Consider the following 114422-nt stretch of genomic DNA (forward strand, 5'->3'; position numbering starts at 1 on the left):
TGAGGCCATGCCATCAACCGACGACAGGCCCCCCGCTCAGCCGCCCTCCCCCGACGGCGGGCCCTCCACCCGCGCGAGCCACGCAGTGAGCAGCCGCTCCAACTCCTCCGTCTCGCCCGGCGCCAGCAGGCCCAGCAGTCGGTGTTCGTTGCGCATGTGGTCGGTGAACGCCCGGTCGATCAGGTCGTGTCCGGGGTGGGTGAGGGCGACGATGCGGCCGCGCTGGTCGTCGGCGGAGCGGCGGCGGGTGACAAGGCCGGCGCGCTCCAGGCGGTCGATCCGTTTCGTCATCGCGCCGGTGGTGACCATGGTGTGGGCGGCCAGTTCGCCGGGTGCCCGTTCGTAGGGCTCGCCGGCGCGGCGCAGGGCGCACAGGACGTCGAACTCTCCCTCGCCGAGTCCGTAGCGGCCGTAGACGAGGCTCAGCTCCTCGGTGAGGTGGCCGGCCAGGCGGTGCAGGCGGCCGATCACGCCTTGCGGGGAAACGTCGAGGTCGGGCCGCTCGCGGCGCCAGTCGGCCTGGATGCGGGCTACGCGGTCCGGCGGTTGTGGGGCGTCCATGCACAGCATGATAGCTTCCCAGGAAGGTATATTAGCTTCCATGGAAGCCAACCTGAGGTGGGTGGGCCTCACCGCCGTCGCACCGGTGGCCTGGGGCACCAACTACTACGTCACCCACCAGTTCCTGCCGCCCGACAGCCCGCTCTACGGCGCGGCCCTGCGCGCCCTGCCCGCCGGCCTCGTCCTGCTCGCCCTGTGCCGTCGGCGACCGCGCGGCGCGTGGTGGTGGCGGTCCGCCGTGCTCGGGCTGCTCAACGTGAGCGTGTTCTTCGTCCTGGTCTACGCCGCCTCCCAACTGCTCCCGACGAGCATCGCCGCGACCGTCATGGCGGTGTCCCCGCTGGCCATGATGCTCATCGCCCGGGCCCTGATGTCCGAGCGGCCCGGCCGCACGCACCTGGCCGGCGCCGCGATCGGCCTCGCCGGGGTGTGCCTGATGCTGTTCACGGGGGCGGACGGAGTGAGCGTGCCGGGAGTCCTCGCCTCGGCCGCGGCCATGCTCGTGTCGGCCTTCGGCCACATCTTGGCCAAGCGGTGGAACAGCACCGGTACCGACATACTCGCCTCGACCGCCTGGCAGCTCACCGCCGGAGGGCTGTTCCTGCTGCCGGTCGCCGCGACCGTGGAGGGACCGCCGCCCGCGCTCTCCGCATCGGCACTCCTCGCGTTCGGCTATGTCACCGTCGTCGCCACCGCGCTCGCCTTCGCCGCCTGGTTCACCGGGCTGCGGCATCTGCCCTCCGGGACGGTGGGCCTGATCGGACTGCTCAACCCCGTCACCGGCGTACTGCTCGGCACGGCGGTCGCCGGAGAGGTACTGACGGTCCGTCAACTGTGCGGACTGGCAATGGTCCTGACCGGAGTCGTCCTGGGCCGGCCGACCCGCCCCACCCGCGCCAGCCGTCGCGACACCGACCGGACACCGACCCGCACCGCGCCCGACAAGCGTCCCGCCTCCGCCCCCGCACGCGCGCACGAGCCCGCCGCCTGCGACCCCCCGTGACGAATCGACGGCGCGACCGGACGCGACCGCAGCGCGGCCCCCGTCGGCCTGCCGGTGCCGGGCAACCGGCAGTACGACACCCCCGTCTCACGCCCACCACAGATTCCCCTCCGTGGTCACCACCCCGCCCTGGGTGACCCGGAACCCCCACCCCTCCCCCGCCGGCTCGCACGCGACATACGCGGGCGGGTCCCAGTCCGTGAACCGGGAGGCCGTCATACGGCAGCCGGTCAGGCGGGCGGAGGTGTTGCCGCTGGTGAGGCATGCGGCCTGGCGGGCGGCCTCCAGGAGGACCATGCCGGGGATGTGGTCGCTGGGGTGGTCGAAGAACAACGGATGGCGGAGGTCGGCCGGTGCCACCCGGAGGGAACCGGTTCCGTCGTGGGCGATCATCACGCCGCCGGGGGCGGTGGCCGAGACGTCGGTGGGCGGGAGTCGCCGGATGTCCTCGCCCGGTGGCGGAAGTGCGCCGGCACGGGTGCCTCGCAACCCCATGTACTCGTCCTCGGTGAGAATGCGGGCCCGGCCTTCGGCGCTGCCGAACTCGGCGTCGCCCACCGCCAGTTCGAGCCGGAGGCTGAGCGCGACGGGCCACGCCAGGCCCTCCGCGCGGCGGACGTCGTAGACCCTCGCACGGCAGGTCACGTCGGTCGCGCCGTAGCCGACCACGGGGTCCATGGCGGGGTCGAGACGGAAGCCGATGACCTTGATGACGGACTTGCTCGTCACGGGGACGCCCAGGAAGCGCTGGCAGAGATAGAGGCAGCCCTGGCGGAGGGTTTCGGCGATCAGGAGCGGGTCGTGCCGGTCGCCGGAGCCGGGCCGGAACGTGGTGTGGGAGCGTGACCACTGCGCGGCGAGCAGATACCGTCCATCGCCGAGTGCGTGTCCGTCGGTGAGGAGGACCTCGGCGATCGACTTCCGGTGGACGAGACTTCGCGGTACGGAGCGGTCCCAGCTCAGGGCCGGCAGCGTCGCCGCATCGGAGGGGAAAGACCCGGTTGATTCCTTCATAAAATAACAGGATGCATGTTTCTTGCGGGTGCGGATAAGAAATGCCGCACGGTCCGATAGATTCGCCTGAAAAGACGATTCGGCGTGAAGGGCAAGGGTCGTTGAGGGCGATGCAAGAACGCGCGGAAGCCACCCGGCAGGCCGTCCTGGGGGCGGCGGCAGTGCTGTTCGAACAGCATGGATACGTCGGGACGAGCATCAGCGACGTGGCGCGGCGGAGCGGTTACACCAGTGGCGCCATCTATTTCCATTTCGGCAGCAAGGAGGGTCTGGCCGCTTCTGTCTTCGAGGCCCACTTCGGTGAATGGCCGAGGCTGGTGGAGACGTGGACCTCGCTGGACGGACCGGTCCTGGACCGGCTGGTGGGCCTCAGTCTCGCGGTGGCGCGCGAGTTCCGCGACAACGTGATCGTGCGGGCGGGCAGCAGACTCTCGAACGAGAGCAAATCCATTCCCGCCGAATTGCCGCAGCCGTTCGTGGGCTGGATCGAAACCGTCGCCCAACTCCTGGACTCCGCACGGGAGAACGGTGAACTCGCCCCCGATACCGATATCGAACGGGCCGCGCGGGTCATCGTCGCCGGATTCTTCGGCACCCACACCGTGTCCGACGCCCTGGACGACCGCAGACACGTCGAGCAGGCGGTGACCGACCTCTGGCTCTTCCTGCTCCCCGCCCTCCAGGCCGCCCCCGACCCGCACGGCTGCCTGGACCGGGCCCGCGCCCTGCTCGGTCAGTCCTTGTAGTCCGGGGCGATGCGCTCCACCAGGCGGAGCAGCGCCGACCACGCGAGGTCGTGGGCCTTGTCGTCCTGGAGGTCCGACTTCTCGTCCTCGCCGGTGAGTTGACGGGCCGTGAGTTCGCAGATGTCGGGTGCGGGGGTGAGCAGCGGGGTGCCCATGGCGGTCGCGGTGGTCTGGATCTCGCAGGCCTTGTCGAGGTAGTACATGCGCAGGAACGCCTGCGCGGGCGTCTCTCCCACGGTGAGCAGGCCATGGTTGCGCAGGATCATCGCGGGGTGGGTGCCCAAGTCGGCGACCAGGCGCCCCTGTTCGGCGAGGTTGAGGGCGACGCCCTCGTAGTCGTGGTAGCCGAGCCTGCCGTAGAACTCCATGGAGATCTGGTTGAGCGGGAGCAGGCCGCTCTCCTGGGCGGCGACCGCGCAGCCCGCCCTGGTGTGGGTGTGCAGGACGCAGTGGGCGTCGGGGCGGGCGGCGTGGACGGCGCTGTGGATGACGAAGCCGGCCGGGTTGACCGGGTGGGGGGACTCCTCGACGGGGTGGCCGGACAGGTCGATCTTGACCAGGTTCGACGCGGTGATCTCCTCGAAGAGGAGGCCGTAGGGGTTGATCAGGAAGTGGTGTTCGGGGCCCGGGAGGCGGGCCGAGATGTGGGTGAAGATCAGGTCGGTCATCCTGAAGTGCGCCACGAGCCGGTAGACGGCGGCCAGTTCACGGCGCAGCCGCAGTTCTTCCGAGGACATGGGGACCTTTCGACGGGGTACGGCACGTGCGGGTGCGGGTGGGGGGTTCGGTACGGCGGCGGGTCAGGCCACGCTCAACTCCGTTGCTGCGGGCGCCGGTTCGCCTGCCAGGCGGCGGTGCCAGGCCTGGACGACGGACTCGTCGGTCGGCTTGGTGAGGAGACTGACGGCGAGGTAGGCGACGAGGCCGGCCAACAGGCCGTAGTAGATGGGCTCGTTGGCGAGGAGGCCGTCGGTCACCATGAGGACGACGACCGTGGTGCCGCCCGCGATCATCGAGGCCATGGCGCCGGGCAGGTTGCCGCGCTTCCAGACGAGGCCGCCGAGGATGGGCACCAACAGGCCGCCGACCAGCAGGTTGTAGGCGACGGTGAGGGCCTCGATGACATCGCCGAGGGCGCACGCTATGCCCATGGCGGCGATGCCGAGGACGACGATCGCGAGGCGGTTGGAGCCGATCTCGTCGTCCTTCGAGCCGGTCACCGTGCGCTTGCGGAGGCGGGCCCAGATGTCGTTGTTGGCGACGGTCGCCGACGCGATGAGGGCGCCGCTCGCGGTGGACATCATCGCGGAGAGGGCGGCGGCCAGCACCAGGCCCCGGACGCCGGTGGGCAGAGCGTGCCGGACGATCGTCGCGAACGCGTCGTCGGCGGCGGCGAGGTTCGGGTAGAGGGTCTTGGTGGCCATGCCGATGACGGCTCCGGCCAGGGCGTAGACCAGACAGTAGACGCCGGCGACCGTGCCGCCCCAGGAGGCGACTCTGTCGGAGCGGGCGGTGAACACCCGCTGCCAGATGTCCTGTCCGATGAGCATGCCGAAGGTGTAGATCAGCACGAAGGTGAGGATGGTCTGGCCGCCGATGGAGGTCAACGAGAAGTAGCCGTGCGGCAGTTGGTCGGCCATGGCGCCGAAGCCGCCGGCCTTCACCACCGCGATGGGCAGCAGCAGGACGAGCACACCGAGGCTCTTGACCACGAACTGCACCATGTCGGTGAGGGTGATGGACCACATGCCGCCGAGCGCCGAGTAGCCGACGACGATCGAGCCGCCGATGACCACCGCGACCCAGCGCGGCACGTCGAACAGGACGTCGAACACGCTGGCGTAGGCGATCGTGGAGGTCACGACCAGCATCAGCGTGTAGATCCACATCACCACGCCGGAGATCACGGCGGCGGTGTCGCCGTAGCGCAGGGAGAGCATCTCGGCGACGGTGTAGACCTTGAGGCGGGCGATGCGGGCGGAGAAGAAGACGCTCAGCGCCAGCAGTCCGAGGCCGATCGCGAAGACCATGGCGGCGCCGGAGATTCCGTAGGTGTAGCCGAGGCGGACGCCGCCGATGGTGGAGGCGCCGCCGAGGACGACGGCGGCCATGGTGCCGGTGTACATGAGGGGGCCGAGGCGGCGGCCGGCGACCAGGAAGTCGCTCTTGGAGGCGGCGCGTCTCTTGCCCCACCAGCCGACGCCGATGATGCCCAGCAGGTATGCGGCCATGACGAAGTAGTCGACGGTCATCCGTGACCTCCGGGTGGGAAGGGGTGGTGCCTTGGGAGTGGGATGACGCTATAGGCGTTCGCACTGGCGTCGAAGTGGCGGTTCTGTCCAATATGGGACGGTCCATTGGATGATTCCGGCAGTGCCCTACGACACCGCCGGGTCGGGAGGATGTCCCCTCATGACCGAGTCCGAGCAGCCGTCCGTGCCGCTGAGCGTGCTGCTCGCCGACCCCGTCCTCGGCCTGCGCCAGATCGCCGGGCCTGCCGGGGATCGCCTGGTCAGCACGGTCGGCACCACGGAGATCGAGGACCCGTCGCCGTATCTGGTGGGCGGCGAGCTGCTCCTCACGGCGGGCGTGCGGCTGCCGCCCGACGCGGAGGGCGTCGACACGTATGTACGGCGGGTCGTCGCGGCCGGCGTGTGCGCGCTCGGGTTCGGGGTCGCGCCCGTGCACGACGAGGTCCCGGCCGAACTGGTCGCCGCGTGCGACCGCCACGGCCTGCCCTTGCTACGACTGCCACCCGCGACCCCGTTCGTGGCGGTCGGACAGGCCACGTACGCGGCGATCGGCGAGGCCCGCAACCGTGCGCTGCGCGAGATCTCCCGGGCCCAGTCGGCGCTGGCCGCGGCGGCCGCCCGGCCGGACGCGCTGCGGGCCGTGCTCGACCGGCTCAGCGGGCACACCGGCGCCTGGGCGGTGCTGCACGACGCCCGGGGAAACGAGCTGTTCAGCGCCGGTCCCCGGCCCGCGGCCCCGACACCGGGGCGGGTGCGCGACCTCGCCGTACGCACCCTGGCCCGGGTCCGCACCGGCACCGCCGGACGGTCCGCACCGGCCGCCGCGGCCGACCACGAGGGCGGTGTCCATCTGACCGTGCACACCCTGCCGGGCACCGAGCGCGCCGGCACGACGCTCGCCCTCGGCCAGGCGGCCACCGAAGCTCCGACTCTCGTACACCGTCAGATCACCGGCACGGCGGCCGTACTGCTGGCCCTGCTCACCAGCCCCCGGCACGCCCTGGGCACCGACACGCACAGCGCGGGCGCGCTGGTACGGCTCATGCTGGGCGCGGCCCCGGCCGACGTGGCACCCGCACTCGGGCCCGCCGGGCACTGGGTGGTGGTCCACGGCCGGTACGCGACGGCACCGGCATCACCGCCGCCGGGAGACGATCCGGCCCAACTCGCCACCCTGGGCACGGCGTTGGGCACCGCGTATCTGTACGTCGACGGCTCCGGGCTGAAGGCGCTGGTGCCCGGTGCGCCGGACGTACGGCCCGAAGTGCCCGCGCAGGCGGCGGACTTGGGCTGGGTGCTCGGGTTCAGTACGCCGGTGCCGGCCTCGGAGCTGGCGCACGCCGATGTCCAGGCCGGACGCGCCCTGCAACGCGCGCTCGCGGCGCAGGTGCCGGCCGTCGTCCACACCAGGGATCCGCTCACCGTCCACGGGCTCGTTCCGGCGGACGGAGCGCGGGAGTTGGCCCGCACCCGGTTCGCCCCGCTCGACGCAGCCGGTTCCCCGGGCGCCCCGGTCCTCGTCGAGACCCTGCGCACCTGGCTGACCCTGCACGGCAGTTGGGACCGTACGGCGGCGGCCCTGCAGATCCACCGGAACACCGTGCGGCACCGTCTGGCACGGGTGGCCGAACTGCTCGATGTGGATCTGCAGGACCCCGGAGTGCGGATGGAACTCTGGTTCGCCCTGGACTGGTTGCCGGACGAGGACCAGGACCGCTCTGGCTAGGGCTCAGCGCTTGCCGTCGGAGCGCTTGCGGTGGAGGGTGAAGTTCTCGAACACCGACAGGTCGCCGCCCGGCTTGTTCACGTTGTAGTAGGTCACGTGCATCCGGGTGGTGTCGCCGGGGTGCGAGCCGGGGTCGACGGTGAACGCGGCGAAGCCGTAGGGGTGTTCGGTGTCGCGGACGCCGATCCAGACCGCCTCCTCCTTGGTGTAGGTGGAGGTGCGCTTGCCGTTGGAGCCGGGGGTCGCCGACACGGACGTGATCACCTTGCCGGTGCCGTCCTTGAAGAAGCTCTGGTTGGTGGTGCCCGAGACGCCACCGCCGCCGAGGATCATGTGTACGGTGCCCAGGCCGGTGTCGATGTCGTCGGTGGCCGTGGAGACCGGGTTGGGGGTCAGCGTCTCGGTGCCGCTGACGACTCCGCGCACGGCCAGCGAGCGCTCGTAGTTGTGCTCGTGGCCGCAGAGGACCAGGTCCACGCCGTAGCGGTCGAAGAGGGGGCCGTACTTCTGGCGCAGGCCGAGGTCGGCGCCGTTGGCGTCGGTGGAGCTGACCATGACCTGGTGCATGGCGACGACGATCCAGTCGGTGTCGCGCGAGGCCCTGGCCGCCTTCAACTCCTTTTCCAGGAAGGCGAGTTGGCGCCCGCCGGAGTAGCCGCTGATGTAGACGTCGCCGCCGTCCTGGAGGCAGTTGTCGTCGTTCTGGAGCACGATGACCCGGACCGAGCCGGCCGTGAACGCGTAGTAGAGGCCCGCGAGTTCGGCGTCGGTCTCGGTGGACGGCAGGTCGAAGTAGGTCTGGTAGGCGCCGAGTCCGATCGGGCCGTTGGCCTTCTCGATCTCGTGGTTGCCGGCCGCCGGCATCCAGGGGCGGAAGCGGGCCGAACGGGTGTTGTTGGTGAAGAAGTTGTTCCAGGTGCGGACCCGGTCGACGTCAAGGTTGGCGTAGCAGAGGTCGCCGTTGAGCAGGTGGAAGAGCGGGGCGACCTGCTCGATGCCGGTGACGATGTCCTTCGTCGCGGGCGTGGAGTTCGCGTCGAGGCCGACCGTGCCGGTGGCCGTCCAGGTGACCTGCGGGGCGGACTGGTCGCCGAAGCTGGTGAAGGTGATCGGCTTGCGGCCGCGCGGGGCGGTGCGGAACGTGCCGCTGTCCGGGGTCGCGCCCTCGTGGGTGGCGAGGTAGAGGTAGTCGGTGTCCGGGCTGAGCCTGTTCAGCGCGGCGTGGTGGACGTAGACGGTGCGGCTGGAGGTTCCGTCGACGTAGGTGACCGTGCGGGCCTTGGCGCTGGAGCCGAAGCCGTGCTCCAGCGTGCCGTAGCGCACGACCGGTTTGGACACCGGTCTGTCGGTGATCCACGAGACCGTCATCTGGGTGCGCGGGTCCGCACCGAAGGTGAGGTGCAGGCCCTGGACCGGCACCGCGCCGGAGGCGTCCGCGGTGAGGTGGAGTGCCGGGGCTTCCAGCGGGGCGGCCTGTGCCGTGCCTGCTCCCAGCAAGGGGGTGACGGCGGCGCCCGCGCCCGCCGTGCCGAGCAGACCCAGCGCGTGCCGTCGGCTGACCCCTTCGGACGACTCCGCCGAACCGTCCGGTGTCTCTGTCTGTGCGGTCATGATGCCCTCCCTGGCGAGCAGTTGAGCTGACAACGTCCGCACCCTGGCGCTCTCCGGCGGCTCCTGAGTGAACAGTGCGTTGCCAGACGGTCATCGCGTCTCACGGGGTGGTCCGCGGCCGCGATTCTTGCCCCGCGCTTTGCCAGGGGCGGCCACTCCGTTGAGGCGAGCGGGCGGCGGAGGGCGAGTTGAGGAATCAATTCCGGCCACCGCCGCGACCGCGTATCGGGCGCGACAAGAACCGGCCCTCGGGCGTCAGGCCATCGCCAACACGGCGATCCGTCGGCTCTTTCCGGGACTTCGATGGACCGCGGAAGTCTGTCGTACGGCAAGGAGTGGGCGACGATGAGCGGTGCCGGGCGGCTGCGTGCCGTGGTCGGAGTGAGCGGTTCGCCGGGGAGCCTCGCGACGTTGCACCGGGCCGTGCGGGAGGCCCGCCGTACCGGCGCGGAGGTGCTGGCGGTACTCGCCTGGGAGCCGCCCGGCGGTGAACTCGCCCACAGGCGCTCGCCGTTGGCCCTGCCCCTCGCCGACCTCCGCCGCGACGCGGGCGAACGGCTCCTCTCCGCTGTCGACGCGGCCTTCGGCGGCGCGGGCCCCGGGGTTCCGTTCCAGGGGCTGGTCGTCCGGGGTACGGCGGGTCGCGCGCTGGTGGAGACCGCCGACCGGTCCGACGACCTCCTGGTGGTCGGCGCGGGCCCCCGGGGCGCGCTCCGCGGCCTGTTCCCGTCCGTCGCGCGGTACTGCGTCGCGCATGCCGGCTGTCCGGTCCTGACGGTGCCGCCCTCGCCGCTGGAGGGCGAGCTGGCCGCCCTGCACCGGCGGGTCGCCCTGCGGCGGGCGGTCGACGCCCGCGAGCTGACGGACGGCGGGTGCTGACCTGCGGTTCCCGGTCTCGTCAGCGGGGCGCTATGAGTGCGGAGCCCGCCGTCAAGCATCCGTCAGCGACCGCCCCGGACCCCGCCCACCCGGGCATAGCTTCGAGTGAGCGCAGATCCCCCTCTCCCAAGGAGCCGCACGACGTCTCCAGCCGAACCCTCCGAATCACCCGCCGAACCCGTCCCGGCCGGACTTCTGTACGTGCCCGTCCGGTCGGGGCCCGCGGGCTGTACGGCCCGGTTCTTCCGCACCCCGCTCGGCGGCCGTACAGCCGTCGGCTTCAGCTCGGCGGCGCGGCTCGCCGCCACCCTCGGCCCCGAGCAGGCCGCCATCAGGCTCTCCGAACCCGCGCTGCGCGCCCTCGCCGCGCCGCTGGGCGTCACCGCCCTCACCGTCGACCCCTCGCTCTCCGCCCCGGCGACCGACCGCACCGCGGCCGCGGCCCGCGAGCGCGAGAACTCCTGGCGCCGTCGGCGCCCCCAGCACACCCGGATCCTCGACCAGCCGCACCTCGAACTCGTCGGCCTGCACTGCCACATCGGCTCGCAGATCACCACGGCGAAGCCCTACGTCACCGCGGTGCACCGCACGGTGGGCCTGTTGGCCCGCATCCGGGACCAACACGGCGTCGCCCTCCCGCAGTTGGACATCGGCGGCGGGCACGGCATCCCCTACCGCCCGGGTGAGGAGCAGTTGAACATCTCCGTCCTCGCCGGGCGGGTGCGGGCCGAGCTGGAGGAGGGCTGTGCCCGCAGCGGGCTGCCCGTGCCCCGGCTCACCCTCGAACCCGGGCGGGCGGTCGTCGGTCCCGCCGGAGTCGTCGTGTACCGGGTGCTGGCGATCAAGCGCACCGGCGACCGTACGTTCGTCGCGGTCGACGGCGGGATGAGCGACAACCCGCGGCCCGCGCTGTACGGCGTGCGGTACGCGCCCCGGCTGATCGACCGCCCGGCCTCCGCGCCGCCGCGCCGCCGCGCCGCCGCGCCCGGTCACGGTCGTGGGCCGGCACTGCGAGGCGGGCGACGTCCTCGCGGACGAGGTGGCGCTGCCCGGCGACGTACGCCCCGGCGACCTCCTCGCCGTACAGGCCGCCGGTGCGTATCACCTGTCCATGGCGTCGAGTTACAACCTGGTCGGCCGCCCGCCGGTCGTCGCGGTGGCCGACGGCATCGCACGGGTGCTGGTCCGCCGCGAGTCGCTGGAGGACATGAGCCGACGGGACGTCGGACTGTAGAAGAAATGGTCTAGACCGCCAGGCGAGGCCAAGGTCACAGCCGCGTCCTCTGCTGCTCACCTGCACGTTTGCCCTAGCATCCGAGCATGACGGTCCTGCCTGACGACGGGCTCTCGCTGGCCGCCGAGTTCCCTGACGCGACCCATGAGCAGTGGCAACGCCTGGTGGAAGGCGTACTGCGCAAGTCGGGCAAGGAAGTCTCGGGTACGGCAGCGGAAGACGCCCTGTCCACCCCCCTTGAGGACGGGCTGCGCGCCCGCCCCCTGTACACCGCGGACGACTCCGCGCCGGAACCCGGCCTCCCCGGTTTCGCCCCCTTCGTGCGGGGCGGCCGGGCCGAGGGCAACACCCTCGGCGGCTGGGACGTACGGCAGCGGCACGCGACGGCCGACAACTCCGCGGTCCTCGGCGACCTGGAGAACGGCGTCACCTCACTGTGGCTGGCCGTGGGCGAGCAGGGCATCCCGGTCGCCTCGCTGGAGCGGGTCCTCGACGGTGTCTTCCTCGACCTGGCACCCGTCGTCCTCGACGCGGGGAGCCAAGTGGAGCCCGCGGCGGGCGAGTTGCTACGGCTGTACGAGGAGCGCGGCATCGACCCCCGGGCGGTGCGCGGCAACCTGGGCGCCGACCCGCTGGGCTTCGCGGCCCGCACCGGGGAGAACCCCTTCGACTTCGCGCCGGTCGCCGCGCTCGCCCGGCGCTGCGCCGAGGAGTACCCGGGGCTGCGCGCGCTGACCGTGGACGCGCTGCCGTACCACGAGGCCGGCGGTTCGGCGGGGCAGGAGCTGGGCGCCTCGCTGGCGACCGGTGTGGCGTATCTGCGGGAGCTGACGGAAGCGGGGCTGAGCGTCGAACAGGCCGTCGCCCAGCTGGAGTTCAGGTACGCGGCGACCGCCGACCAGTTCCTCACGATCGCCAAGCTGCGCGCGGCGCGCAGGCTCTGGGCCCGGGTGGCCGAGGTGTGCGGGGCGCCGGGCGGGCAGGTGCAGCACGCGGTGACCTCGCCGGTGATGATGTCCCGCCGGGACCCGTGGGTGAACATGCTGCGCACGACGGTCGCGACGCTGGCCGCCGGGGTGGGCGGTGCCGAGTCCGTCACCGTGCTGCCCTTCGACCACGCGCTGGGCCTGCCGGACGCGTTCGCGCGCCGGATCGCCCGCAACACCTCGACGATCCTGGTCGAGGAGTCGCATCTGTCCCGGGTGATCGACCCGGCGGGCGGCTCCTGGTACGTGGAGCGGCTCACGGACGAACTCGCCCACGCGGGCTGGGAGTTCTTCCAGCACATCGAGCAACAGGGCGGCCAGGCATCGGTGTTGGCCTCCGGCAGTCTCCGCGACGACCTCGCCACCACCTGGGCGGCCCGCAGCGCGAAGCTCGCCAAGCGGCGCGAACCCATCACCGGGGTCAGCGAGTTCCCGAATCTCACCGAACGCCTCCCGGAGCGCGCGCCCGCCCCCGCGGTCCCTTCCGGCGGACTGCCGCGCGTGCGCCGCGACGAGGCCTACGAGGCCCTGCGCGCCCGCTCCGACGCCCACCTCGCGGCGACCGGCTCCCGCCCGCGGATCTTCCTGGCGGCAATCGGCCCCGCCGCCGCGCACACCGCCCGGCTCGCCTTCGCCTCGAACCTGTTCCAGGCGGGCGGCATCGAGCCCGTCACCGAGGGCGCCTTCGCGGACAGCGGTGCCACCGAGGCCTGCCTGTGCTCCAGCGACGCGCTGTACGAGGAGCAAGCGGCCACGGTCGCCGGGGAGTTGAGGTCGGCCGGTGCCGGGCACGTGTTCCTCGCGGGCCGTCCCGCCGAGTACCCCGGTGTCGACGCCTACGTCTTCGCGGGCTGTGACGCCGTGGCCGTCCTGACCGCCACCCTCGACCGCATGGGAGTGTCCTGATGGCAGCGATGGGGCGGATCCCCGACTTCTCCGGGATCGGGCTGGGGGCCCCGGCCGCCGAAGCCGGACCCGACGAGTGGCGCGACGCCGTCAAGAAGGCCGCGGGCGGCGACGACCTGCTCTGGGAGACCCCGGAGGGCATCGCGGTCAAGCCGCTGTACACCGGGCAGGACCTGGAGGGCCTGGACTTCCTGGGCACCTACCCGGGCATCGCGCCGTATCTGCGCGGCCCGTACCCGACGATGTACGTCAACCAGCCCTGGACGATCCGCCAGTACGCGGGCTTCTCCACGGCCGAGGAGTCCAACGCGTTCTACCGGCGGAATCTGGCGGCCGGTCAGAAGGGCCTGTCGGTCGCCTTCGACCTGCCCACGCACCGGGGTTACGACAGCGACCACCCGCGCGTGACCGGTGACGTCGGCATGGCGGGCGTGGCGATCGACTCGATCTACGACATGCGGCAGCTCTTCGACGGCATCCCGCTGGACAAGATGACCGTGTCGATGACGATGAACGGCGCGGTGCTGCCGGTACTGGCGCTCTATATCGTCGCCGCCGAGGAACAGGGCGTACCGCCCGAGAAGTTGGCCGGGACCATCCAGAACGACATCCTCAAGGAGTTCATGGTCCGCAACACCTACATCTATCCGCCGAAGCCGTCGATGCGGATCATCTCCGACATCTTCGCCTTCACCTCGCAGCGGATGCCCCGCTACAACTCGATCTCCATCTCCGGCTACCACATCCAAGAGGCGGGCGCGACGGCCGACCTGGAGCTGGCGTACACCCTCGCGGACGGGGTCGAGTACATCCGGGCGGGCCGGGAGGCGGGGATGGACGTGGACGCGTTCGCGCCCCGGCTGTCGTTCTTCTGGGCGATCGGCATGAACTTCTTCATGGAGATCGCGAAGCTGCGGGCGGCCCGCCTGCTGTGGGCCAAGCTGGTCAAGCAGTTCGACCCGCAGAACGCCAAGTCCCTCTCCCTGCGCACCCATTCACAGACCTCGGGCTGGTCGCTGACCGCGCAGGACGTGTTCAACAACGTGACGCGTACGGCCGTGGAGGCCATGGCCGCCACTCAGGGCCACACGCAGTCGCTGCACACCAACGCCCTCGACGAGGCCCTCGCGCTGCCCACCGACTTCTCGGCCCGCATCGCCCGCAACACCCAGCTCCTCATCCAGCAGGAGTCCGGCACCACCCGGGTCATCGACCCGTGGGGCGGCAGCGCGTACGTCGAGAAGCTGACCTACGACCTCGCGCGCCGCGCCTGGCAGCACATCGAGGAGGTCGAGGCGGCGGGCGGTATGGCCAAGGCCATCGACGCGGGCATCCCCAAGCTGCGCATCGAGGAGGCGGCGGCCCGCACGCAGGCCCGCATCGACTCCGGGCGCCAGCCGGTCATCGGCGTCAACAAGTACCGGGTGGAGACCGACGAGCAGATCGACGTCCTCAAGGTCGACAACTCCTCCGTCCGCACCCAACAGATCGAGAAACTACGGCGGTTGCGCGCCGAGCGCGACGAACAGGCCACCCAGGACGCCCTGCACGCCCTGACCCGGGCCGCCGAGGGCAGCGGCAACCTCCTGGAGCTGGCGGTGAACGCGGCCCGCGCGAAGGCCACGGTCGGTGAGATCTCCGACGCGCTGGAGAAGGTGTACGGGCGGCACGCGAGCCAGATCCGTACGATCTCCGGTGTGTACCGCACCGAAGCCGGCGAGTCCCCGTCCGTCGAGCGCACCCGCGCCCTCGTGGCCGAGTTCGAGGAGGCCGAGGGCCGCCGCCCGCGCATCCTGGTCGCCAAGATGGGCCAGGACGGCCACGACCGCGGCCAGAAGGTGATCGCCACCGCCTTCGCCGACCTCGGCTTCGACGTCGACGTCGGCCCCCTCTTCCAGACCCCGGGCGAGGTGGCCCGCCAGGCCGTCGAGGCGGACGTGCACGTCGTCGGGGTCTCCTCGCTGGCCGCCGGACACCTCACCCTCGTACCGGCGTTGAAGGAGTCCCTCGCCGAGGAGGGTCGCGAGGACATCATGATCGTGGTCGGCGGGGTGATCCCGCCGCAGGACGTGCCGACGCTCCTGGAGATGGGCGCGGCGGCCGTCTTCCCGCCCGGGACGGTGATCCCGGACGCGGCCTACGACCTGGTCGAGCGGCTGGCCACCGACCTCGGGCACACCCCGTGATCGATGTCGACACCTATGTGAAGGGCGTACTCGACGGCAAGCGGGCCCTGGTGGCCCGCGCCATCACCCTCGTCGAGTCGACCAAGCCCCAACACCGCGCCATGGCTCAGGAGTTGCTGACCGAGCTGCTGCCGCAAAGCGGCAAGGCCCGGCGCATCGGCGTCAGCGGTGTGCCGGGCGTCGGCAAGTCGACGTTCATCGACGCGTTCGGCACGCTGCTGACCTCGCTCGGTTTCCGGGTCGCGGTGCTGGCCGTCGACCCGTCCTCCACCCGGACCGGCGGGTCGATCCTCGGCGACAAGACCCGCATGGAACGCCTGGCCGTGGACCCGGCGGCCTTCGTCCGGCCCTCCCCCACCGCGGGCACGCTCGGCGGTGTCGCGAAGGCGACCCGGGAGTCGATCGTGGTGATGGAGGCGGCGGGCTACGACGTCGTCCTCGTCGAGACGGTCGGCGTCGGCCAGTCGGAGACAGCGGTCGCCAACATGGTCGACTCCTTCCTCCTGTTGACCCTGGCCCGCACGGGCGACCAGTTGCAGGGCATCAAGAAGGGCGTCCTGGAGCTGGCGGACGTCATCGCCGTCAACAAGGCGGACGGCCCGCACGAGCGCGACGCACGAGGCGCGGCAAGGGAGTTGGCGGGCGCGCTGCGCCTGATGCACCCCGTCGACGCGGCCTGGACCCCGCCGGTACTGAGTTGCAGCGCCCGCGAGGGCACGGGCCTGGACACGGTCTGGGAGCGCCTGGAACAGCACCGGTCCCTGCTGGACTCCACCGGCCGCCTCGCCGCCAAACGCCGCGAACAGCAGGTGGATTGGACATGGACGATGGTCCGCGACGAACTCCTCGGGCGACTGCACGCTGATCCGGCGGTACGCTCACTGGCCCCGGACCTCGAACGGCGGGTGCGGGAGGGCGAGTTGACGGCAACCCTGGCCGCCGAACAGATCCTGCGGGCTTTCGGATCCGGGCCCAGCTGACGCATCGCGACCGGAGGCCGTCCGAATGATTCCCGTACGGTTACTCGCCGGTGCTCCACTGGCGCTGGCTCTGGCGATGCTCGCCGTGTCCGGCTGCTCCGCCACCTGGGGCTGCTCCGACACCACCACGAAGCGCGGCAAGGCCGCTGTGAAGGTGCGGGTCGAGGATGTCGACGGGCGGTATCCCGGCGCCTCCGCCGAGATCGTCGACTGGCGCCTCGAGCCCCACCCGCAGCTGCCGAACGAGGGTGACCAAGTCCACTACCGCTACCGCTTCCACGACGCCGACGAGTTCAACGGCCCCGCTCTGGACGTCTGCGCGGTCGACAGGAAGCGCGTGGCCCTGCTGTGCGAGACGGTCTATTCGGCCGAGGCGTCCAAGCCCAACGGCGACGACACGGGCGACAGTTGGCTCGCCGTCGAGCACCCCGCGCAGGTTGCCGGAGTGCTGTTGATCCCCAATGACCAGTCCTACAGCCGACGTACCTGTTCGCAGGACCCCAAGGACGGCGGCGGGCCGCATCCCCCGCAGCAGCCCGCCCCGGGGGATCAGCTGTAATACGCTTGCCCACGCAGCTGGTTCGCCCCGTCAGCCAGACGGACGCGTCGCAAGAGGGAACCCGGTGAGATTCCGGGACTGCCCCGCAGCGGTGAGTGGGAACGACCGCCGTCATACGCACTGGGTCCGCGACAGGATCTGGGAAGCGACGGCCAGTAGGTGTCCTCCGGTCAGAAAAGGAGGACGTGCCCGCGAGTCCGAAGACCTGCCAACTGCCCGTGCGCAAACGGGTTTTGTGCGCGGAATCCCGGTGACCTCGTGGGCGGGTCGGCGTACAAATCGGCGGGCACGGCGACCGTGCGTCCGTCCGGTCTGGCGTTCCTTCGCGCTCGCGTCCCGTCCCGGGATCTCAGGGAGACAGCTCGCGAAGGAGAGTTCCGTGACAGCGAAGTCCGCAGCCGCGGCAGCACGGGCCACCGTGTACGGCTACCCCCGTCAGGGACAGGGCCGGGAACTGAAGAAGGCCGTCGAGGGCTACTGGAAGGGCCGCGTCGACGCCGGCGCCCTCCGGGCCACCGCCGCCGAACTGCGCCGCACCAACTGGCGGCAGCTGGCCGAGGCCGGGGTCCACGAAGTCCCGACCGGCGACTTCTCGTACTACGACCATGTCCTGGACACCAGCGTCATGGTCGGCGCGATCCCCGCCCGCCACCGCACCGCCATCGAACTCGACGCGCTGGACGGGTACTTCGCGATGGCGCGCGGCACGCAGGACGTGGCGCCGCTGGAGATGACGAAGTGGTTCGACACCAACTACCACTATTTGGTGCCCGAGTTGGGGCCGGACACGGCCTTCGCCGCCGACTCGGGCAAGCAGGTCGGTGAGCTGAAGGAGGCCCTCGCGCTCGGCCTCACGGCACGCCCGGTGCTCGTCGGCCCGGTCACCTATCTACTGCTCGCCAAGCCCGCGCCCGGAGTCGCCGCGGGCTTCGATCCGTTGACACTGCTGGACCGGCTGCTGCCCGTGTACGCCGAAGTGCTGGCGGATCTGCGGGCGGCGGGCGCGGAGTGGACGCAGCTCGACGAGCCCGCGCTCGTCCAGGACCGGACTCCGGCCGAACTGAACGCCGCCGAGCGCGCCTACCGCGACCTCGGCGCGCTCACCGACCGCCCGAAGCTGCTGGTCGCGTCGTACTTCGACCGGCTCGGCGATGCGCTGCCCGTTCTGGCGAAGGCTCCGGTGGAAGGGCTGGCACTCGACTTCACCGGGTCCGCCGCCGCCAACCTCGACGCCCTGGCCGCGGTGGGCGGGCTGCCCGGCAAGCGGCTGGTCGCCGGGGTGGTCGACGGGCGCAACATCTGGGTCAACGACCTCACCAAGTCCCTTGCCACGCTGGGCACGTTGCTCGGTCTCGCCGACCGGGTCGACGTGGCCGCCTCCTGCTCGCTGCTGCACGTCCCGCTCGACGCGGCAGCCGAGCGGGACATCGAGCCGCAGATCCTGCGCTGGCTCGCGTTCGCGCGCCAGAAGACGCGCGAGATCGTCACCCTCGCCAAGGGCCTGGCCCGGGGCACCGACACGATCTCCGCCCAACTGGCCGCGAACCGGGCCGACCTGGCCTCCCGCGCGGGCTCCCCGATCACCCGGGACCCCGCCGTACGGGCACGTACCGCCGCCGTCGCGGAGGCCGACGCCCGCCGTTCGCAGCCGTACGGCGAGCGGACCACCGCCCAGCGGGCGCGGCTCGGGCTGCCGCTGCTGCCGACCACCACGATCGGCTCGTTCCCGCAGACCGCCGAACTGCGCACCGCCCGCGCGGACTTGAAGGCGAACCGGATCGGCACGGCCGGGTACGAGGAGCGCATCAGGGCGGAGATCGGCGAGGTGATCTCCTTCCAGGAGAAGACCGGCCTCGACGTCCTGGTGCACGGCGAGCCCGAACGCAACGACATGGTCCAGTACTTCGCCGAGCAGTTGTCGGGCTACCTCGCCACGCAGCACGGCTGGGTCCAGTCCTACGGCACCCGTTACGTCCGCCCGCCGATCCTGGCCGGCGACATCTCCCGCCCCGAGCCGATGACGGTCCGCTGGACGACGTACGCCCAGACCCTCACCTCGCGGCCGGTCAAGGGCATGCTCACCGGGCCGGTCACGATGCTCGCCTGGTCGTTCGTCCGCGACGACCAGCCGCTCGGAGACACCGCACGGCAGGTCGCCCTCGCCCTGCGCGACGAGGTGAACGACCTTGAGGCGGCCGGGACTTCGGTCATCCAGGTCGATGAGCCGGCACTGCGCGAGACGCTTCCGCTGCGCGCGGCGGACCGGGAGGCGTATCTCGCCTGGGCGACGGAGGCGTTCCGGCTCACCACAGCCGGGGTCCGGCCGGACACGCAGATCCACACCCACATGTGCTACGCCGAGTTCGGCGACATCGTGCGGGCCATCGACGATCTCGACGCGGACGTCATCAGTCTGGAGGCGGCCCGTTCGCACATGCAGGTGGCCCGCGAGCTGGCCGGGCACGGTTATCCGCGTGAGGCGGGACCCGGCGTGTACGACATCCACTCGCCGCGGGTCCCGGGCGCGGACGAGGCGGCGGCCCTGCTGCGCAAGGGACTTGAGGCCATTCCGCCGGAGCGGCTGTGGGTCAATCCCGACTGCGGGCTGAAGACCCGCGGCTGGCCCGAGACCCGCGCGTCGCTGGAGAACCTGGTCGCGGCGGCCCGTACGGTCCGTGAGGAGCTGGCGGGTTCCTGACCCGCGGAACGAACGGGGCGGGGCCGGCCGGGGGCACCCTCCCGGCCGGCCCCGCCCCTCAGCACAGGGGGACGATGTCGGTACACCCCGTCCGGAGAAGTGGAGCAAGCGAGTGACCAGCCGCATCACCCTGATCTCACCGGCGCTGAACCGGTCCCTGCGGGAGGCCCGGTTCGACGACGGCAGCCCGCTCGACCCGAGCGGCAGGGCCCGCGCCGAGTCCGCCGCCGGCTCGCTCGGGGCGGCCGACCGGGTGCTGGTCTCCCCCACCGCGCGCTGCCGGGAGACGGCGTCCGCGCTCGGTCTCACGGCCGTACCGGAGCCGGAGTTGGCGGGGCTCGGCATGGGCCGCTGGCGGGGGCTGACCCTCGACGACGTGATGGCGACGGAACCGGACGCGGTGCTGTCCTGGCTGTCGGACCCGGACGCGGCGCCCCACGGCGGCGAGTCGGTGCGGGCGCTGTGCGAGCGGGCGGCCGGGTGGCTGGAGGCGGCGGCGTTCGAGGGCAGGACCCTGGCGGTCGTGGAGCAGGAGCTCGTACGGGCCCTGGCGGTCACGGTCCTCGGCGCGCCCGGGCCGGCCTTCTGGCGGCTCGACGTGCCCCCGCTGACCGCGACCGACCTCAGCGGACAGTCCGGGCGGTGGAACCTGCGGCTCGGGCGGGAGTTGGGGGCCGAGACCCGCTGACACGGGTCCGGGGTCGCCTTCCCCGGGCACCCACGATCAACTATACACACCATGTACACTCGGTATGTATAGTCTGGACATGCCATCTCTGAGGTCTCTGGGTATGAAGAGGGAAAGAACCCGGGCCGGGTTGCGCGCCGTCGGCATGTTTGTGGCGGTCGCCGCGCTGGGCCTCGCGTCGAGCGGGTGCACGAAGCTCGACACGACATCGCCCGCCGCCGCCCGGACCCACGCGGTGTCGGCCCGCTTCGGGACGGTCGACTGCCGTGAGGCGAAGTGCATCGCGCTGACCTTCGACGCCGGGCCGAGCGAGAACTCGGCCCGGCTGCTCGACATCCTGAAGGAGAAGCGGGTCCCGGCGACCTTCTTCCTGCTCGGCAAGCGGCACATCGAGAAGTACCCGGAGCTGGTGACGCGCATGGCCGCCGAGGGGCACGAGGTGGCCAGCCACACCTGGGACCACAAGATCCTGACCCGGATCACGCCCGCGCAGATACGCGGCGAACTGGAACGCACGGACGACGCGATAGAGCGGATCACCGGGAAGAAGCCGACGCTGATGCGTCCGCCGCAGGGCCGTACCGACGACACCGTGCACAAGATCTGCCGTGAGCTGGGCCTCGCGGAGGTCCTGTGGAGCGTGACCGCCAAGGACTACGCGACCACCGACTCCGCCCTCATCACCAAGCGCGTCCTCGCCCAGGCCACCCGGGACGGGATCATCCTGCTGCACGACCTGTACAAGGGCACCGTGCCCGCCGTCCCCGGCATCATCGACGCGCTGAAGGCACGCGGGTACGTGTTCGTGACCGTGCCGCAGCTGCTGGCCCCCGGGAAGGCGGAGCCCGGGAAGGTGTACCGGCCCTGAGTCACCAGGGGCCCGCTCCTCTCACCAGGTCAGGTGCAGGGCGTACGGGGAACGGTGGATCATCGTGGGCCGCATGGTGACCGGATGGTCCTCAGCGAGCCGCAGTCCGGGCAGGCGGCGGGTCAACTCCTCCAGAGTTAGGCGGAGTTGCTCCCGGGCGAGCTGGGAGCCGGGGCAGCCGTGCACGCCGAGGCCGAAGGCGAGGTGGCGGGCGACCGGGGAGCGGGTGATGTCGAAGGTGTCGGCTCGCGGATGGCGCCGCTCGTCCCGGTTGGCCGCGCCGAAGGCGATGAACAGCGTTGCCCCGGCGGGGAGTTCGGTACCGGCGACGACGACGGCCCGGGTGGTGATTCGGCGGAAGCCCTGGAGCGCGGTGTCGTAGCGGGCCGCCTCCTCGATCGCCGCCGGGATGCGCTCGGGCTCGGCGCACAGCAGCTCCCACTGGCGCGGGTGACGGAGCAGATGCAGGACGGTCGTGCCGATGAGCGCTGTGGTGGTGAGGTGTCCGGCGATCAGCAAGTTCTGGAGATCGGCGACGAGTTGGTGCCGATGGTCCAGGGTGAGCGGGCCCTCGACGACGGAGGCGACCAGCTCCGAGCAGAGGTCTTCGCGGGGCTGGTCGTGGCGCTCCCGCGCGTACTGGTCGAGGGTGTGCTGCATCGCGACGACGTCCTCGGCCGCGGCGACCTGCTCGGCCTCCTCCAGGGGACGGAACAGCAACTCCTCGGCGCGGTGGCCGCCGTGGACGACTCCGGGCACGTCGGCGGGGTCGAGGCCGACGATGCGGCCGATCACCTCGCCGGGGAGCCTGCGGGCGTACGCCGCCATCAGGTCGACCTGCCCGTCCCCGGCGAAGGTGTCGACGAGGGCGGCGGCGCGCTCGGCGGCGTAGGGCAGGACGGCCGTGACGCGGGCCGGGGAGAGGCCGCGGACGATGGGCGCGCGCAGTCGCTGGTGCGCCGCGCCGTCGGCGGTGACGACGACCGGCCGCCCGCCGAAGCCGCCGCCGAGGACGGCGAGCGCGGCGGGCGACGGCAGCACGTCGGGCCGTAGCGCGACCGCCGAGGAGAAGTCCTCGGGGCGGCGCAGGACTTCGCGGACGTCGGCGTCCCGGGCGACGAGCCAGGCGTCGAGTTCGACGACGTGGGTGAGGCCTCCGGTCTGGCGGGCCCTGGTGTAGAGCGGGTACGGGTCGCGCTGCAACTCGTCGAGCCTGCCGTGCAGTTCGCGGTCCACGGGACACCCTCCGGCCGGTGGTGCGGTGCGGGTCGGGCTCATGGTGCCGTACGCGCACGCGGTGCGGAAGGGAGCGTCCGGGCAGCTTCGTGACACCACGGCAGGAAGGTTTCCCGCAGCGTCAGAACACCACCGTCCAGCCCTCCCGCGCGGCCTGGTCCGCCGTGTACGAAACGCCGTGCACCTTCAGGCCGCCCGCGTCCAGGAGGGTGATCTCGCCGCCCTTGTTGCCGAGTTGGACGCCGGCCGTGAGCGGGACGAGGAGCGGGGCGCCGGCCGCGAGGAGGCCGGGGGCCGGTACCGCGCAGGAGTTGCCCAGCCGGTCCCGGACGTGCCAGCCGGTCAGGTCGACGGGATCGGGCGAGGCGTTGAGGAGCGTGACGTTCTCCGACTCCGGTGCCGGGCCACGGGGGTTGACCAGGGCCGCCACGACCCGGACCGGCTGACCGCCGGGCTCGTTGCGGTTGCCGTCGGTGCCCTCCAGGGTGTGGCCGGTGGTGTCGTCGGTGTGCCAGGACTGGCTCTGGAAGGCGAGGAAGATCGCCACCCAGCGCGACTGCGCCGGGAAGTGGATCAGGATGCCGCCGTCCTGCCAGACACCGTCGTCGCCGCTGAAGCGGCGGCTGTTGCCCTGGTTCATGTGGATGTCGTGGACGCCGTTGCCCGGCAGGAACCCGAACACCTTGTCCTTGACGGTCGGTTCGGGGCCGAAGCGCTCGCCGAAGACGTACAGCCGGGCGTCCGGGTCGTCGACCGCGCGCCGTACGTAGTGGTCGAGGAGGTCGGCGAGGTCGTTGTCGGGACCGCTCGCGTCCGGCGGGAGCGTGCGCAGCTGCGCCGGGTCGAAGAGGTTGCCGCGCACGAAGTCGAGGTTCGGGCCGCCTGGTCCGGGCAGCAGGGTGTTCCAGCCGCTCGGCAGACCCTCCAGGCGGGCCGTGACCGGGTGCTGGAAGTCCTCGCCGACGAGGTAGAGCAGCTCTGAGGGCTTCTCCTGGGACAGGACGTTGACGGCGGCGCGGTAGTGCGTGCCCGAGTCGTCCGTGAGGTGGATCTGGTAGTGCGGTGTTCCGGCGGCGCCCTCGCGCCGGGTGTCCACCGCGCGTGTGATCAGTACGCCGTAGGCCTTCAGTGGCATGACGACCGACTCCCCCTGTGGTGTACGTCTGCGTGCCTATGAACCGCTCGGCCAAGGGTGTGAGCCCCCCGACGAAAGTACCGCCGACGGTGATGCGTTCTCTACGATCCCTGCATGGTCAACTTCCGTCTCGAACGCACGGCACCGCTCCCCCTGGAGGAGGCGTGGCGCCGGTTGACGGAGTGGCCGCGTCACGGCGAGGTGGTCCCGCTGACCCGGGTCACCGTGGTCACTCCCCCGCCGACCGGTGAGGGCACGGTGTTCGTGGCCCGCTCCGGCCTCGGCCCGCTCGCCTTCGACGACCGCATGGAGGTCACCGTGTGGCGACCGCCGGCGGACGACGAACCGGGGCTCGTACGGCTGGAGAAGCGGGGGCGGGTGGTGCTCGGCTGGGCGGAGATCGAGGTGCGGCCGGGGCCGGGGGGCCGCAGCCGCGTGGTCTGGCAGGAGGAGCTGCGGGTGCGGTTCCTGCCGCGGCTGTTCGACGGGCCGCTGCGGTGGGCGGCGCGGTCGATGTTCGGGCGGGCGGTGAACAGGCTGCTGAGGCGGCCGTAGCGGAGTCCTGTGGGGCGCTCCTGGCACTCCTTACGCCGTCAGTCCTTGCGGCCCGTCACCGCCACCGTCACGCCCAGGCCGATCATCGTGAGGCCGCCGGCGCCGCCGACCGCGGAGAGGCGGCGCGGGGAGCGGGCGAACCAGTCGCGGGCGGTCGCGGCGACCAGGCCCCACACGCTGTCGGAGAGCACGGCGATGAGGTTGAAGACGAGGCCGAGCAGCAGCATCTGGGCCGTCACATGGCCGTGTTCGCGGTCCACGAACTGGGGCAGTACGGCGGCGAAGAACACGATCGTCTTGGGGTTGGCGACCCCGACGGCGAAGCCCTCCCAGAGGGTGCGCAGGCCGCTGTGCGGGGGCGCTTCCTCGCCGGTGAACGCGGCCCGCAGCGAGCCGCGTTGGCGCCACGCCTTCACGCCTAGGTAGACGAGGTAGGCGGCGCCGGCGAGCTTGAGGGTCGTGAAGACGAGCACCGAGCGTTCCACCAGCGAGCCGACGCCGAGGGCGACCGCCACGACGAGGAGGTAGGCGCCGAGCGTGTTGCCCAGCACGGTGGTCAGCGCGGCGCGGCGGCCGTGGGCCAGCGCCCGGCCGATCACGAACAGCACGCTGGGGCCGGGCACCACGATCAGCAGGAAGGACAGGGCCGCGAAGGCGAGCAGTCGGTCGGTGGACACCATGGGCCCATGGAAGGCGGGGGCACCCCGGGCTCGCAACCCATTTCCCGCTCGCCCGGCGGCGGCGATGCGACGGCGATGTCCGGCGGGCGTCACGGACGCTCTAGGGTGAGGGCCTGCACGGCCCGTCCGGGCAACGGAGTCAGAAAGGTGACCGGAGCATGTCGCTTCGCCCCGGGGACGCGGAGTCCATAGGCGGCTATGCGCTGGTCGGCCGGCTCGGCAGCGGTGGGATGGGCGTGGTGTATCTGGGGCGGTCGGCCTCGGGACGCCAGGTCGCCGTCAAGGCCGTGCACGCGCAGTACGCGCTGGACGAGGAGTTCCGGGCCCGGTTCCGGCAGGAGATCGCCGCCGTCCGCCGGGTGAGCGGCGCGTTCACGGCGCCCGTCGTGGACGCCGACCCCGACGCCGACGTCCCCTGGATGGCGACGCTCTACGTGCCCGGCCGCACCCTCGCCGAAGTCGTCGAGAAGGACGGCCCGTTGAGCGCCCGGGCCCTGCGCGCCCTGGCGCTGGGGCTGGTCGAGGCGCTGCGGGACATCCACCAGGCGGGCGTGGTCCACCGGGATCTGAAGCCGAGCAATGTGCTGATGGCCGAGGACGGGCCCCGGGTCATCGACTTCGGCATCTCCCGCGCCGCCGACAACGAGACGCTGACCGTGACGGGGCGCCTGATCGGCACCCCGCCCTTCATGTCCCCGGAGCAGTTCGCCGCGCCCCGTGACGTCACCGCCGCCTCCGACGTCTTCTCGCTCGGCTCGCTCCTCGTCTACGCGGCCACCGGCAACCGCCCCTTCGACGGCGCCAGTCCGTATCTGACGGGCTATCAAGTCATGCACGAGCAGCCGCGGTTGGACGGAGTGTCCGAGCCGCTGCGGAGCATCGCCGCACGCTGCCTCGACAAGGACGCGGCCAACCGGCCCCAACTGGCCGAACTGCACGGCATGTTGCTCGCGCTGCCCGAGTCCGCGGGCGCCACCACCGTGGTGGACCACCCGCGAGCGACCCGGCCCCGCCCCCACCTGGAGGGCCCTACGGCCGTCCCGGGCACCGGACGTCCGCGCCGACGACGGCGGCTCCTCGTGGCGCTCGGCACGCTCGCCGCCGTCGCGGGGGTCGCTCTCGCGACCATGCACTGGCCGTCGAACGACCCCGCCCCGAGTCCCTACGACGCGCTCTCGCCGTCCCCGTCCGTTGCTGCCGCCGTGGCGCTCCCCGCCGGCTGGCAGCCGTGGCGGGCGAGTCTGCTCACGGCCAAGACGGGCGACCCCCTCGACGAACTGGAGTCGGGCTGCGTGACGGGCGGCGGCGCCCTCGTCTACTGCGCCGGCACCGGCTTCACGGTCACCGCGCTCGACGCCGCCTCCGGCCGGGTCGCCTGGCGGTCGGGCACCAGTCCCGAGACCTCGCGCCCCGTCGGCGTCCGCGACGGCCGCGTCTTCACCTACGTCAAGCCGGACTCGACCCAGACCTTCGTCACGCGGCGGCTGGTCGCCCTGGACGCGAAGACCGGCACCCGGCTGTGGGCGCACCCGGTCAGCGAGGACCGGAACGCCGTCATGTTCAGCGCCGGAATCCTGGCGATGGACGAGAACGCGACGAAGTTCGTCGCCTACGGCCCGACGGGCCACGAACTGTGGACCGCGCCGGCGAAGTCGTCCGCCGGGGACGCCTGCACCCCGGCCGTGCTGGACGGCACCCCCTACGGCCTGTGCACTCCGGCGGACGATCCCACCAAGGGCGGCGTCGCCCTGCTGCACCTCGACCCGGTGGACGGCACGCCCAAGGAGATCGCCCAACTGCCCACAGGGGCCGAACCGTTGGGCGCGGTCGGCGGGCGGCTGGTGTTCGCGGTGCCGAAGCTGGCCGACGGTTCCTTCGGCAGCGGCGAGGACCAGCCGTACACCGTCCTGTCGGAGGTGGATCCCGCCGGCGGGGGCATCCGGGTCCCGCTGCCGGGCGCGGCGCGCGGCACACCCACTCTCCTCGACGGCGTCATCCACTTCGTCCGCCCGAACGGCACGGTCACCGCCGTGCGCGCGAGCGACGGCAAGCGGCTGTGGCAGCGGACGACAGAGATCGAGAACCTGTCGGCGCCGGTGCTGTCGACGAAGTCCAACACTCTCTACTTCGCCAACCGGTTCGGCCGGCTGCTGGCCCTGAACGCGCGTACCGGCACGGTCCGCTGGCGCACTTCGGCGCTCCAGAACCCCGGTGACTCCACGGACGACACCGAGCCGTACGCCCTGCTCGTCAAGGACACCCTGGTGGCGGTGGCGGGCGACACGGCTTTCTCCGTGCGGACGGACCGGCCCGTTCTGCCGCGCTGACAGCGGGAGTTCAGGCCACGGAACCGATCCGCCGGGCGGGCAGCGAGGTCGCGTCGTGGTGGATCGGGGTGTGCGCGCCGGTGAGTGAGATCCCGCTGCCGCCACGTCTGTTGGCGACGATCTCGGAGGCGATCGACAGGGCCGTCTCCTCCGGTGTCCGGGCCCCTAGGTCGAGGCCGATCGGGGACCTCAGGCGCGCCAACTCCAGTTCGGTGACGCCGACTTCGCGCAGTCGCTCGTTGCGGTCGAGGTGGGTGCGGCGTGAGCCCATCGCGCCGACGTACGCCACCGGGAGGCGCAGGGCGAGTTGGAGCAGCGGTACGTCGAACTTGGCGTCGTGGGTGAGGACGCACAGGACGGTACGGGCGTCGGTGTCCGTGCGCTCCAGGTACTGGTGGGGCCACTCGACGACGATCTCGTCGGCCCCGGGGAAGCGGGCCCTGGTGGCGAAGACGGGGCGGGCGTCGCACACCGTCACCCGGTAGCCGAGGAACTTGCCGATGCGGACCAGCGCGGAGGCGAAGTCGATCGCGCCGAACACGATCATCCGGGGCGGCGGCACCGAGGACTCGACCAGGACGGTGAGCGGGGCCCCGCAGCGGGAGCCCTGCTCGCCGATCTCGACGGTGCCGGTGCGGCCGGCGTCCAGCTGGGCGGCGGCCTCGGCGGCGACCGTACGGTCCAGTTCGGGATGGGCGCCGAAGCCGCCGTCGTAGGAGCCGTCGGGGTGGACGACAAGTGCGCGGCCCCGCAGGTGGGTCGGGCCCGAGACGATCCGGGCCAGGGCCGCCGCCCCACCGCTCGTCGCGGCCCTGAGGGCGGCGGTGATCACCGGGCGGGCGGGGTCGCCGGCCCGTACCGGTGTGACGAGGATGTCGATGACTCCGCCGCAGGTGAGGCCCACGGCGAAGGCGTCCTCGTCGCTGTAGCCGAAGCGCTCCAGGACGGTTTCGCCGTCGGTGAGCGCCTGTTGGCACAGGTCGTAGACCGCGCCTTCCACGCAGCCCCCGGAGACCGAGCCGATGGCCGTGCCGTCGGTGTCCACCGCGAGGGCGGCGCCCGGCTGGCGGGGTGCGCTGCCGCCGACGGCCACCACGGTGGCTACGGCGAAGTCGCGGCCCTGCTCGACCCACCGGTGCAGCTCTTCGGCGATGTCCAGCATCTCGGTCTCCTAACGAGGTTGCGGGGAAAGGGAGTTGGGGCGCCGGTCAGTGGACGCCGAGCCAGCCCTCGATCGGGTGGAGGGCGAAGTACACCAGGAAGATGACGGTCAGGCCCCACATGAAGGCGCCGATCTCGCGCGCCTTGCCCTGGGCGGTCTTGATGGCGACGTACGAGATGACTCCCGCGGAGACACCCGCCGTGATGCTGTACGTGAACGGCATCACAACCACCGTCAGGAACACGGGAATTGCGGTGGCGCGATCGGCCCAGTCCACGTGCCGGGCGTTCATCAGCATCATCGAGCCGATGACGACCAGGGCGGCGGACGCGACCTCCTGCGGGACGATCGCGGTGAGCGGGGTGAAGAAGAGGCAGGCCGCGAAGAACAGGCCGGTGACGACCGAGGCGAGTCCCGTGCGCGCCCCCTCTCCGACCCCCGTCGCCGACTCGATGAAGACCGTCTGGCCGGAGCCGCCCGCGACACCGCCGATCGCGCCGCCGGCGCCGTCGATGAACAGGGCCTTGGACAGGCCCGGCATCCGGCCCTTGTCGTCGGCGAGTTTCGCTTCCGTGCCGACGCCGATGATGGTGGCCATCGCGTCGAAGAAGCCGGCCAGGACCAGTGTGAACACGATCATGCCGACCGTCATCGCGCCGACCTTGCCCCAACCGCCGAACTCCACATGGCCGAAGAGCGAGAAGTCGGGCATCGAGACCGCGCTGCCGTGCAGTTCGGGGGCGGAGCCGCTCGCCCACTGCTTGGGGTCGATGACACCGGCCGCGTTGAGGACCGCGGCGACGACCGTGCCGGTGATGATGCCGATGAGGATGGCGCCGGGCAGGTTGCGGGCCTGGAGCATGAAGATGAGGAGCAGGGTGCCGGCGAACAACAGGACGGGCCAGCCCGCGAGTTCGCCCGCGGGGCCGAGGGTGACCGGGGTCGCCCTGCCCTGGTGCACGAAGCCCGACTTGTAGAAGCCGATGAGGGCGATGAACAGCCCGATGCCCATCGTGATGCCGTGTTTCAGCGCGAGCGGGATCGAGTTCATGATCATCTCGCGCAGGCCCGTGACGACGAGCAGCATGATGACCACGCCGTAGACCACGCACATGCCCATCGCCTGCGGCCAGGTCATCTGCGGGGCGACCTGCGAGGAGAGCACTCCGGAGACGGAGAGTCCGGCGGCGAGGGCCAGCGGCACCTTGCCGACGAAGCCCATCAGGAGCGTGGTGAGGGCCGCCGCGAACGCGGTCGCGGTGATCAGGCCCTTCTGGCCGAGCGTGTCCCCCGCCACGTCCTTGCCGGACAGGATCAGGGGGTTGAGCAGCAGGATGTACGCCATCGCCATGAAGGTGGTGACTCCGCCGCGCACCTCGCGCGCGACGGTCGATCCCCGTTTCGAGATGTGGAAGTAACGGTCGAGCCAGGACCGGCCGGCCGGGACGCGGGTTCCTTCACCCGCGTCTTCGGCGGCGGTCCTGGGTTCCACTGACTGCTGGGTCATGGGGCCATCTCCCAAGGTTCACAGGGGCACCCGCCATCCGCCTTCGGCGGTGCGCGGGATTTGGGATGGACGACCCGGGGGACGGCCCGAGACGAACAAGGGGACCCGGAGGGTCACTTACCGGTGAGGTGCTCCGGGCGTACCGGTGTCCTGTTCAGTTCCAGCCCGGTCGCGTTCCGAATCGCCGCTAGCACGGCGGGAGTCGACGACAGGGTGGGTGCCTCGCCGATGCCGCGCAGCCCGTACGGGGCGTGCTCGTCGGCGAGTTCGAGCACATCGACCGGAATGGTCGGCGTGTCGAGGATGGTGGGGATCAGGTAGTCCGTGAAGGACGGGTTCCTGACCTTGGCGGTCTTGGGGTCGACGATGATCTCCTCCATGACCGCGATGCCGAGACCCTGGGTCGTACCGCCCTGGATCTGGCCGATCACGGACAGCGGGTTGAGCGCCTTGCCGACGTCCTGCGCGCAGGCCAGCTCGATGACCTTCACCAGGCCGAGTTCGGTGTCGACCTCGACGACGGCGCGGTGCGCGGCGAAGGTGTACTGGACGTGCCCGAAGCCCTGTCCGGTGCGCAGGTCGAAGGGCTCGGTGGGCCGGTGGCGCCACTCGGCCTCGATCTCGACGGCCTCGCCTTCGAGTACGTCGACGAGATCGGCGAGGACCTCGCCCGCGTCGGTGACGACCTTGCCGCCCTCCAGGAGGAGTTCGGCGGTGGCCCAGGCGGGGTGGTAGGTGCCGAGCTTGCGGCGGCCCATCTCCAGGACCTTCTCGCGGACCAGCTCGCAGGAGTTCTTCACGGCGCCGCCGGTGACGTACGTCTGCCGGGAGGCGGAGGTCGAACCCGCCGAACCCACCTGTGTGTCCGCCGGGTTGATGGTCACCTGGGTGACGCCCAGCTCGGTGCGGGCGATCTGCGCGTGGACGGTGACCCCGCCCTGGCCGACCTCCGCCATCGCGGTGTGCACGACGGCGACGGGCTCACCGCCGACGACTTCCAGCCGGACCTTGGCCGTCGAGTAGTCGTCGAAGCCCTCGGAGAAACCGACGTTCTTGATGCCGACCGCGTAGCCGACGCCTCGTACGACGCCTTCGCCGTGGGTGGTGTTGGACAGACCGCCGGGCAACTGCCGTACGTCGGCGGCCTCTCCGGCGGCGAGCCACTGCTGCTCGGGCGGCATGGGCATCGCCTTGACGCGGCGCAGGAGTTCGGCGACCGGCGCGGGCGAGTCGACGACCTGCCCGGTCGGCATCACCGTCCCCTGTTCCATCGCGTTGAGCTGACGGAACGCGACCCGGTCCATGCCCACCTTGTCGGCGAGCTTGTCCATCTGGGCCTCGTAGGCGAAACACGCCTGGACCGCGCCGAAGCCGCGCATCGCGCCGCAGGGCGGGTTGTTGGTGTAGAGCGCGATGGCCTCGATGTCGACGTTGTCGACGACGTAGGGGCCGGCGCCGAGCGAGGAGGCGTTTCCTACGACCGCCGGGGACGCGGACGCGTAGGCGCCGCCGTCCAGGACGATGCGGGCCTTGAGGTGGGTGAGCCTGCCGTCCTTCGTCGCGCCGTGCTCGTAGTGGAGCTTGGCGGGGTGGCGGTGGACGTGGCCGAAGAAGGACTCGAAGCGGTTGTAGACGATCTTCACGGGTTTGCCGGTGCGCAGGGCCAGGAGGCAGGCGTGGATCTGCATCGACAGATCCTCGCGGCCGCCGAACGCGCCGCCGACGCCGGACAGCGTCATGCGGACCTTGTCCTCGGGCAGACCGAGGACGGGCGCGATCTGGCGCAGGTCGGAGTGGAGCCACTGGGTGGCGATGTAGAGGTCGACGCCGCCGTCCTCGGCGGGTACGGCGAGACCGGACTCGGGACCGAGGAACGCCTGGTCCTGCATGCCGAAGGTGTACTCGCCCTCGACGATGAAGTCGGCGCGCTCCCGGGCGGATTCGACGTCTCCGCGGACGATCGGCTGGCGGTGCACGATGTTCGGGTGCGGGACATGGCCGATGTGGTGGTCGTCGCGGTTCTCGTGGACGAGGACCGCGTCCGGCGCGGTCGCGGACAACTCGTCGGTGATGACCGGGAGTTCGCGGTACTCGACCTTGATCTTCGCGGCTGCGCGGCGGGCGGTCTCCGGGTGGTCGGCGGCGACGATCGCGACCGGCTCACCGTGGTGGCGGACCTTGCCGTGCGCGAGGACCGGGGTGTCCTGGATCTCCAGGCCGTAGTTCTTCACGTCGGTCGGGAGGTCGTCGTAGGTCATGACGGCGTAGACGCCCGGGGTCTTGAGCGCCTCGACCGTGTCGATGGAGACGATCTCGGCGTGGGCGACCGTGGAGCGCAGGATCTGGCCCCAGAGCATGTCCTCGTGCCACATGTCGGAGGAGTACGCGAACTCGCCGGTGACCTTGAGGGTGCCGTCCGGGCGGAGCGTGGACTCGCCGATGCCGCCCTTGGTCTTCGAACCCTGGGTGACCTTGGCGGGAGTGCCGATGGGGGTGCCTTTTACGGGCATGTCAGACCGCCTCTCCCTGCCGGGCGGCCGCCAGGCGGACCGCGTCCATGATCTTCTCGTAGCCGGTGCAGCGGCACAGGTTGCCCGAGAGCGCCTCGCGGATGTCCGCGTCGGTCGGGTTCGGGTTGCGCTCCAGCATCTCGTCGGCGGCGACGAGGAGACCGGGGGTGCAGAAGCCGCACTGGACGGCGCCGGCGTCGATGAACGCCTGCTGGATGGGGGCGAGTTCGGTGCCCTCGCCGGTCTGGGAGTCGAGCGGTTTCGCCTTCCAGTCCTTGGCCTCGTCAAGTGACGTACCGCAGGCGCCCGTTCCGCAGGAGCGCTGCGCGGCGTAGTCCGCGAGCCCCTCGACGGTGACGACCTCGCGGCCCTCGACCTGCCCGGCGGCGACCAGACACGAACACACCGGAACTCCGTCCAGCCGGACCGTGCAGGAACCGCACTCACCCTGCTCGCACGCGTTCTTCGAGCCCGGCAGGCCCATCCGCTCGCGCAGGACGTACAGCAGGGACTCGCCCTCCCACACGTCGTCCGCTTCCTGCGGGCGGCCGTTGACCGTGAAATTGACGCGCATTACGCGACTCCCTCCGTGTGAGCGGCGGTGCCGCGGTACGACTCCCAGGTCCAGGTCAGGGTGCGGCGGGCCATGACGCCGACCGCGTGGCGGCGGTAGCTCGCGGTGCCCCGGACGTCGTCGATCGGGTTGCAGGCCGCGGAGCACAGGTCCGCGAACTGCCTGGCGACCGACGGGGTGATGATCCGGCCGTTGTCCCAGAAGCCGCCCTCTTCGAGCGCCGCGTTCAGGAATTCCTCGGCCGCCTTCGCCCGTACGGGGGTCGGCGCGGCCGATCCGATGCCGGTGCGGACCGTCCGGGTGTCCGGGTGCAGCGCCAGACCGAAGGCGCACACGGCGATCACCATGGCGTTCCGGGTCCCGACCTTCGAGTACTGCTGCGGGCCGTCCGCCTTCTTGATGTGGACGGCGCGGATCAGCTCGTCGGGCGCGAGCGCGTTGCGCTTCACGCCGGTGTAGAACTCGTCGATCGGGATGAGCCGGGTGCCTCGTACCGACTCGGCCTCGACCTCGGCGCCGGCCGCGAGGAGCGCGGGGTGCGCGTCGCCGGCCGGGGAGGCGGTGCCGAGGTTGCCGCCGACGCCGCCGCGGTTGCGGATCTGCGGGGAGGCGACCGTGTGCGAGGCGAGGGAGAGGCCCGGCAGCTCGGCGCGCAGGTGCTCCATGATCCGGGTGTACGGGACCGAGGCCCCGAGCCGCACGCTGTCGGCGCCGACCTCCCACTCGTAGAGATCACCGATGCGGTTCAGGTCGAGCAGGTACTCGGGCCGGCGGTGGTCGAAGTTGATCTCGACCATCACATCGGTGCCGCCCGCGATCGGTACTGCGGTGGGGTGCTCTGCCTTCGCGGCGAGCGCCTCCTCCCAGCTTGCGGGGCGAAGGAAGTCCATGACCGGCTCTCTTCTTCGTCTCGTGGGTCGTACGGATCAAGCCAGTTCGTGTGCGGCGGGCCCGGCTCGTTCATGCGCTGTTAATGCAGCGTGAGGTCAGTACACAGGGCCGTGCTCCCCGGGGTCAGTCACGGAAACCATGAAGGAGTTGGCTGGCCAGCGCGGGCATCTTGTAGATTCGTATGAACGGAGGTCATCAGTAACCCCTCCGATTCCCTGTGGAAACGTGGGAAACAGCCCCGCACGGCCCCGCACCCACAGAACCTCTTGGTTCATCGTAGTTTTCTAGACAAAGAACGGCGGCGACGGCGATGCGGCTGCGCGCACTTCTGGACACCGATGCGCTGGGGCTGCGGCTGCTCGGCGGGGCGGACGAGCTGGACCGCACGGTACGCGGGGTGATGACCACCGACCTGCGCGACCCCAGCCGCTACCTCTCCGGCGGCGAGCTGGTCCTGACCGGTCTGGCCTGGCGCCGCAACCCCGCCGACTCCGAGCCGTTCGTACGGCTCCTGGTGTCCGCCGGGGTGGCCGCGCTGGCCGCCGGCGAGGCCGAGCTGGGGCCCGTCCCGGACGACCTCGTGACCGCCTGCGCCAAGCACCGGCTGCCGCTGTTCGCGGTCAACGAGTCGGTGGCGTTCGCGACGATCACCGAACATGTCGTACGGCAGGTGTCGGGTGAGCGGGCCGGTGATCTGGCGGCGGTGGTGGACCGGCACCGCCGGATGATGACCTCGGGTCCGGCGGGCGGCGGCCCGGACGTGGTCCTGGACCTGCTCGGCTCCGACCTCGATCTGCGGGCGTGGGTGCTGTCGCCGACCGGGCGGCTGATCGCGGGCTCGAAGGTGGCGGGCGCCGCGCTGCCCGTGGACGTGTGCGCCAAGCTGGCCGCCGAGCACCTGGCCGCCGCCCGCACGGGCCGCCGGGGACCGCACCGGCTGGCGCTCGGCGCGTCGACGTACTCGCTCTTCCCGATCCGCAGCAGCGGGCGGTCCCCGCAGGGCTCGCGGGACGTGCGCGAGACGGTGCTGTCGGACTGGCTGCTGGCCGTCGAGGCTGACGCCGGGGACTGGCCGGACGAGCGGCTGGACCTGTTGCAGGGCGTCACGCAGCTGATCGCGGTCGAGCGGGACCGGCGGGACGCGGCGCGCACGGTCCGCAGACGGCTCGCACAGGAGGTCCTGGAGCTGGTCCAGACGGGTGCCGCGCCGGCCGAGATCGCCGCACGGCTGCGCGTCGCCGCGCCCGTCCTGCTGCCCGGTCTGGGCGCGGCCCCGCACTGGCAGGTGGTGGTGGCCCGGGTCGAGTGGGAGGGCGGCGACATCGAGGCGGGCCCGGTCGCGCAATCACTCCTGGAGGAGATCCTCGTCGACCCGCTGACCACGGGTCCCGAGCCCTCCGACCGGATCGCCGTGGCCCACACGGGCGACGAGGCGATCGCGCTCGTACCGCTGCCCGCCGTGTCGACGGAGCACGACGGCTCCGAGTCCGGGCTCCACGCGGACGTGCTCCTGGCCGCCGTACGGGATCCGCTGTCGGCCGGGCTCGACGACGACGGGCGGGTGACGCTCGGGGTGAGCGCGGCCGTGCACTCGGCGGAGGGGCTGCGCGGGGCGCTGGAGGAGGCGCGGCACGCGCGGCGGGTGGCAGCGGCGCGGCCCGGGCGGGTGTGTGCGGCGGGCCACCAGGAACTGGCCTCGCACGTGCTGCTCCTCCCCTTCGTGCCGGACGACGTGCGGCGCGCGTTCACCGCACGGCTCCTCGACCCGCTGCGCGACTACGACCGCAGGCACCGCGCGGAGCTGATTCCGACCCTGGAGGCGTTCCTGGAGTGCGACGGCTCCTGGACGCGCTGCGCGACCCGGCTGCACCTGCACGTCAACACGCTGCGCTACCGGGTCGGCAGGATCGAGCAGTTGACGAGTCGGGACCTCTCGCGCCTCGAGGACAAGCTGGATTTCTTCCTGGCACTGCGGATGAGCTGACCCGGGGAGCCGGATCCGATCCCACGACTTTGTGAATTCTTTCACCCACCCCCTTGGCCGGGCGCCGGGATTCGTGCTGAGATGCGGCCACCACTCAACAGCTCAATGGTGTGCTCGGGGAGGGCAACGTGGCGCATTCCGCCATGTCTGGATACGGAACGACCGAAGGTGACGATCCCCTCCAGACCGCGGTGTGGCGGCTGCGCTCGCGGGCCTGCTGGGTCGACGCGGCGGCGCTGCTGCGGCCCGACACCGCGGCGACGGCCCTCCAGCGGACCGCCCTGTTCGTGGAGCGGTGCCTCTACACCGAGCAGGGCTGGGAAGAGGCCGACGACGCGCTGCGCACGGCCGAGGCGCTGGCCCACAGCGACGACGAGCGGGGCGCGGCAGCCTGTGAGCGCGGGTACCTCGCCTACGCGGCCACGCTGCACGGGGTCCGCGACCGGGCCGACGAGGCGCGGGCCGCGCTCGGGCGGGCGGCGGCGCTGATCCCGCCGGGCGGCGGTGGGCGGGCGCTGCTGGACTTCCGGCGGGGGCTGCTCGCGGAGAACCTGGCGCGTTCGCCGCAGGCCGCGCGGGCCGCGTACCGACGGGCCCACGCGGGCGCCGCCGACCACGCCGACCCGCTGCTGCTGTCGTTCACCTGGCGCCACCTGGCCGGACTCGCCCTGCGGGACGGGGAGTTGGCGGAGGCCCGGCACGGCTTCGCCGAATCCCTGCGGATCCGGGAGGAGTTGGGCTACCTCGTCGGTACGGCCCCGGCCCTCGCGTCGCTCGCGGACGCGGAGGTCGAGCCGGAGGCGTCCCGGCTGCGCGAGGAGGCACGGCGGCTGTTCCGGCTGCTCGGCGGTGTACCGACCTGGCTGGCACGGCAGTTGGCGGTGCCCGCGCCGGGGGCGGCCACGGCGTAGGTGACTGTACCCGGGGCCGGGGCGGCGCAGGTGACAGCGCCGGGGGCGGCGGGCGCGGCCACGGCGTAGGTCAGTTGCCGTCGGCCCGGTTCTGGACGACGTTCACGACGTGGTGGACGAAGTGCAGGACGGACGCCCGGAGTTCGGGGTCGCGCGCGACCAGCACCACGACGGCGACGAGCAGGAGGAAGCTCAACAGGCCGCCACCGGAACGGGATTGGCCGCGCCGGGCGCCCGCCTGCGCGGCCCGCATCCCGTCCTCCGCCGCCCGGCGTGCGGACTGTTCGGCACCTCGCCGTGCGGCCTGCTGTGCGGCCTGCTGGCCGGGATCCGGAAACATCGGCGCTCTCCCCCACGGAACGGACATCCCTTTCCGTGGGGCACGTCACCACCGGTCGGCGGGTTCCCGTCGGGGCCCACGGTCGCCGGACCCGGACCCGCTCGTGACCGGAGTCACATATTCGGTGTCACTCGGCTGTTCGGTGTCACTCGGCGCCCGCGAAGTGCTCCCGCACCAGTGACTGCGCCACGTCCCACTCCCCCGCGCCCAACGCCTCGACCAGCGCGAGGTGTTCGGCCGCGTCGGCCATCAGGTCGGCCCGTCCGCGCGTGGACGGACCGACGGCCGGCGGCCACTGGGTGCGGCGGTGCAGGTCCTCGGCGAGGTGGACGAGCTGTTCGTTGCCGGAGAGGGCGAGGACCGCACGGTGGAAGGCCCGGTCGGACTCGGCGTAGGTCGCCCGGCATCCGGAGGACGCGGCGCGCACGGTCCCCTCGGCCAGCGGGCGCAGGTCGGCCCAGCGGGCGGTGGGCACCGTCCGGGCCAGCCGCAGCATCACGGGGACCTCGATCAGGGCGCGGATCTCGGCCAGCTCGGCGAGTTCGCGGGCGCCCCGCTCGACGACGCGGAAACCCCGGTTCGGTACGACCTCGACGGCGCCCTCGGTGGCGAGTTGCTGCATGGCCTCGCGCACGGGCGTGGCGGAGACGCCGAACCGGTCGCCGAGCGCGGGCGCGGAGTAGACCTCGCCGGGAGTGAGGTCGCCGCCGACGAGCGCGGCGCGCAGGGCGTCGAGGATCTGTCCGCGCACGGAGGGCCGCTGGAGTGCCTGCCGGGGACGCGGGAACGGCGTCTCGCTGTGCGTGTGCTCGCCGCGCACGGCATCCGCGCCGTCCGCGAGGTCCCGGCCCCGGTCGCGGTCCACGTCGGCGGCGCGCGGCTGGGGCGGCACCCGGGTTCCTCGGGTACGCGATTCCGGTATGCCGGTCCCGGCGGAGCCCTGCGCGCCCTGCTTCACGGGTCCTCCTCCGGACGTGTCGGTACTTGGGGTCATTACGGCTGCTTGTTACTCGCCCGTCAAGCACCTTAGGCGCAGATCGGACTAGTTCAAATCCCATACCTGTTGGGTAAGGTAAGCCTTACCTCTAAACCAACGGCGAATCGGTGGTCCCGGCATGCCCCTGCCCTCTTCGGCCACAGCGGACGCGTACGCCCGCCTCACCGAGGTCGTCCCCGGGCTCGCGATCACCGAACTCCCCCTGGAACAACCGCTCCCGACCGGTGGCGGCTGGGCGTCGGCCGCCGCGCTCGCCGAGGGCGGCGCGGGCCTGGAGGCGTTCCTGGCCTGGGACGACGCGCAGGTCCTGCGCGACCACGGCCGGCCGGGCCGTCCGGACGTGATAGCCACCTTCGGTTTGCACCGCTACGCCTGGCCGGTCTGCCTCCTGTTCACCGTGCCCTGGTTCCTGCACCGCCGGGTCCCCCGTCTCCCCGTGAACCACGTCACATACGACCGCACCGCCGAGGGCCTCGACATGGGTCACCTGGTCGTGCGCACCGGTTCGTTCGCCTGTCTGCCCGGCGACCCGGCGGCGGCGCTGCCCGGTGCGCGGGTGGTCGCGGACGAGGAGGCGCTGCGGGCGGAGGTGCGGGCCGCGGTCGCCGAGCACATGGAGCCCCTGCTGGCCGGCTTCGGCCCGCGGATGCGGCGGCGGGGCCGCGCGCTGTGGGGCATGGCGACCGACGAGATCGTGGAGGGGATCTGGTACGTCGCCGATCTCTTCGGCGAACAGCCGCGCGCGGTGCGGGAGTTGGAGCGCCTGCTGCCGGGCGCGACCAAGCCGTACGTCGGGTCCGCAGCGTTCCGCGAGGTCACCGGGCCGAACGGCGAGGTGCTGCCCACCCGGGACCGGGCGAGCTGCTGCATGTACTACACGCTGGACGCGCTGGATGCCTGCCCGACCTGTCCGCGCACCTGCGAGGCGGAGCGGGTCACCAAACTGCTGGCCGCCGCCGCGAGTTGAGGGACCCTCAGTGCGGGGCCCGTTTCCGGGCCCGCTAGGATCACCGCGAACGAGACGCCCGCCCGGTTACAGGTGCTTCACAACTTCCTCACTTGTCGCAGGAACTTTCCGTGGAACCACCCGTACGGGTAGTCTTATTCGAACTCAACTCCCGCCCCTCAAGCGGCAGTTCGAGCAGAAAGCCGCCCTGGGCATCCCCTTGCACCTCCTTGGCGGCCTCTTGCCCCGAAAACGCCTGAGGGCCGTTGGGATTGGGCCACTATGGCGGGCGTTACGCCCTATCCCAATGCAAGGGACCCCAGATGAGACTGACCGACATATCGCTTAACTGGCTGCTTCCCGGCGCCGTACTGCTCCTGGGCATGCTGGCGGCGGTTGCGGTGCTCGCGCGGAGCAAGCGGTCCGGCGGGGAGCACGCGAAAGACGACTCGTGGGAGCGCACGGAGGAGCGCCGCAGGCGCAAGGAAGCCATATACGGCATCGCCTCCTACGTCCTTCTGTTCTGCTGTGCGGCGGTCGCCGCGGCACTCTCCTTCCACGGACTGGTCGGCTTCGGCCAGGAGAACCTCGGCCTCACCGACGGCTGGGAGTACCTGGTCCCGTTCGGCCTCGACGGCGCGGCCATGTTCTGCTCCGTCCTCGCGGTCCGCGAGGCCAGCCACGGCGACGCGGCCCTCGGCTCCCGCATACTCGTGTGGACGTTCGCGGCCGCGGCCGCCTGGTTCAACTGGGTGCACGCGCCCAGGGGTGTCGACCACGCGGGCGCTCCGCAGTTCTTCTCCGGCATGTCGCTGTCGGCCGCGGTCCTGTTCGACCGCGCGCTGAAGCAGACCCGTCGTGCCGCGCTGCGCGAGCAGGGTCTCGTGCCGCGTCCGCTGCCCCAGATCCGTATCGTCCGCTGGCTGCGGGCCCCCCGTGAGACCTACAGCGCCTGGTCGCTGATGCTCCTGGAGAACGTGCGCAGCCTGGACGAGGCGGTCGACGAGGTGCGCGAGGACAAGGCGAAGAAGGAAGAGACCCGACTGCGCCGCCGCGACCAGCAGCGGATCGAGCGGGCCCAGCTCAAGGCCATAAGCCGGGGCCAGCGCGGCCTCATCGGCCGCCGGTCGCCGGAACCGCAGGCCCTGGAGCGCGGCTCCGCCCAGCCTTCCGCGGAGCCTGCTCTATCGACCGGAGAACCGCTGCCAGTTCGCACGCGTCCCTCACTCCAGCCAGTCCGCGGGGCATCTGACCCGATAACCGTCGACCTCACCGCGGAGGACGACACCATGGCCCTGCCGCGGCTCGACTCCCTGGAGCGCAAGCTCAAGGACCTGGAGCAGCAGTTCGGCTGAGATCCGGGACCACGAGGTCCGGGACCGGGCGACATCGGGACGGGGGCGGAGTCCAACTGGACGCCGCCCCCGTCCCGTTGCTCATGCCGCGTCCGAATCGAGTTCGAACCAGACGGACTTGCCCACCCCGTGGGGCGAAACCCCCCAGGCGTCCGCGAGGGACTGCACCAGGACCAGGCCCCGTCCGTGCGTACCGTCGTCGGCGATCGGTGCGCGCAGTCTGGGCCTTCGGGCCACGAAGTCCCGTACCTCCACACGCAGTCCACGCGGTCCGACCGTCGCCGTCAGCACGGCGTCGTGGTCGGTGTGGATCAGCGCGTTGGTGACGAGTTCACTCGTGAGCAGCTCCGCTATCTCCGATCGTCCCGGCCTCCCCCAGTGCCGTAGCAGTTCACGCAACGCCCTGCGTGCTTCGGGCACCGCCCGCAGGTCCGCGCGTCCGAGTCTGCGCCTCAGCTGAGGCGACTGCGCCGGTTCCATGGCGCTGTCTGCCGTTTCCTCCACCGTTTTCGCCGAGGAGGCCCCGACCGTCATGGGACCGCCCCCTCGTGCTTGCCTCTTCATGACCCCCGCCTGCGCCGGTTTGCCGGTTCCCCTCCTGCTCGAACATGTTCACGGGGATCCATGCCCTCGTGCGGAACGGGCCAGTCATGTCGAGTCGTCAACGACCAGGTGTTCGGCCATGGTTGGGCCGGATCCGGCGGTGCGGAGGAATCAGGGGCGTTGACGTCCGTACGGTCGAACGGCCACCGTACGGAGCATGCGCCCCGGTCGGGCCGGTCGGGACGTTCCCCTCCGCGAAGTCCTGGCCTCCGACGCCGGGACCAGACACCTCGTGCCGTCCTGACCACCGTCGATCGCTCCGACTGCCGATGTCCGGCTGCCGATCCGGCCGTAGTCCGCGAAGGCGTGGGGCGGTTGGGCCCCCGACGGCCCACGCTTCACCAATCTGGCCGGAATCAGCCGCTCAGGAACCGTCAACGACCCCTCGGCGAGGCCTACTTGCCGCCGATGCCCTTCGTGCCGATGTGGAAGATCCTGTGGGTCGTACGGGTCATGTCGACGACCAGTTTGGTGGTGTCGCCGCCGCCCCAGGTCAGGGTGATGGCGGCCTCGGTGTAGTCGGCGGTGCCGCGGTCGGTGACCTTCCAGCTCATGGGCGTGTTCTGCGCCTGGAGGACGCCGTCGGCGTGGTTCCTGTCCTCCCAGGCCTTCAGCTTCTTCTGGTAGGCGGGTGTGAGGTAGTACGAGCGCAGCTGCTGGGCGAGCTTGCCGCCACCGCCGTCGAGGTCGCTCTCGGCGTCGATGTAGGCGCCGTAGAAGTCGGCGATGCGGGTGATGTTGTCGGACGGTGAGCCGCTGACGGTGCGCGGGCCGCCGGCGGAGGCCTGGGCCGCCACGCCCAGCCCGAGGGCGAGGGCGAGGCCGGCGGCGAGGGCGGTGCGGCGCGTGGCCTTCTTGCTGTTCACGTGGGTTCCCCGTTTCGGTTCGGTGCCGTGCTGTGTGGTCGCTCAGAGCTTCGGCGCCCGGCCGGGGCGACCGCAACGACCGACACCGAACCCGCGACGGTGGAACCGTCCCACCCCCGCTGACCTCGTCATATGTGGAGTACCTGGGATGCCGTCCCGGGACGCGACGCGCACGGGGGAACGGTGTCGGGCGAGGGCGACGACAAGGATGTCGAGGAGTTCGCGGCGCTGCTGCGACGGCTGAAGGACCGCACGGACCGCAGCTACGGCCAGTTGGCCCGCCGCCTGAACATGAACGCCTCGACGCTGCACCGCTACTGCGTCGGCGAGGCTGTCCCGCTCGGCTTCGCCCCCGTGGAGCGGTTCGCGGCCCTGTGCGGGGCGACACCGGAGGAACGGCTGCGGCTGCACCGCTACTGGATCCTGGCGGTGGCGGCCCGGCAGCGGCCCAGGCCCGCCGGGAATCCGGTCCCCGACCCCGACCCCACCCCCGAACCGGTGCCGGAGGAAGTCCCCGCGCCGGCGCCCGGCCGCAGCCCCTGGTACCGACGCCGACTCGCGCTCACCGCCGCCGCGGTGTGCGCGGTACTCGCGGTGTGGGGCACCCTGTCCGCGATCACCACCCACCACACCGCCAAGCCCGAGGCAGCCCCGTCCGCACCCCCCGCGCCGCTCACCTGGACCGCCGACTCCCAGGCGTGGGCCATCCATTGCAGCCACGACTACGTCGTCGAGAAGTCACCCGCGCGGGTTCCGCCGCCCCCGGCCCCGGAGGACGCCGGGACCTGGGCGGCGAAACAGCGCGCGGTGCACGGGCGGGAGACCGACGTCGAGATCGCGGTCCAGGGGCGGACGAGCACGGCGGTCGTCCTGGAGTCGCTGCGCGTACGGGTCGTGGGCCGGGCCGCCCCCGTCCACGGCACCGCCTACGCCATGGACCAGGGCTGCGGCGGCGAGGTCAGCCCCCGCTACTTCGGAGTGGACCTGGACGCCGGCCACCCCCTGGCCCGCCCGGTCGCCGGGAGCGACCTGGGCACACCGGTCCCTGCGGTGCACCTGCCGTACCGGGTCTCCGCCCAGGACCCGGAGGTGCTGCTCGTCAAGGCCCGGACCCAGACCTGCGACTGCCGCTGGTACCTCGAACTCGGCTGGTCCTCCCAGGACCGCAGCGGCACCCTCCGCGTCGACGACCACGGCAGGCCGTTCCGCACGACGAGCATCAAGGGCCTGCCGCACTACTGGTACTCGGCCAAGGGCTGGGCGCCGTACGACGGTTAGAGTCCGCGCACGTTACGGATGTTGGAGCGGGCCATCTGAAGCATGCGGCCGACTCCCCCGTCCAGCACGATCTTCGACGCCGAGAGCGCGAAGCCCGTCACCATCTCGGCGCTGATCTTCGGCGGGATGGACAGCGCGTTGGGGTCGGTGACGACGTCGACGAGGGCCGGGCCCTTGTGCTTGAGGGCCGCCTTCAGCGCGCCCTCCAGGTCCTTGGGCTTCTCGACCCGCACACCGTAGGCACCACAGGCGCGCGCCACGGCGGCGAAGTCGGGGTTCTTGTTGGTGGTGCCGTAGGAGGGAAGACCGGCGACCAGCATCTCCAACTCGACCATTCCCAGAGAGGAGTTGTTGAACAGGACGACCTTCACCGGCAGGTCGTACTGGACGAGGGTGAGGAAGTCGCCCATCAGCATGGAGAATCCGCCGTCCCCGGACATCGAGATGACCTGCCGCTCGGTGTCGGTGAACTGAGCGCCGATCGCCATGGGCAGCGCGTTGGCCATGGACCCGTGCGAGAACGAACCGATCACGCGGCGGCGGCCGTTGGGCGTGATGTAGCGGGCGGCCCAGACGTTGCACATCCCAGTGTCAACCGTGAACACGGCGTCCTCGTCGGCCAGTTCGTCGAGTACGGAGGCCACGTACTCGGGGTGGATCGGGACCTGCTTCTCGACCTTCCGCGTGTACGCCTTGACGACCCCCTCCAGCGCGTCGGCGTGCTTCTTGAGCATCCGGTCGAGGAACTTCCGGTCGCCCTTCGGCTTCACCCTGGGAATCAGACAGCGCAGCGTCTCCTTCGCGTCGCCCCACACCGCGAGGTCCAACTTCGAGCGCCGGCCCAGGTGTTCGGGCCGTACGTCGATCTGGGCGATCTTCACGTCGTCGGGCAGGAACGCGTTGTACGGGAAGTCGGTGCCGATGAGGATCAGCAGGTCGCACTCGTGGGTGGCCTCGTAGGCGGCGCCGTAGCCGAGCAGTCCGCTCATGCCGACGTCGTACGGGTTGTCGTACTGGATCCATTCCTTGCCCCGCAGGGCGTGTCCGATCGGGGACTTGATCTTCCCGGCGAACTCCATCACCTCGGCGTGCGCGCCCGCCGTGCCGCTGCCGCAGAAGAGGGTGACCTTGTCCGCCTCGTCGATCATCTCGACGAGCTTCTCGATCTCGGCGTCGCCCGGGCGGACAGCGGGGCGGGAGGTGACGAGGGCGGTCTCGGCGGCCCGCTCCGGGGCGGGCTCGGCGGCGATGTCGCCCGGGAGGGAGACGACGCTGACGCCGGACTGACCGACCGCGTGCTGGATGGCGGTCTGGAGGAGCCGGGGCATCTGCTTGGGGCTGGAGATCAGTTCGCTGTAGTGACTGCACTCCTGGAAGAGCCGCTCGGGGTGGGTCTCCTGGAAGTAGCCGAGGCCGATCTCGCTGGACGGGATCTGCGAGGCGAGGGCGAGGACCGGGGCCATGGAGCGGTGGGCGTCGTAGAGGCCGTTGATGAGGTGCAGGTTGCCGGGGCCGCAGGAGCCGGCGCAGGCCGCGAGCCTCCCGGTTATCTGGGCTTCCGCGCCCGCGGCGAAGGCGGCGGTCTCCTCGTGCCGTACGTGGATCCAGTCGATGGCGGAGTTGCGGCGGATCGCGTCGACGACCGGGTTGAGGCTGTCGCCGACGACGCCGTAGAGGCGCTTGACCCCGGCGCGGACGAGGATGTCGACGAACTGTTCGGCAACGTTCTGCTTGGCCATGGTTCTCGCGTGCCCTTCGGTTTCCGGTGTGCGGCGGATCCCTCTGGGTTCCATGAATTCACAGCCCGGGGCCTCACGCCTCCCAAACGGCGGCCGCCGTGCGGTCGTCGGCATAACCCTTGACCCGCACTTGGGTGTCGGCGAGGAACGCGGCCAGACCGGGCGGAGCGGCGGCCGACCACCGGCCCGCCAGATGCGCGGACAGCTCGGGCTCGCCGCGCAGCGGTTCGGCGAGGCCGCCCGTGCACATCAGCAGCGTGTCGCCGGGGCGGGCGACCGACGCACGGAAGCGGAAGGGTTCGCGGGGCGGTTCGGGGGCGGGCTCGTACGGGCTCGGCGGGGTCGGGATGCCGAGGTCCATGGTGAGCCGGTCGCCCTCGGGGGTCTCGGCGGGCTGCGAGCCGAAGCCGACGACGGCCTCGCCCGCCGCCTCACCGGCGCTGGGCTCGATGTCCTGCCACTCCCCGTCGCGCAGCCGGAACAGACCGCCGGGGCCGACGCCGAAGAAGACCCGGGTACGGCACTCCGGGTGGGCGGGGAGGAGGAGACAGCGCAGGGTGGCCGCGTACTCGTCCGGGTCGATGCCCTGCTCGGCGGCGCTGGCGCGGAGTTTGCCGAGACTGCGGTCGGTGAGCCGGTGCAGACCGGACTTGAGGTCACCGCGCCGGGCGGCCCGGATGTCCTCGGCGAGCCGCGCGTGACTGCGTCCGACGGCCCGCCCGATCCAGTGGCAGGCCTCGGCGGCGGCCCGGTGCGCCCCCGGTGTGGCCCGCGCCCCGGTCGCCATCGCGACCAGCACCAGGGCCTGCTCCCCGACCCCGAACCGCGCGGTCAGCAACGAGTCCCGGCGCGGCTCACCCCGGAACCGCGCGGAGTCTCCGCGCACCGAAGCGGCCCGCAGGGTGCTGCTGCCGTACCTCGCCCCGTCCAGCACGGTGTCCGCGACCAGGTCGTCCAGCTCGTCCGGGTCGGCGGGCGGGAGGGCGGTGGGCTCGGCGTCGTAGGTGGGCGGGCCGGAGCCGACGTAGTCGAGGGTGAGGGATGCGGGCGGGGGCGTGGCGGGCGGCGGAGGGGGCGGTGGTGCGAGGACGGGGAGGTTGGGGGGCGGGCCGGTGAGGGCGGCCGGGGGCGGCGGGTAGGCGGGCGCGGTGGGAGGTGCCTCCCCGCGGAGGGACTGCGGGGTGGGCGGTACAGGGCTGGCAGGCGGCGGTGGCGGGAACGTCGCTGCGCCGAAGGACGGGGCCGTGCCGACACCGCGCCCGGCTGGGGACGGCGAGCTGTCGTCGCGCGTGGCCGGGGCCGGGGCCGGGGCCGCCGGACGGTGCCCCAGCGCCTCGGGGTCCGCCGTGCCGCCCCGGAAGGAGCCAGTGGCACCGGCAGCACCGGCACGTGGTGCCGGAACCCCCGAGCCCGCCACCGGACGCGGACCCTCGCTCATGGTCCCCGGCACCGGACGTGCCCCGTCGACCACCGGCCCAGGCGCTGGACGCACACCCTCGCCCACGGTCCGCGACACCGGGCTCGCGCCCTCATCCACGGCCCCGGGCACCGACCGCGGACCATCGTCCACGGCCCCTGGGACTGGACGCACGCCCTCATCGGGAGTCCCCGGCACCGCACGCGCACCCTCGTCCACAGTCCCGGCCGCCGAGGCGAACCGGTCCTCCAGGGAGTCGGCCGCGGCCGTGGGCCCCGTGTCGTCGGTGGAGTCGTCGTACAGCTGGCCCCACCAGTCGTCCTCGTGACCGGGCGGCTTTCCCCCCTGCTGGCTCATGCCCCTAATTGTCCACCGCGCGGGCCGGATGAAAACGGGGCGTCAGGAAAATCCGGTGCGCGCCCCTTCTCGAACGGCGTGTCGGCTGACGTACCGAACACCCGTGCGCCACAAGGCGATACGGCACGAAACAGAGCCGCCGGACGGCTCCACCCCCCACGGGAGAACCGCCCGGCGACCACCGAGTGACCGGATCCCGTCGCGGATCCGGTCCGTCCGGGCCCGAGTGTGACTTGCCTTCCTGAAGGCCCGCTGTGATGCGCGCCCGACTCCCCTATGACTTACGGCGGGCGCGAATCCGCAGGCCGAACAAGCCCAATCCAGGCATTGCGGACGGCTGTTGGTGCCTCGGTGGCGCAACCTTGCCAGAGTGGCCGGTGATGCGGCGATGATGTGCGGAGGCGGGTTCGCGCCGTGGCCGGTTTCCGCCACGGCCCGCGCGGTCGGGTCTTCGGGGAGGGGCGGAACCTGATGCTGGGAGCGATAGGCCTGGACGAGGCGCACGAGTCGGCGTACCGGGCGCTGGTGTCCGTCGGCGCCGCGGACGTGCCCGATCTCGCCCGCCGGCTGACCATCGGGGAGTACGACACCGAGCGCGCCCTGCGCCGCCTGGAACTGCACGGACTCGCCGCCCAGTCCACGGCCCGCCCCGGCCGCTGGGTCGCCGCCCCGCCCGGGGTGGCCCTCGGCGCCCTGCTCACCCAGCAGCGCCACGAGCTGGAGAAGGCCGAACTGACCGCCGCGCTGCTCGCCGAGGAGTACCGGGCGACCGCCGCCGAGACCGCCGTACACGATCTGGTGGAGGTGGTGACCGGGGCCGCGGCCGTCACCCGGCGCTTCCTCCAGCTCCAGCTCGGCGCGAGCGACGAGGTGTGCGCGCTGGTCACCGGGAAGCCGGTCGCCGTCACCGGGATGGAGAACGACGCGGAGGAGCAGGCCGCCGGGCGCGGGGTCCGCTACCGGGTCGTCATCGAACGCGCGGTGCTGGACCTGCCGGACGGCCGCACCGAACTGGCCGCCGCGCTCGGCCGCGGCGAGCAGGTGCGGGTGGTGGACAGGGTGCCGACCAAGCTGGTGGTCGCCGACCGCGCCCTCGCCCTCGTACCGCTCACCTCGCACGGCTCCGAACCCGCCGCGCTCGTCGTGCACGCGAGTGGCCTGCTGGAACTGCTCTGCGGGCTCTTCGAGTCGGTCTGGCGGGACGCGCACCCGCTGCACCTGAGCGCGTCCGGCGCCGCCGAGCAGGAGCCGGACGGCCCCGACGGCACCGACCTGGAGGTGCTGTCCCTGCTGCTGGCCGGGCTGACCGACGCGAGCGTGGCGAAGCAGCTGGACCTGGGCCTCAGGACGGTCCAGCGCCGGGTGAAGCGGCTGATGGAGCTGACCGGGGTGACGACCCGGCTGCAACTGGGCTGGCACGCCTACGAACGGGGCTGGGTGACCCGTTACTGACCTGCGCTTTCCCCCGGGATCCCGCAGGCTGGACAGATGGGAGTGGCTGAACTCCTGCTGGTCGGCGTCGTCATCCTGCTCGGCCTGTGCGGAGTCCTGGTGCCCGGAGTTCCGGGGTCGTGGCTGGTGTGGGCCGCGGTCCTGTGGTGGGCGCTGAAGGATCCGCAGCCGGTCTCCTGGGGCGTCCTGGTCGGCGCCACGGCCGTCCTCCTCCTCTCCCAGGTGGTGCGCTGGTGGCTGCCGCCCCGCCGGCTCCGGGCCAGCGGCGCGACCCCCCGGACGGCCGTGTACGCCGGGACCGGCGCATTGCTGGGCTTCCTGCTGCTGCCCGTGCTCGGCGCGATCCCCGGCTTCATGGCGGGCGTCTACGTCCACGAACGCCTGCGGCTGGGCCGGCACGCCGAGGCCATGGCCTCCCTGCGTACGGCGATGCGCTCGGGCGGCTCCAGCGTGCTGACGGAGCTCTTCACGTGCCTGCTGATCGCGGGGGCGTGGCTGGGCGCCACGATCTGGGGCTGACCCCTCAGGTCTACGGGGTCTACGGGGTCCAGGGGGTCAGTGGCGCCAGCGTGGTGAGGTCGACCGTGTCGGCGAGTGCGCGCATGCCCGCGTCGTTGAAGTGGAGGTGGTCGCCGGAGTCGTAGGCGGGCCGGATCCGCTGCGGCTGCTCCGGGTCGCGGACGGCCGCGTCGAAGTCGACGACCGCGTCGAAGAGCCCGCCGCCTCTGATGAAGACGTTGACCTTCTGCCGTACGGTTTCCCGCGCCGCCGTGTACGCGCCATTGCCGCCGTACGGCGTGAGCGTTCCGCCGATGACGCGGATGCCGTGGGCGTGAGCGCGGGTCACGAGGGTGCGGTAGGCGGTCTCGAAGGCGGCGGGGTCGGTGGCGTTCGGGGTGCCCTTGATGTCGTTGATGCCCTCCATGACGATCAGCACCCGCACTCCCGACCGTGACAGGGCGTCCGCGTCGAGCCGGGCCAGGGCGCTCGGTCCGGTGTCGTCGCGCAGCAGGCGGTTGCCGGAGATCCCGGCGTTGAGGACGCCGAGGCGGCGGTAGGAGGGAAGGTCTTTCAGGCGCTCGGCGAGCCGGTCGGGCCAGCGGTGGTTGGCATCGCGGGTGGAGCCGTTGCCGTCGGTGAGGGAGTCGCCGAACGCCACGACGCTGCCGGCCACCGGGGCGTCGAGGACGTCGACGCCGGTGACGTAGTACCAGGAGGTGGTGGTCGTCGTGTACGCGGTGCCGTCGCTGTCGGCGGCCCAATTGCCGCTCGAGGTGCGGTAGTTGGTCTGCCCGGCGGCACGGTGGTAGGTCGCCGGGCCGGAGTCGTCGGGGGTGTGGACCGTGACAAGCAGGTCCGCCGCGTCGGGTACGGCGAGCGGGACGGCGTCGGTGACCAGGTCCTCGCCGGCCGGGATCGTGACCGCGCCGGCGCCGTTGACGGTGGCGGTGCGCATCGAGCCGGGCACGGCGTTTGGACCGGTCCCGCGCAGGGCGACGGTGACCGTGTCGAGGCGGAGGGGGGCGGTGCCGAGCCGGTTGGTGAGCCGGACGCGGACGGCGTCGCCGCCGACGCTGAGATGCACGACGTTGCGGAAGGAGGCGCCGGGACGGGCCGCGGCGGTCCCGGAGGGGGCGGCCTCCCAGCTGCCGGTCCAGGTGTCGAGGGGTTCGCGCGCCGGGGCCCCGGCCGCCGCCGTACCCTGCCCGGCTCCCGCCCCCAGCACCACGACCAGCAGTGCCACACCGATCCGTCCGGCCCCGACCATGAGCGCTCCGCCTCTCCCCGCCGATCACGAGGAGGCGACCGTGGCACGCGGAGCGGGGCGGACGGCGGAGCATCACCGGTGGCCGCGGCCGTATCCGCCTGTCCGGAGTAGGACGGAAGTCCTGGTCCCTGAAGCCGATGCGCCGGGCGGGCAGGCGTGTTTGGCTGCGGGCATGACCGAATTCACCGAGGCCGAGCGCGCGTATCTCAAGTCGCAGCGGCTGGGCCGACTGGCCACCGTCGACCCGCAGGGCCAGCCGCAGGCGAACCCCGTCGGCTTCTTCCCGCAGGACGACGGGACGATCCTGGTCGGCGGTTATGCGATGGGCACGACGAAGAAGTGGCGCAATCTGCGGGCCAACCCGAAGGTCGCGCTGGTCGTGGACGACATCGTCAGCGTCAGCCCGTGGCGGGTACGCGGCATCGACATCCGCGGCGAGGCCGAACTCCTCGTGGGCCCGCACGAGTTGGGGCCGCACATGAGCGAGGAGGTGATCCGCATCCATCCTCGGCGGATCCACAGCTGGGGCCTGGAGACCGACTAGTCCAGCGGGACCGACGGGTCCAACGCGTCCTCCAGGGTGAGGAGTTGGACCTTGCGGTCGAGGCCGCCCGCGTAACCCGTCAGTGAACCGTCCGCGCCGATCACCCGGTGGCATGGGCGGACGACCAGCAGCGGGTTGGCGCCGATCGCCCCGCCCACGGCCCGTACGGCGGCCCGGGACGCGCCGATCCGGGCGGCGATCTCGCCGTACGTCGTCGTCGCACCGTACGGAACGGAGTCGAGCGCGCTCCACACCCGCTCCCGGAACTCCGTGCCGGAGGTGTGGAACTCCAGCTGGAATTCCTTGAGTTCACCGGCGAAGTAGGCGGCGAGCTGTTCGCGGGCCGCGCGGAAGGGGCCCGGGTCCTGCCGCCACTCCGGCTGGACGGTACGGCCGCCCTTCTGACCGGGGACGGAGAGGGAGGTGAGGGCGCCACTGTCGTCGGCGGTGAGGAGCAACTGCCCCAAGGGGCTCTCGAAGTTCGTCCAGCGGATGGTCATGGAAACTCCAACTCCCCTGCTGCGAGCAGGTGTTGTACGGCGTAGGAACGCCAGGGGCGCCAGGCGTCCGGGATGTCGGCACCGGGCAGTGCCACGTCGGGGTCGCCGAGGGCGCGGGCGCGGATGACGGCGACCGTGGCGGCGTCCAGGCCGGGCAGCGCGAGCAGCGCGGCTTGGGCGTCGTCCCGGTCGGCGCCGACGTCGAGTCGTACGGTGCCGTCGGCGAGGGCGGCGACGAGGCCGGCCAAGGCACTGTCGGGGTCGGGCTCGTCGGGGGCGACCGGGGTATCGCCGAGCACGGCCTCGGCCAGTACCGACGGTTCGGGGAAGAGGTGGGTGAGGCTGCCGGACGGGGCGTCCAGCGTCCTGCCGTGGCGCCGCACCAGCCGCTCGGCCTCCGCCGGTCCGACCAGCGCCCGTACGGCCAGTTCCTCCGGATCGGCGGCGCCCGGTGCGCGGAGGCCCGGCCGGGCGGCGACGAGCGGGGCCAGCCGGGGGTCTGCGCCGAGCCGCTCGTCGACGGCGTACGGGTCGGCGTCGAGGTCGAAGAGGCGCCGTAGCCGCTGTACGGCGGTGGTCAGGTCGCGGTGGTCGGTGAGGTGGAGGCGGGCGTCGAGCCAACCGCCGGCGTGGGGACGGCCTTTGAGAGAGCCGGGGCGTTCGTCGACGGCGACGATCCCGGTGCCGCAGGGAAGGCGGAGGGTACGGCGGTAGGTACGGCGACCGGGGATGCCGGTGACTTCCTCGATGCCGGGGACGGCCTCGCGTTGCAGCAGGTCGAAGACGGCGGCGGACTGGTACGGGCCGCGGTGCGCGAGCCGCAGCGGGATTCCGGCGGACGGTTCGGCCGTTGGACCGGTCCCGTCGCCGGGCGCGACGCCGCCCGGCTCTCCTGCCGGTGACTTGACCGATGACTTGGCCGATGACTTGGCCGGTGGCTGGGGCGCGTTGGTGCGGAGTTCGCTGGGGGTCGAGGCGTACACGGCGCGGATCGTGTCGTTGAACTGGCGCACGCTGGCGAAGCCGGACGCGAACGCGATCTCCGTGATCGGCAGGTCGGTGGTCTGAACGAGGACGCGTGCGGTGTGCGCCCGTTGGGCCCGGGCGAGGGCGACGGGACCGGCGCCGAGTTCGGCGGTCAGCTGGCGCTGGACCTGCCGGGCGCTGTATCCGAGCCGTACGGCGAGCCCGGCGACGCCCTCGCGGTCCACGACTCCGTCGCCGATCAGCCGCATGGCGCGGCCCACGACATCGGCGCGCACGTTCCACTCGGCCGACCCCGGCACGGCGTCCGGACGGCACCGCCGGCAGGCCCGGAACCCCGAGCCCTGCGCGGCGGCGGCCGTCATGAAGAACCGCACGTTGCGTCGCTTCGGGGTCACGGCCGGACAGCTGGGCCGGCAGTAGATCCCGGTGGTCGCGACGCCGAAGAAGAACTCACCGTCGAACCGGGCGTCCCGGCTCCGTACGGCCTCGTACCTGCTGTCTTCGTCCATCACGCCGTCCAGTCTCCGCCATCCCCGGGGGTGGGGCTGGCGGAAATCGGACGCGGCGTTGACGTGGCGCCGGAGTCGGAATCGGAGCCGGAGCCGGAGCCGGCTGGGCCACTACCCCCAGCGCCCGCGCTTCGCCTCCATGGCCGCCTTCCCCTCCGCCCCCTTCCGCTTCCAGTCGCGGCGCAGCTCGGTCCTGAGCCGGGCGTCGGTCTTGGCGATGATCCACTGGTTCTCGCGCATGAGCTTGCGGTAACTGTCGAGCCGGCGCACGGGCAGCTCGCCCGACTCGACGGCGGCGAGCACCGCGCACCCCGGTTCGGCGATGTGGGCGCAGTCCTGGAAACGGCACTGTGCCGACAGTTCCTCGATCTCGGCGAACACCTGCCCGACGCCGGTCCCCGCGTCCCACAGCCCGACACCGCGCAGCCCCGGCGTGTCGATCAGGACACCGCCGCCGGGCAGTACGAGCAGGTTGCGCGTGGTGGTCGTATGACGGCCCTTGCCGTCCACGTCACGCGTCGCCCGGACGTCCATCACGTCCTCGCCGAGCAGCGCGTTCGCGAGCGTCGACTTGCCCGCACCGGACTGCCCGAGCAGCACGGACGTACCGCCGGCGGCGACCGCGGCGAGCACGTCGATCCCCTCCCCGGTCGTGGCACTGGCCGCCAGCACCGGCACACCCGGCGCCGTGGTCTCCACGTCCTGGACGAGATACGACAACGTCACCGCGTCCGGCACGAGGTCGGCCTTGGTCAGCACGACGAGGGGCTGGGCACCGGACTCCCAGGAGTCCGCCGCGTTATGCAGCAGTGCCTCGCCAGTGGAGCAGGACATGGCCAAGGCCAGGAACCGCTCGATCCGCCCGAGGTCCAGTTCGGCCGCGAGCGACACACAGATGACGACGTGATCGATGTTAGTGGCCAGGACTTGGCCTTCGGAACGCTTCGACGAGGTGGAGCGGACGAAGGCGGTACGGCGGGGCAGGAGTGACCGCACGTAGCGCGGGTTGCTGCCTTCGGGGTCGACGGCGACCCAGTCCCCTGTGCACACGACTTTCATCGGATCGCGGGGGACGACGAACTCGGTGTCGGCACGGACGGTGCCGAACGGGGTGACGACATCGCACAGGCCACGGTCGACGCGTGCGACACGGCCGGGCAGGAGACCCTGCTCGGCGAAGGGGGCGAACTCGGCTTCCCAGTCCGCGTCCCAGCCGTACGGCTGGAGCGGGTGCGAAGGAGACGAGAGCAAACCCGGGAGAGAAGAGAAAGACAAGGGGTGACCCTTCACAAGGGTGGCCCCGGCACCGCGCACACAGACGCGGGAAAATGGAGAGAGGTCAGCCGGAGACCACGGGAGTGGACTTGATGAACTTCCGGATGCGGGCAGCGCCCATCACAGAGACAGCCATCGGTCACACCTCCCAGACATGCTCAAGGCCCCCACGGCAACGTGTGGTTACCGCTCGAACAGCACCGATCCTAGAAGGGACGCGGGGCACGACGCCACTGAATTACGAGGCACCCACAGCAAGCACAGACGAGCACCCCCTTTGAGTTCGAACGTGCCGGCTGAAGCGGCCAGACAACCCGGCGTCCGAGCCCGCGGAAGGACCGGTGCTACGCGACCGTCTCCGGAGGGCTCTCCGCCTAGTGATCAGGCCGCCTGCGGGGCTCTGCTCACCTGCAGCGAGCACGGCGTGTTCATTCGTGCAGGGTCGGAAGGCCGGGATGGAGGTAGCGCCAGTCCAGAGCGATGTTGCGCAGGGTCTGGGTGACCGCTCCCGGGAGATCGCCCACCGCCACGAGTTCCTCGGGCAGGTAGTCGCTGCCCCGCCTGAGGTCCCCGGTGCCGATGCGCGTCCCGAGGAGGTCCGTGTTGAGCAGTGTTTCGAGCGAGGGGTTGTTCGGCGCTCCCGCGGCGATGTGCAGTTCGATGGGCGGTACGGGGACGGAGGCCGTGCCCAGCAACTCCTCGGTGAGGGTCGGCAGAGCATTGTGGGCCAACGCGTGCACCGCCTCGTAGCAGGCTTGAATCCACAGGTCGTTGGCGATTTTCTGGCCGCCGGTCCAGAACAGCAGGTCGAAGAGCACTTCAAGGCTGCTGCCTCCCTGGGCCAGCGCGACCGTGCATTCCGCGCGAACGCGGGGATGCACGGGCTCGCCTGGGCCGTCGTGTCCGGCCGCGAGGCGGACGAACCAAGCGGTTCCGTGCTCAGGGTCGATCTTCCAAGGCTCTTGGAAGAGCTGGGAGTTCACGCGCCGAGTGAGCCCTTCCAGTCTCTTCGGCAGTTGACGCGTAACCGGGTTGCCCAAAGCACCCAGGAGAGCGTCAACCGTGGTGCCGTGCAGTCGTAGGCGAGTGCTATTCCGTCGAAGTGACCGCGACGCCGCGGCGCGGACGATCAAGTCCGGGGGCGTCTTCCGGTAAGCATCCCGGTTCTGTGGTGACGTGTACTGGTCAGGAGAAAGGCGGGGATCAGAGGGGTAGGCGGTCGCCGGTGCGGGGTCGGCCCGCTGGAACATCATCTGGACAAGCCGACGGTCTGCTGTCTGGTTGCGACCGTCCAGGCGGATCCTCACCACGCCCTGGTGGAGCAACGGCTGCGGGACGGTATCCGGGTCGATGCGGACGACGAGGAGCAGTTTTCCGTCGACCATGACGGGGATAACCTCGGGCGTCCAGCCAGGCGGATCGAAGGTGTTGGCCATCTTGCTGACCAGTCGGTCCTTGTCAGCCGCCGTGACTCCTACCAAGCCCCCGGGCAGGTTGATGTCCTTGGGACGTGCGTCGACGCCGATAAGGACCACACCACCATAGGTGTTGGCCATCGCCCCGACGGTGTCGTCGGCGGCGGCGATGTTGCGCTTGTACTCGACAGTGAAATTCTCCTCCAACTCCAGGCTCAGGAAGTGGCGGACCATGCCGGTGTCGACCGCATCTGCGGGTGCGCTGAAGAGGGGGTGAGCGAGGTTGGGCATAGCTCAGCATGACCTGTCCCGCAGCCAGGACGCACTCCGTTTGATAGGGCCCTGCCCCGCGCTCCGCCCACGTTCGACCTGCAGCATCGTGGCTGCTGGTTACACGACGAAGATCCCTACGTCGAAGCAACTGGTGGCTGAGGTCGGGAGCACCGACTTCGGACACGGCGTTTCCCTCAGGTACGGAAGAGTCGTGAAATGAGCGTGCCGCCATGCCCGAAGAGTCCACACCACTAGGGTGTATATCGAATGTGCCGTGCACGGAACGGCCTGTCGTTACCGGCTCCGTGAGCGACGTCATAAACGGCCGACGAGCCCCCGCCCGGCTTCGGCGGACGGTGGTGTCCCCCGCGACGGCGCTCCAACAATTCGGTTGCGCGTCGACGCTCAGCTTCGCGATCTTGTGTTCATGACCTTGGCCGAGGAACTGATCGAGCTCCGCCGGGAGATCCATCGCCGGCCCGAACTTGCGGGCGAGGAGCGGGAGACGGCCGGGCTGGTCGCGGAGCAATTGCGTGCGGCGGGGCTGGAGGTGACGACCGGCGTGGGCGGGCACGGGGTCGTCGCCGTGCTCGACGGTTCTGCAAACGGCCCGACAGTGGCGTACCGGGCGGACATGGATGCCGTGGACGCGACGAGGAACGTGCTGCCGTTCCCGCGCTCGGGCCGGGTGCACGACGAGGGCTTCGCGTCGCGCGTGCCTGGTGTCGCACACCTGTGCGGGCACGACCTGCACACCGCGATCGGTGTCGGCGTGGCCAGGACGCTGGCCCGGAGTTCCGATCAGGTGCGGGGGCGGCTGGTGTTCGTGTTCCAGCCGGCCGAGGAGCCTCTGCAGGGCGCCCGCGCGATGCTGGACACGGGATTGGTGCAGGAGTTCGCGCCGCGTGAGTTCTACGCACTGCATTGCAGCCCGTTCCCCACTGGCACCATCGCGGTGTCCCCGGGCTATGGGCTGCCCGGCCTCGACCAGGTCCGGATCGTGGTTCCGGGTGGCGAGGACGCGGCAGCCGCCGTCGCGGCCGAGGTCGCGGAGCTCGGCACGGTCGGTTTCCCGCAGAATCTCGCCGAGTACCACGCAGGCTTCAACGCCCTCTTGGACCCCGATGTGGCCGCGTCCAACCAGGAATCTGTTTCCGTCGCGACATGGACCGAGCCAGGGTCTGGCGGGCAGTCGGTCGCCGGCATTCTCCTGCGCGTCTGGCCACAGGAGCGGCTGCCGGAAGTACGTGCACAGGTCGCGCAGGTCGCGGCGGCCGCCGGCGGACACGTCGAGTTCCAGGACGCCCCGTTCCCTGCCCTGGTGAACTCGGCGCAGCTCAGCACGGCGGCCGGCAACTACCTGAGCACTGCGCTCGGGCCGGAGTCCGTCCTGTGGGCCCGGGCATCGTGGCCCTACAACTGCGAGGACTTCGCGTTGTTCCTCAACGAGGCCCCAGGAACGCAGCTCTACCTTGGCGTCGCAGACACCGAATCGGGCATCAACGGCGCGCCCCACTCCCCTGAGTTCGCGGCCGACGAGCGCGCAATCGGCCACGGCGTGCGCGCCATGACCGGCCTCCTGACCCATCGATTGGCGATCCGGTCCACTGCTCACCAGCATCGTTCCTGACGGAGTCGCACGAAGTGAGATGATCTTGCTTCGTGGCACGTGAAGATCTAACGGATGCACAGTGGGCCCGTCTGGAGCCTCTGTTGCCCAGAGGCAAGAAGCCGGGCCGTCCGATGATTTGGACCAGTCGGCAGCTGATCGACGGGATACGGTTCCGTACCCGCACCGGTGTCCCGTGGCGGGACGTGCCGGAGCGGTACGGCCCCTGGGCCAGGTCGTACGACCTGTTCCGCCGCTGGCAGCGGGATGGCACCTGGCATCGGATCTTCGCCGAGCTGCAGGCCCAGGCCGACGCCAACGAGCTCATCACCTGGGACCTCAACGTCGACTCCACCGTGTGCCGGGCCCACCAGCATGCCGCGGGGGCGCGGAAAAGGGGCCCTGCACAAGGAGCCGCCCGGCGGCATCGCCGTCGAGCCGGACGACCACGGCCTCGGGCGCTCGCGCGGCGGCCTGACCACCAAGCTCCATCTCGCCGTCGAACAGGGCCAGCGCCCCATGGCCATCGTGATCACCGCCGGACAGCGAGGCGACTCCCCGCAGTTCGAACCCGTCCTGGACAAGGTCCGTGTGGCCCGCCTCAGCGCTGGACGGCCGCGGACCCGGCCCGACCGGGTCCGTGCCAACACGGCGTACGCCTCCCGCAAGAACCGCTCCTACCTGCGGCGACGTGGCATCCACTGCACCATCCCGGACAAGGCCGACCAGGCCCGCAACCGCAAGAAGCGCGGTTCGCGCGGCGGCCGGCCACCCAGGTTCGACGCCGACGACTACAAGGCTCTGCACGCGGTCGAATGCGGTATCAACCGCCTCAAGACACACCGCGCCGTCGCCACGAGATACGACAAGCTCAGCGTCCGCTATTGAACTTGAATGGGTGATGTCGCGGGATGGTGAGCGTGGCGGTACCCCGAGCCGCTACGTGTAAGGCTGTCGCGTCAAGATGACTGCATGACCGAGAGCGGAGCGGATCTGCTGGCGTTGCTGCGCGAGCTCGATGATCCGGAGTGGCTGGATTGGCCGCAGCACTACAACCGTGGTGAGACCGCGGCCCTGTTCAGCGGTCTGGTGAGTCGGCTCGAAGGTGACTTCGCAGCTCGGTGCACGGCTGAGCAGGACACTCAGGACTCCAGCGAGTACGGACGTGTCGTCGTGCCTGCGGACGCGACCGTATGCGGAACCCGGATCGTGGTCTGTGTGAGCAAGTTCGGCTCATTGGCTCTGGTCTGCGCGGACAACCCGGGCGCCTTCTTCGGGACGGAGGATGCCCAGGCTGAAGGCGCACTGGACGGTGTTGACCTTGCCAGGGTGAATCGCGCGTTGGTCGAGTTCGGCTACGTGGTGGTCGCCGAGGAAGTGTTGGAGCGCGAGTACGACGGGCCGAGCCGACTGCCCTCGCACGTTCAGCGGCCCAGCTGGTGGCATCGCTTCTTCGGCATCTTCTGACGATCACGACCACAGGGTCAGGCCGGTGCCCGCCAGGCAGCCGTCGATCACCTCCGGTTGGTACTGCAACATCTTGAGCCTGCGCTTCACAGCGCGGGTGACCTGGCCGAGGTCTGCGGCGGCAAGGTTGCCGATGTCGCGTTTGACCAGGGACCAGATGCCCTCCTGCGGGTTGAGGTCGGGTGCGTAGGTCGGTAGCTGGAACACGGTGAGCCAGTCGGCGTTCGCCCCGAAGAACTCCCGCAGCGGCGCGACCAGGTGCATGCGCAGGTTGTCCCACACCAGAACGATCGGTCCGCCGAGCTGTGTACGGGCGCGGATGACCAGATCGCGATAGTCCTTCCAGCCGAAGCCCTTCGGCTCCTCCTTGCGGCCCCGGTACTCGCGGATCGCGTAGATCAGACGGGACCGCTCACCAGCCCTGTAGCAGGTCATGCCCGCCATCGACACACGGCCCGATCCCCGTCCGCGCACCCGGATGACCGGCGTGCTGCCCCTGCGACTCCATGTCCTGGCGCGCGGCGGCGTCATCGACTGGCTCAGTCAAGATTTCCGTGACCGGGTGACGGAGCGTCACTTTGATGGCATCGTCCGTCGTGTGTGACGACTTGCTCGACACTGTGTTTCCACACCTGGATCAAGTGCGGGTGCAGGACGTGCGGGGGCAGGACGGCCTGGTACGCATCGATCTGTCGGTGCGCCGGCTGTTCTGCGATGTCACCGGATGCCCGCGTCGCACCTTCGCCGAGCAAGTCGAGGGGCTGAGCCTCCGCTACGGACGACGCACCATTGTGCTGATGGCTGTCGTGGAGGCGATCGCTTTGGTCCTGGCCGGCCGGGCGGGCGCCCGGCTTGGCGCGGTGCTGCACATCGTCGTGAGCCGGATGACGCTGCTGAATGTGCTGATGACGCTGCCCGATCCGTGCCCGCGCTCGCCGAGGGTGCTGGGGGTGGACGACTTCGCCACCCGGCGCGGACGCAGATATGGAACGGTTCTGGTCGACATCGAGTCCCACGAAGTCCTCGACCTGCTGCCCGGCCGGGAGAAAGAACCCGTCGCCGTATGGCTGGCCGGGCACCCCGGGATCAAGGTGATCTGCCGGGACCGCGCCGGTGCCTATGCCGAGGCCGCTCGAGCCGGGGCTCCGCACGCACTCCAGGTCGCCGACCGGTGGCATTTGTGGGACAACCTCGCCACCGCCGTTGAGCGCACGGTGATCGCTCACCGTCCTTGTCTGCAGGCGCCAGAGCCCAGTGCCCCTTCCGCCCGGCGTCTGGCCGCGGCTCCGCCCTCCACGCTCAATCCGGATACCGGCATCGAGAAATGGCTGATCACCCGAACGCGTGAGCGACACGCAGCAGTTCAACGACTACTGGCGAAGGGCTGGTCGATCAGCGCAATCGGGCGGGAGCTGGGCCTGGCCCGGCACACCGCGGAACGCTACGCCCACTGCACGAACCTCGACGGCCTCATCGACGGGGCCCTGCGCACCACGCGCCTGGACGATTACAAGCCCTACCTGATCCGGCGCTGGAACGAGGGATGCACCGATGCCGCCCGTCTGTTCCGGGAAATCCAGACTCAAGGCTATCTGGGACGCACCCCGCAAGCGGTGCGGCGCTACCTCCGACCGCTTCGCACAGGCCTCGGTTCGATCCGGTCGCCCGCCTCGGTACTCAAGCCGCAGCAGGTCACCAACTGGATCATGTGGAACCCCGAGCATCTGCGCACGGACGAGGAGCGGCAGCTGCGTGAAGTGCTCGCGCTGAAACGGCAGATGTACGGCCGAGCCGGCTTCGCTCTCCTCCGCAAACGAGTCCTGCTGAGCTGACCAAAGTGACGCTCCGTCACCCGGTCACGGAAATCTTGACTGAGCCCATCGCGGAGCCGGACTCGTCCTCGAAGACGATCCAGGCGTCGAGCGCCGCCGCAGCCCTTCCACCTGTGTCCAGGTCACCTTCCCCCCAGCCGGTGACCTTCTCCTCGTCGCGTTCGACGGGCGGTTTGGCCGGGACCCGGCAGGAAAGACCGTGCCGGATCAACAGCCTGCGCACCCCTGGAGGATGTAGCTCTTGTGGAAGCGCCGCCCGATCACAGTGGGCGCGGCAGACCCGCCGTTCGAAACGATCGAGCTGGAGGTGCCCGGGGGGGGGAGCCTTCTCGTGCTGTATACCGACGGGCTGGTCGAGTCGGCCACCCGCGAGATCGACGAGGGCATGGCCGAACTCGCGCGGCTTCTGCGCACCGCCCATGAGGACGCGGGCAGCACAGGCGGAGATGACGGAGATCTGGAACGGCTCTGCGACACCCTCATGGCCGGCCTGCTCCCCGCCGCGCGGCAGACCAGCGACGACGCGGCCCTCCTCATGGCCCGTGTCCACGCGATGGCGGACGACCAGATGGCCTCCTGGCCACTCCCGGAGGACCCGCAGGCAGCCGGGCAGGCCCGCAAGCATGTCCGCGAACAGCTCTCCGCCTGGGGCCTGGACGATCTGGCGGCCACCACGGAACTGCTGGTCAGCGAGCTGGTGGGGAACGTCGTACGCCATGCCAAGAGCCCGGTGAGGCTGCGCCTGCTCCACGCTGCCGAGTTGATCTGCGAGGTCTCCGACGGCAGTTTGACCATGCCCCGCATACGTCGCGCGTTGGAGACGGACGAGGGCGGGCACGGGCTGCAACTCGTCACCGCGCTCTCCCAGCGGTGGGGCACCCGCTACAACACGAACGGCAAGTGCATCTGGACCGAGCAGGCACTGCTCGGCCCGGACAGCCCGAACGAGCTGCCGTACGGCTTCGGGGATCTGATGAACGTGCCCGCCGGGGAGTTCGACAAAGACCTGGCCACCCTGTCCTTCGGGGACGAAGACCTGCCAGGCCCGGACGCCACCCGGTGAGCCGGCTCCCGCCGCGGATGCGGCGCTGATGCCTCACATTACCGCTCATGGCTAATTTACAGTCAGAAGTAAATCTGCATTAGAGTGTAGAAAGTTCAACCTCGAAAGAGCCCCTGTGGGTGCCTGCGGGCATCTGCCAGAAGCAAGAAGGTGCAAGCGTCTTCGGCGACAAGGGCTTGGCCGACGACCGATGACACGAAAGCGAACCCCCTCATGAATGCCCGCACCAGCACCGGCGCCACCCGCGTCCTGTTCCTCGGGGACAGCATCACCCGCGCCCAGATCAGCGTCGACTACGTCAGGATTCTCAAGGACCGAACCGCTGGGGGCCGCTACGCCTTCACCAACGCCGGCGTCAACGGCGACCTCGCCTACAACGTCCTGCAACGCCTCGACCCCGTCATCCGGCAACAGCCGGACATCGTCGTCGTGCTGATCGGCAGCAACGACGCCAACGCGAGCCTGAGCGAGAAGAACGCCCTCAGGATGAGGAAGACGAAGAAGCTGCCAGGCATCCCGACGATCGGCTGGTACGAGCACAACCTCGCCACCATTGCCGAGCGGCTGACCAAGGAGACCCATGCCCGGGTCGCCCTCCTCTCGCTGCCGGTGCTCGGCCAGGAACCGGGCTCGGTGCCGGTACGCCGATCCGAGGAGTACAGCGGCGTCATCAAGGCGACCGCCGCGGAACACGGCGTCACGTACCTGCCTCTCCACGAGAGGCAGATCGAGCATCTGCAAGCGCACGACCACGCCCCTCGCATTCCCTTCCGGGACGGCACTGCCCTGGCCAAGCGGACGGCGATGCGGCATTTCCTCCTGGGCCAGTCGTTCGACAGCATCTCCCGGCGGCGCGGCCTGGAGCTGACGACGGACTTCATCCACCAGAACACCCGTGGCGCCACAATGATCGCCGACCTGATCGAGGACTTCCTCGGCGACCTGGCCTGACGTCTGCGGCGAGCAGACACACGCACGTGGCCGGCAGCTCGGCGGTCATCGTCGGGAACGCGCGGCAGAAGAACCTGATCCACATGCTCGTGCCAACACTTCCGGGTGCCTGAAGAAGGGTTCCCGGCGTCCTACTCAGTGCCGGGTTCCGGAGGCACCAAGACTCCGCGACGTCAGCCGGACGGCCGTAGCCCGATTTTCTCCCCCTCGGGGTGTCGCCGTCCGGAGATCGGACCACTCAATGACCATCGACGTCAGCATGTTCCAGACGGGCACCATCGGTGTTCACACCACCCGGCAGCCGCAACCCGTCGGCCGCCCGGTGCTGTTGCGTCGGCTTCGCCTGATCCTCACCCGGCGCTGGACGGAGCCGATGCCCATCGGCGCCTTCCTGGTCGACCACCCCGAAGGCCGCATCCTCTTCGACACCGGCGAGTACCCCCAAGCCCGGAAAGCGGGCTTCTTCCCACGCTGGCAGATCGGCATGCGCCTCGCCTTCGACGTGCGCATCGCTCCGCTCCAGGGCCTGGGCGCCCAACTCGCCACCCACAGCCCCGACCCGAGCGAGAAGATCAGCGCTGTCGTCCTCTCCCACCTGCACCACGACCACACCGGCGCTCTCACCGACCTCAGTGACTTGCCCGTCTACGTCGGCCGAGAACACTGGGAGGCGTACCGCACCCGCTTCCACGCCGAGGCGGAGGCAGTCGTGCCCAGGCACTGGCCCAGGAACTTCGCACCACGGTTCCTGGAACCCACCGGCCCGGCCGTCGGCCCCTGGCCGCACACCTACCCTGTGACCTCCGACGGCAGAGTGTTCGCCGTCGATACACCTGGTCACGTCCCCGGGCACCTGAGCCTCGTCGTCCGTGGCGACGAGGTGACCTACCTGCTCGCAGGGGACGCCGCGTACACCCAGGACGAGCTCGACGCGGAGACCCCCGACGGCTTCAGCGCGGACCCCTCCGCCGCGGTCGAGAGCCTCCGCAAGATCAAGGAGTTCGCTCGGCAGGAGGATGTCGTGGTCCTGCCGAGCCACGACTCCCGGGCCGCCACACGTTTGGCCAACTCCGAGGTCTACAAGCCCACTCGTCTTCCGGCATTCTGAGTCCAGGGTCCAGCCGCTCCTCCGCGACAACGGAACTCCGACATTTCCCCACGGTGGTCCGCGCCCACGGTGTGATCATGACTTGTCGGACGGCCGCCCGCCAGAACCCGTACCGGTCGCCGGCGGGCGGCCGTCGCCTCGGGACTGAAGGCAGCCGGTGGCCACGAGGCAGACCGAGCCGCGGCAGGTTCTGGGCAGGGGGTGTCAGCGGGCTGTCGGCGGCAGCCACTCCGGGGTGCTGGAGCCGCGGGGGACGAGGATGGGGTCGTTCCAGCGGGCCGGGGTCTGGGAGAAGGTGACGGGCGGGGCCAGCATGTGGACAGCTCCGAGCGGTGTCTGGGCGTCGTAGGCGGCGGGGTCGCGCAGGGTGTGGTCGTCGTTTCGGCCGGCGTGGGCGGGGTCGACGAGACCGAGGGTCTGGTACCACATGGCGGTGCGGGTGAGGTTGACGGTGACGTGCCAGCTGCCGCCCTCGACTGCCCGCCGGTGCAGGGCGGCGGTGGCGCCGGCGGCGCCCATGTAGCCGGTGATGAAGTCGTTGATCATGCCGGTGACAGGGAGGCGGGGCGCTTCCGGGGTGCCTTCGAGCGCCATGAGTCCGGAGGCGGCGGAGCCGTTCATGTCGAAGCCGCCGCGCTCGGCCCACGGCCCGGTCGAGCCGTAGCAGGTGACGGAGACGCTGATCAGACCGGGATGACGGACGGCCAGGTCGCGGGGGTCCAGGCCCAGGCGCTCCAGTTTGCTGCCGCGGTGGTTGTTGACGACGACGTCGGCCTGGGAGAGCAGCTCGTCCGCCAGGGCCCGGCCGGTGTCGCGGGTGAGGTCGACGTAGGCGCTGCGGGAGCCGACGTTGGCCTCGGCGTAGATGAAGTCGTGCTCGTAGTCGTTGGGCCGGGTCGCGCACAGGACGTCCGCGCCCTGCTCGGCCAGGGTCCGGCCGACAGTGGGCCCGGCGATGGCGTGGGTGAAGGACAGGACCCGCACGCCGTCGAGCGGCCGGTCGGCCGGCCCCAGGGGACGGGGCGGGGCGTCACCGATGCGCTCCAGGCCGATGACGGGCTGCGTGGCGAGCAGGGCGCCTTGCGGGTGGGCGAGCCATTCCTGTGGCGTGCGGGCCACGCAGAGCGGCAGTCCGGCGGCGTTCGCGGCCTCCTCCAGTTCGAAGGCATCCCACTTCTCGATGACGGCGGCGACCTTGTCGCGGTCCGGCGGTACATCCAGGAACCGGCACCACTTCGCGGCCAGGTGGGGATAGACCCCGGAAGCCATGACGGTACGGCCGTCACGGGTGCGGTAGGAGTCGAGCAGGAACGGGTTGTCGGCCACCAGCGGGTGCGGGGGCGTCTCCCCGCTCAGGGTCGGATGCCAGAAGGCGTGCGGGGTGATCCCATGGACGGCCTGCCGCAGGTCCAGGTGCAGATCCTGGGCGCGGCCGGTGCGCCGGCGCCACAGTGCGGCGGCTCCGACGGCACCCGCCATGACCGGAACGCCGATGGCCGCGCCGAGCCGGTGGCGGGCGGCGACGATGGGGTCCTGCCCGGAGAAGGAGACGCGCCCCCCGGTCTCCGCCGACGACAGGCCGACCTCGGCGAGCAGGTTCTCCAACGCCCGGCCCGCGTCGAATCGGATTTCCTGGCTGGTACTGGTGGATGGCATACGTGGGCCTCGGCTCCCGGGCTGTCGACAGTTGCAGGACTCAGCGTCCGTCCGCTGGGCGGATGTGGCGCTCATCGAAGGAAAACTGCGCGGGGAGGCCTCCGGTGAAGGAATCCGCCACCTGTGGCCCCGGTCCGACGCGGCGCCGTGCCCAGAGATGTCCAGCGGGCCCGCGTCGCTGTCGTGTGGCGCCCGGCCGGTGCGGCTGCGCCACACTGGCGGCATGACGGATCCGGGTGGCAGACGGTGGGTGGATGAGGACGACGTGGTGCTGCTGGACGCGCTGCACGTCAACCCGCGCGCCAGTTTCGAGCAGTTGGGCGCCGTCCTGGGCGTGTCCGCGGTGACCGCCGGCCGGCGCTGGCGCCGGCTGACCGAGGCCGGACAGGCATGGGTGTCCTCGGCGCCGGGCCCGCGGATGCCGCTGGCGGGCGCCCTGTTCGAGGCCGAGTGCGAGCCGGGTCGCGTCGCCGAGGCGGCGGCGGGCCTGGCCGCGCTGCCGCACGTGTTCAGCGTGCACCTGGTCAGCGGGAGCAGGGACCTGTACGCGCTGGTGGCGGCCGGTGACAACCGGACCCTCTCACGTCTGCTGCTGGATCAGCTGCCCACCGTGCCGGGCCTGATCCGGGTGCGCACCAGTGTGACGACCGAGGTGTTCAGCGGCCAGCACTGGCGGCTGGGAGCGATCAGCGCCGCCCAGGCCGGGGCGGTACGGGCCCAGGAGCCCGGAGACCAGGAACAGGTACCGGACCGGACCCTTGACCAATTCGACCGTGAGCTGTTCCTGGCCCTGCAGGACGACGGACGGGCCGGATACCGCGCCCTCGCCGACCAGCTCGGAAAGTCCGAGCAGGCCGTCAAGCGGAGGATCTCGGCCCTCCTGCGCTCGGGCGCTGGCCGATCCAGGTCGCACTCTGGCTGCGGGTGCCGGACGAGCAGCTGGAGAGCGTCGGGCGGCACCTGGGCGAGTGGCCTCAGACCCGGGTCTGCCTGGCCGTGGTGGGGACGGCCAACCTGTTCGTCACCCTCCAGCTCCACGGCCTGCACGCCCTCGACGGCGTGCTGCGCCGGATGCGCGGGAGCTGGCCGGAGATCCGCGTCGCCGAGCGGGAGGTCGTCCTGCGGTCGGTGAAGTCCTGGGGCCGGATGCTGGACGAGGACGGGTACGCCACCTCTGTGATCCCCGTCGATGTCTGGGCCCCCGTTCCCGCGGGCCCGGACACGTGACGCGCCGCTCCCTGCGCGCACGCTCCTTCCGCCCCGTCGGCCACTGACCGGCTCACGTCGTCCACCCTGCCGCCCACTGACCGGCTCACGTCGTCCACCCTGCCGCCCACTGACCGGCTCACGTCGCCCGCCCCCGCACGGCGTGACGGTTTCCGTCACCGAGCGCCTGGAAACGGCAGTTTCCACCACCCCGCACCCGTGTGGCCGGGCCGATCGCACCATCTGGTCAGGCGTGACCCCCGCCACGCGCCCGGTGAGTACGGGGCACCACCGAGGGTGATCCAGGCACCGTTCCGTGCCACGCCCGCCACGCCCGCCGCGTACACCGCGTCCCGGCCGAGGCCCTCCGACCACCCACAACCGTCCGCCAGACGGATATAACGGAGCAAGTATGACTAATGCACCCCGAGTGGCCGGCACATCATCGGCCGACTCACCTCTCGTCGAGTCCTCCGCACCGGCGCGCATGACCAGCCGGGCACGGCGCTCGTTCGCCGCCGCGGTCAGCGGCTGGGCCATGGACGGATTCGACATCGCGATCTTCGCGCTGGTCGCCTCTCCCGCCCTCGCCGAACTCCTGCCGAAGTCCGGCACCGACGCCACCGCCACCAACGTCGGCCTCTACGCCCAGCTGAGCGCCGCGGTCTTCCTCCTGGGCTGGGGGCTGTCGTTCATCTGGGGACCGATCGCCGACCGGTACGGCCGCCGCCCCGCCATGATCGGCAGCATTCTCACCTTCTCGGTCTTCACGGCGCTGGCGGGAGCCGCCCCGAACATATGGATCTTCATGGCCTGTCGTTTTCTGGCGGCGGTCGGCGTCGGCGGCGAATGGGCTCTGGCCGGCACCGCGGTCGCCGAGTCCGTCCCGGAACGCCTGCGCGTACGCCTCGGCGGTCTCCTGCACTCCGCGACCTACCTGGGGGCCATTCTCACCGGCGTGCTCTATCTCGCGGCCGGTCACGCCCTGGGCTGGCGCGGCATGTTCCTCATCGGCCTCGCGCCCGCACTGCTCGTGCTGTTCCTGCGGCTCGGCGTCAAGGAACCCGAGCGGTTCGAAACCCACCGGCGGCAGACAACCGGGGAGACCGGACAGGGGAGCACATCCCTGTGGGCACCGCTGCGCACCATCCTCAGACCGCCCTACCGGACGCGGACCTGGGTCAACCTGCTGCTGCTCGTCGTATGTGCCATGGGGCTGTGGGCCGGCGCGACCTTCGGAGCCACCGCCGTCACGACGATGGCTCACGCCACGGGGCGCGGCGACGCGACCCGCCTGGCGTCACAGATCACCCTCCTCGGAGCCGTCTCGACCATGATCGGCTGTTGGTGTGTGCCGTCCCTCGCCCGGAGACTGGGCCGACGTGGTGCGCTGGTGCTGCTCTACCTGCTGATGGTCATCGGCATCGCGGGCTCCTACGCCTACGCCTACCCCCGCAACGACATCACGGCGTTCTTCCTCTTCGCCCCCGTCCTGGGTTTCGGCGGCGCGAACTTCGCGGTCTTCACCATCTGGCTGCCCGAGCAGTACCCCACCCACATCCGTGCCACCGCTTTCGCCTTCACCACCACACTCTCCCGGTGGGCCGCCGCCGGCGGCACGTTGCTCATCGCCTACGGCATCTCCGTGACACACTCACTGGCCCTGCCCCTGGCCCTCACCGCCGTGCCCTTCCTCGCGGGGATCCTGCTGACCCGCCTCGTCCCTGACACCGCCGCCGCCCTGCCCGACTGACCCGCCGACGCCGGCCGAAGCCGTGACCGGGAGCGCCGTCCTCCGAGCGCGAGCAAAGCCGGCGCCGACTCGACGCCGGCTCCCGCCCACGACAGCCACGCGTCGCCCCTCACATGCCGGTCACGCTCATGCCTCCGTCGACGGTGACGATGGTGCCGGTGGTGTAGGCGGAGCGGTCGGAGGCGAGGAAAGCGATCACGTCGGCGATCTCACGGGGCTCCGCGGCGCGTCCGCCCGGAAAGTACTCCACGGCCTTGCGGAACTGCTCGCTGTTCGCGGCGAGTTCGAGCATCCTGTCGGTGGCGACCGGTCCGGGGTTGACGCCGACGACGCGGATCCCGTCCTTGAGGCTGTGGCCGCCGAGGGCACGCGTGAGAGCCATGAGAGCCGCGTTGCCCATACTGCCGGCGATGTAGGCGGGGTTCACCGATTCACCGGCGGCACCGATGTTGTTGATGATCACGCCGTGGCCGTTCTCCTTCATCGCCGCGTAAACCAGCCGGGTGAGGTCGATGTAGCCGTACACCTTCAGGTCCCAGGCGCGTCGCCAGGCCTGCGCGTCGACCTGGTGGATCGATCCCGCGGGGATGTCGCCGGCGTTGTTGACCAGGATGTCCGGTCCGGGGACGGCTGCCGCGAGAGCCGTCAGCTGCTGCGGATCACGCAGATCGACGGGGTGTACCCGTACCTCGGCCCCGTGGGTGCCGCGCAGGCGCTCGGCCGTTGCGTCGAGCGCCGCACGGTCACGGGCCGCGAGGTGGAGCGAGCAGCCCTCCTGTGCGAACACTTCCGCGACTGCGGCCCCGATGCCCTTGGAGGCACCGGTGACGAGGACGCTGCGGCCCGTGAGTTCGAGATCCATTTTCGTGCTTCTCCACATGTTCGGTGACGTGAATGCCGGATTCCCGCGGCTTCGGGCTGCTCCGGCCGGGCCCGCCCTCACCGGACGGAGAGGTGTGCCGGGCGGTGCGGCGGGCCTGTGCCGGAATCCCGCCTGGTGTGGTCGTCGTACCGGGCCTCCGCGCAGGCCGCCCCTGACGGCCGGGCCGGCGACAGGCAGACCGGGGCGGACGCACCACCACCGCCGCCGCCCACCGCGCAGGAGCGACGGCCCCCGTGTAACGCTCTCCAAGCGCCCCCCCTCTCAGGCCGCGTGCCCCTTCGGCTTCCACCCCTTCTCGGTCGTGACCAGCACCCGCTGCCCGGCGAGGCCACGGTCGCCGGCGATGTCGACGAGGGCGCGAGCGACGTTCGCGAAGGGGAGGGTGGGCAGGCCCGGAACCTTGGCGACCTCGTCGAGGCGCTTGACCGTGGCGGTGGGTGCCGCGGGGGCCTCCTTGAGGTTGACCGGGTGAACGATCGTCCAGTTCAGGCCGCTCGCGGGCAGGCTCTGCTCCGAGAGCTCCTTGTCCTTGAAGATCGCGGCGACGACCGTCTTGTAGACCAGCCGCCCCAGGAGCGAGGCCTTCGCCGCCGTGTCCCCGACACCGAACGCGGAGACGAGCACGAACCGCCCGACACCGGCGTCCCGCGCGGCGGCGGTGACGACCGGCAGGGTGCGCTGCATCAGGTCGACGGGCTTCTTCGCGCGCAGGGCGACCCCGATCGCCGAGATCACGGCGTCGCCGCCGGCGAAGGCCTTCGCCAGCGCGGCCCGGTCGTCGAGGGAACCCCGTACGACGGTCAGCCCGGACTGCGGCTGCACCGCGTCGGGGTTGCGCACGTAGGCGACGACCTCGTGCCCCTGGGACAGCGCCTCCTTCACCACGTGTGAGCCGATGTTGCCGGTGGCACCGAGTACGACGATCTTCATGGTTCTCCTCCTCCGGGCCTGCTCCGACCCGCTCGGGTTAATTACTTCGAATTCGAAGCATTAACGCAAAGTGCTTCGAATTCGAAGCGCATACTTGACGGTAGCATACTTCGAACTCGAAGCAAGGACGGTGGACCATGGAGCCGACACCCCAACACATCGCGGCCTACTTCGCCCTCATGGAGGCCGGAGCCCTGCTGCAACAACTGGTCGAACAACAGTTGCGCGAAGAGGGCGACCTCACCTACATCCAGTTCCGCGTCCTGGCCCAGCTCGTCGAGGCCCCCGGCCAGAGCCTGCGCATGACCGATCTCGCCGACGGGGTCGTCTACAGCCGCAGCGGACTGACCTACCAGGCCGACCGCCTGCAGCAGAACGGCCTGATCGCCCGCACCCCGTCGCCCGACGACGAACGCTCGGTGACCGTGACGATCACCGAAGCCGGAAAGGAGGCACTGGCACGCGTACTGCCCGGCCACATCGACCTCGTCGCGAGGGAGCTCTTCGGCCCACTGGACGAGGAGGACGTCACGGCGATGGCGGACGTCCTCACCCGGGTCCGCGACAACCTGCGCCACGCCCCGCGCCGCCGGACACCCCGCCGACACCCCAAGGCGACCTGACCTCTCCGAGGACACCACTCCGACCTCGCACGACCCTTGACAGACTTACGGCATAAGCACTCTACTGCAGCCAGCCTTACGACATAAGTCAACGGCTTTGGGACGGAGCCCGTGTCATGACCCCTGGGACTGTGATCATCGTGGGCTGCGGCCCCGTCGGGCTCGGCGCCGCGCTGGAACTCGCACGCTTCGGCGTTCCCAGCGTGGTGCTGGAGCAGCGGATATCGCCGTCACGGCACCCGAAGACCCGCAACTTCAACACCCGCACGATGGAGATCGCCCGGGGCTGGGGCCCGGCCGTCTACCGACGGCTGCGCGGCATCGACACCCCGGACGGCTGGAAGAGTCCCATCCGCTTCCTCGACACCGTCGTCGGCAAGGAGTTCGGCCGGATCGACTCGAAGGGCTTCGAGGGGCCAGGCCCCGAGGTCAGCCCGGCACTCCCGGTGATGTCGTCGCAGGACCTGCTCACGGAGATCCTGCGGGACGCGGCCGCGGCGACCGGCCTGGTGGAGTTCCGGTTCGGCCACCGGGTCACCGACGTCACCTCCGGTGCGGGCGACCTGGACACCCAGGCGGTCGTGCAGGTCACCGACGAGGCCACCGGTGAGTCGTACGCGCTGTCCGGCGCGGCCCTGGTCGCGGCCGACGGCGTCGACAGCCTCGTACGACAGGCCCTCGGCGTGCGGCTCGAAGGCGAACAGGGCATTCACCACTTCGTCAACTGCTACTTCCACTCCCCCGTGGAGCAGTACGTCGGCGAACGGACCGGCGTGCTCCTGTACGTGGCCAACTCCGATGCGCTCGGCGTGCTGCAGCCTCTCGACGCGAACGGCCGCTGGCTGTGCCAGATCTCCGTACCGCCCGAACAGTGGAACCGCGAGACGTGGACGGACGGCAGGGTGCGGGACTGGGTGCGCGCCGCGGTCGGGGTGTCCGGCCTGGAGGTGGACGTACGGAGTGTGGGCATGTGGCGGATGAACGTCACCGTCGCCGAACGCCTCGTGTTCGGGCGGGTGGTGCTGTGCGGGGACGCGGCCCACCAGTTCCCGCCCACCGGCGGCCTCGGCGTCAACACCGGCCTGCAGGGCATGCACAACGCCATGTGGAAACTCGCCCTGTGCGTACGCGGCCTCGCCGACTGGTCGCTCCTCGACACCTACGACATCGAACGTCGGCCTCCGGCACGCCGCACGGCCGACCAGTCGTATGAGAACTTCCGCAACGTCGCCCGCATGGGCGCCGCGACCTACGGCTTCGGCGAGGACCTGGATCCGGACGCGATCCTGCGCGAGACCCGCCGTTACGGCAACCACCTCGGCGTCGAGTTCGGCACCGTCTACGACTCCGCCGCCATCGTCCCGGACGGCAGCCGCCCGCCGGTGGTCGAGGACGACTACTCCGACTACGCGCCCAGCGCCACGCCGGGCTGCCGGGCGCCGCACGTCCGCCTCGGCACCGACGGCGCACTGTCCACCCTCGACCTGTTCGGCCCCGGCTTCACCGTGCTCACCGGCCCGGACGGCACCGCCTGGCAGGAGGCGGCCGCGGTCGCCGCACATCGGCTGCGGCTCCCGGTGGCGGGTTACACCATCGGCTCCCCCGGGCTGACGGACCCCGACGGCCTGTTCCTGCGGCGCTACGGGACCGGTTCCGAAGGAGCCGTTCTCGTCCGGCCGGACGGATACGTCGGCTGGCGGTCGGCCGGTGCGGCGACGGCTGCCGGGGAGCAGCTGACGGAGGCGATCGAGCGGATCATCGGCCGTGGCGAGTACTGATGATGCGTCATGTGTGTTGTCCTGCTTGCGACTTGAGCGAGGAGTGAGGCATGGATGTCGGCGCCGAGCGTCGCGGCCCGGGCGTGGCAGCCATCCTGCGGGGCCTTCGGGCGCCCACCCTCGCCCCCTGGACTCACCTGTACGAGACACCGGCACCGCTTCGGCCGGGGGCGCCGCACACCCTGTTCCTCGGCGTGTCCACGATTCTGCTGGACGACGGTGACACCGCGATCCTCACCGACGGGTTCTTCAGCCGCCCCGGCCTGCTGCGGGTGCGGTTCGGCCGAGTGCGACCGAACCGCACCCGCATCACCGCGGCCCTGCGCCGGGCCGGTATCGATCGCCTCGACGCCGTGTTCGTCGTCCACTCGCACTACGACCACGCCCTGGACGCCCCCGAAGTGGCCGCGGCCACCGGCGCCCGTCTCATCGGCTCCGCCTCGACCCGCAACATCGCCGCCGGGCAGGGCTTCCCCGACGACCGCTTCCGGTCGGCCGTCACCGACGAGCCGTTCACCATCGGACGCTTCACGCTCACGGCCCTGCCCGCCCGGCACAGCCCGGGCGATCTGGCCCCCGGCCGGATCGACCGGCCGTTGACTCCACCAGCACGGGCCACGGACTACCGGACCGGCGACTGCTACACCCTCCACGTCCGCCACGGCGAACGCCAACTCCTCGTCCATGCCAGCGCCCACAGCCTGCCCGGCGCCCTCGACGGCCACCGCGCCGACACCGTGTACCTGGGGATCGGCGCGCTCGGCAAACAGGACGAGGCGTTCCGGGAGGAATACTGGGACCGGCTGGTCACGAGTACGGGCGCCCGACGCGTCGTACCGATTCACTGGGACGACTTCACCCGCCCCCTGGACCGCCCGCTGCGGCCCTTCCCCGCCTTCTTCGACGACTTCACGACCACCATGACCTTCCTGGCCCGCAAGGCCGAACGCACGGGAGTCGCCCTGGCCCTGCCCGTGGTGGGTCAGCGGGCCGACCCGTGGCCGTCCTGAGAGCTCCGGCCCGCACTCCATCCCGGCCTCGTGCGCCATCACCCGTCTCGCCCATCTAGCCCGTCTCATCGGCGGAGAACCACTCAGGGCGCGAGTGGCGCATTTGACAGAACTTATGTCGTAAGTCTAGCTTGAAGGGAGGTGAACATACGTCGTAAGTGTGCTGAAGGCCCGCGGATGACCCGCACCATGCGCACCCTCTGAACGTACGGGCAGCCCGACGTCATCCGGGCGGATCTCCACCTGCCCAGGGCACCTGCAGACCGGTCGGCGTCGACGCGCGGCCGGGGCCGATCAGCGCCCATCCGCCCTCACCCCTCCAAGGACATCCGCCATGAAAGTCCATCACCTCAACTGCGGCACCATGCATCCGCCCGGCGCCGGTCTCGTCTGCCACGTGCTGCTGATCGAGACCGCGAACGGCCTGGTCCTCGTCGACTCCGGCTACGGCCTCGACGACATCGCCGACCCCAAGCGGCGCGTAGGACCGGCCCGGTTCTTCGTCCGGCCGGTGTTCGACCCCGAGGAGACGGCCGTCCGACAGATCGAAAAGCTCGGGTTCCGCCGGGACGACGTACGCCACATCGTGCTCACCCACTTCGACGCCGACCACATCGGTGGCCTCTCCGACTTCCCCGACGCCGAGGTCCACCTCACCGTGGACGAGGCGCGCGGCGCCGTCCACGCCCCCTCCTGGCGGGAGCGGATCCGCTACCAGAAGCCCCAGTGGGAGCACGGTCCGAAGCTCGTCGAGCACCGTCCCGACGGCGAGGCGTGGCGCGGGTTCGCCGCGGCCAAGGAGCTCGACGCGATCGCGCCCGGCATCGTCCTGATCGCCCTCCCGGGCCACACCCGCGGCCACGCCGCCGTCGCGGTCGACGCCGGATCGCGCTGGCTCCTGCACGCCGGTGACGCCTTCTACCACTACGGCACCCTGGACGGCCGCTCCCCCGTCCCGGCTTCCCTGCGCGGCATGGAGGCCGTCATCGCGTACGACGGGAAGAAGGTCCGCGACAACCACGCCCGCCTCGCCGAGCTGTACCGGCAGGACGACCCTGGCCTCATGGTCATCAACGCCCACGACCCCGTCCTGTACGAGAAGGCGCGCGCGAGCGCGTAGCAAGGAGGAGACGACATGACGACCATGCGCGCGGTACGACTGCACTTCCCGAGCCGTGAGCTGCGGGTGGAGGAGGTTCCCCGGCCCGTCCCCGGCCCGGGAGAGGTCCTGGTCAAGGTCGAGGCGGCGGGCGTGTGCCTCTCCGACGTGCATCTAATCTCGGGCGGACTCGACGGACTGCTGGCCGGGCGCGCGGAGCCCCTGGTCCTGGGACACGAGGTGGCCGGCACCGTCGCGGGACTCGGCCCCGAGGTGGACGGCTGGGAGACCGGGGACCGCGTCGTGCTCCAGGCGGGCGAGCAGCGCGACGGCAAGGTCCTGACCCGCGGCGTCGACTACGACGGAGGCTGGGCCGAGTACGCCCTGGCCCGTGCCGGCACCTTCGTCCCGCTACCCGCCTCCATCCCCTTCGAGCAGGGTGCGATCGTCCCCGACGCGGTCTCCACGCCCTGGGGAGCCATCACCCTGACCGCCGGTGTCCGCCCGGTCCAGGCTGTCGGTGTCTGGGGCATCGGCGGGCTGGGGGCGCACGGCGTACAGCTGCTGCGGGCCGTGGGCGCCTGTCCGATCGTCGCCGTGGACCCCTCGCCCGCCGCCCGCGAACGCGCCCTGGCCTTCGGAGCGGACCTCGCCCTCGACCCGGCCGACGATGCCTTCGTGGACAAGGTCCGCGCGGCCACCGGCGGTGCCGGGCTGGAGGTCGCCTTCGACTTCGCCGGCGTCGACGCCGTACGCGAGCAGGCGCTGTCCGCGCTCGGTCGGTCCGGAAAACTGGTCCTGGTCGGGCTCAGCGGCACCCCCGTCACCATCAACGACAGCACCGCGTTCAGCGCGCGCAAGCTGCAGATCCTGGGCCACTACGGCTCCAGCGAGGCCGCGGTGCCCGAGCTCATCCGTCTGATGGAGGCTGGCCGGCTGGACTTCGCGCGCTCCGTCTCGGAGGTCCTGCCACTCGAACAGGCGGCCGACGCCGTGGAACGGCTGGAGCACAAGAAGGGCGATCCCATCCGGCTCGTGCTGCGTCCCTGAACGGACCAACCGATCGCCCCACCAGGTACGGGTACGGCGAGCCTTGGGACGACTCGCCCTGCCTTGCCGTCCCGACCCGGCTGCCCCACTCCCCGGCGGCCGGGTCTGGATCGGACCCCATCGCCACCACGTCCCGGACACGACGGAGAACCATGACCGCCGACGGCCCCACCCCCGAGACCGGCCCGCAGGCACGCGCCACCGCACTCCTGCGCCGCCCCAAGTTGTGGCTGATGCCCACGATCCTCACCGGGCTGCTCGCCCTGCTGCTGTCCCTGCTCTACATGGGCGGCATCGTCAACCCGCAGCGCGAGCTGCACGACCTGCCGATCGCGCTCGTCAACGCCGACACGAGCGAGCCGCTGCCAGGCCAGAAGCAGAACCTGGGCGCGCGGATCGCCGCGGCCATCACCGCCGACACCTCCAGTGACACCGCTGAGTGGCGCACCCTCACCCGCGCGCAGGCCCAGGACGAGCTGGACTCCGGCAAGGTCTACGGCGCCTTGGTGATCCCCTCGGACTTCACGGACTCCGTCGCGGCGCTCACCACGGCCAAGGCGACTGAGCGTCCAGTCATCACGGTGCTCACCAACCCCGGCAAGGGCAGCCTCGGCTCCTCCCTCGCGAGCAAGATCACCACTACGGCGGCCCAGCAGGCCTCCACGACCATCGGCAAGCAGCTGACAGCCGCTGTCCCGAAGGCCGACGCCACGCAGAAGCTGCTGCTCGCCGACCCGGTCCAGATCGCCACCCAGGTCGGCCACCCCCTCGGCGACCACAGCGGGCTCGGTCTGAGCGCCTTCTACTACACCCTGCTCCTCGTACTCGCCGGCTTCCTCGGCGCCAACGTCATCAGCAACGGCGTCGACACGGCCCTCGGCTACGCCGACAACGAGATCGGCCCCTGGCACACCCGCCGCCCCACCGTCCCGATCAACCGCACCCAGACCCTGCTCCTGAAGATGGCCATGACGGCCGGCATCACCCTCCTCAGCGTCTCCCTGATCATGCTCGCCAGCGTCAGCATCCTCGGCATGGACGCCACCCACATCCCGCTGCTGTGGATCTACTCCTACTGCGCGGCCCTCGCCGTCGGCCTCGGCGTCCAGGCCATCAACGCCGCGTTCGGCGGGATCGGCCAGCTGGTCTCCATGTTCGTGTTCATCGTCCTGGGCCTGCCGTCCTCCGGCGCCACCGTCCCCCTCCAGGCCGTCCCCGGCTTCTACCGCTTCCTCTCCCACTTCGAGCCCATGCGCCAACTCAGCGACGGCGTACGGGCGATCCTCTACTTCGACGCCCGCGGCGACGCCGGCCTGACCCGCGCCTGGACCATGATCGGCGTCGGCACGGCCATCGGCCTGCTCTTCGGCTTCGCGATGGTCCAGTACTACGACCGCAGGGGCCACAAGCGCCTTACCCCGCAGCCCGCTTGAGCGATGAGTCGACGGCCTGCTCAGGGTGTGCTGGAGGTCCTTCCCGGAGCCGGTGCCGTGTCGCCACAGGCCCGCCGCGCCGACCGCGCAGCCCCACACGGGGATGCCGATGGCTGCGCCAAGCCAGTGGCGGGCGGCCACGATCGGGTCCTGCCCGGAGAACGCCACCAGGCCGCCCGCCGCAGAGGAGCCGGGTCCCACGTCGGCGAGCAGCACGTCGAGCGCGGGTGTGAGGGCCAAGGGGATACCGGTCATGAGCATCAGCTGCCTCGCGGTGGGCGGCTCGCGTGCCGGGCCGCGCCCGAAGCACGCGACCCGGCACCGTGGCGGGAGGGATCAGCCCACGTAGACGTCCTCGACGTACCGGCCCTGGCCCATCAGGTTCCGCAGCCATTCCTCGGCTGCCGTCCCATCAGCACCGGGCGTGCGCTGCGCGTACAGGCTCCGGAAGGCCTCGCGGACACCGGGCGCCATATGACGGCCGTCACCGCAGACGTAGACCTTGGCTCCGGCTCCCAGCAGCTCCCAGACCTCGTCGGCCTCCGTGGCGATCCGGTGCTGCACGAACCGCAGGCCGTTCGCCGGTTTCTCGCTGAAGACCGGCCGCATGGAGACCGCTCCCGCGTCCTCGGCGGCCCGCAGTTCCTCGGCATGGAGGTAGTCCACATCGGGTCCGTCACAGCCGAAGTAGCAGAGGGCCGGGGCGAGTCGCGATCCCGCCTCGGCGAGGCTACGGCGGTCGGCGATCGCCCCGCGGAAGGGGGCGAGCCCGGTGCCCCCGGCGATCATGATCACCGGAGTGTCGTCGTGCGTGATACGGAAGGCCTCCCGGCAGGGCTGAAGCCGGGCCAGTACGACATCGCCGGGCCGGACGGCGTTCAGGTGCCCGGAGCCGGTGCCCCGGTAGGTTCCGCGCCCCGAGCGGGCCGGTGCCTCCAGCAGCGAAACCATCAGATCGACGTGGTCCGGGGCGGTGTCCGGCGAGGAGGAGGCCGAGTAGGTGCGCGGGCGGATCGGTGGCAGCAGGTCGAGGACGACCGGCCAGGTCAAGGCCTCTCGCAGGGCCGGGTTGTCCTCGATGACGTCGAGGAGGGTGCGCGGGTCGGCGGCCAGGGCCTGCTCGTCCTCCGCCAGGGCCGTCAGAGCCCGCTGTTCGGGCGGGCAAGGGTTGGCGGCCGCCAGGGTGCGCAGCTGGTCGGCGGTCGGCCGGTCCTGGAGTTCGACATGGTGGGTGAGCAACTCCCGTACGGTCACCGGCCGGTCGAGGGCGAGACCGTCGGGACGGGTGCGTGCCGACGTGATGTTGAGGACGGTGTCGAGGTCGGCGCCCAGCAGCTTGGCGGCGCGCTCGACCAGGGCCGGATCGTTGGCCGGCAGCACGGCCAGGTGATCGGCGGTCCGGTAGGTCTGCCCCGGCGGGAGCGCCACCCGCACGAACCGTTTGACGCGCGGGTAGTCGGGCGCCGTCAGGCTCCTGGCCTCGGTCACGGTCAGCGCGGTCATGCCGTGGCGGGCGGCGAGGGCGTCGCGCGGGGCGCCGGTCACCTCGGTCACGAGGTATCCGGACTTCTCCGGAGGAGCACCACCGCCGACGGATCCCGGATCGCCCGCGTGTGCCAGGAGTGCGGTACGCATCCGGTCCGTGAACTGCCGTACCGCGCCCGCGAGATCACCGGACGCGTCGCCCTCGGCGCGCTCCAGCAGCCGGGTGCCGCCGAGTTCGGCGAGCCGCCGGTCGATGAGGGTGGGGATGCGCTGGTAGGTGGCCGCCCAGTTGCGGTCGCCGATGCCCAGCACGGCGTACGTCACTCCGTTCGCCGCGCCCGGCTCGGCGCTCTCCAGCCACCGTACGAAGGCGGCCGCGTCGTCGGTGGGCTGCCCGTTGTAGGAGGCCGCCGTGATGACCAGGGTCCGGTCGAGGGGCAGTGCGCCGGCGTATGCGTCGAGCGGCGCCACCTCGGTCTCGCAGCCCAACTCCCCTGCGGAGAGCGCCAGTCGGTTCGCGAAGTCCCGGCAGGCACCGTAGTTGGAGCCATGCAGCAGCAGAAGACCCGTGCCCTGCTTCACGCGCGCGGGCAGGGAGCCGTCGGCCACGGGAGTGGTCACGGTGGACCGTGCGGCACGCACGTCAGGCGTGCGCGGAACGAGGCTCAGAGTGAAGCCGTCGGGCTTGATCGTGAGCGTCTGCTTGATGGTGAGCTCGTAGCGGTCGCGGTCGATCAGGCGGTAGCGATGGGCCAGCATGCCCAGCAGCATGGTGGCCTCGTGCAGCGCGAACTGCCGCCCGATGCAGGCGCGTTCACCGGTGCCGAACGGCTTGAACGCGTGCGGGGAGCGGGCCGCCTCCACCTCCGGATCGAAGCGGGAGGGGTCGAAGAGGTCCGGGTTGTCGCCCCACACCGGGTCGCGGTGCAGCATCGGGATCGACACCAGGGCGGGCGCGTCTGCCCGCATCCGGACTCCGTCGCCGATCACCGTGTCCTTGAGGGCCTGCCGGCCGAATCCGGGGGCGGCCGGCCACAGGCGCAGGGTCTCGTTCAGCACCTGGCGGGTGTAGCGCAGCCGGCCGACGTCCTCGTACGTCGGCTCGGGGTCGGCCGTGTCGCCCCACAGCTCGTCCACCTCCCGCTGCACCCGGTGCAGGACCTCGGGATGCTGGGAGAGGAAGTACAGCGCGAAGGCGAGGGTGCCGGACGTCGTCTCGTGGCCGGCGATCAGGAAGGTGATGACCTGGTTGCGGATGTTGGCCCGGTCCAGCGTCGTGCCGTCGGACGGGTGCCGGGCGCTCAGCATCAGCCCGAGCAGGTCGTCGGCCTCGGCCTGCGGTTCGGCGGTGCGCGCGGCGATGACCTCGTCCACGACGGAGGCCAGGTAGGCGGCATCGGCGCGGAACGCCTCGTCGTCCCCGCCCGGTGTCCTCGTCATCGCCCAGGTCAGACAGCGCACCATCGCGCCGACGAACGGATGCGGGCGGTCGCTGTCGAAGGAGCCGAAGTCGAAGCCGAACCCGGCCAGGCCGATGGTGTCCAGCGTCATCCGGGTCATGTCGTCGGCCACGTCGACCGGTGTGCCGGCGGCCGCGTGACGGTCCCAGGCGTCGAGCAGACGGCGGGCCACGCGCAGCATGACCGGGTGGTAGCGGCGCATCGACCCGAGGGCGAAGGCCGGCATGAGCAGATCGTGGGCCTTGGCCCAGTTCGGCTCGTCGTTGAAGGCGGTGAACAGGCCGTCGCCCGCGAACTCGCGGACGTTGACCAGTGCCGGGCCGACGAACTTCGCGAACCGCTGTTCGTCGGCGAGTTCGGTGACCAGGTCGAGGCTGCCGGCGAAGAGCACGTCGAAGCCGCCGATGCGCTGGAAGTAGGCGGGGCCGTACGTTCTGGCCCGCGCCATGTTCGCCAGCACGGGCGGGCCGGCGGGGAGGGGGGAGGCGGCGAGATCGACGACGGGCAGGCCGTCGCGGGTCTCGGTGTGCGGCGGGATGATGACCTCGGTCATATGGGGCTTCCCTCTGCGTGCAAGGCTGTTGGGGCGGCCGCCGATGCGGGCGGCCTCCTCCCACCCTCGCGCCGCGCGGGGGGTCTCGGAGGCCCTCTCCTACCAGAACTGGTAGCCGACACCCGGCGTTGGGACTTGTCATGTCGTCAGCCTGGCGCCCGGAGTGGCGCCGCATGTGAAGGAGGACCGAATGGACTGTGGGGAGCACGGCCCGTACGGCCTTGCGGCCACCCCTGCCCCGGTGCCGGACAGCGCGGCGGCCGTCTTCTGGCGCAACCGCGCCACCGGCCTGTTCGACCGCATCCCGCTGCCCGCCGCGTTCTGCACGGCCGACGGCACGATCCTGCGGGCGAACCCCGCGCTGGCCGCCGAATGGGGACGACTCGCGGGATCGTTGCGCGGGCACAGCGCCCTCGACCTGTTCCACATGGACGCCAGGGACCAACTCCGCTCGATCGCCGAGGCCATCCGCCTGCACCGTCGGTCGCGCTACCCGGTCGCCGTCCACTGGATCACCGCCGACGGGATCGAGCGGCGTGGGGACGTGAGCGTCGACCTGGTCGACGACACCTCCACCGACGAGCCGAACCTGCTGGTCATCGTGCGGGTGGCGGAGGAGGAACCTCGCTCACCCGCAACGGCCGCCGCCACGCTGGACGACACCGAGGCCCGCATCCTCGCCCTGACGGCGGGCGGCGCCACGGCGGCACAGACCGCCTCGGCCGTCGGCCTCACCGCGGACGGGGTCAACTACCACCTCAAGCAGCTCTCCCGCCGCTGGAACGTGTCCGGCAAGGCGGCCCTGGTCGCTCGCGCCTACGTGGAGGGGATCCTGGCACCGGACGTCTGGCCGCCGGTGCCGGTCCCCCATACCTGACGGACCTATCGGACCGTGCGGTAGGCGTTCACGAGCGTCTCGGTCATCGTGTTCCCCTTGGTGTCCGTCAGCGTCGCTTTCAGGCTCACCGTGCCGGACTTGGCCGGGCTGGTGAGGGTCACGGAGCGCTTGCCGTTCGCGCCGGTGCTCACGGTGACGCGCTTCCAGGTGCGGCCGCCGTCGGCCCCTGGATGCCGACCGGGACGGTGAGGCGGGCACCCGCCTTCGCCGTGCTGGTCAGGCTCAGCTTCGGGGTGAAGCGGACCACCGACAGCGGGAAGTGCGCGAGCTGGGTGCCGGGGACGTGGTCCGCGGTGAACGTCCAGACCGCCGAGGCCCTGGTGCCGACGCTGAAGTCCTTCCCGGGACGGGTGGCGTCGATGCTGAGCCGGTAGGCGGCCTTCTTCGTCGGCAGTCCGTCCTGAACTCCCAGATCGCAGGGGTCCATTCGCCGGTCGGAGAGGGTGCGGCCGTCGGCGGTGAGCCGGACGTGCCAGTCGGCCGCACCGGCGTTCGCATGGCCCGCGCCGTCGGAGAGCAGCGGAACACAGATCGCGTACGACGTGCCGCTGTGCGAGGCGCCCGGGGTGCCGAGGCTACGAAGCCCCACCCTCGCCCGACAGGCCGACTACTTCTTGGCGAACTCCTCCGCCGCCTCGATCACGATGTCGGCGAACTTACGGCCTCCGAACGCGCTGGTCTGGCCGCCGTCGACCGGCAGAACCGTACCCGTCACCCATGTGGACGCGTCGCTGGCGAACCAGAGGGCGGCCTCGGCGATGTCGATCGGCCGGCCCAGGCGGCGCATCGGTGACCAGGACGCGGACCGCTCGTCGAGGAAGTCGTTGAAGTCCTTGATACGGTCTTCGGCCACACCGAAGGTACGCCCGATGAGCGGGGTGAGGATGGTGCCCGGCGAGATGCCGTTGGACCGGATGCCGTGGGGGCCGAACTCGTGCACCGCTTGCTGGATGATCCCGACCACACCGTGCTTCGCGATCGCATAGGCGGCTTCACCGGCGTTGCCCTGCATACCGGCGGCGCTCACCGTGGTGACGATGGATCCGCCTGTGCCCTGCTTCCGGAACTGAAGTCCGGCATGTTTGTGTCCCATGACCACGGCCCGGGTGTTCAGGGCGATCGTCTTGTCGAACGCGGCGGAGCCGAGTTCGAACAGGTTGTGTACGTCGGGCGAGCCACCGGCGTTGTTGTACATCACGTCCAGTTTTCCGAACTCGCGGACCGCGGTCTCCACGACAGCCGCGATGTCCCCCTCCTCGGTGACGTCCGTGTGCTGGAAGACCAGAGAACCCTCGCACCTGGCCTGGAGCTTCTCGCCGGCCTCGTCCGAAATGTCGGCGACGACGACCTTCGCGCCCTCGGAGACGAACAGCTCCGAGGCGGCCAGGCCTATCCCGCTGGCCCCTCCGGTGATGACGGCGACTTTGCCACTGAGACGACCGGTCATGGTGATCCTCCTTGGTTCCGCGAATACTTGACGCGCTCTGTCGAGCCGCGCACCGCGCCGGGTCCGTCATCGGCTAACTGCTCACGTAGCCGGCGAGACCGAGGACGGCCAGGACCGCACTCACCCAGAGCACGTGCGACGCGTGGTCACTCCACCAGCGCACCCGGGGCAGGGCGGAGCGCGGGATCAGGTCCCGGTCCACGTGGCGCAGAGCGATCTTGTAGAGAACCATGTACGCGGCGCCGAGCCCACCGACGACGGCCAACGTGCCGGAGGCCGAGTGAAACGAACTCGCGGTCATCACAGACTCCTTGCGTACGACGGTTCCTGTGGAGCGATGGGCATCTTCCTGGTGGGGCGGGGGCGCCGCGTGAGTGGGGTTCCGTGCTCATACGGGCTCAGCCGCCGAAGAACTGTTGGCGGATCAGCAGGGAGTTGAGCACGGTGATCAGGGCGACGCAGCTCCAGGCGAAGACGACGGTGGGACGACGATTGGCATGGACGCCCATGACGTCCCGCCGGGAGGTCAGGGCGACCAGTGGTGCCAGGGCGAAGGGAATGCCGAAGGACAGCACGACCTGGCTCAGGACGAGGGCGTCGGTGGGGTTCAGGCCGGCCGCCAGGACGGCGATGGCGGGAGCCATGGTGATCGCTCGTCGAAGGAGCAGCGGTATGCGGATGTCGAGGAAGCCGCCCATGACCACCTGCCCGGCATAGGTGCCGACGCTCGCCGAAGAGGCGCCGGAGGCAAGGAGCGCGACGGCGAACGCGAGTGCCGCGGTGCCGCCCGCGAGGCGGCCGAACTCCTCGTGCGCCTGCTGGAGAGTGGTCAGATCGGCGAGGCCCCGTTCATGGAAGAGCTTGGCGGCGACGGCGAGCATGGCCATGTTCACCAGCCCGGCGAGTCCGAGGGCGATGATCACGTCGAGCCGTTCGAACCGCAGCACCCGCCGTCGCTCGGCGTCGTCTCGGCAGGCCATGCGGCCCCTGGTCAACGCCGAATGAAGGTAGATGGCGTGTGGCATCACGGTGGCCCCGACGATGCCGACCGCCAGATACAGCGAGTTGGAGCCGTCCAGGCCCGGCACGAGCCCGCGCAGTGAGTCGTGCCCCGTCGGGCCGATACGCAGCGTCTCGTACAGGAAGCCGGCGAGGATGATGCCCAGCAGCGCGGCGATGGCGAGCTCGAAACGGCGGTAGCCGTGTCGTTGCAGTTCCAGGACGGCGAACGCGATCACCCCGGTGATCAGTCCTGCGGGGAGCATCGGCACCCCGAAGAGCAGGTTCAGCCCGATCGCGGCGCCGAGGAACTCGGCGATGTCGGTGGACATCGCCATCAGTTCCGCCTGTGCCCACAAGCCCCACACGACCGGACGCGGGTAGTGCTCGCGGACCAGTTCGGGAAGGTCGTGATCAGTGACGATCCCGAGTTTCGCCGACAGGTACTGGATCGGCATCGCGATCAGGTTCGCCAGCAGCACCACCCACAGCAGCAAGTAGCCGTACTGCGCGCCGGCTTGCAGGTTGGTTGCGAAATTGCCGGGGTCGACGTAGGCGATCGCGGCGACGAAAGCCGGGCCGAGCATCGCCAGCGTGGCCCGCAGACGCCCCTTGGCCAGCAGTTGTTCGAGCGGGCTGGGGATGCCCGCGCCGGACCGGGCCGGAGCGGTCGCGCTCGCGGTGTGTCCGTCGCGAAACCCGGCGATCCGTGCCCGCCGCCCGGCCATGAGGCGGTCGGCCGGCGAGCTGCCCGGCGGCCGGTCCGGTTTGGGCATGAACACTACGGTGCTCGCTTTCTGAGGTCACCGGCTTCGGGCCGGTCTTCGTGCGGTGGACCGCCCATACGACCTGGCGGCGCGAGCTCCGCACGGTAAGCGGCATCGTGTGGGGCCAGCGCCGGAAAGACATCTGCGCGGGTCTCGGTCGTCCCGGCGGACAGGGCTCGGCACCGTCCGCCGGGAGGACGTGCTGTTCGGCTTGCGGCGACCATAACCGCGGCTTCCTGGCGGCCACGCTGCCGCGAACAGGTCTTGTTCCGGTGGACAACCGCGCGGGGCCGATCCTGGTGGGCTTCCACCAAGAAGCCGGGCGCGGTGGCGCGTTCGTTGACCCGCGCGGGAAGCCCGACTTACATGACCTTCCGCGTCCTCCCGGGCGTTGGAGCAACCGCGGGCGGAGCCGGAGAGGTGCGGTGATGATCGTGACGGTGGCCGCAGGGCGGGCGGGGCGGTCAACCGGCCCGGCCGGGTTCGGCCGCGGCCGCCCGGCGGCCGCTTCGGCGTACGGGAGGCCGCACCGAGCTGAGGGCGTAGGCCCTCATGGTCGCGGTGTCGGCCGCCGTGCTCTGCTCGTGCGTCCCGGCCGAGTCCCTGGCCGCCCGGATCGCGGTGTCGAGGTCCTCGCCGTAGATCTCGTAGAGGGCGGCGAACGGTCCCGCGGAGTCGGCGCCACCGGCGGGTACGGCGGAACGGGAGCGGAAGCGCTGGCCGGTGGCGAACCCGGCAAGGGTCAGCCCGTCGCGGATGTGCGCCCGGTCGTACCACTCGTGGTACTCCTCCTCCCTGCCGGCCACCGGGGCGAGGAAGAAGACGAGCAGGTCCCTGGGGTGCCGTTCCCGGAATCCCGCCGGGAGACCTTCGACGCGCAGCTCCGGGCGGAACTCCTCCAGCACATGAACCCGTGTCCGCCCGGGATCGGCGGCGGTGTCCAGCCGCCCGGGCTCCAGCAGGCCGGTCAGCGAGTCCACGACGGCGGCCACGCCGGTGGCAGCCACGCTCAGTTCGGCCAGCACGGCCGTGCTGCCGGGCGGTGGCGGAAATGCGAGGAACTCGGCTCGCGCCACGAACTGCTGGGCACTCTCCACCCCCGGCACATCGAGAATCCCGGGAAGGAAATCTCCGGTCAGCCAGGATTCGAAGCGCTCGGACTGATCCGCAAGCGGCTCCAGAAAGACAAGGGCGATATTTCGACTCATCAGTCATCCATTCTTTTCGGGGTTGTCGACGGGCCACACTGCAATATCGCGCAGGTCGCGTCAAGGCATCTGCGCAGACTTTGAGTTGTGCGCGACTCGATCAGCACACGAGGAATACTGCCGACGATTTTTCGTGTGCGGGACCCCGCGGACCGAGAGGTGGAAACCAGTGATTCTCAATATTGACGACTATCGAGCCGCAGCGAAGCGCCGCCTACCGAAACCGGTCTTCGACATCATTGACGGCGGCGCTGCCGACGAGCGCACCCTGCGACGCAACCGGGAGGCTTTCGACCAGATCGCGCTGCGGCCCCGCTCCCTGGGCGACGCGGGCGAACGCGACCTTTCGACCACGGTCCTGGGCGAGCACGTGTCCCTGCCCGTGCTGCTCGATCCGGCCGGTTTCGCGCGCATGGCCCACCGTTCCGCGGAGTTGGCGGTGGCCCGCGCTGCCGCGGCGGCCGGGGTCGTGTACGGCGTGAGCACGGTCACCAGCTTTCCGCTGGAGGAGGTGGCCCAGGCATCGAACGGCCCGAAGTGGTTCCAGCTCTACCCTCCGGCCGACCGGCAGGCCTGCGCCGAGCTCATCGACCGGGCGAAGGCGGCCGGGTACAGCGCGCTCTGCGTCACCATCGACGGCACGGTCGGCGGCAACCGGGAACGGGACCGCAGAAACCGGATCAGCGTCCCCTTGCGGGTGACCCCGGCCATGCTCGCGCACGGCGCGCTGCGCCCCCGCTGGGCCCTGGACTTCCTGCTCGGCGGCGCCGGGCGCGGATTCCAGGGCATGAAGGGCGTCGACAACGACTTCGCGCGACGCGGCCGCTCCGTCTCCGAGGCCGGGCAGGCCATCGCGGCCACCGCCCGGTCGGTGTCCGCGCCGGAGATCGCGTTCATCCGGGACCGCTGGTCCGGCCCCATGGTGATCAAGGGAGTGCACCGCGGTGACGAGTGCGATCTCATGATCGGGCTGGGCGCCGACGCCTTCGTGGTGTCCAACCACGGAGGCCGCCAGCTCGACGGAGTGCTGTCCTCCATCGAGATCCTGCCCGAGGTGGTCGCGGCGGTCGCCGGACGCGCGGAGGTCTATGTCGACAGCGGCTTCCGCCGGGGCACGGATGTGGTGAAGGCACTCGCGCTCGGCGCCCGCGGCGTGCTGGTGGGGCGTCCGTACCTGTTCGGGCTGGCCGTCGGGGGCGAGGCCGGCGTCACGGGTGTACTCGGCGTCTACCGGCGCGAGATCGACAACGCGATGGCGCTGCTGGGGTGTTCGTCGCTCCGTGAACTTCAGGGCTCCACCGTCCAGCTCCTTCCCGGATTCGCCGGACACCGGCCGTGAAAAAGGCCCGGGGATTGTAGCCGCGTACACATTTCGGCGGCGGTCCTTGTCCGCCGTTCCCATATACGGTCGATCTGTTGTGCGGCCGGGAGCCGGCAACGCATTATTCAGCACACCTTCGATTCAATGAGGATTCGGTCATGCGACTTGCGACATTCGTCGCCCCCGGTGAGTCCGGCCCGCGCAGTGGAGATGTCCGGGACGGGGTGGTGGTGAGCTTCGACGGCAACCCCTCGGTCGCGGACATTCTGGCGACGGCGGATCGGCCCGTCGCCCGCGGGCCGGAATTCGCGCTCACGGACGTACGGCTACTCGCCCCTTTCCGACCGCGTGCGGTGTTCATGGTGGGCGCCAACTACAAGGCACATGTCGACGCCGCCGCGAAGGTCGGGAAAATGCCCGACTGGCTGGCACCCGGCGAGATTCCCTGCCTGCTGAAGGGACCGGGCAGCCCGGTCGGACCGTCCGACCCCGTGGTGCGGCCACCGGAGATCAGGAGCCTGGACTACGAGGGCGAGCTGATGGCGGTGCTGGGCCCCGGCGGTCGCCCCGTCGGCTACGCGGTCGCCAATGACATCTCGGCCCGCGACGTGGGGGACCGCTGGCAGCTGACCCGGCACAAGGGCGGCGACACCTTCTGTCCCTGGGGCCCGTGGATCACCACGGCCGACGAGATACCGGATCCGTACGCGCTGCGGTTGCGCACCTGGGTCGACGACGAGCTGCGCCAGGACGGAAGCACCGCGGAGATGATCGTGCGGATACCCGAGATCGTCGACTACATCGGCAAGACCATCGCCGTCCGGCAGGGCGATCTGCTGCTCACCGGAACCCCGGCCGGCACCGCCGCGGAGATGACCGATCCGCGGTGGCTCCAGCCCGGGCAGCGGGTGCGCGTCGAGATCGAAGGGCTCGGCAGCATCGAGAACACGATCGTCGCCGGCTGAGACGACCGGTGTCGGCGCGGGTTCGCCGGCGCCGCACCGGCATTCCCGCACCGACCACACACGAGGAGGTCAGCATGACGCAGCTTTCGGTATCCGAAGTGGCCGCGGTACGGGACGAACTCGCCCGCGCCGAGATCCGCGACGCCCTGTTCCGCTACTGCCGTGGCGTCGACCGCGCCGACGAGGACCTGATCCGCTCCGCCTACCACCCCGACGCCCATGACCGGCACGGCAGGTACGACGGTCCCTCGCACGCCTTCGCGACTGCTCATGTCGCGCGGATGCCGTCAACGGCCGAGGGGATCCAGCATCTGCTGGGCAACATGCTCATCGAGCTGGACGGTGACAGCGCGCGGGTGGAGACGTACTTCATCGCCGCCTACCGGCCGAAGGCCGACCTCGACGTGGTCGCCATGTTCGGGGGACGCTATCTGGACCTCTTCGAGCGTCGCGGCGGCCCCTGGCTCATCGCCAACCGGACGGTCGTCAACGACTGGACCTTCCGCCACCCACTGCCGCGCGACACGGCGGGCGACGCGGGCTATCCCCGAGGCCGAAGCGATATCGAGGACCTGGTCTTCCACGCCGCCACCTGGGCGGTCCCGCTGCCCGCCGACACCGCGAAGGCCCAGCCGTGACAGCACCCGACGGTCCGAGAGGAGAACGATGACAACCAAAGTGGCATCGCTCGACGACTTCGAGGGCGAGACCGTCGCCCTGTGGCCGTGGAGCAGGCTCGGCGACCGGATATCGGTCACGCCCGTCCCGCACATCAGCGACGTCGGCGAACTGGCGCATCGCCTGGAACCGTTCGAGATCATCGTCGCGATGCGCGAACGCACTCCCATCACAAGGGACTTGGTACGGCGCCTGCCCAACCTCCGGCTGCTGGTGACCACCGGCCCCGGGAACGCCGCGCTGGACCTCACGGCACTGGCCGAGCACGGGGTCACCGTGTCGGCGAGCTGCTACAGCGTCGACTCGACCGTGGAGATGACCTGGGCGCTCCTGCTCGCGGCGGCACGCAGGATCCCCGCACAGGACCGGGCGATCAAAGCGGGGCGGTGGGACCATCTGATCGGTCCCCAACTCTACGGGCGCACCCTGGGACTTGTCGGACTCGGCCGCATCGGCAGCCGCGCGGCACGGGTGGCGCAGGCGTTCGGCATGCGGGTGACTGCCTGGAGCGAGAACCTCACCGCCGAACGCTGTGCGGAGGTCGGGGTGGAACTCGCCACCAGGGAGGGTCTCTTCGGGGAATCGGACTTCGTCTCCGTGCACATCCTCGGGAGCGAACGCGCCCGAGGGTACGTCACCGCCGCCGACATCGCGAGGATGAAGAAGTCGGCGTATTTCGTGAACACCTCGCGCGGCTTCATCGTGGACGAGGCCGCTCTGGTCGACGCGCTCGCAGCGGGAGCGATCGCCGGAGCCGGGCTCGATGTCTTCGTCGACGAGCCGCTGCCCGAGGACCACCCGCTGCGCGGCCTGGGCAACACCGTCCTCACCCCGCACAGCGGTTATGTGGCCGTGGACCTGTACGAGCAGTGGGGCCGCGAGATCGTGCACGACATCGAGACCTACCTGAACGGCGAACCGGCCAACACCATCTCCCCGGAGCAGCCGTTCCTGGACATGGCGCGGTGGCGGTGGGGCTCCCAGGACTGACAGGCCACGACGGGTCAGCGGTCCCGTGGCCGGCGACCGCGCTCATGCGGCTGCTGAGCCCGGCCCATCTCCAGGATCAGCGGGAGCACGCGCTGCCGCACCCGCTCGCTCAGGACGACCTCCGTCTTGGTCCGAACCACACCCGGCAACCATGCCCTCCCGCTCCAACCGGGCCAGACGTGACTGAACCGTGCCGCGGGCGGCGCCGAGGATCCGGGCGTATTCCCGCATCCCCGCCCGCGGCTCCTCCAGGAGAAGGCGGAGCAGCGCTGTGTCCAGTTCATCCACAGGTGCCGACGGCCCTTCATCAGCTACGAATCGCCCCCACCTGAACCAACTACCCAGTCAAATGCACATCCTTGTGACCCACTTGCGTATTGCAGTTCCAGCACTTGAGCCATCTGACCTGTTCCTGTGAGTAGAAGCGGCGGTGCGTCATGTCTTCTGCGGTGATTTCAACAGCGTCAACGGGCGGTGGCTTCGCTCTGGACGACCGCTACCGGAACGAGGACGGAATGGTCTACACGACCGGCGTCCAGGCGCTGGTGCGCGTGCTGTTGGACCGGATCAGGCACGACCGGCGCGCCGGGCGGGACACCGCGGCCTTCGTCTCCGGCTACGAGGGCTCGCCGCTGGCGGGCTTCGACCTGGAGCTGGCCCGGCAGTCGGCCTTGCTCGCCGAGCACCGCATCGTGCACCGACCCGGCCTCAACGAGGAACTGGCCGCGACCTCGGTGATGGGAAGCCAACTGGCCGGGGAAGCAGGCACCTTGCGGCCGGACGGCGTCACGGGCCTCTGGTATGGGAAGTCCCCGGGCCTGGACCGGGCGAGCGATGCCTTCCGGCACGCCAACCTGGTCGGCACCCAGCCCCGGGGTGGCGCGGTCGCACTGGTCGGCGACGACCCGTTGGCCAAGTCCTCGACCGTGCCGTGCGCCTCCGAACACGCCCTGGCCGACCTGGGGATACCGATCTTCTACCCGGCGGACTGTCAGGACATCCTGGAGTACGGACTGCACGCGGTGGAACTCTCGCGGGCCAGCGGCGTATGGGCCTCGATGAAGGTGGTCACCAACGTCGCGGACGCGGCCGGCACCGCACTGGTGCCCCAGCACTGGAGTGCGCCGACACTGACCGGCACCGGCGCGTACGGTCACCGGCCCAGCGCACATCTGCTGGGCGCCGGGCTCGCGGCACTGGAGCGCAGCCTGCACACCGTACGCCTGCCGCTGGCACTGGAGTACGTGCGCGCCAGCGGGGTGAACAGGATCACCCGGAGCACCGCGGCCGACCGGATCGGCGTCATCGCCGCCGGCAAGTCCTACCTCGACCTCCAGCAGGCGCTGCGCGCCCTGGGCCTGGACGGGAACGCCCTGGCCCGCCACGGGATCAGGGTGCTCAAGCTGGGCGTCATCCATCCCGTCGATCCCACCGTGGTCCGGGAATTCGCGACCGGGCTCACCGAGATCGTGGTCGTGGAGGAGAAGCGGTCCTTCGTGGAGTCCGCCGTCAAGGAGATCCTTTACGGGCGGCCCGACGCGCCGGCCGTCCACGGCAAGACGGGGCCGGACGGAAGGACACTCTTCAGCGGCATCGGCGAGCTCGGCCCGGACACGATCGCGGCCGCGCTGGCCCGCCGGTTCGACGCGCACGGCGGGATCGAACCGGTCGGCGCCTGGCAGCGGCGCCGCCGCCGGGAGCGCGTCTCGCTGCCCTTGTTGTCCAGGACGCCGTACTTCTGCTCCGGCTGCCCGCACAACTCCTCGACCAAGGTGCCCCAGGGCTCGCTGGTGGGCGCCGGTATCGGCTGCCACACCATGGCGGTACTGATGGAGCCGACGCAGGTGGGCACGGTCGTCGGGCTGACCCAGATGGGCGGGGAGGGCGCCCAGTGGATCGGCATGGCGCCGTTCGTCGAGGACCGGCACTTCACGCAGAACATCGGCGACGGCACTTTCACGCACTCTGGCAGCCTCGCCGTGCGCGCGGCCGTCGCCGCGGGCGTCGACATCACCTTCAAGCTGCTCCACAACTCGGCGGTTGCGATGACCGGCGGCCAGCAGGCGGTCGGCGCGCTGCCGGTCGAGCGGGTGGCATCGCTCCTCCTGCTGGAGGGCGTGACCAGGGTGATCATCACCAGCGACGCCCCCGGTCGGCTGCGCAAGGCGGCGCTGCCCCGTGGCGCCGAGATCCGCCATCGCGACGAACTGCTCAGCAGTCAGCGGGAGTTGGCCGCGACCCCTGGGGTCACCGTGCTGATCCACGACCAGGAGTGCGCCGCGGAGAAGCGGCGCAAACGACGCCGTGGCACGGCGCAGGCTCCGGCCGCCCGGGTAGTGATCAACGAGCGGGTGTGCGAGGGATGCGGCGACTGCGGAACCAAGTCGAACTGCTTGTCCGTGCAGCCGGTGGCCACCGAGTTCGGACGCAAGACCCGGATCCACCAGTCCTCCTGCAACGTCGACTACGCGTGCCTGGACGGCGACTGCCCCTCGTTCGTCACCGTGCTGCCCGGCAAGGGCCGGGCCCGCCGGGCGCTGCCCGATCTGTCCGCCCAGGAGCTTCCCGAGCCCCGGCACACACCCGGCGCGACGGACTTCACCGTGCGGATCACGGGGGTCGGCGGCACCGGCGTCGTCACGGTCGCGCAGATCGTAGCCACGGCGGCAGTGGTGGCCGGCCGCCAGGTCCGCGCGCTCGACCAGACGGGTCTGGCCCAGAAGGGCGGCGCGGTGGTCTCGGACCTCAAGGTCACCTCGGACGTAGTGGAGCAAGCCGCCAAGCTGGCCGCCGGAGAGTGCGACCTGTATCTGGCCTGCGATTCACTGGTGGGCGCCGACCCCCAGCACCTGGAGGCCGCAGACCCGGCTCGGACCACTGCGGTGGTGTCCACCAGCGAGGTGCCGACCGGCCGGATGATCGTGGACACCTCGGTGTCCTTCCCCGAAGAGCCTGGCATACGGTCCGCGATCGACGCGGCCAGCGCGCGGACCTGTTACGCGGACGCGCGGGAACTTGCCGAAGCGCTCTTCGCCGACGACCAGTACGCCAACGTCCTGCTCCTCGGCGCGGCCTACCAGAGCGGCGCGCTGCCCTTGCCCGCCGCGGCCGTCGAACGGGCCATCGAACTGAACGGCTCCGCCGTGCGACGCAACATCCAGGCGTTCCGGCGCGGGCGGCAGTCGGTGGCCGACCCCGACGCCCTGTCCGCGCTCACCGCCCCCGCACCGTCCTCCGCCCCCCGGCCCGACACGGCGGGTGCCGCTGAGGTAAGGGCCCTGGTCGGCGCGCGGCCCGGCACGGAGCTGGCCAGACTGCTCGACATCCGGATACCGGATCTGATCGCCTACCAGAACCGGGCCTACGCCCGCGGCTACGCCGAATTCGTGGAGCGCGTGCGTCGGCTGGAGGCGGGCGCCACCGAGGTGACCGAGGCGGTGGCCCGCAACCTGTACAAGCTCATGGCCTACAAGGACGAGTACGAGGTCGCCCGGCTCTGCCTGGACCAAGAGCTGACGACCGACATCCGGGCCCGGTTCGGCGCGGATGCGCGCTACTCCTACCGGCTGCACCCGCCGGTGCTCAGGGCCCTGGGGCTGAAGCACAAGATCGGCCTGGGGCGCTGGTCCCGCCCCGGTTTCCGTCTGCTGTACGCGCTGCGCCCGGTCCGCGGCACCCGGCTCGACCCGTTCGGCCGTGCGAAGGTCCGCCGGGTGGAGCGGGCCCTGGTCCAGGAGTACCGGCAGGCCGTCCTCGACGCCCTGACCGCCGGACGGCCGGACGACTGGGCCGTTGTCGTCGAACTGGCCGCCCTGCCCGACATGATCCGCGGCTACGAGGACATCAAGCTGGGAAATGCGGCGGCCTACCGCGAGCGCGTGGCCGAACTCCTTGGCCGGCTGCGCGACGCGCAGGCGCCGGACGGGCAGCCCATCCCGTCCGGCGGCTGAGGCGACAACCCGCGGGAACCGCCCGGGAGGCGGCGCCGCGCGGCCGGGCCACAGCGGCGTCCGCACTCTTGGGTCTCCTCCTGGAGACCTCACATCAGAAACGGTAGAACGCCCGGGCGTTGCCCGACATCAGCTTCTCCTGCGCCGGCGGCGTCATCGCGTCCAGGAGCACCTGGATGTCGTCGTCGTGCCGGTGCGGATAGTCCGAGGCGAACATCAGCATGTCGTCCGAGCCCAGCCAGCGCACGATACGCGCCAGTTCCTCCGGCGGTCCGGCGTCCAGCGGCGCGACCGTGAAACGGACCCGGTCGCGGAGCAGCTCCCAGACCGGCTCATTGAGCCAGGGCACGTCCCGGCGGGCGCCCTTGCGCTTGGCCTCCATCCGCCACCAGATGGACGGCAGCCAGGTGAAGCCGCCTTCCTGGAAGGTGACGCGCAGATCGGGGAACGCCTGGAAGGTGCCCTCCCCCACGATGCTCAGCAACTGCATGATGTACGTGGCCTGTTCCGCCGCATACTCCTCGGCGTACCACGACGCCCAGCCGGTCGGTGTCGGGGAGAACTCCGATGTCCCACCCCAGTGGAGGTTCATCGCCAGGCCCTTGTCGACAAGTGCGGCGATGACCGGATGCCAGAGCCGGTTGCCCCAGGGCCGGTCGGTCCGTACCGGCAGCATGACCTGGACGAAGCCGGGGTGGCCGCCGACCCGCCGGATCTCACGGACCATCTCCTCGGGGTGGTGCCCGGGGACGACCATCGACGCCCGCAGACGCGGCTCCTTGTCCAGCCACTCATGGATGATCCAGTCGTTCACCGCTCGGGCGATCATGGGACCGACATCGGGATGCCTGATCCAGTCGATGCCGTAATAGCAGTTGAGGATCGCGAGATCCACCTTGAGGGGATCCAGCAGATCTGCCCTGAGGAGCGAGACATCGGACGCCGCGGGCCGTCCGTCGGCCGGCCGCCATTCGGGCCGGACGGTCGAGGGGGCACCCGAGGGATAGGTGTACTCCACCGCGGGCACCGGCCCGGTGAAACCGCGTTCGCGGACATAGGCCTGCCAGTGGTCCGACATATAGGGCATCAGCGCGCCGAGCGAAGGAACCACGGCATGGACGTCCGCATCGATCACTGGTCCGTCCCACTTGGCACGGAGATCGAGCGGAGAGGTCGTCAGGACGCCGGTCATGAGCGCTCCTTTCTCTGTACTCACGGTCGTCCTGAACGCTAGACGCTTCCGGTCGGAAGGGAGCCGACCGCGATAGGTCTTGTCCCTGATAACAAAAGCCCGACTGGTTCGTTGTATCCCCCGACCAGCATGGATGACATTTCCCAGTCACCCTTGGGAACCGGGTGACCCGCTGTCATGCTGGTTGATTATGAGCGAACCGACCGTTGCACCCGATGAATTCGCGGATATTCTGCACCAGGTTCGACACTTCATACGGAACGAAGTAGTACCGCGCGAAAACGAAATCGTCGCCACGGACCGTGTGCCGGACGATATCCGCCGAGCCGCCGCCGCGATGGGACTTTTCGGCTACGCGATCCCGCCGGAATGGGGTGGCCTCGGCCTCGACCTGGCGCAGGACGTCGAGCTGGCGATGGAATTCGGCTACACCACACTGGCTTTCCGGTCGATGTTCGGAACAAACAACGGCATCGCGGGCCAGGTTCTGGTCAACTTCGGGACCAGCGCCCAGAAGAAACGCTGGCTCGCTCCTGTCGCCACCGGGGAGGTCATCGCCTCGTTCGCGCTCACCGAGCCCGGTGCCGGATCGAATCCGGCCGGTCTCCGGACCTCCGCACGCCGTGACGGAGACTGCTGGGTGATCGACGGCCAGAAGCGGTTCATCACCAACGCCCCGGTGGCGGGGCTCTTCGTGGTGTTCGCGCGCACCAGGGAGCGCACCGCCGCCGACCCGGGCATCTCGGTGTTTCTCGTCCCCTCGGACTCACCAGGCGTCGGAGTGGGCCGGAAGGACACGAAGATGGGCCAGGAGGGCGCCTGGACGGCCGATGTCGTATTCGACTCCGTCCGGGTGCCCGAGGAGTCCCTGGTGGGCGGCGACGAGCAGGCCGGGTACCGCGCAGCCATGACCTCGCTGGCCCGCGGCCGGGTCCACATAGCGGCGCTGGCGGTCGGCACCGCCCAGCGCGCGCTCGACGAATCGGTGGTCTACGCGGCGGCGAACACGCAGGACGGGGTGCCCATCGGTACGCACCAACTCGTCCAGGCCATGCTCGCCGACCAGTACACAGGTGTCGCGGCCGGCCGGGCGCTGGTCCGCGAGACGGCGGCCGCCTATGTCAGCGGCCGGGACCGGCGGATCGGTCCGTCCGCCGCCAAGCTCTTCTGCACCGAGATGGCGGGGGAGGTGGCCGACCGCGCTGTGCAGATCCATGGCGGCACGGGGTACATGCGGGACGTCCCGGTGGAACGGATCTACCGAGACGTACGGCTGCTGCGCCTGTACGAGGGAACGAGCGAGATCCAGCGCCTGATCGTCGGCGGCGCCCTCGTCCGCGGGCACAACGGCTCCGCGCCCTGACGGGGCGCCCGCGGGACCTTCGACCACGCCATAACGCCTCGAAGTCGGAAGGAAACGACAGTGGCACATCTGGAGGGCCGGAGCGCAGTCATCACCGGCGGTGCGCAGGGCATCGGCTTCGCCATCGCCGAAGCGTTCGTCAAGGAAGGGGCACGGGTGGTGCTCGGCGACCTCGACCCGGAGGCGACACAGGCCGCGGCGAGCAGACTCGGCGGACCCGACGTGGCGATCGCCGTACGGTGCGACGTGACCAGTTCATCCGAAGTGGACGCCCTGCTTCATCGGACACTGGCTGCTTTCGGGTCACTGGACGTCATGGTCAACAACGCGGGAATCACCCGCGACGCCGGCCTGCGGACGATGACCGAGAGCCAGTTCGACGACGTGATCAACGTGCATCTCAAAGGCACCTGGCACGGCACTCGACTGGCCGCCGCCGTCATGCGCGAGCGCGGAGCCGGCGTAATAGTCAATGTCTCCTCCCTGTCAGGCAAGGTCGGGATGGCCGGCCAGACCAACTATTCGGCGGCGAAGGCCGGGATCGTCGGCCTGACCAAGGCCGCCGCGAAGGAGCTGGCCCACCACGGCGTCAGGGTGAACGCGATCCAGCCGGGGCTGATCCGCTCGAAGATGACCGAGTCGATGCCGCAGCGGGCGTGGGACCAGAAGATGAGCGAGATCCCGATGCGACGGCCGGGCGAGCCGGCGGAGGTCGCGGCGGTCGCCCTGTTCCTGGCTTCGGACCTGTCCTCCTACATGACCGGAGCCGTGCTGGAAGTCACCGGCGGACGGTTCATGTGACCACCGCACCGGACACCCGGAGAGGTCGCGTGCCATGCGAGATGTAGTGATCTGCGAACCCGTCCGCACTCCCATCGGCGGCTTCGGCGGCTCCTTGAAGAACCTGACCGCGGCCGACCTGGGCGAGGCCGCCCTGCGCGGCCTGCTCACCCGGACCGGCCTGGACCCTGCCGCCGTCGAGGAGGTCGTGCTCGGCCACTGCTATCCGACAAGCGAGGCACCGGCCATCGGACGGGTGGTGGCCTTGAACGCAGGTCTCCCCGTCACCGTGACGGGCCTCCAGGTCGACCGGCGGTGCGGGTCGGGTCTCCAGGCGGTGTTGCAGGCGGCACTGGAAGTCCGGGCGGGCGTGCGGGACCTGGTCGTGGCCGGCGGGGCCGAGAGCATGAGCAACGCCGCCTTCTACACCACCGACATACGGTGGGGCGTCAAAGGGCAGGCCGTGGCTTTGCAGGACGGGCTCGGACGTGGTCGCGTCACCGCCGGCGGACGCCTGCATCCCGTACCGGGAGGCATGCTGGAGACGGCGGAGAACCTGCGTCGCGAGTACCGCATCCCCCGCGGGGAACAGGACCGGCTCGCAGTCGAGTCCCATCGCCGGGCGGTCGCGGCACAGCGCGACGGTGTGTTCGCCGAGGAGATCGTGCCGGTGTCCGCCTCGACGAGGAAGGGCGAGTTCCTCGTGGACACCGACGAACATCCGCGCCCGGACGCGTCGTTGGAGACGCTCGGCAGGCTCCGTCCGGTGCTCGGCAGGAACGACCCGGAAGCCACCGTGACCGCGGGCAACGCCAGTGGACAGAACGACGCCGCGGCCGTCTGCGTGGTGACGCACCGAAAGCGGGCCGAGGCACTGGGCCTGCGCCCGCTGGTCCGGCTGGTCGCGGCGGGCGCCGCGGGCGTCGCACCCAGGGTCATGGGGATCGGCCCGGTGCCCGCCACTCGTGCGGCGCTGGAGCGGGCCGGGCTGAAGTTCTCCGATCTGGACCTGATCGAACTCAACGAGGCCTTCGCGGCCCAGGTGCTGGCCTGTACCCGGGAGTGGGGATTCGGTGAGACGGATTTCGACAGACTCAACGTGCACGGCTCTGGGATCGCGCTCGGCCACCCGGTCGGTGCCACCGGAACCCGTATGCTCGGCGCTCTTGCACGGGAGCTGCACCGGCGCGAGGCCCGGTACGGGCTGATGACCATGTGCATCGGCGGTGGCCAGGGGCTGGCCGCGATCTTCGAGCGCGTGACACCGTGACGTCACGGGTGCAGCGGTACGACCTCCGCCGTGTCCTCGGGCAGGGCGGAGGCATCCATGGCCGGCCGCTCGCCGTGCACCACCCGGCGGCGCGCGAAAGCCCACCACACCTCGGAATGCACCTCCGCCGACTTCAGTGACCGCCCGGTGATCTCTTCGAATTTCCGCAGGCGGTACCGGACGGTATTCACATGGAGAAAATCCGACTTGGCCGTCTCTGCAAGGCCGTAGTCGGATTCCAGATAGCGAGCCACAGTGGCCAGGATCGCCCGCCCCGAAGCGCCGAGACGTGCCACTGGCTCTATGTACCTGGCGACCAGGACATCGCCGACCTCGTTGTCCGACAGCACGCTCGGATACAGTCCGAGCGAGTCCAGTGACTGCTGACCGTGCAGTCCGAACGCCACCGAGGTCTCGTGCGCCCGGCTTGCGCGCAGAAACGCGTTGGCCACCGCGGAGAGCCCAACGGGGCCGGTGACGCCTATGGGCACGGGCGCCGGGGTCGGCGGCAGATGCTCGACTATTCCGCAGACATCCCCGTTGATACAGGTGGTGAGGCCCGGGCCTCCGCTGCACAGGTACTGGGCGATCCCCGCAGGGGTGTGCTCCGGCGTGGGCCTCGCGCGCACCGCGTAGAAGCGCCTGCTGGAGTTGAGGCCGTACCGCTCGAACTCGCCAGGGGCCGCAGCGGCACCGGAGCCGTCCAGGAGCACGCTCCGCACCAGCTGGGCGGCCCGGTGGTCCACGGTGTCCGCGGGCGCCTGGGTGCCGCCGTGCGCCCGCAGTACGGCGAGAAGCCCCGCGTCAAGCCATTCCGCCAGCAGCTCGGACAGCAGGACGAGTTTCGGCGCCTGGAGGATGTTCGGCGCCATCCTGGCGGCCCGCCGGTTCAACTCGGTCCGGTAGAGATGGAAGACCTTCACCGCCTCGTCGACCGGTATGCCCTGTTCGGCACGGAGCACGGCCCAGGCCCTGCATGCCTCGAAGTACTCGGCGTCCGGCTGGCGGCGGTGGGCGATGGCATCGCGGACCATGTGGGAGACGCCGGGACTCCAGAACGGTTCGTAGCCCCAGTTGCGAAAGGACGGGAGATCTCGTCTGGCTCGGTCCCACGTGCCGCGCTCGACGCTCTCGATCGCGTATACGGCGGCGACGAAGCCGCTCCACTCCGCTGTGCTGTCGACCGCCCTTGTTGAGCGGAGGATCTGCCCTGACTGCGTTGTCATGGAATCCTCTTGGGTCCTGGTTGCCTAGCCCGTGCTTTCGATGGTTCCTGTTCGGGAGGAATGGATACTGCTCGGCGTCGGGATCGGTCCTGTCGACGGCCCGGAGGTTCAGGAGCCGCCATGCTGCGGCTTTCCGGATCGAACCCAGATGATGCGGCCGGAGGATCCCAAGTAGTCGCATACTACCTAGTATCAGACCATCGTCAAGGTTCTGCGCAAGCAACGTTCGACCCTCGTCTCACGGCCGGCGGCGTATGTGGTCCGGTGGCTGCTCCCTGGGCACATGCCGGGCCCCGTCGGCATGCGGACATCCCGGTGCCGCGGTCGCGCCTCGGTCGGCCAGACGGCGCCGGGATCACCGCGCTCACAGCTGCAGGCGCGAGACCCTCTCGGCCACGCGGGCCGGGCTGCTGGAGCCGTGAGGTTCGGCAGTCACGGCGACGGCGACCCGGAAGCCCCCGGGGACAGCGACGCCGGAAGCGACGGACAGCGAGGCACGGATCTTCCCGCCGGCCCGGACCGGCGCGGCGAAACGAGCCCTGTCCAGCCCGCAGTTCACGCCGGTGACATCGGCGAACGGACTGAACCGTTCCTGCTCGATGACCGTCCAAACGTCTGCACCAATGTGGGTGCCGACGGCTGCGACGGATCAGACAAGGGCGGCGACCACCCGTGTCACGTGTTCCGCTCCGGCGCGCCCGAGCCTCCGAGGCCCAGCCCGTACAGCCGGTCGGCCGTCCGCCACATGATGTCCTCCAGGGTTTCCGCGGGCAGTTGGCTCGGCAGCGCCTCGGTGGGCGAGTCGAAGTCCCAGTGCGGGTAATCGGTGGAGAACATCAGCCGGTTCTCGGGGAAGAGACCGCTGAACTGTTCGTAGATCTCGCGGAACCACGGTTTGTGCTCGGGCTCTTCTGCGGGCTGAGTGGTCACGTACAGGTGCTCCGCGATGTATTCCGATGGTTTGCGCCGGAGGTCGGGAACCTCGTCGCGGAGTGTCGTCCAGATCCGGTCCAGGCGCCATGCGTAGGGGGCGAGCCAGGACCAGTTCGCTTCGAGCATGGCGATCTTCAGCTCGGGGTACCGGTCGAAGGTGCCCTCGAAGATCAGGCTCGCGATATGGCCGTAGGCGGAGAGGGGATGGCTGACGTGGCTCTCATAGAAGTACGAGGCCGCCGGGAACCCGCTGGAGACATGCAGGGCGATGGGCAGGCCGTGGTCGACCGCCGCCTCGATGACCTTGTGGTAGCGGGGGTTGCCCAGCGGAGAGGTCATGCGGATCGGCAGGAGGACCTGCGCCCATTGCCCGCTCGACTCACGGCACCGGTGGATTTCCGCGGCCGCCGCCCGATCGTCGTCGAACGGCGTGGAGATGGAGCCGAGCCAGCGCTTGTCCGGGCCGAGCCACTTCTCGGCCATCCACTCGTTGGTCGCCCGGAGCAGGGCGTCGCTGAAGGCCCGTGGCTGGTTGCCGCCGAAGTGCGTGGGGAACAGCGCGTTCGTGGCGTTGAGGATGGCGTAGTCGATGTCGTACAGGTCCAGAAGCTGTTTGCGGGCGAAGTCCGCGTCTCCCCCGGGAACGTCGCCCTCGGGCCACGCGTCCATGCGGGCCGCGAACGGCCGGATGCCGACCAGTCCGGGGAACGGCCCCCGCGCGCCGAACTGTTCGAGATAGCGCCGCCAGCGCGCCGGCAGGAAGGCGGCGAGATGGTTCGCGCCGGGCCACGGATGCACGTCGCAGTCGACGATCGCGGCGGGCCGGCCGGCCGCGCGTCGTGGATCGGCAGTACTTGTCCCGACAGGAATCGCCGTCATGGTTGCCTCCTCAAGGGCAGCTGTGGCAGGGGGCGGTCGGGCCCGGTTCCCCGGTCCCCGGCCGCTAGCGGGTGGTGACCACCAGGTAGTCGTCCTCGACGGTGATCGGCACCCGCTCGGCGATGTACGGGCCTGGCACGAGTCGGGTGCCGGACTCCTGCTCGTCGGTCAACTCGGCCGCCAGTGACAGTCCTTGCTCGACGTGTACCGGATACGGCCGCAGACGGGTCCGCCGCGGGTCGAAATAGGACTGCCCGGTCTGGACGTCGAACTCCCAGCCGTGCCAGGGGCACTCAAGGAATGTCCGCTCGCCGGTGCGTACGTACTCCCCCGGCCGGCCCGAGGTGAGCTCTCCCACGAGCTGCCCCTCGCACATCGGCCCGCCGCGGTGGGGACACCGGTTGAACAAGCCGTAGAACTCGTCGTCGATGCGGAAGATTCCGATCGAGCGGCCGTTGACCTCCACCACGATATGTCCGCCGGCGGGGACGTCATCAGCCCGTGCTACAACGTATTTGGTCACCGTTGAGGTCCTCGCAGTCGATAGGACGTGCTGGTGCCGCCCCGCCCGTCGGCGTCACCGGCACGTCACTCCGCTCCCGTCCCAGGTCCCGCAGGACGCGAAGGGCCATGTAAGTCGCGTGCCGGAAGCGAGGTCAACGCGCCGGCGGCCGGCTCCGGCTTCTTCGTCGATGCCCACCAAGACCGGACCGGCAGGGTTGTCCTGCGGCACAACATCGGCCCGCGCCCCATCCCGCAACCGCCTGGCCACGGTTACGGTCCGTCCATGCCGAACGCCATGTCATACCCACCAGGCGGCGCCCGGTGACCGCGCACACCGGTACCGCCGCCGTCCGGTCGGAGGCCGGGACACTCCCTCGGCCTCCCAGGATCGAGGTCGTCGTCGAGGACACCTCCCCCGTGGCGGACGACGTCCTCGCTCTGCGCCTCGCGCGGGGCGACGGCGGAGCCCTGCCCGCCTGGGAACCGGGCGCCCACATCGATCTCTTCCTGGGCAACGGCCTCGAACGCCAGTACTCGCTGTGCGGCGACCCGCGCCGGAACGACAGCTGGACGATCGCGGTCCTCCACGAGCCCCGTGGCCGTGGCGGCTCCCACTGGGTGAGGACCCAGGTCCGCAAAGGGACGCAGCTCACCGTCCGGGGCCCGCGCAACAACTTCCCCCTCGTCGAAGCGTCCCGTTACATCCTGATCGCCGGCGGCATCGGCATCACCCCGCTGCTGCCCATGGCCGAGGAACTGGCCCGCCGGGGCGCCGACTGGCAACTGCACTACGGCGGCCGGGAGGCGGCGTCCATGGCCTTCACCGAGCGCCTGCGCCCATGGCCGGACCGGGTGCGGATCCGCCCGGAGACCGAGTACGGGTTGCTCGACCTCGATGCGATCCTCGGAGAACCGCACAGCACGACAGCGGTGTACTGCTGCGGTCCCGAGGGTCTGCTGGAGGCCGCGCAGACCCGGTGCCGGCGCTGGCCCGCGGGGTCCTTGCACATCGAGCGGTTCCGGCCGCGGCCCGATGCCCGGCAGGGCGAGGACCAGGACTTCGAGGTGGTGCTGGACCGCAGCGGCGTCACCCTCCAGGTTTCCGTCGGCGAGTCCATCGTGGACGTCCTGGAATCGACCGGGATCGAGGTCGACACCTCCTGCCGCGAGGGAACCTGCGGCACCTGTGAGACCACGGTGCTCGACGGTGTCCCGGACCACCGCGACTCGTTCCTGACCGAGGAGGAGCGGAACACCTCAGAGACCATGATGATCTGTTGCTCCCGGGCGCGGACGGCACGGATAGTGCTGGATCTCTGAGCACCCGCCCCACGCTCGGGTTTCCCCGAAATTCGGTTTCCTGACGGCAGACCCTACACCGATCTCCGAATATCTTTGGAGATCTGGACACAACATCCCGACACCGGTTGACCACCATTCAGGTCCTTCATAAATTCATCCGCCATCGGCATCATCACGCCTGCATATCGCTTCCCAGAATGCCCAGCAGTCCGTGCTCACGATCGAATCCGGGAGGACCGGTGTCACTTCTCGCTGACGCGGCGATGGAATCCGATGCCCTGCTCGACGGGCTCCCCGAACCACGTGAACCAGGATTCTGGGACGGGGTCAGGCGGGGATATATTCCCGCGAAGAATCTGTCGATCGACCCGTCGCTCCGACTCCACAGGGCAGCGGCCGAAGAAATCGACCCCGTGACCTACGAGGTCGTACGGTATTCGCTGCTGAACATCAACATCGAGCACAACGCTCTGCTGCAGAAGCTCGCGGTGTCCCAGGTCATCATTTTGTCACGGGACTACCAGACGGCTCTGCTCACCGAGGACGGGGAAGTCCTGTTCGTCGGGCCGGGAGTCCAGTACTTCGCGAACACGGCGTCCCTGTGCGTCCAGTACACCCTGGAGAACCGGTCGGGAAATCCGGGGATCCACCCCGGCGACATGTTCATCATCAACGACTCGTTCGTCGGGGCGCCGCACCAGATGGACACCTGCGTGGCCGCTCCGGTCTTCGTGGGCGACGAACTCTTCTGCTGGGTGACGAACACGCTGCACTACCAGGACGTCGGCGGAACCGCTCCTGGAAGCTTCTGCCACGATGCCACCGACGCGTTCCAGGAGGGGCTCCACTGGCCGCCCGTCAGGATTGTCGAGGCGGGACGGCTGCGCGACGACGTCGAAAGGCTCTTCGCCCGGCAGAGCCGTTTCCCCGAACTCGTCGGAATGGACCTCCGAGCGGCGATCGCGGCCGACGAGCACGCCCGCAGGAAAATAGCCGCGCTGGTCGGGCGCTACGGCGCCGATGTGGTCAAGGGCGTGATGCAGGGAACCCTGAAAGCGGGCGAGAGGCTGTTCGCCGAACGGCTGCGCTCCATTCCGGACGGCCGCTGGTCACACCGCTTCTACACCGAGGGCACGCTGCCGGGAGACCGGTCGGTCCAGACCCTGCAGGTGAACCTGACGAAAGTCGGGGACCGGGTGTACGTGGACAACCGGGGAACCGATCCGCAGGCCGGGTCGATCTCCATGACCTTCGGCCCCTTCGCCGGTTCCGTGCTCGCCGGGATGATGGGACAGATCGTCGCCGACCTCGGCGGAGCGTACGGTGGCGCCTACCGACTGGTGGAATTCCGCCTCGAACCCGGCACGATCCTGTGCGCCGACTACCCGGCAGCCGTCAGCCCCACCCCGTTCACCGCGACGAACCTGGTGAACGCGGTGGCGATCGCCACCGCGAAGATGCTCTCCTGCGGTGACGAGGCGACGGCCCGGCTCATCCTGGGCGCGCAGTTCACCCACCCGGGCGGCTCCACCGGCCTCGCGGGCGTCGATCTCAAGGGCGGCCAGTTCGTGGTGGCCGGCGGCGAGATGATGCTCGGCTCCTTCGGCGGATCCCCGTGGCGAGACGGTCCCGACTTCGGCGGGCACTGGTGGATCCCGTCCGGCATCGGGCCCAACGTGGAGGATCTGGAGTCGTTCAACCCCATCGTCTATCTCTACCGGCGGGCACTGCCGGCCGGCCTCGACGGAGCGGGACGGCACCGGGGCGGACTCGGCTTCGTGTACGGCATGACCCTGCGCGGCACCGCGGGGGGAATGGTGCTGTACACGATGGGCGAGGCGTTCCCCAAGGGCGCCGGCCTGCTGGGCGCCGCCCCGGGGAGCCGCGCCCACGTCAAGGTGGTCCAGGGCAGCGATGTCTTCGACCGGTTGCGGGACGGGCATGTCCCGGTCGGGGTGGAAGAGCTGGCGGGCGAGCAGCGGGAGCTGCCGTGGAAGACGCAGGGGCATCCGCTCGTCGACGGAGACGTGCTGGAGGGCCTCTTCCCCTCCGTCGCCGGCTGGGGGGACCCCCTGCGCCGGGACCCCGCCGCGGTACTGGTGGACATCGAGGAGCACGGCCTCACCGCGGAGGCGGCGGCCCGCGTGTACGGCGTGCTGCTCCGTGACGGCGCGGCCGGACTCGACGCGCAGGCGACGGCCCGGCGCCGCCGGGAACTGCGCGGACAGCGGCTCGCCGGCGCGGATCCCGGTGAGCCCGTCCCCGCCCCGCGGGGCGCGCGCAGGGTGGGCGAGCTGCTGCACGTGGTCGACGGCCGGTGGTGGTGCAACGGCGCGGACCTCGGTCCGGCGGACGGGAACTACAAGGACGCCGCCGTCGTCCGGGAGTCGCCGATACGGTCGATCGGCCCCGAGTTCGAGTGCTCCGACCCCGAGCTGGCCGACCGTGTCGTGCTGCGGGAGTACATCTGCCCGGTCACCGGATTCGTCATCGATTCCGAGATCGTCCTGTGCGAGCAGAGCCCGCTGCACGACCTCCACATCCGACTCTGAGGAGCACCGCCATGACCGCCTACAGCATCGGAGTCGACATCGGGGGCACGTTCACCGACTGCGTGCTGGTCGACGAACGGGGCCGGATCTCGACCGCGAAGACCCTGTCGACCCATTCGACGACGCCGACCGAGGGCGTACTGAACGGTCTGGGGCTGCTGGCCGCGGACAGCGGTCTCGCCCTGGACGAACTGCTCGTGCGCACCGAACGGTTCAGCCACGGCACCACGATCGGAACGAATCTGGTCGTGGAGCGCAAGGGCGCGTCCGTGGGACTGCTGGCCACCAAGGGACACGGCGACGCGTTCCTCATGATGCGCAGCCAGGGACGCACCAGCGGTCTCACCGGCGACCGCGTCTTCGACGCCCATCACGAGACCATGCCCGCTCCGCTCGTCCGCCGCCGCAACGTCGCCGAGATAGAAGAGCGCATCACCTCCGACGGCAGTGTGCTGGCCCCGCTGAACGAGATCCAGGCGCGGGAGGCGGTCGAGCGGCTGCTGTCCGGTGACGAGGTCGAGGCGGTCGCCATCGCACTGCTGTGGTCGACCGTCAATCCCCGCCACGAAATACGGCTCAGGGAGATCGTGCGGGAGGTGTCACCCGATGTCTATGTCAGCCTGTCCTCGGAAGTCTCCCCGCGCCAGGGCGAGTTCGAGCGGACCGTGGCTGCGGTGATCAACAGCTACGTCGGACCGGACTCACGGCGCTATCTGCACGAGTTGTCGCATGCGCTGCGGGACAGGGGGCTTCGCTCGCCGCTGTACATCATGGAGGCCGGTGGCGGCGTGGTACCCGTGGCCGAAGCGGGGCGGCGACCGGTGCAGGGCATCGGGTCGGGACCCGCCGGCGGTCTGGCCGGGACACTGTCCGTCGCCCGCGCGCGGTCGCAGGACAATGTCATCGCCACCGACATGGGCGGGACATCGTTCGAGGTCGGTCTGATCGTCGACGGCGTGCCGACCGTGTCGAGCCAGGAGATCCTCGACAAGTACACCTTTCACTCCACGCACCTCGACCTGCGGTCGATCGCCTGCGGTGGCGGCTCCATCGCCCGCTTCGACGAACAGAGCAGGACCCTGCGGGTCGGACCCGAGTCGGCCGGCGCCGATCCGGGCCCCGCGTGCTACGGAATCGGCACCCGGCCCACGGTCACCGACGCCGACGTGGTGCTGGGCCTCATCGACCCGCTGACGTTTCTCGGCGGCCGGATGACCTTGGACGCGGAAGCCGCCCGTCGCGCGGTCGGATCGGTCGCGGAGCAACTGGGCCTGTCCGTCGAGGAGACCGCGGCCGGCATCGTGCTGGTGAACGCGCACGCCGCCGCCACCCTGATCCGGCAGCGCACGGTCGAACAGGGCCTGGATCCCCGTGACTTCACGGTGTACGCCTACGGTGGCGCCGGTCCGGTCCATGCCTTCGCCTACGCGCAGGAGCTGGGAGTCGACGAGGTCGTGGTGCCGCTGGGCGACGGCGCGTCCACCCTGTCGGCCTACGGCGCGGCAGTGAGCGACCTCCAGCGATCGTTCGAACGCCCGGTCGCGCTGACCTCCCCCTTCGACGTGGAACGGCTGCGCACCGCGATCGACGAACTCGAACGCAGGGCCCGTGAGGCGCTGGCCGCGGAGGGCGTGACGTCCGGCGTCGTGATCGAGCGGACCGCAAGCATGCGCTACGCCGCACAGCAACTCCAGGAACTGCCGGTGCGCCTGCCGGAAGGCGGGATCGACGCGGCGTTCCGCGAGGAGGCCGAGCGACGGTTCACCGCCGAGTACGCCCGCCTCTACAGCGAGGCGGCGCTGGCCTTGTTCCAGGACATCGAGATCTTCAGCATCAGGGTCACCGCCCGGGTGCGGTCGGGCGTGGAGGCCGGCGCCACGGGCCCGGAGGACACGGCCTCGCAGTCGCCCGTCCCACAGGGAACCCGCGAGATCCACTGGCCCGGCACCGGACCGCGGGAGACCGAGGTGTTCACCGGCCGGCTGACGGCGGGAGCCACGCTCAAGGGACCCGCCGTCGTCGAACTCCCCCACACCACCGTGGCCGTGGCACCGGGGCAGAGCCTCTCCGTCGGTCACAACGGCACCCTGGTCCTGCGACTGACCTGACCGCGCCGACGGTTGCGCACCTCCCAGGCACGACGACACACGGACGGAGTGGCACGTGACAAGCAACGGTGAGCACCGCGGCAGGCCGCCGCACATCGTCGGGATAGGCGGCACGGTCCGTACCGGATCCTCAAGCGAACAGGCGTTGCGGATCGCCCTCGAACAAGCGGCCCGGCGCGGGGCGACAACGGCCTGCCTCGGCGGCGCGGAACTCGCCAGCCTGCCCATGTACGTCCCTGGCACGACCGGCGGCGGCCCGGTGGCCGACGACCTGGTGGCACAGCTGCGCCGGGCCGACGGGGTGATCGTCGCGTCACCGGGCTATCACGGCTCCATATCAGGGCTGGTGAAGAACGCGCTGGACTACACAGAGGAGTTGAGCGGCGACGAACGCCCCTATCTGGCGGGGCGGGCGGTCGGACTGGTCGTCAGCGCCAAGGGCTGGCAGGGGGCGGTGACCACCTTGGAAGCGCTTCGCTCGATCGTCCACGCCCTGCGCGGATGGGTGACACCGTACGGCGCCGCGATCAACTCCTCGGAGTGCCGCTTCGCCGACAACCGGTGCAGCGAACCGCGGATCGAGCAGCAACTACGCATGGTCTCGGACGAGGTACTGCATTTCGCCGGGCTGAGCCGGAGCCGGCCGGGCACGGACTCCCGGCGGCCGGACCACGACGCGACCCCGCTGTTGAGCGGTAACCGTTGATGCCCGGCGAAGGAGACCCGATGGCAATCCAGCCCACGCCCCGCCGGCTGTGGACCCTGTTCGAGTCGGTCCACGCCCTTCCGTACTTCTCGCCGGAGATGGCCCGGGCGCTGGAGAAGATCGGCCTCCAGGACTTCCACTCCGGGTATCTCGCCGCCAGGGCGGCCCCGCTGGGGCCCGTCGGACCCGCCACCGTGACCGCGCTCTTCTACAACTTCTCACCGCGCTCCGTCGAGGCCGGGATCCCGTCGGTGTGGCGGCTCACCTCTCCCGAGGCCGCACTCGCGGCACGCGTGGACGGCGCGGTGGCGGCGTTGCAGGCACTCGGCGACGTGGCCCACGACAGGAAACGGATCGCCGAGGCGGCCGACGTGGCCTGGGCGGCGGTCCGCGCGGCGGACACCGGCGGGCGGGCCCTCGGGGCCGCCAACGCCGCTCTGGACCGGCCGCGGGAACCCCTCGCCGCTCTCTGGCTGGCGGCCACCGCACTGCGGGAACTGCGCGGGGACTGCCACGTCGTCGCCCTCGTCATGGTCGGGCTGTCCGGCCTGGAATCGCTCCTGATGCGGGTGGGCAGCGACCTCCCGAACGCCCCCTACCAGACCAGCCGCGCCTGGACCGACCAGGAATGGTCGGATGCCCGCGAGCAGCTGGCCGGGCGCGGGCTGGTCGACGCCACCGGCTCGGTTACCGACGCCGGGCGTTCGCTCCTGCGCGAGGCGGAGGCGATCACCGACCGGCTCGCCGCACAGCCATGGGCGGCCGTCGGGACGGCGGCCACCGTCCGGTTCGCCGAACGGATCGGGCCACTGGCCCGGGCGGCCGTCGACGCCTGGCCGCCCGAGGTCTCGATCGGGCTGGAGAACGGATGAGGATCCTCCGGCTGTACCTCGGCAGCATGTCCGGCACCGCGCTGGGACCGGCCGCGCCCTTCTACGCGTACGCCGTCGTGCACCGCGACGGAGTGGTCCTGGTCGACACGGGCTTCGGCACGATGTTCGGCGGCGCCGAAGCGGCGGGGGAACTGCGTTACGGGGACATGAGGTGTTCATGGGTACGACGCACAGCGGTGGAGGCGCTCGCGGACCACGGAATCGAACCGGCCGAAGTCTCCATCGTGGTCAACACCCATCTCGGCGATCATTCCGGCGACAACTGCCTGTTCCCACACGCCCGATTCGTCGTGCGCGCCGCCGAGGTCGCATGGCACCGCGCGGGACACGCGCCACTGGCCGAACAGTCGCGGCCCGCATGGGACTTCCCCGGTGCGCGGCTCGAACAGCTCGGTCCGGCGGACACCGAAATCCTCCCCGGCATCACCTGCCTGTCCACCCCGGGGCACACGCCCGGACACCAGAGCGTCCTGGTGGAAGCCGACGGCGAACGCTCACTGATCGTCGGTGACGCCTTCTACACCACCGACTTGTGGCGGAACCCGGAGCGGCTCACCCAGGACCACCCCTTCTGGGACACCCAGATCCAGATGGCCGACGGGGCCGACCTCTGGCGGAGCTCTGCGGCCAGGCTGATCTCGCTGAACCCGACGACCGTGTACTTCGCCCACGATCACCGGCGTTCCACAGCGCACCAGGAAATGCCGGCGACGCACTGACCGACGACCGCGAACGCATTCGTCGTGATCTCACTTCGAGGAGCAGTTTTCATGGGACGCCTTCGGTTCGGAATTTTCCTGCCCGGATTCCACACGGATCTGAGGGAGGACGTAACGGCTTCACTGCACAGTGATGTCGAGCTGCTGAAGCAACTCGACGAACTCGGCTACGACGAGGCATGGATCGGGGAGCACCATTCCGGCGGCGCGGAGCTGATCTCGGACCCGGCTGTGTTCATCGCCCACGCGGCGAACCACACCCGAACGATCAAGCTGGCCCTGGGCGTGCTGTCGTTGCCCTACCACAACCCGCTGCTGGCCGCCGACCAGGTGCTTCTGCTGGACCACCTGACGCGGGGCCGGCTGATCGTGGGCATCGGCTCCGGCGCACTGCCCTCGGACGCCGCGATGATCGGGCTGGACCCCCGCGACCTGCGCGGCGCTCTGGAGGAGGACGCCGAGGTGTTCATGCGTCTGCTCACCTCCGACGAGCCGGTCACCAAACGCACCTCCCGCTACACCCTCACCGCCGCCCGCACCCAGCTCCAGCCCTACAGCGACCCGGTGGACGCCGCCGTCGCCTCCATCGCGTCCCCCACCGGGGCCCGCGTCGCCGGGCAGCACGGCATGGGGCTGCTGTCCATCGGTGCCACCTCCCCGGAGGGCTTCGAGGCGCTCGCCTGGCACTGGAGCATCGTCGAGAAGCAGGCGCAGGAATACGGCCTGCCCGTGCCCGACCGCGGCGGCTGGCGGCTGGTCGGCCCCATGCACATCGCCGAGACCCGCGAACAGGCCATCAAGGACGTCGAGTACGGCTTGGTGCGCTTCGCCAAGTACACCCGCGACGTCTGCGCCGTCCCGCACTTCCGGGCCGCCTCGGACAACTTCGACGAGCTCGTCTCCTGGATCAACGACACGGGCATCGGCGTCATCGGCACACCCGACGACGCCATCCGCCAGATCCAGCGCCTTGAGGCCCAGTCCGGGGGGTTCGGTGCCTTCCTGATGCTCCACGGCGAGTGGGCCGACCCCGAGGCCACCAGGAAGCACTTCGAACTCTTCGCCCGCTACGTCAAGCCCGCCATACAGCAGACCAACCGCCATCGCACACAGAGCGAAGCCTGGTGCCAGAGCCGTCTCGCCGAACTCGACGCGCTGTCCACCGCGGCCGTCCAGAACTCCATCGCCAGCCAGCAGCAGCGCGAAGCCGCACCCACCACCTCCTGACCCCGCGCCGGGGGCCGCGCCATCGCGACACGGCGTGGCCTCCGGGTTCGAGGCCGGCGCGATGCACCAGCCCTGCACCCTCACGCGAGGCGGTCTGCGAACCTGCCGCCGAACCGGCTGTGCGTGGGACCGCGGGCCGATCCGACGACGGCCATCACACACAACGATCCGCCGACGCGGTTGTGCACATGCACAAGACGTTGCCGAAAGGTCACTGTCGGCGCTTTGGAAGTGAAGCTCACCAAGGCCCCGAGAAGTTCCGGTCAGTCACTCAAAGAGGGTGCGATGCGTATCGTGAGCGAGTTGCTGCAGGACGCGGTTCGATGGATTCCGGACAGGGTCTTCATCGACGACGGAACGCGATCGATGACCTACCGGGATGTCGATCGCATGGCGGCTCGGCTGGCGAACGTCCTGGCCGATCAGGGCGTCGGCCCCGATGTTCCCGTATGCGTTTATCTTCCGAATTGCCCGGATCTCGCTGTCGGCTATCTGGCTTGCCTGCGCCTTGGCGCGATCTTCGTTCCTGTCGCATCGATGGCCAGGGAGCGGGAAGTCTGCTCGATCGCGGAGCGGACGGAAGCGCCGGTCATCGTGACGGGTTCCGCGGGCGCGGCGGTGGCTGTGGCCGCCGTACGGCAGATCCCGTCGTTGCGCGTCGCGCTCGCCCATGGCGGGCCGGCGGGTGGATGCCTGGACCTGGACGACCTGCTGTCGGCCGCGTCGGACGAACGGCCTCTGGAGCGACGCCGCCTTGAGGATGTGGCCGCGGTGTTCTTCACCTCGGGCACGACCGGTGAGCCGAAGGGGGCGATGCAGACCCACGGCAGCATCTATTCGACGGTCCGCGACATGGCGACGTTCAACCGGTTCCGCTTCGGCAAGGAGACCCTGCTCGACGTACTGCCGATGTTCAACAACTTCGGTGCGACCTGCCTGATGCTGACAGCGTTGTATTCGGGTGGAACGTTGATCGTGCACGAGCGCTGGGAGACCGAGCGGGTCCTGAGCGATATCGCCCGACACCGGGTCACGTACTTCGCCGGAACGCCGACGATGCTCATCTATCTGTGGAAGGGATTCCGCCCCGGTGAGCACGACCTCTCGTCCCTCCGGCTCGTGATCGCGGGTGGTGCTCCGGTGGCGCCGGACGTGGTGGAGGCGTGTGAGAACGAGTTGGGGATCGCGCGAGTCTCGCAGATATACGGTGCGACCGAAGTGAGCGGCTATGTGACGGGCGACCCGGTCGAAGGAGCGAGACGGCCGGGTTCGGCCGGGCCGGCCTTCGGGAGTTCCCGTATCGCCATCGTCGATGACGACGGTGTCGAACTGCCGCGTGGCGAGATCGGTGAAGTGGTCATCTCTGGCGACACGGTGGGGCCCGGATATTGGCGGGACCCCGAAACCACCGCTGCCTTTTACAGCACCGCTGGATGGCGTAGCGGAGATCTCGGGCTGATGGATCACGACGGTTGCCTGTCCATCGTCGACCGCAAGAAGGATCTGGTCATCTCCGGCGGCTACAACATCTATCCCCTGGAGGTGGAGAACATCCTTTACCGCCATCCCCGCGTACGGCTGTGCGCGGTCGTCGGCACACCCGACAAGGTCAAGGGGGAACTGGCTGTCGCGTTTGTCGTCGCGACCGATCCCAGTCAGGAACTGGCGGCCGAATTGATCGCGTTGTGCCGGACCGAGCTGATGGCCTACAAGGTGCCGCGCCACGTCGAGTTCATCGACGACATGCCGCTCGGGCCGACCGGCAAGATTCTCAAGCGTGAGCTTCGGGGCCGTGAGATCCAACTGCCCGCGGGAGTGCGCTCATGACGCCGCGGGAGAGCGACGAGGATGGTCTGCGCGGGCGGGTCGCGCTGGTCACGGGTGGCGCCGGTGCGGGTATCGGTTCGGCGATCGTGGAGCGTCTGCGGTGTGCGGGAGCGTCCTTGGTCGTCACCGACATCAGCGCAAAGCGCGTCGAGGCCCTGCGATCTCGGCTCGGCGACCTTGCGGTCGAGCATCTCTGCGAGCCGATGGACGTACGCGACGAAGACGCCGTCGTGAGCCTGTTCGGCCGCGTCAGGGACGAGTTCGGGCGTCTCGACATCCTGGTGAACAGTGCGGGGTTCAACAAGCCGGCCTCCTTGGCCGACATGGATCTGGCGACCTGGCATGCGGTCCTCGACACCAATGTGACCTCGGCCTTCCTGCATATCCGGGAGGCCTGGCCGCTGCTCAGGGAACGTGGAGGCGCGATCGTGAACCTGTCCTCCGTCGCGGCCTGGAGCGGGACGGGCCTGGGTGAGGCCCACTACGCCGCGGCCAAGGCCGGCGTGCTCGGCCTCACGCGCGCGGCCGCCGCGGAAGGAGCACCGCACGGCATTCGGGTCAACGCGGTCGCACCGGGCCTGATCTGGAACGAGCACCTGGGCAGGGCGGTCCCGCCACCGTTCCTGGCGGCATATCGGGCGATGAGCCTGATGGGCCAGGGGCAGCCGGAGGACGTGGCGGACGTGGTGCACTTCCTGTGCACCGATGCCAGCAGGCACGTCACCGCGGACACCATCACGGTGGCCGGCGGCCACCTGGCCAGGCATTGAGAGGCGTTGAGGCCGTGACGCTCGACAACGAGACCCGTCGTTTCCTGGAGATTGCCGCACGGAACGCGACCAAGCCACGTCATGAGATGACGCCCGACGAGGCGAGAGAGGCGATGCGGGGGCTGCGCGCCCGTCTCGACAGCGGACCCGCCATGTACGGACGTGAGCGGTTCACGGTCCCGGTCGAGGGTGGGGCGGTGCCGGTCGACCTGCTGGTTCCGTACGAACGGCCGGCTGGGCTGATGGTCTACTTCCACGGTGGCGGATGGGTCGTCGGGTCGGCGGAGGAATTCGAGCCCCTGGGCCGCGCGCTCGCAGCCGCCACCTCCTGCGCCGTGGCACTGGTCGGCTACCGCAAGGCGCCGGAGCATCCGTACCCGGAACCCGTCGAGGACGCGTGGGCGGCCCTGCGATGGTGTGCCGCGAACGCCGCGCGGCTTGTGGGCGACCGGGTGCCGCTGTTCGTCGGCGGTGACAGTGCCGGGGCGAATCTCGCGATCGCGGCGGCCTTCCGGGCCCGGGACCGCGGCGGCCCGCGCATCGACGGTCAGCTCCTCGCCTACCCGGTGACGGACTGCGACTTCGACAGACCCTCGTACACCGCCGCCGAGAACCAGTTGATGCTCACCCGGGACACCATGCTCTGGTACTGGGACCACTACCTGCCCGACCGGTCCCGCCGGACGGAACCCGAGGCGTCACCGATCACGGCCAAGTCCTTCGGCGGACTGCCGCCGGCCGTGATCGTCACCGCCGAGCACGATGTCCTGCGCGACGAGGGGGAGGACTTCGCGCGGGCGCTTCGGGCAGCGGGCGTTGCGGTGACGCACCGGCGCTTCGACGGGCAGATGCACGCCTTTTTGATGATGGTCGGCCTGTTGCCCGGCAGTGCGGCCGGAGTCGAGTTCCTCGGGCGCGCGATCCGCGACCGCCTGGCCGCACTCGGCTCCCCGTTCCCGGCGGCGAACGACTTGGACCGCAGGAGAGGAATGACGTCATGACAACGCAC

Annotated in this window: 94 protein-coding genes, 5 pseudogenes and 1 riboswitch (1 of these 100 running past the window's edge); of the genes and pseudogenes, 57 read left to right on the plus strand and 42 right to left on the minus strand. The window is 70.6% G+C overall.

The genetic code is table 11. The annotated features are described in order from the left end of the window. Positions 1–36 precede the first annotated feature (36 nt). Positions 37–570, minus strand: coding sequence for a MarR family winged helix-turn-helix transcriptional regulator (locus tag ACQHII_RS11140; protein ID WP_427919143.1), 534 nt, complete (start codon positions 568–570; stop codon positions 37–39). A gap of 31 nt (positions 571–601) precedes the next feature. Between ACQHII_RS11140 and ACQHII_RS11145 the strand changes: the two genes are divergently transcribed. Then, positions 602–1564, plus strand: a complete 963-nt coding sequence (locus tag ACQHII_RS11145; protein WP_427919144.1) for an EamA family transporter — start codon at positions 602–604, stop codon at positions 1562–1564. An 87-nt stretch (positions 1565–1651) separates the two neighbouring features. Here the strand turns inward: ACQHII_RS11145 and ACQHII_RS11150 are convergent, their stop codons facing one another. After that, the gene (locus tag ACQHII_RS11150; protein WP_427919145.1) at positions 1652–2578 is read right to left on the minus strand and encodes a ScbA/BarX family gamma-butyrolactone biosynthesis protein; all 927 of its coding nucleotides are present in this window, start codon (positions 2576–2578) and stop codon (positions 1652–1654) included. Between the two features lie 110 nt (positions 2579–2688). Between ACQHII_RS11150 and ACQHII_RS11155 the strand changes: the two genes are divergently transcribed. Then, the gene (locus ACQHII_RS11155; RefSeq protein WP_427919146.1) at positions 2689–3324 is read left to right on the plus strand and encodes a ScbR family autoregulator-binding transcription factor; all 636 of its coding nucleotides are present in this window, start codon (positions 2689–2691) and stop codon (positions 3322–3324) included. On the opposite strand, the gene ACQHII_RS11160 is transcribed toward ACQHII_RS11155, so the two are convergent. Together ACQHII_RS11160 and ACQHII_RS11165 are read right to left on the minus strand one after the other, a co-directional pair. Next, positions 3312–4061, minus strand: coding sequence for a class II aldolase/adducin family protein (locus ACQHII_RS11160; RefSeq protein WP_427919147.1), 750 nt, complete (start codon positions 4059–4061; stop codon positions 3312–3314). The genes ACQHII_RS11155 and ACQHII_RS11160 overlap by 13 nt on opposite strands. A 63-nt stretch (positions 4062–4124) precedes the next feature. After that, on the minus strand, positions 4125–5576 hold the full coding sequence (locus ACQHII_RS11165; RefSeq protein ID WP_427919148.1) for a sodium:solute symporter: 1452 nt from the start codon (positions 5574–5576) through the stop codon (positions 4125–4127). A 160-nt stretch (positions 5577–5736) separates the two neighbouring features. On the opposite strand from ACQHII_RS11165, the gene ACQHII_RS11170 reads away from it, so the two are divergent. Then, a complete protein-coding gene (locus ACQHII_RS11170) occupies positions 5737–7302 on the plus strand; it encodes a PucR family transcriptional regulator (RefSeq protein WP_427919149.1) in 1566 nt (521 codons plus the stop codon). 3 nt (positions 7303–7305) lie between these two features. Here ACQHII_RS11170 and ACQHII_RS11175 read toward each other — a convergent pair whose 3' ends face one another. Continuing rightward, a complete protein-coding gene (locus tag ACQHII_RS11175) occupies positions 7306–8913 on the minus strand; it encodes a purple acid phosphatase family protein (RefSeq protein ID WP_427919150.1) in 1608 nt (535 codons plus the stop codon). 345 nt (positions 8914–9258) lie between these two features. Between ACQHII_RS11175 and ACQHII_RS11180 the strand changes: the two genes are divergently transcribed. The 9 genes and pseudogenes from ACQHII_RS11180 to ACQHII_RS11220 all read left to right on the plus strand — a co-directional run bounded on the left by ACQHII_RS11180 (position 9259) and on the right by ACQHII_RS11220 (position 20897). After that, on the plus strand, positions 9259–9792 hold the full coding sequence (locus ACQHII_RS11180) for a universal stress protein (RefSeq protein ID WP_427925288.1): 534 nt from the start codon (positions 9259–9261) through the stop codon (positions 9790–9792). Positions 9793–10086: 294 nt separating this feature from the next. Beyond that, positions 10087–11026, plus strand: a pseudogene (locus ACQHII_RS11185) (diaminopimelate decarboxylase family protein); the annotation flags it as partial. Positions 11027–11112: 86 nt separating this feature from the next. Next, on the plus strand, positions 11113–12918 hold the full coding sequence (locus tag ACQHII_RS11190) for a methylmalonyl-CoA mutase family protein (RefSeq protein WP_427919151.1): 1806 nt from the start codon (positions 11113–11115) through the stop codon (positions 12916–12918). Further along, entirely contained in the window at positions 12918–15104 is a 2187-nt protein-coding gene (gene scpA / locus ACQHII_RS11195; protein WP_427919152.1) for a methylmalonyl-CoA mutase, read from the plus strand. Before ACQHII_RS11190 ends, scpA begins: the two co-directional genes overlap by 1 nt. Continuing rightward, positions 15101–16084: a methylmalonyl Co-A mutase-associated GTPase MeaB gene (meaB, locus tag ACQHII_RS11200; protein ID WP_427919153.1), complete on the plus strand. Its 984-nt coding sequence runs from the start codon at positions 15101–15103 to the stop codon at positions 16082–16084. The genes scpA and meaB overlap by 4 nt, the downstream gene beginning before the upstream one ends. Before the next feature lie 25 nt (positions 16085–16109). Continuing rightward, the gene (locus ACQHII_RS11205) at positions 16110–16643 is read left to right on the plus strand and encodes a hypothetical protein (RefSeq protein WP_427919154.1); all 534 of its coding nucleotides are present in this window, start codon (positions 16110–16112) and stop codon (positions 16641–16643) included. Between the two features lies 1 nt (position 16644). Beyond that, a riboswitch (cobalamin riboswitch) is annotated at positions 16645–16870 on the plus strand. A 152-nt stretch (positions 16871–17022) separates the two neighbouring features. Continuing rightward, positions 17023–19341: a 5-methyltetrahydropteroyltriglutamate--homocysteine S-methyltransferase gene (metE, locus tag ACQHII_RS11210; RefSeq protein ID WP_427919155.1), complete on the plus strand. Its 2319-nt coding sequence runs from the start codon at positions 17023–17025 to the stop codon at positions 19339–19341. A 112-nt stretch (positions 19342–19453) separates the two neighbouring features. Further along, positions 19454–20029: a histidine phosphatase family protein gene (locus ACQHII_RS11215; RefSeq protein ID WP_427919156.1), complete on the plus strand. Its 576-nt coding sequence runs from the start codon at positions 19454–19456 to the stop codon at positions 20027–20029. 103 nt (positions 20030–20132) lie between these two features. Further along, positions 20133–20897, plus strand: a complete 765-nt coding sequence (locus ACQHII_RS11220) for a polysaccharide deacetylase family protein (RefSeq protein ID WP_427919157.1) — start codon at positions 20133–20135, stop codon at positions 20895–20897. Between the two features lie 21 nt (positions 20898–20918). On the opposite strand, the gene ACQHII_RS11225 is transcribed toward ACQHII_RS11220, so the two are convergent. Both ACQHII_RS11225 and ACQHII_RS11230 read right to left on the minus strand, forming a co-directional pair. Beyond that, entirely contained in the window at positions 20919–22133 is a 1215-nt protein-coding gene (locus ACQHII_RS11225) for a cytochrome P450 (RefSeq protein WP_427925289.1), read from the minus strand. Between the two features lie 121 nt (positions 22134–22254). After that, positions 22255–23268 (minus strand): DUF2278 family protein, encoded by a 1014-nt coding sequence (locus tag ACQHII_RS11230; protein ID WP_427919158.1) that lies wholly within the window; start codon positions 23266–23268, stop codon positions 22255–22257. Between the two features lie 114 nt (positions 23269–23382). Between ACQHII_RS11230 and ACQHII_RS11235 the strand changes: the two genes are divergently transcribed. Further along, positions 23383–23823 (plus strand): SRPBCC family protein, encoded by a 441-nt coding sequence (locus ACQHII_RS11235; protein WP_427919159.1) that lies wholly within the window; start codon positions 23383–23385, stop codon positions 23821–23823. A gap of 38 nt (positions 23824–23861) precedes the next feature. On the opposite strand, the gene ACQHII_RS11240 is transcribed toward ACQHII_RS11235, so the two are convergent. Beyond that, the gene (locus ACQHII_RS11240; RefSeq protein ID WP_427919160.1) at positions 23862–24503 is read right to left on the minus strand and encodes a LysE family translocator; all 642 of its coding nucleotides are present in this window, start codon (positions 24501–24503) and stop codon (positions 23862–23864) included. 158 nt (positions 24504–24661) lie between these two features. Here ACQHII_RS11240 and ACQHII_RS11245 point away from each other — a divergent pair, with 158 nt between their 5' ends. Beyond that, entirely contained in the window at positions 24662–26830 is a 2169-nt protein-coding gene (locus ACQHII_RS11245; protein ID WP_427919161.1) for a protein kinase domain-containing protein, read from the plus strand. 10 nt (positions 26831–26840) lie between these two features. Here the strand turns inward: ACQHII_RS11245 and ACQHII_RS11250 are convergent, their stop codons facing one another. From ACQHII_RS11250 to ACQHII_RS11270, 5 genes are all read right to left on the minus strand, one after another. Further along, positions 26841–27992, minus strand: a complete 1152-nt coding sequence (locus tag ACQHII_RS11250) for an XdhC family protein (protein ID WP_427919162.1) — start codon at positions 27990–27992, stop codon at positions 26841–26843. A 46-nt stretch (positions 27993–28038) separates the two neighbouring features. Further along, positions 28039–29499: an NCS2 family permease gene (locus ACQHII_RS11255; RefSeq protein ID WP_427919163.1), complete on the minus strand. Its 1461-nt coding sequence runs from the start codon at positions 29497–29499 to the stop codon at positions 28039–28041. Between the two features lie 113 nt (positions 29500–29612). Next, complete coding sequence (locus ACQHII_RS11260; RefSeq protein WP_427919164.1) at positions 29613–32009, minus strand: xanthine dehydrogenase family protein molybdopterin-binding subunit; 2397 nt, start codon at positions 32007–32009, stop codon at positions 29613–29615. Position 32010: 1 nt separating this feature from the next. Further along, complete coding sequence (locus tag ACQHII_RS11265) at positions 32011–32583, minus strand: (2Fe-2S)-binding protein (protein WP_427919165.1); 573 nt, start codon at positions 32581–32583, stop codon at positions 32011–32013. Further along, the gene (locus ACQHII_RS11270) at positions 32583–33473 is read right to left on the minus strand and encodes an FAD binding domain-containing protein (RefSeq protein ID WP_427919166.1); all 891 of its coding nucleotides are present in this window, start codon (positions 33471–33473) and stop codon (positions 32583–32585) included. Before ACQHII_RS11270 ends, ACQHII_RS11265 begins: the two co-directional genes overlap by 1 nt. Positions 33474–33784: 311 nt before the next feature. Here ACQHII_RS11270 and ACQHII_RS11275 point away from each other — a divergent pair, with 311 nt between their 5' ends. Beyond that, positions 33785–35458: a PucR family transcriptional regulator gene (locus ACQHII_RS11275; RefSeq protein WP_427919167.1), complete on the plus strand. Its 1674-nt coding sequence runs from the start codon at positions 33785–33787 to the stop codon at positions 35456–35458. A 128-nt stretch (positions 35459–35586) separates the two neighbouring features. Beyond that, a complete protein-coding gene (locus ACQHII_RS11280) occupies positions 35587–36369 on the plus strand; it encodes a hypothetical protein (RefSeq protein ID WP_201050999.1) in 783 nt (260 codons plus the stop codon). 70 nt (positions 36370–36439) lie between these two features. On the opposite strand, the gene ACQHII_RS11285 is transcribed toward ACQHII_RS11280, so the two are convergent. Continuing rightward, positions 36440–36709: a hypothetical protein gene (locus ACQHII_RS11285; protein ID WP_427919168.1), complete on the minus strand. Its 270-nt coding sequence runs from the start codon at positions 36707–36709 to the stop codon at positions 36440–36442. Positions 36710–36854: 145 nt separating this feature from the next. Then, positions 36855–37667, minus strand: a complete 813-nt coding sequence (locus ACQHII_RS11290; protein ID WP_427919169.1) for a GntR family transcriptional regulator — start codon at positions 37665–37667, stop codon at positions 36855–36857. Positions 37668–37824: 157 nt separating this feature from the next. Between ACQHII_RS11290 and ACQHII_RS11295 the strand changes: the two genes are divergently transcribed. Together ACQHII_RS11295 and ACQHII_RS11300 are read left to right on the plus strand one after the other, a co-directional pair. Then, entirely contained in the window at positions 37825–38673 is an 849-nt protein-coding gene (locus ACQHII_RS11295; RefSeq protein WP_427919170.1) for a (2Fe-2S)-binding protein, read from the plus strand. A 302-nt stretch (positions 38674–38975) separates the two neighbouring features. Beyond that, complete coding sequence (locus ACQHII_RS11300; RefSeq protein ID WP_019071112.1) at positions 38976–40007, plus strand: DUF2637 domain-containing protein; 1032 nt, start codon at positions 38976–38978, stop codon at positions 40005–40007. Between the two features lie 81 nt (positions 40008–40088). Here ACQHII_RS11300 and ACQHII_RS11305 read toward each other — a convergent pair whose 3' ends face one another. Together ACQHII_RS11305 and ACQHII_RS11310 are read right to left on the minus strand one after the other, a co-directional pair. Next, positions 40089–40541: an ATP-binding protein gene (locus tag ACQHII_RS11305; protein WP_427919171.1), complete on the minus strand. Its 453-nt coding sequence runs from the start codon at positions 40539–40541 to the stop codon at positions 40089–40091. A 464-nt stretch (positions 40542–41005) separates the two neighbouring features. Beyond that, a complete protein-coding gene (locus ACQHII_RS11310; RefSeq protein ID WP_427919172.1) occupies positions 41006–41476 on the minus strand; it encodes a hypothetical protein in 471 nt (156 codons plus the stop codon). A 132-nt stretch (positions 41477–41608) separates the two neighbouring features. Here ACQHII_RS11310 and ACQHII_RS11315 point away from each other — a divergent pair, with 132 nt between their 5' ends. After that, positions 41609–42754: a helix-turn-helix domain-containing protein gene (locus tag ACQHII_RS11315; RefSeq protein ID WP_427919173.1), complete on the plus strand. Its 1146-nt coding sequence runs from the start codon at positions 41609–41611 to the stop codon at positions 42752–42754. Here ACQHII_RS11315 and ACQHII_RS11320 read toward each other — a convergent pair. Then, positions 42751–44493, minus strand: a complete 1743-nt coding sequence (locus ACQHII_RS11320; RefSeq protein ID WP_427919174.1) for a pyruvate dehydrogenase — start codon at positions 44491–44493, stop codon at positions 42751–42753. The genes ACQHII_RS11315 and ACQHII_RS11320 overlap by 4 nt on opposite strands. A 73-nt stretch (positions 44494–44566) precedes the next feature. Then, on the minus strand, positions 44567–46267 hold the full coding sequence (locus ACQHII_RS11325) for a protein phosphatase 2C domain-containing protein (RefSeq protein WP_427919175.1): 1701 nt from the start codon (positions 46265–46267) through the stop codon (positions 44567–44569). Between the two features lie 471 nt (positions 46268–46738). Here ACQHII_RS11325 and ACQHII_RS11330 point away from each other — a divergent pair, with 471 nt between their 5' ends. Both ACQHII_RS11330 and ACQHII_RS11335 read left to right on the plus strand, forming a co-directional pair. Next, a complete protein-coding gene (locus ACQHII_RS11330; protein WP_427919176.1) occupies positions 46739–47719 on the plus strand; it encodes a helix-turn-helix transcriptional regulator in 981 nt (326 codons plus the stop codon). A gap of 36 nt (positions 47720–47755) precedes the next feature. Continuing rightward, a complete protein-coding gene (locus tag ACQHII_RS11335) occupies positions 47756–48238 on the plus strand; it encodes a DUF456 domain-containing protein (RefSeq protein ID WP_427919177.1) in 483 nt (160 codons plus the stop codon). 19 nt (positions 48239–48257) lie between these two features. On the opposite strand, the gene ACQHII_RS11340 is transcribed toward ACQHII_RS11335, so the two are convergent. Then, positions 48258–49487, minus strand: a complete 1230-nt coding sequence (locus ACQHII_RS11340) for an SGNH/GDSL hydrolase family protein (RefSeq protein WP_427919178.1) — start codon at positions 49485–49487, stop codon at positions 48258–48260. A gap of 172 nt (positions 49488–49659) precedes the next feature. Between ACQHII_RS11340 and ACQHII_RS11345 the strand changes: the two genes are divergently transcribed. Then, the gene (locus ACQHII_RS11345) at positions 49660–50031 is read left to right on the plus strand and encodes a PPOX class F420-dependent oxidoreductase (protein ID WP_262056420.1); all 372 of its coding nucleotides are present in this window, start codon (positions 49660–49662) and stop codon (positions 50029–50031) included. Here the strand turns inward: ACQHII_RS11345 and ACQHII_RS11350 are convergent. From ACQHII_RS11350 to ACQHII_RS11365, 4 genes are all read right to left on the minus strand, one after another. Further along, positions 50028–50531: a methylated-DNA--[protein]-cysteine S-methyltransferase gene (locus ACQHII_RS11350; protein ID WP_427919179.1), complete on the minus strand. Its 504-nt coding sequence runs from the start codon at positions 50529–50531 to the stop codon at positions 50028–50030. The two genes, ACQHII_RS11345 and ACQHII_RS11350, sit on opposite strands and share 4 nt — an antisense overlap. Further along, a complete protein-coding gene (locus tag ACQHII_RS11355; RefSeq protein WP_427925290.1) occupies positions 50528–52027 on the minus strand; it encodes a DNA-3-methyladenine glycosylase 2 family protein in 1500 nt (499 codons plus the stop codon). Before ACQHII_RS11355 ends, ACQHII_RS11350 begins: the two co-directional genes overlap by 4 nt. Positions 52028–52138: 111 nt before the next feature. After that, on the minus strand, positions 52139–53302 hold the full coding sequence (gene rsgA, locus ACQHII_RS11360) for a ribosome small subunit-dependent GTPase A (RefSeq protein ID WP_427919180.1): 1164 nt from the start codon (positions 53300–53302) through the stop codon (positions 52139–52141). 428 nt (positions 53303–53730) lie between these two features. Continuing rightward, positions 53731–55008: an AlbA family DNA-binding domain-containing protein gene (locus ACQHII_RS11365; RefSeq protein ID WP_427919181.1), complete on the minus strand. Its 1278-nt coding sequence runs from the start codon at positions 55006–55008 to the stop codon at positions 53731–53733. Positions 55009–55417: 409 nt separating this feature from the next. Here ACQHII_RS11365 and ACQHII_RS11370 point away from each other — a divergent pair, with 409 nt between their 5' ends. From ACQHII_RS11370 to ACQHII_RS11380, 3 genes and pseudogenes are all read left to right on the plus strand, one after another. Further along, positions 55418–56620 (plus strand): M20 metallopeptidase family protein, encoded by a 1203-nt coding sequence (locus tag ACQHII_RS11370; protein ID WP_427919182.1) that lies wholly within the window; start codon positions 55418–55420, stop codon positions 56618–56620. 32 nt (positions 56621–56652) lie between these two features. Continuing rightward, positions 56653–57487: pseudogene (locus ACQHII_RS11375) on the plus strand (IS5 family transposase). Positions 57488–57571: 84 nt separating this feature from the next. Continuing rightward, the gene (locus ACQHII_RS11380; RefSeq protein WP_427919183.1) at positions 57572–58066 is read left to right on the plus strand and encodes a hypothetical protein; all 495 of its coding nucleotides are present in this window, start codon (positions 57572–57574) and stop codon (positions 58064–58066) included. A gap of 3 nt (positions 58067–58069) precedes the next feature. On the opposite strand, the pseudogene ACQHII_RS11385 reads toward ACQHII_RS11380, so the two are convergent. After that, positions 58070–58603: pseudogene (locus ACQHII_RS11385) on the minus strand (transposase); the annotation flags it as partial. Between the two features lie 44 nt (positions 58604–58647). Here ACQHII_RS11385 and ACQHII_RS11390 point away from each other — a divergent pair. Then, the gene (locus ACQHII_RS11390) at positions 58648–59898 is read left to right on the plus strand and encodes an ISL3 family transposase (protein ID WP_427919184.1); all 1251 of its coding nucleotides are present in this window, start codon (positions 58648–58650) and stop codon (positions 59896–59898) included. Positions 59899–59914: 16 nt separating this feature from the next. Here ACQHII_RS11390 and ACQHII_RS11395 read toward each other — a convergent pair whose 3' ends face one another. Then, positions 59915–60238 carry a helix-turn-helix domain-containing protein gene (locus ACQHII_RS11395; protein WP_427925291.1) on the minus strand — a complete coding sequence of 108 codons (324 nt, stop codon included), beginning with the start codon at positions 60236–60238 and terminating at the stop codon, positions 59915–59917. Here ACQHII_RS11395 and ACQHII_RS11400 point away from each other — a divergent pair. The 3 genes and pseudogenes from ACQHII_RS11400 to ACQHII_RS11410 all read left to right on the plus strand — a co-directional run. After that, positions 60164–60961 (plus strand): annotated as a pseudogene (locus ACQHII_RS11400) (SpoIIE family protein phosphatase); the annotation flags it as partial. The gene ACQHII_RS11395 and the pseudogene ACQHII_RS11400 sit on opposite strands and share 75 nt — an antisense overlap. 213 nt (positions 60962–61174) lie before the next feature. Then, positions 61175–61912: an SGNH/GDSL hydrolase family protein gene (locus ACQHII_RS11405; protein ID WP_427919185.1), complete on the plus strand. Its 738-nt coding sequence runs from the start codon at positions 61175–61177 to the stop codon at positions 61910–61912. Between the two features lie 241 nt (positions 61913–62153). Beyond that, positions 62154–63020, plus strand: coding sequence for an N-acyl homoserine lactonase family protein (locus ACQHII_RS11410; protein ID WP_427919186.1), 867 nt, complete (start codon positions 62154–62156; stop codon positions 63018–63020). Positions 63021–63224: 204 nt separating this feature from the next. Here ACQHII_RS11410 and ACQHII_RS11415 read toward each other — a convergent pair whose 3' ends face one another. Next, complete coding sequence (locus ACQHII_RS11415; RefSeq protein ID WP_427919187.1) at positions 63225–64676, minus strand: CoA transferase; 1452 nt, start codon at positions 64674–64676, stop codon at positions 63225–63227. Positions 64677–64899: 223 nt separating this feature from the next. On the opposite strand from ACQHII_RS11415, the gene ACQHII_RS11420 reads away from it, so the two are divergent. Both ACQHII_RS11420 and ACQHII_RS11425 read left to right on the plus strand, forming a co-directional pair. Continuing rightward, complete coding sequence (locus ACQHII_RS11420) at positions 64900–65808, plus strand: Lrp/AsnC family transcriptional regulator (RefSeq protein WP_427919188.1); 909 nt, start codon at positions 64900–64902, stop codon at positions 65806–65808. Positions 65809–66294: 486 nt separating this feature from the next. Next, on the plus strand, positions 66295–67635 hold the full coding sequence (locus ACQHII_RS11425) for an MFS transporter (RefSeq protein ID WP_427919189.1): 1341 nt from the start codon (positions 66295–66297) through the stop codon (positions 67633–67635). Between the two features lie 109 nt (positions 67636–67744). Here ACQHII_RS11425 and ACQHII_RS11430 read toward each other — a convergent pair whose 3' ends face one another. Together ACQHII_RS11430 and ACQHII_RS11435 are read right to left on the minus strand one after the other, a co-directional pair. After that, entirely contained in the window at positions 67745–68497 is a 753-nt protein-coding gene (locus ACQHII_RS11430; RefSeq protein ID WP_427919190.1) for a short-chain dehydrogenase/reductase, read from the minus strand. Positions 68498–68779: 282 nt separating this feature from the next. Continuing rightward, positions 68780–69448 (minus strand): NAD(P)-dependent oxidoreductase, encoded by a 669-nt coding sequence (locus tag ACQHII_RS11435; protein WP_427919191.1) that lies wholly within the window; start codon positions 69446–69448, stop codon positions 68780–68782. Between the two features lie 137 nt (positions 69449–69585). On the opposite strand from ACQHII_RS11435, the gene ACQHII_RS11440 reads away from it, so the two are divergent. From ACQHII_RS11440 to ACQHII_RS11465, 6 genes are all read left to right on the plus strand, one after another. Then, positions 69586–70071, plus strand: a complete 486-nt coding sequence (locus ACQHII_RS11440; RefSeq protein WP_427919192.1) for a MarR family winged helix-turn-helix transcriptional regulator — start codon at positions 69586–69588, stop codon at positions 70069–70071. Between the two features lie 116 nt (positions 70072–70187). Beyond that, entirely contained in the window at positions 70188–71849 is a 1662-nt protein-coding gene (locus ACQHII_RS11445) for an FAD-dependent monooxygenase (RefSeq protein WP_427919193.1), read from the plus strand. Between the two features lie 50 nt (positions 71850–71899). Beyond that, on the plus strand, positions 71900–72859 hold the full coding sequence (locus ACQHII_RS11450) for an MBL fold metallo-hydrolase (RefSeq protein ID WP_427919194.1): 960 nt from the start codon (positions 71900–71902) through the stop codon (positions 72857–72859). Between the two features lie 334 nt (positions 72860–73193). Then, a complete protein-coding gene (locus ACQHII_RS11455) occupies positions 73194–73979 on the plus strand; it encodes an MBL fold metallo-hydrolase (protein ID WP_427919195.1) in 786 nt (261 codons plus the stop codon). Between the two features lie 15 nt (positions 73980–73994). Continuing rightward, the gene (locus tag ACQHII_RS11460) at positions 73995–75008 is read left to right on the plus strand and encodes a zinc-binding dehydrogenase (RefSeq protein WP_427919196.1); all 1014 of its coding nucleotides are present in this window, start codon (positions 73995–73997) and stop codon (positions 75006–75008) included. A gap of 152 nt (positions 75009–75160) precedes the next feature. Next, a complete protein-coding gene (locus tag ACQHII_RS11465) occupies positions 75161–76441 on the plus strand; it encodes a YhgE/Pip domain-containing protein (RefSeq protein ID WP_427919197.1) in 1281 nt (426 codons plus the stop codon). Positions 76442–76777: 336 nt separating this feature from the next. Here the strand turns inward: ACQHII_RS11465 and ACQHII_RS11470 are convergent, their stop codons facing one another. Then, positions 76778–79939, minus strand: coding sequence for a bifunctional cytochrome P450/NADPH--P450 reductase (locus ACQHII_RS11470; RefSeq protein WP_427919198.1), 3162 nt, complete (start codon positions 79937–79939; stop codon positions 76778–76780). Positions 79940–80129: 190 nt separating this feature from the next. On the opposite strand from ACQHII_RS11470, the gene ACQHII_RS11475 reads away from it, so the two are divergent. After that, positions 80130–80816 (plus strand): PAS domain-containing protein, encoded by a 687-nt coding sequence (locus ACQHII_RS11475; RefSeq protein ID WP_427919199.1) that lies wholly within the window; start codon positions 80130–80132, stop codon positions 80814–80816. A gap of 5 nt (positions 80817–80821) precedes the next feature. On the opposite strand, the gene ACQHII_RS11480 is transcribed toward ACQHII_RS11475, so the two are convergent. The 6 genes from ACQHII_RS11480 to ACQHII_RS11505 form a co-directional block, all read right to left on the minus strand. Continuing rightward, the gene (locus ACQHII_RS11480; protein WP_427919200.1) at positions 80822–80968 is read right to left on the minus strand and encodes a hypothetical protein; all 147 of its coding nucleotides are present in this window, start codon (positions 80966–80968) and stop codon (positions 80822–80824) included. Beyond that, a complete protein-coding gene (locus ACQHII_RS11485; RefSeq protein ID WP_427919201.1) occupies positions 80965–81426 on the minus strand; it encodes a hypothetical protein in 462 nt (153 codons plus the stop codon). Before ACQHII_RS11485 ends, ACQHII_RS11480 begins: the two co-directional genes overlap by 4 nt. A gap of 18 nt (positions 81427–81444) precedes the next feature. Beyond that, entirely contained in the window at positions 81445–82284 is an 840-nt protein-coding gene (locus ACQHII_RS11490; protein ID WP_427919202.1) for an SDR family NAD(P)-dependent oxidoreductase, read from the minus strand. Between the two features lie 73 nt (positions 82285–82357). After that, on the minus strand, positions 82358–82585 hold the full coding sequence (locus ACQHII_RS11495; protein WP_427919203.1) for a hypothetical protein: 228 nt from the start codon (positions 82583–82585) through the stop codon (positions 82358–82360). Between the two features lie 97 nt (positions 82586–82682). Continuing rightward, entirely contained in the window at positions 82683–84059 is a 1377-nt protein-coding gene (locus ACQHII_RS11500; RefSeq protein WP_427919204.1) for an Nramp family divalent metal transporter, read from the minus strand. A gap of 455 nt (positions 84060–84514) precedes the next feature. Further along, entirely contained in the window at positions 84515–85258 is a 744-nt protein-coding gene (locus ACQHII_RS11505; RefSeq protein ID WP_427919205.1) for a hypothetical protein, read from the minus strand. A 169-nt stretch (positions 85259–85427) separates the two neighbouring features. Between ACQHII_RS11505 and ACQHII_RS11510 the strand changes: the two genes are divergently transcribed. The 4 genes from ACQHII_RS11510 (at position 85428) to ACQHII_RS11525 (ending at position 89212) form a co-directional block, all read left to right on the plus strand. Then, positions 85428–86597 carry an alpha-hydroxy acid oxidase gene (locus ACQHII_RS11510; protein ID WP_427919206.1) on the plus strand — a complete coding sequence of 390 codons (1170 nt, stop codon included), beginning with the start codon at positions 85428–85430 and terminating at the stop codon, positions 86595–86597. Positions 86598–86737: 140 nt separating this feature from the next. Further along, on the plus strand, positions 86738–87544 hold the full coding sequence (locus tag ACQHII_RS11515) for a fumarylacetoacetate hydrolase family protein (protein ID WP_427919207.1): 807 nt from the start codon (positions 86738–86740) through the stop codon (positions 87542–87544). A gap of 74 nt (positions 87545–87618) precedes the next feature. Next, positions 87619–88182, plus strand: coding sequence for a nuclear transport factor 2 family protein (locus ACQHII_RS11520; protein ID WP_427919208.1), 564 nt, complete (start codon positions 87619–87621; stop codon positions 88180–88182). Between the two features lie 28 nt (positions 88183–88210). Further along, positions 88211–89212: a D-2-hydroxyacid dehydrogenase family protein gene (locus ACQHII_RS11525; protein WP_427919209.1), complete on the plus strand. Its 1002-nt coding sequence runs from the start codon at positions 88211–88213 to the stop codon at positions 89210–89212. Positions 89213–89226: 14 nt separating this feature from the next. On the opposite strand, the gene ACQHII_RS11530 is transcribed toward ACQHII_RS11525, so the two are convergent. Together ACQHII_RS11530 and ACQHII_RS11535 are read right to left on the minus strand one after the other, a co-directional pair. Further along, positions 89227–89352: a hypothetical protein gene (locus ACQHII_RS11530; RefSeq protein ID WP_427925566.1), complete on the minus strand. Its 126-nt coding sequence runs from the start codon at positions 89350–89352 to the stop codon at positions 89227–89229. After that, positions 89348–89500: pseudogene (locus ACQHII_RS11535) on the minus strand (winged helix-turn-helix transcriptional regulator); the annotation flags it as partial. The pseudogene ACQHII_RS11535 and the gene ACQHII_RS11530, both read right to left, overlap by 5 nt. Positions 89501–89649: 149 nt before the next feature. Here ACQHII_RS11535 and ACQHII_RS11540 point away from each other — a divergent pair. Continuing rightward, entirely contained in the window at positions 89650–93162 is a 3513-nt protein-coding gene (locus ACQHII_RS11540; RefSeq protein ID WP_427919210.1) for an indolepyruvate ferredoxin oxidoreductase family protein, read from the plus strand. Positions 93163–93256: 94 nt separating this feature from the next. Here the strand turns inward: ACQHII_RS11540 and ACQHII_RS11545 are convergent, their stop codons facing one another. Continuing rightward, positions 93257–94354 carry an amidohydrolase family protein gene (locus ACQHII_RS11545; protein WP_427919211.1) on the minus strand — a complete coding sequence of 366 codons (1098 nt, stop codon included), beginning with the start codon at positions 94352–94354 and terminating at the stop codon, positions 93257–93259. Between the two features lie 190 nt (positions 94355–94544). Between ACQHII_RS11545 and ACQHII_RS11550 the strand changes: the two genes are divergently transcribed. The 3 genes from ACQHII_RS11550 to ACQHII_RS11560 are packed head-to-tail and all read left to right on the plus strand — an operon-like array spanning position 94545 to position 97767. Then, positions 94545–95717 carry an acyl-CoA dehydrogenase family protein gene (locus tag ACQHII_RS11550; RefSeq protein ID WP_427919212.1) on the plus strand — a complete coding sequence of 391 codons (1173 nt, stop codon included), beginning with the start codon at positions 94545–94547 and terminating at the stop codon, positions 95715–95717. A 60-nt stretch (positions 95718–95777) separates the two neighbouring features. Continuing rightward, a complete protein-coding gene (fabG, locus tag ACQHII_RS11555; RefSeq protein WP_427919213.1) occupies positions 95778–96518 on the plus strand; it encodes a 3-oxoacyl-ACP reductase FabG in 741 nt (246 codons plus the stop codon). Positions 96519–96552: 34 nt separating this feature from the next. Further along, entirely contained in the window at positions 96553–97767 is a 1215-nt protein-coding gene (locus ACQHII_RS11560; RefSeq protein WP_427919214.1) for an acetyl-CoA C-acetyltransferase, read from the plus strand. A 2-nt stretch (positions 97768–97769) separates the two neighbouring features. On the opposite strand, the gene ACQHII_RS11565 is transcribed toward ACQHII_RS11560, so the two are convergent. From ACQHII_RS11565 to ACQHII_RS11575, 3 genes are all read right to left on the minus strand, one after another. Then, complete coding sequence (locus tag ACQHII_RS11565) at positions 97770–98993, minus strand: PucR family transcriptional regulator (RefSeq protein ID WP_427919215.1); 1224 nt, start codon at positions 98991–98993, stop codon at positions 97770–97772. 675 nt (positions 98994–99668) lie between these two features. Then, on the minus strand, positions 99669–100805 hold the full coding sequence (locus tag ACQHII_RS11570) for an amidohydrolase family protein (protein WP_427919216.1): 1137 nt from the start codon (positions 100803–100805) through the stop codon (positions 99669–99671). A gap of 64 nt (positions 100806–100869) precedes the next feature. Continuing rightward, positions 100870–101328, minus strand: a complete 459-nt coding sequence (locus ACQHII_RS11575; RefSeq protein ID WP_427919217.1) for a Rieske (2Fe-2S) protein — start codon at positions 101326–101328, stop codon at positions 100870–100872. A 368-nt stretch (positions 101329–101696) separates the two neighbouring features. Between ACQHII_RS11575 and ACQHII_RS11580 the strand changes: the two genes are divergently transcribed. The 11 genes from ACQHII_RS11580 to ACQHII_RS11630 form a co-directional block, all read left to right on the plus strand. Further along, positions 101697–102629 carry a PDR/VanB family oxidoreductase gene (locus ACQHII_RS11580; protein ID WP_427925292.1) on the plus strand — a complete coding sequence of 311 codons (933 nt, stop codon included), beginning with the start codon at positions 101697–101699 and terminating at the stop codon, positions 102627–102629. A 395-nt stretch (positions 102630–103024) separates the two neighbouring features. Beyond that, entirely contained in the window at positions 103025–105163 is a 2139-nt protein-coding gene (locus ACQHII_RS11585; RefSeq protein ID WP_427919218.1) for a hydantoinase B/oxoprolinase family protein, read from the plus strand. 11 nt (positions 105164–105174) lie between these two features. Continuing rightward, positions 105175–107271, plus strand: coding sequence for a hydantoinase/oxoprolinase family protein (locus tag ACQHII_RS11590; RefSeq protein WP_427919219.1), 2097 nt, complete (start codon positions 105175–105177; stop codon positions 107269–107271). Positions 107272–107326: 55 nt separating this feature from the next. After that, positions 107327–107977 (plus strand): NADPH-dependent FMN reductase, encoded by a 651-nt coding sequence (locus ACQHII_RS11595; protein ID WP_427919220.1) that lies wholly within the window; start codon positions 107327–107329, stop codon positions 107975–107977. Between the two features lie 20 nt (positions 107978–107997). Next, positions 107998–108849, plus strand: coding sequence for an SCO6745 family protein (locus tag ACQHII_RS11600; RefSeq protein ID WP_427919221.1), 852 nt, complete (start codon positions 107998–108000; stop codon positions 108847–108849). After that, complete coding sequence (locus ACQHII_RS11605) at positions 108846–109589, plus strand: MBL fold metallo-hydrolase (RefSeq protein ID WP_427919222.1); 744 nt, start codon at positions 108846–108848, stop codon at positions 109587–109589. The genes ACQHII_RS11600 and ACQHII_RS11605 overlap by 4 nt, the downstream gene beginning before the upstream one ends. Before the next feature lie 51 nt (positions 109590–109640). Further along, complete coding sequence (locus tag ACQHII_RS11610) at positions 109641–110816, plus strand: LLM class flavin-dependent oxidoreductase (protein WP_427919223.1); 1176 nt, start codon at positions 109641–109643, stop codon at positions 110814–110816. A 285-nt stretch (positions 110817–111101) separates the two neighbouring features. After that, entirely contained in the window at positions 111102–112643 is a 1542-nt protein-coding gene (locus ACQHII_RS11615; protein WP_427919224.1) for a class I adenylate-forming enzyme family protein, read from the plus strand. Beyond that, entirely contained in the window at positions 112640–113413 is a 774-nt protein-coding gene (locus tag ACQHII_RS11620; protein ID WP_427919225.1) for an SDR family NAD(P)-dependent oxidoreductase, read from the plus strand. The genes ACQHII_RS11615 and ACQHII_RS11620 overlap by 4 nt, the downstream gene beginning before the upstream one ends. A 14-nt stretch (positions 113414–113427) precedes the next feature. Beyond that, positions 113428–114414, plus strand: a complete 987-nt coding sequence (locus ACQHII_RS11625; RefSeq protein ID WP_427919226.1) for an alpha/beta hydrolase — start codon at positions 113428–113430, stop codon at positions 114412–114414. Then, positions 114411–114422, plus strand: the 5' portion of a protein-coding gene (locus ACQHII_RS11630) for a flavin-containing monooxygenase (RefSeq protein ID WP_427919227.1). The gene runs 1626 nt beyond the window's last position; 12 of the gene's 1638 nt are visible here — the first part of the coding sequence; its start codon is at positions 114411–114413; its stop codon lies beyond the right edge, outside the window. The genes ACQHII_RS11625 and ACQHII_RS11630 overlap by 4 nt, the downstream gene beginning before the upstream one ends.

It is taken from the genome of Streptomyces sp. cg40 (genome assembly GCF_050320165.1).
Lineage (GTDB): Bacteria > Actinomycetota > Actinomycetes > Streptomycetales > Streptomycetaceae > Streptomyces > Streptomyces hokutonensis.

Excerpts from the sequence above, each read along its gene's own strand:
- ACQHII_RS11140 (WP_427919143.1), bottom strand. The coding sequence starts at position 570 with ATGCTGTGCATGGACGCCCCACAACCGCCGGACCGCGTAGCCCGCATC.
- ACQHII_RS11145 (WP_427919144.1), top strand. The coding sequence starts at position 602 with ATGGAAGCCAACCTGAGGTGGGTGGGCCTCACCGCCGTCGCACCGGTG.
- ACQHII_RS11150 (WP_427919145.1), bottom strand. The coding sequence starts at position 2,578 with ATGAAGGAATCAACCGGGTCTTTCCCCTCCGATGCGGCGACGCTGCCG.
- ACQHII_RS11155 (WP_427919146.1), top strand. The coding sequence starts at position 2,689 with ATGCAAGAACGCGCGGAAGCCACCCGGCAGGCCGTCCTGGGGGCGGCG.
- ACQHII_RS11160 (WP_427919147.1), bottom strand. The coding sequence starts at position 4,061 with ATGTCCTCGGAAGAACTGCGGCTGCGCCGTGAACTGGCCGCCGTCTAC.
- ACQHII_RS11165 (WP_427919148.1), bottom strand. The coding sequence starts at position 5,576 with ATGACCGTCGACTACTTCGTCATGGCCGCATACCTGCTGGGCATCATC.
- ACQHII_RS11170 (WP_427919149.1), top strand. The coding sequence starts at position 5,737 with ATGACCGAGTCCGAGCAGCCGTCCGTGCCGCTGAGCGTGCTGCTCGCC.
- ACQHII_RS11175 (WP_427919150.1), bottom strand. The coding sequence starts at position 8,913 with ATGACCGCACAGACAGAGACACCGGACGGTTCGGCGGAGTCGTCCGAA.
- ACQHII_RS11180 (WP_427925288.1), top strand. The coding sequence starts at position 9,259 with ATGAGCGGTGCCGGGCGGCTGCGTGCCGTGGTCGGAGTGAGCGGTTCG.
- ACQHII_RS11190 (WP_427919151.1), top strand. The coding sequence starts at position 11,113 with ATGACGGTCCTGCCTGACGACGGGCTCTCGCTGGCCGCCGAGTTCCCT.
- scpA (WP_427919152.1), top strand. The coding sequence starts at position 12,918 with ATGGCAGCGATGGGGCGGATCCCCGACTTCTCCGGGATCGGGCTGGGG.
- ACQHII_RS11205 (WP_427919154.1), top strand. The coding sequence starts at position 16,110 with ATGATTCCCGTACGGTTACTCGCCGGTGCTCCACTGGCGCTGGCTCTG.
- ACQHII_RS11220 (WP_427919157.1), top strand. The coding sequence starts at position 20,133 with ATGAAGAGGGAAAGAACCCGGGCCGGGTTGCGCGCCGTCGGCATGTTT.
- ACQHII_RS11230 (WP_427919158.1), bottom strand. The coding sequence starts at position 23,268 with ATGCCACTGAAGGCCTACGGCGTACTGATCACACGCGCGGTGGACACC.
- ACQHII_RS11235 (WP_427919159.1), top strand. The coding sequence starts at position 23,383 with ATGGTCAACTTCCGTCTCGAACGCACGGCACCGCTCCCCCTGGAGGAG.
- ACQHII_RS11240 (WP_427919160.1), bottom strand. The coding sequence starts at position 24,503 with ATGGTGTCCACCGACCGACTGCTCGCCTTCGCGGCCCTGTCCTTCCTG.
- ACQHII_RS11245 (WP_427919161.1), top strand. The coding sequence starts at position 24,662 with ATGTCGCTTCGCCCCGGGGACGCGGAGTCCATAGGCGGCTATGCGCTG.
- ACQHII_RS11250 (WP_427919162.1), bottom strand. The coding sequence starts at position 27,992 with ATGCTGGACATCGCCGAAGAGCTGCACCGGTGGGTCGAGCAGGGCCGC.
- ACQHII_RS11255 (WP_427919163.1), bottom strand. The coding sequence starts at position 29,499 with ATGACCCAGCAGTCAGTGGAACCCAGGACCGCCGCCGAAGACGCGGGT.
- ACQHII_RS11260 (WP_427919164.1), bottom strand. The coding sequence starts at position 32,009 with ATGCCCGTAAAAGGCACCCCCATCGGCACTCCCGCCAAGGTCACCCAG.
- ACQHII_RS11265 (WP_427919165.1), bottom strand. The coding sequence starts at position 32,583 with ATGCGCGTCAATTTCACGGTCAACGGCCGCCCGCAGGAAGCGGACGAC.
- ACQHII_RS11270 (WP_427919166.1), bottom strand. The coding sequence starts at position 33,473 with ATGGACTTCCTTCGCCCCGCAAGCTGGGAGGAGGCGCTCGCCGCGAAG.
- ACQHII_RS11275 (WP_427919167.1), top strand. The coding sequence starts at position 33,785 with ATGCGGCTGCGCGCACTTCTGGACACCGATGCGCTGGGGCTGCGGCTG.
- ACQHII_RS11285 (WP_427919168.1), bottom strand. The coding sequence starts at position 36,709 with ATGTTTCCGGATCCCGGCCAGCAGGCCGCACAGCAGGCCGCACGGCGA.
- ACQHII_RS11295 (WP_427919170.1), top strand. The coding sequence starts at position 37,825 with ATGCCCCTGCCCTCTTCGGCCACAGCGGACGCGTACGCCCGCCTCACC.
- ACQHII_RS11300 (WP_019071112.1), top strand. The coding sequence starts at position 38,976 with ATGAGACTGACCGACATATCGCTTAACTGGCTGCTTCCCGGCGCCGTA.
- ACQHII_RS11305 (WP_427919171.1), bottom strand. The coding sequence starts at position 40,541 with ATGACGGTCGGGGCCTCCTCGGCGAAAACGGTGGAGGAAACGGCAGAC.
- ACQHII_RS11315 (WP_427919173.1), top strand. The coding sequence starts at position 41,609 with ATGTGGAGTACCTGGGATGCCGTCCCGGGACGCGACGCGCACGGGGGA.
- ACQHII_RS11320 (WP_427919174.1), bottom strand. The coding sequence starts at position 44,493 with ATGGCCAAGCAGAACGTTGCCGAACAGTTCGTCGACATCCTCGTCCGC.
- ACQHII_RS11325 (WP_427919175.1), bottom strand. The coding sequence starts at position 46,267 with ATGAGCCAGCAGGGGGGAAAGCCGCCCGGTCACGAGGACGACTGGTGG.
- ACQHII_RS11330 (WP_427919176.1), top strand. The coding sequence starts at position 46,739 with ATGCTGGGAGCGATAGGCCTGGACGAGGCGCACGAGTCGGCGTACCGG.
- ACQHII_RS11335 (WP_427919177.1), top strand. The coding sequence starts at position 47,756 with ATGGGAGTGGCTGAACTCCTGCTGGTCGGCGTCGTCATCCTGCTCGGC.
- ACQHII_RS11340 (WP_427919178.1), bottom strand. The coding sequence starts at position 49,487 with ATGGTCGGGGCCGGACGGATCGGTGTGGCACTGCTGGTCGTGGTGCTG.
- ACQHII_RS11345 (WP_262056420.1), top strand. The coding sequence starts at position 49,660 with ATGACCGAATTCACCGAGGCCGAGCGCGCGTATCTCAAGTCGCAGCGG.
- ACQHII_RS11350 (WP_427919179.1), bottom strand. The coding sequence starts at position 50,531 with ATGACCATCCGCTGGACGAACTTCGAGAGCCCCTTGGGGCAGTTGCTC.
- ACQHII_RS11355 (WP_427925290.1), bottom strand. The coding sequence starts at position 52,027 with ATGGACGAAGACAGCAGGTACGAGGCCGTACGGAGCCGGGACGCCCGG.
- ACQHII_RS11365 (WP_427919181.1), bottom strand. The coding sequence starts at position 55,008 with ATGCCCAACCTCGCTCACCCCCTCTTCAGCGCACCCGCAGATGCGGTC.
- ACQHII_RS11370 (WP_427919182.1), top strand. The coding sequence starts at position 55,418 with ATGACCTTGGCCGAGGAACTGATCGAGCTCCGCCGGGAGATCCATCGC.
- ACQHII_RS11380 (WP_427919183.1), top strand. The coding sequence starts at position 57,572 with ATGACCGAGAGCGGAGCGGATCTGCTGGCGTTGCTGCGCGAGCTCGAT.
- ACQHII_RS11390 (WP_427919184.1), top strand. The coding sequence starts at position 58,648 with ATGGCATCGTCCGTCGTGTGTGACGACTTGCTCGACACTGTGTTTCCA.
- ACQHII_RS11405 (WP_427919185.1), top strand. The coding sequence starts at position 61,175 with ATGAATGCCCGCACCAGCACCGGCGCCACCCGCGTCCTGTTCCTCGGG.
- ACQHII_RS11410 (WP_427919186.1), top strand. The coding sequence starts at position 62,154 with ATGACCATCGACGTCAGCATGTTCCAGACGGGCACCATCGGTGTTCAC.
- ACQHII_RS11415 (WP_427919187.1), bottom strand. The coding sequence starts at position 64,676 with ATGCCATCCACCAGTACCAGCCAGGAAATCCGATTCGACGCGGGCCGG.
- ACQHII_RS11420 (WP_427919188.1), top strand. The coding sequence starts at position 64,900 with ATGACGGATCCGGGTGGCAGACGGTGGGTGGATGAGGACGACGTGGTG.
- ACQHII_RS11425 (WP_427919189.1), top strand. The coding sequence starts at position 66,295 with ATGACTAATGCACCCCGAGTGGCCGGCACATCATCGGCCGACTCACCT.
- ACQHII_RS11430 (WP_427919190.1), bottom strand. The coding sequence starts at position 68,497 with ATGGATCTCGAACTCACGGGCCGCAGCGTCCTCGTCACCGGTGCCTCC.
- ACQHII_RS11435 (WP_427919191.1), bottom strand. The coding sequence starts at position 69,448 with ATGAAGATCGTCGTACTCGGTGCCACCGGCAACATCGGCTCACACGTG.
- ACQHII_RS11440 (WP_427919192.1), top strand. The coding sequence starts at position 69,586 with ATGGAGCCGACACCCCAACACATCGCGGCCTACTTCGCCCTCATGGAG.
- ACQHII_RS11445 (WP_427919193.1), top strand. The coding sequence starts at position 70,188 with ATGACCCCTGGGACTGTGATCATCGTGGGCTGCGGCCCCGTCGGGCTC.
- ACQHII_RS11450 (WP_427919194.1), top strand. The coding sequence starts at position 71,900 with ATGGATGTCGGCGCCGAGCGTCGCGGCCCGGGCGTGGCAGCCATCCTG.
- ACQHII_RS11455 (WP_427919195.1), top strand. The coding sequence starts at position 73,194 with ATGAAAGTCCATCACCTCAACTGCGGCACCATGCATCCGCCCGGCGCC.
- ACQHII_RS11460 (WP_427919196.1), top strand. The coding sequence starts at position 73,995 with ATGACGACCATGCGCGCGGTACGACTGCACTTCCCGAGCCGTGAGCTG.
- ACQHII_RS11465 (WP_427919197.1), top strand. The coding sequence starts at position 75,161 with ATGACCGCCGACGGCCCCACCCCCGAGACCGGCCCGCAGGCACGCGCC.
- ACQHII_RS11470 (WP_427919198.1), bottom strand. The coding sequence starts at position 79,939 with ATGACCGAGGTCATCATCCCGCCGCACACCGAGACCCGCGACGGCCTG.
- ACQHII_RS11475 (WP_427919199.1), top strand. The coding sequence starts at position 80,130 with ATGGACTGTGGGGAGCACGGCCCGTACGGCCTTGCGGCCACCCCTGCC.
- ACQHII_RS11490 (WP_427919202.1), bottom strand. The coding sequence starts at position 82,284 with ATGACCGGTCGTCTCAGTGGCAAAGTCGCCGTCATCACCGGAGGGGCC.
- ACQHII_RS11495 (WP_427919203.1), bottom strand. The coding sequence starts at position 82,585 with ATGACCGCGAGTTCGTTTCACTCGGCCTCCGGCACGTTGGCCGTCGTC.
- ACQHII_RS11500 (WP_427919204.1), bottom strand. The coding sequence starts at position 84,059 with ATGCCCAAACCGGACCGGCCGCCGGGCAGCTCGCCGGCCGACCGCCTC.
- ACQHII_RS11505 (WP_427919205.1), bottom strand. The coding sequence starts at position 85,258 with ATGAGTCGAAATATCGCCCTTGTCTTTCTGGAGCCGCTTGCGGATCAG.
- ACQHII_RS11515 (WP_427919207.1), top strand. The coding sequence starts at position 86,738 with ATGCGACTTGCGACATTCGTCGCCCCCGGTGAGTCCGGCCCGCGCAGT.
- ACQHII_RS11520 (WP_427919208.1), top strand. The coding sequence starts at position 87,619 with ATGACGCAGCTTTCGGTATCCGAAGTGGCCGCGGTACGGGACGAACTC.
- ACQHII_RS11525 (WP_427919209.1), top strand. The coding sequence starts at position 88,211 with ATGACAACCAAAGTGGCATCGCTCGACGACTTCGAGGGCGAGACCGTC.
- ACQHII_RS11540 (WP_427919210.1), top strand. The coding sequence starts at position 89,650 with ATGTCTTCTGCGGTGATTTCAACAGCGTCAACGGGCGGTGGCTTCGCT.
- ACQHII_RS11545 (WP_427919211.1), bottom strand. The coding sequence starts at position 94,354 with ATGACCGGCGTCCTGACGACCTCTCCGCTCGATCTCCGTGCCAAGTGG.
- ACQHII_RS11550 (WP_427919212.1), top strand. The coding sequence starts at position 94,545 with ATGAGCGAACCGACCGTTGCACCCGATGAATTCGCGGATATTCTGCAC.
- ACQHII_RS11560 (WP_427919214.1), top strand. The coding sequence starts at position 96,553 with ATGCGAGATGTAGTGATCTGCGAACCCGTCCGCACTCCCATCGGCGGC.
- ACQHII_RS11565 (WP_427919215.1), bottom strand. The coding sequence starts at position 98,993 with ATGACAACGCAGTCAGGGCAGATCCTCCGCTCAACAAGGGCGGTCGAC.
- ACQHII_RS11570 (WP_427919216.1), bottom strand. The coding sequence starts at position 100,805 with ATGACGGCGATTCCTGTCGGGACAAGTACTGCCGATCCACGACGCGCG.
- ACQHII_RS11590 (WP_427919219.1), top strand. The coding sequence starts at position 105,175 with ATGACCGCCTACAGCATCGGAGTCGACATCGGGGGCACGTTCACCGAC.
- ACQHII_RS11600 (WP_427919221.1), top strand. The coding sequence starts at position 107,998 with ATGGCAATCCAGCCCACGCCCCGCCGGCTGTGGACCCTGTTCGAGTCG.
- ACQHII_RS11605 (WP_427919222.1), top strand. The coding sequence starts at position 108,846 with ATGAGGATCCTCCGGCTGTACCTCGGCAGCATGTCCGGCACCGCGCTG.
- ACQHII_RS11610 (WP_427919223.1), top strand. The coding sequence starts at position 109,641 with ATGGGACGCCTTCGGTTCGGAATTTTCCTGCCCGGATTCCACACGGAT.
- ACQHII_RS11615 (WP_427919224.1), top strand. The coding sequence starts at position 111,102 with ATGCGTATCGTGAGCGAGTTGCTGCAGGACGCGGTTCGATGGATTCCG.
- ACQHII_RS11620 (WP_427919225.1), top strand. The coding sequence starts at position 112,640 with ATGACGCCGCGGGAGAGCGACGAGGATGGTCTGCGCGGGCGGGTCGCG.